The organism is Streptomyces pseudoechinosporeus (assembly GCF_054783935.1).
In genome coordinates, this window is record NZ_BAAGPS010000002.1 from 57,672 (window position 1) to 148,073 (window position 90,402).

The window sequence follows — 90,402 nt, forward strand, 5'->3', positions numbered from 1 at the left end:
GTCGCGAATTTCTCGGGCACTCCGTCGACGTTGGCAGTCATGACACCTTCCCCAAATGGCCTTGATCGGTGCGGATGTCCATGCTAACGGCGAACTGGGGGCTCTGATTCCACACCATGGGATGCTCCGCTGCTTCGTCGGTTCGTACGGGCCTGGTGGCTTCCTCGTTCACCACCTGCGCCGACTCCCGCGAATCCAGGGATCCCGGAAGCCGGTCCTACTGCTCGGCCAGCGCCCTCAAGCGGCTCAGCGCCCTGTGCTGGGCGACCCGGACCGCCCCCGGAGACATCCCCAGCATCTGCCCCGTCTCCTCCGCCGTGAGGCCCACCGCGATCCTCAGGAGCAGCAGCTCGCGCTGGTTCTCCGGAAGGTTCGCCAGGAGCTTCTTGGCCCACTCGGCGTCGCTGCTGAGGAGGGCGCGCTCCTCGGGGCCCAGGGAGTCGTCGGGCCGCTCGGGCATCTCGTCCGAGGGCACGGCCGTCGAGCCGGGATGGCGCATCGCGGCACGCTGCAGATCGGCGACCTTGTGCGCGGCGATGGCGAAGACGAAGGCCTCGAAAGGGCGCCCCGTGTCCTTGTAGCGCGGCAGTGCGAGCAGCACCGCCACGCAGACCTCCTGCGCCAGGTCCTCGACGAAGTGCCGTGCGTCACCCGGAAGTCGGGACAGCCGGGTGCGGCAGTAGCGCAGCGCGAGGGGATGGACATGGGCGAGCAGATCGTGCGTGGCCTGCTCGTCGCCGTCGACAGCACGATGGACGAGCGAACCGATCGCCCCTTGGGCAGTGGCCGCCTCGTCGTCGCGCATCGGTCCATGGTGCCTTGGCGTCGTCCGATCCGTGGCACCGCGTCCGTTGTTGTGCACCGAAGCGTTATGAGCAGGTGCGCCGGAACTCATCTCCTGCGCCCTCCCCTCCCGCTCGATCGACTCGTCCCCGAGGAACTCCACACCTCAAGGATGCGGCATCCGCGCCGAAACGAGCAGCGGGCACCTGTCGGGCCCTCTCGTCACCCCCGCCCACCACGCGGCAGGCGGGGATTTTCCTACCCCCGCTGCACTTCACCTAACGGACCAGGCCCCACCGGAATCCGAGCGCCACCGCATGGGCGCGGTCCGAGGCGCCGAGCTTCTTGAACAGGCGCCGGGCGTGGGTCTTGACGGTGTCCTCCGAGAGAAACAACTCACGGCCGATCTCCGCGTTCGACCGGCCGTGACTCATGCCCTCGAGCACCTGGATCTCACGCGCGGTGAGCGTCGGCGCGGCGCCCATCTCGGCGGAGCGCAGCCTGCGCGGGGCGAGCCGCCAGGTCGGGTCGGCGAGCGCCTGGGTCACGGTCGCCCGCAGCTCCGCGCGCGAGGCGTCCTTGTGCAGATAGCCACGGGCACCGGCGGCCACGGCGAGCGCCACACCGTCCAGGTCCTCGGCGACGGTGAGCATGATGATGCGCGCACCGGGATCGGCGGACAGTAGCCGCCGGACCGTCTCCACACCGCCCAGACCGGGCATGCGTACGTCCATCAGAATCAGGTCCGAACGGTCGGCACCCCAGCGGCGGAGGACTTCCTCGCCGTTGGCCGCCGTCGTCACACGCTCGACGCCGGGCACGGTCGCGACCGCGCGGCGAAGCGCCTCTCGGGCAAGCGGGGAGTCGTCGCAGACGAGGACCGATGTCATGGCTGTCCTCCGCGGCTCTCACAGCTGCTGCGCGTCACCTTGAGCCTCCAGGCTGGTACGAATCGTCACCTGTGCGGTCGACACTCGCCGACGGATTCTGCCGTCCGACCGAGCGTTTGTTCCTTCAACCGCCTCAGCACACTCAACGACGGTCACTCGAAAGAGTTACGGGGCGGTGAGCCACCTTCGGCACTCTACGTGAGGATGCGGACACGGTGCAGACACCCGCAAAGGACCCACAAGGTTTCATCACAAGGCGTGCCCCATTCAGACGTTTTTCTTCCCATTCACTGGTGTCTGTAGCTAGATTCGCAATGAGTCATATTTTCATCTCCTTAGATCGTCTACAAGCGATCATGGGCATGTATCCGCCTGAACGGCCACAAGGGGACAACGCAATGGCAGATTTCTCCCGCCTTCCCGGACCCAACGCGGATCTGTGGGACTGGCAGCTCCTCGCGGCCTGCCGCGGAGTCGACAGTTCCCTGTTCTTCCACCCGGAGGGCGAGCGCGGGGCGGCCCGGAGCGCTCGCGAGAACTCGGCCAAAGAGGTCTGCATGAGGTGCCCGGTACGCGCGCAGTGCGCGGCGCACGCGCTGGCGGTGCGCGAGCCGTACGGAGTGTGGGGCGGACTGACCGAGGACGAACGCGAAGAGCTCATGGGGCGGGCCCGCAACCGGCTGGTCTCGGCCTCGGCACCGAGTGGGGGCAGCTCGCCGAACAACTGAAGAAACGTTTTTTCGAGAGAGTGCTGTGTAGCTGGGATGCGCTGCTTTTAGCGCGCCGCGGCGCGGGCCAGTTCGTTCAGCGTGGCCGCCACCGCGGGCACTTGGGCCAGGTCGGGCAGCGTAAGCGCGACGATCTCCCGCCGGAGCGCTGGTTCCACCGTCACCGTGCGGGCTCTCTTGGGGCGTACGGACTCGATGGCGAGCTCCGGCAGGACGGCGACGCCGAGACCCGCGCCGACCAGGCCGACCACCGCCGGATAGTCGTCGGTCGCGAAGTCGATACGAGGGGTGAAGCCGGCGCTCTCGCAGACCTCGACGAGCTGACCGCGACAGCGGGGGCAGCCCGCGATCCACGGGTCCCCGGCGAGTTCGCCGATGGCGACCGACTCCGCACGGGCCAGCCGGTGCCCCTCCGGTACGAGCCCCACGAGCCGGTCGCTGAGCAGGGGCCGTACCACCAGGTCGTCCCACTCCCCGGCGCCCGCCGCACCTTCGCCCGCCCGTCTCCCGCCACCGCCCTTGTTTCGAGAGTCCCCCAGACTCCGTCCGGGGGCGCCCCCATCGCCCCGCTCCTCATATCGGAAGGCCAGCGCCACATCGCAGTCGCCCTCGCGGAGCATCTCGACCGAGTGTGGCGGCTCGGCCTCCTCCAGGGAGACCCGGGTGCCGGGGTGTGCGGCACGCAGGGCGGCGAGCGCGGTCGGTACGAGCGTGGAGCTGCCGCTGGGGAACGAGACCAGGCGGACCCGGCCCGCGCGCAGGCCCGCGATCGCGGCGACCTCCTCCTCGGCGGCGGTGAGGCCGGCGATGATGCCCGCAGCATGGCGCACGAGCGCCTCGCCGGCCTGCGTCAGGCGCATTTCGCGGCCCGTGCGGATCAGCAGCGGCGTACCGACGGAGGCTTCGAGGGCCTTCATCTGCTGGCTGACGGCGGGCTGGGTGCAGCCCAGCTCGCGCCCTGCCGCCGAGAAGGAGCCGGTGGCGGCCACGGCGCGCAAGACGCGGAGATGACGGGCCTCGATCACACGTCAAGCATAAGCGGAGCTTTGGGATCGCGGAGAATGTTGCATAGCGGCTTGCATGGCGGCCGGACGGCCGCACCGGCCGCCGTGAAGCTTCTGTCTGCCAACTGCGCGTTGCCGAAGCAACGAGCTTGCACAACGGGCGCCGCTGGCTGCGGCACGTCGTTTGCGTCCAGCGCCGACAGAGTAGGGCAGAAGCGATTGGCTGCGCCCCGCACCTACGCGGTCGACCGTCCCGTACGAAACCGGGTCCACCGGCGCATGCCGGATCTGTGCCTTCGGGGACTCCCGCGTGGGACCGGCAACGTGGCGCAACCGTAGGCGAGTTGACCAACGTCGCAGGCCAGCGGCTCCTTCGGGGAGAACCTCACCACGGAGGGGCTCGATGTGTCCGGCGCGAAGATCGGGGAGCGCTGGCGGATCGGTTCCGAGGTCGTCCTTGAGGTCACCTGTGGGCGGATTCCCTGCACCACCTTCCAGGGACATCTCGGGGAGAAGGGCTGGGTCAGGCGGTTCACACGGAAGGGGGCGCCCGGCGCGTATCTGCGGGTGATCGAGCCCGGGGAGACACGCGCCGGGGATCCGATCGAGATCGTGCACCGGCCGGACCACGAGGTAACCGTCGCCTTCCAGTTTCGTGCGGTCACGACCGAGCGGGAGCTGCTGCCGCGGCTGCTCGCGGCGGGCGACGCTCTGCATCCGGAGGCGATCGAGACGGCGCGGGCCTATATGGCGCGGCAGAGTTGACGGAGCGTCACTCCGGCCGGGGCGGAATCCGGGACTCCGGTGCTCTCAAGTAGGCGACCACTCAATAACCTTGGGCCATGACAACGGCTCTGATTACGGGATCGACCGCGGGCATCGGCGCTGCCTTCGCACGGCACCTGGCCTCCGACGGCCACAACCTCGTGCTGGTGGCGCGTGACAAGAAGCGGCTCGGGGAGCAGGCGACCGAGTTGCACGACCGGCACGGCATCGAGGCAGAGGTGCTGGCGGCGGACCTGGCGACGGACGACGGCATCGAGTCGGTGGCCGGCCGTCTCTCGGACCGCAAGAACTCGGTCGACCTGCTGATCAACAACGCCGGCTTCGGCAACAAGGGCCGCTATCTGGACGTACCGATGGCGGACGAGCTGAAGATGCTCAAGGTGCACTGCGAGGCGGTGCTCCGGTTGACCTCGGCGGCGACGGAGTCCATGCGGGACCGGGGTCGCGGGGGTGTCATCAACGTCGCGTCGGTGGCCGCCTTCCTGCCGCGCGGCACCTACGGGGCGTCCAAGGCGTGGGTCGTGCAGTTCACGCAAGGTGCGGCGAGGGATCTGGCCGGGTCCGGGGTCCGGCTGATGGCGCTGTGCCCCGGTTTTGTGCGCACCGAGTTCCATGAGCGGGCCGGGATGGGCACGGACAACATCCCCAACTGGATGTGGCTCGACGCCGACAAACTGGCCACGACGGCCCTCGCGGACCTGGCCCGCGGCAAGTCGCTGTCCATCCCCGACCCGCGCTACAAGGCCCTCATGGGCGTGGTAAAGGTGACCCCGCGGGGACTGCTCGGCGGGATCAGCTCGAGGACGGGCCGGAAATACGGGCCGCAGTAGCGCCCGGTCGCCGCATTCCGCCACCTCAATTCAACTCCCCCCTTCAAGTCGCTAATTCAACTAAAACACCCTGGGCGATTTTCACTAAAATGGAGTATTCAGCCGGAGTCAGGGAGACTGGAGGCGGCGTCATGACCTTTGTGCAACTCATCGACTGCAAGACGAGTCGGCTCGACGAGATGAACCGGCTCCTGGACACCTGGGTCGAGCGGACCAAGGGGAAGCGGACGGCGACGCACAGTCTGATCGGCAAGGACCGGTCCGACGCGTCGCACATCATCGAGATCGTCGAGTTCCCGTCGTACGAGGAGGCGATGCGGAACTCGAATCTGCCCGAGACGGACGAGATCTTCCGCGAGCTGGTGGCGCTCTGCGAGGAGATGCCGACGTTCACGGACCTGGACGTCGTACGGGACGAGCAGCTGTACGCGGCGAATATCCGCAGGTTCTTCGAGGTGGTCGGCACGAAGGGTGAACTGCCCCCGCTCAATGACCTGATCGCGGAGAACTACCACGACCACGACCCCGCCAACGACCAGGACACCATCGGACTCGACGCGACGCGGCGTGAGATGGAGATGTGGCGCGGAGCGTTCGACTTCACGTTCACCGTCGAGGACCAGATCACCCAGGGCGACCGGGTCTGTACGCGCTGGACCTGGAACGGCATCCACAAGGGTGACTTCCTGGAGATTCCGTCGACCGGCAGGACAGTCGGCATGACCGGGACGACCGTCTTCCGCTGCCGGGAGGACGGCAAGATCGTCGAGGGCTGGTGGCAGTACGACCGGCTGGGGCTGATGGCCCAGCTCGGGGTGCTCGACCAGCTCGAAACCTAAGCGCTCCGCTGGAAGAACGGTGATGCTGTATCGACGTGCGGCTCCGCCGAGGGCGCGGGCCGGTGGGGGCTGGTCGCTCCCCCACTCTCGGCTTCGCTCGAGCGGGGGGACCCCCATCGCGGCGGAGCCGCACATTGATACAGCCCCGCGCCCCTTACGGGGCGCGGTACCGCACCAGACTTCACCAAGGCCGCTTAGGTCGGCGTCCAGGTCGGCAGCGCGAAAGGCCCGGTACCCCGAACTCGGGGTACCGGGCCTTTCGCCGGGCGTCGTCAGGGACGTACCGCCCTACTGTCCGTCGCTCAGTGGGAGTGACCGTGGCCGTGGCCTCCGGCCTCCGGCTCCTCCTCGGCCGGCTTCTCGACGACCAGGGTCTCGGTCGTCAGGAGCAGGGAGGCGATGGAGGCGGCGTTCTCCAGGGCGGAGCGGGTGACCTTGACCGGGTCGATGACGCCCTGCTTGACCAGGTCGCCGTAGTCGCCGGTCGCGGCGTTGAAGCCCTGGTTCTTGTCGAGATCGGCCACCTTGGCGGTGATCACGTAGCCCTCGAGGCCAGCGTTCTCCGCGATCCAGCGCAGCGGCTCGACGACGGCCTTGCGGACGACGGCGACACCGGTGGCCTCGTCGCCGGTCTTGCCGAGGTTGCCCTCCAGGACCTTCGCGGCGTGGACGAGCGCGGAGCCGCCACCGGAGACGATGCCCTCCTCGACCGCGGCGCGGGTCGCGGAGATGGCGTCCTCCAGACGGTGCTTCTTCTCCTTGAGCTCGACCTCGGTGGCCGCGCCCACACGGATCACGCAGACGCCGCCGGCCAGCTTCGCGAGGCGCTCCTGGAGCTTCTCGCGGTCCCAGTCGGAGTCCGTGGTCTCGATCTCGGCCTTGATCTGGTTGACGCGGCCCGCGACGTCGTCGGACTTGCCGCCGCCGTCGACGATCGTCGTGTCGTCCTTGGTGACGGTCACGCGGCGGGCGGTGCCCAGCACGTCGAGACCGGCCTGGTCGAGCTTGAGGCCGACCTCCTCGGCGATGACGGTGGCACCGGTGAGGGTGGCCATGTCGCCGAGCATCGCCTTGCGGCGGTCGCCGAAGCCGGGAGCCTTCACGGCCACTGCGTTGAACGTGCCGCGGATCTTGTTCACGACCAGGGTCGACAGGGCCTCGCCCTCGACGTCCTCGGCGATGATCAGCAGCGGCTTGGAGGAGTTGGTCTGGATGACCTTCTCCAGCAGCGGCAGCATGTCCTGGATGGAGGAGATCTTGCCCTGGTGGATCAGGATGTACGGGTCGTCGAGGACGGCCTCCATACGCTCCTGGTCCGTGACGAAGTACGGCGACAGGTAGCCCTTGTCGAAGGCCATGCCCTCGGTGAAGTCCAGCTCGAGACCGAAGGTGTTGGACTCCTCGACGGTGATGACACCGTCCTTGCCGACCTTGTCCATCGCCTCGGCGATCAGCTCGCCGACCTGCGGGTCCTGGGCGGACAGACCGGCGACGGCGGCGATGTCGGCCTTCTCGTCGATCGGGCGCGCGGTCGCGAGGAGGTCCTCGGAGATCGCGGCGACGGCCGCGTCGATGCCCTTCTTCAGGGCGGCGGGGGACGCGCCGGCGGCGACGTTCCGCAGGCCCTCGCGCACCAGCGCCTGGGCCAGCACGGTGGCGGTGGTCGTACCGTCACCCGCCACGTCGTTGGTCTTGGTCGCCACCTCCTTCACCAGCTGGACGCCGAGGTTCTCGTACGGGTCCTCGACCTCGACCTCGCGGGCGATGGTAACGCCGTCGTTGGTGATGGTGGGCGCGCCGAACTTCTTGTCGATGACGACGTTGCGGCCCTTGGGGCCGATGGTCACCTTGACCGTGTCGGCCAGCTTGTTGACGCCGCGCTCGAGGGCGCGACGGGCGTCCTCGTCGAACTTCAGGATCTTCGCCATGGAGCTGAGTCAGTCCTTTCGGAAAAAACGAACCGCGCCCCCGGCGCCCGGCTTCTTAGTGGTCGCGGGGGCCAGGGGCGCAGTTCAAAGCAAACCTGGGTGAATTACTTCTCGATGATCGCGAGCACGTCGCGAGCCGAGAGGACGAGGTACTCCTCGCCGTTGTACTTCACCTCGGTGCCGCCGTACTTGCTGTACAGCACGATGTCGCCGGTGTTCACGTCGAGCGGCAGGCGCTCGCCGTTCTCGAAACGGCCCGGGCCTACGGCGAGGACGACGCCCTCCTGGGGCTTCTCCTTCGCGGTGTCCGGAATGACCAGGCCAGAGGCCGTGGTCTGCTCGGCCTCGACGGCCTGGACCACAATGCGGTCCTCAAGCGGCTTGATGGCAACCTTGGAGCTGGCGGTCGTCACGATCCGACCTCCCCCTTCGGAGATCTCACGGGGTTAACTGTCTGAGGTGGCGACCAGGTCGATCCGTCGTCGCGGGTGCCGGACCTGCCCGTCGCGTTGTTGGCACTCTCCACTGGGGAGTGCCAGACCTGAGACTATGACTGTGGTTAGCACTCGGTCAAGCGGAGTGCCAATCGCCTCCGGCGTGTTCGCGGTTATTGGGCACCCTGCACTGGTGTCGCCGGCCGGGCGGGGGTGCCCAGGGTGGGCGGGAATGCGCGGGTGGGTGGGCGGTTAATCGGCCTTGCGGCCTCGTCCTCAAACTCCCCCAGCTACCGCTGGGAGGTGCCCCCAGACAGGCTGATTTGGACGGGCTGGAGTGGCTAGAGGTAGTCCTCCAAGCGCGCCACCGTGTAGCCCTGCGCCTGGATGCGGTGCAGCAATCTGGTCGTCGTCTCCGTGAGCGTGGCGCCGGTCTGACCCTCTGGACAGTGGAGGATGTCGCCCGGCCGTAGGCGGTTCGCGTCGCGCCACAGGACCACCGCCGTTACTCCGCAGTCCGCGGCGGCTCGGAGCGTGTCGTCGTTGTAGGCGCCGTACGGGGGGCGGAAGAGGCGGGGGCGGATTCCGAAGCGTTGCTTGAGTTTGTCCTGTTGGCCGCAGATCTCGGCTCGCTGACCGGCGTAGGGGAGGCCGGGCAGGTAGGGGTGGTCCAGGGTGTGGTTCTGGACGCTCGCGCCTACCGCGCGCAGGCGGCCGAAGTGCGCGTATCCCGGTCCGACGACACTGTCCGTGAGGAACATGCTGACCGGCAGCCGCAGTTCATGGACCATGTCGACGAACCGTGGATCCCGCTCGGCGCCGTCGTCGAAGGTCAGGAAGACGACCTTGTCGCGGGTGGGAACGCGGTCGACGACGGGCGGCAGGCCCGGACCCGCGGGGCGTACGGCGGGGCGGGCGGGTGGTTTCGGCGCCGGGGCGAGCGGAGCGGCAAGGCCCCAGCGGCGGTACGTCGCGGCCGGGATGCCGTGGGCCCGTACCGTCGACGTCGCCTTCTTGTCGAGCCGTTCGATCGGGCTGCCAGGCCGGGCACAGCCGGTGGCGCCGGCGGCGAGCAGTACGGACGTGAGTACGGCTGTGGCCAGGGCGCGGCCCCTCGGCCTCACAGGTGGTCCTCCGGCAGAGCGAGGCTGAAGCCAGTTCCGCCATCTTGTCGTACTGATCGCATGGCCACGGATCCTCACAGGCCATGGGCTGTACGACCCCGCCGACACCGCCACCGGGCGCGCACCATCCACCGACTGGCCCACAATGGGGCCGTGGACGATCACGACCCCCTGGCCTCCTTCGCCGCGCTGCTCACCGAACGCGGACGTTTTCTGCTCGACGAGGTGCGGGAGGTCGAGCCGGCGCAGGAGCTGGCCGTGGCCACGCGGCTGCGGCGGGAGCATCCCGCCGAGCTCGTGTCCGCGGCGATCGCGCAGGCGCGGTGGCGGCAGCGGGCGGTGGGGAAGTTCGGGGGCGCTGACGCCGGACGGATGTTCTTCACGGCGAACGGGGTCGAGCAGGCGACCCGGGCGACGGTCGCGGCGTACCGGGCGCAGCGTTTCACGGAGCTCGGCGTACGGTCCGTCGCCGATCTCTGCTGTGGCATCGGCGGGGACGCGATCGCCCTCGCCCGTGCCGGGGTACGTGTCCTCGCCGTCGATCGCGACCCGCTGACCTGCGCGGTGGCCCGTGCGAACGCCGACGCGCTCGGGCTCGGCGACCTGATCGACGTACGGGAGGCGGATGTCACGGCGGTCGACACGTCCTCGTACGACGCCGTCTTCGTCGACCCTGCCAGGCGTGGAGGGCGGGGCCGCGTCTTCGATCCCGAGGCCTATTCGCCGCCTCTCTCCTGGGCCGTCGAGGCGGCCCTCAAGGCGCCCCGTGCCGCGCTCAAGATCGCGCCCGGAATTCCGCACGAGGCGGTTCCGGGTGACGCCGAGGCCGAGTGGGTCTCGGATTCCGGGGATGTGAAGGAGGCCGTGCTGTGGTTCGGCACAGAGCCCGGGCTCGTGCGCGCCACCCTGCTGCCCGGGCCGCGCAGCCTCCGCGGCCAGGGGCTGCCCGATCCTCAAGTGCGGCCGCCGGGACGGTACTTGTACGAACCCGATGGTGCCGTCATCCGCGCCCACCTGGTCGCGGAGGTGGCCGAGGAGATCGGCGGCGGACTGCTCGACGAGACGATCGCGTACGTCACCGCGGACACCTCGACGCCCACTCCGTACGCCACCGCCTACGAGATCACCGACCAACTTCCCTTCAACGTAAAGAAGTTGAAGGCGCTGCTACGAGAGCGCGAGGTCGGCATCCTGACCGTCAAGAAGCGTGGCTCGGCGGTCGAGCCAGAGGAGCTCCGCCGCAAGGTGAAGCCGCGGGGGCCGAACTCGGCGACGGTGTTCCTGACGCGGGTGCGGGGTGCCCCGACCATGCTGATCGGGCATCCCGTCTCCAGCGACCGTTAACCGTCCAGTTGCGCCAGTGTCGCGTTCGACGGCCCTCTGCGGGAGCGCTCGTCCCGTGCCACGTCCTCCGCCGCGCCCAGGACCCGTACCGCGTTCTGCCAGGTCAGCTTGGCGAGGTCGGGCTTCGACCAGCCGCGGCTGAGGAGTTCGGCGATGAGGTTCGGGTAGCCCGAGACGTCGTGCAGGCCGTCGGGGGTGAAGGCCGTGCCGTCGTAGTCGCCGCCGATGCCGATGTGGTCGATTCCGGCGACCTCGCGCATATGGTCCAGGTGGTCGGCGACCGTCGCGGCCGTGGCGACCGGGCGGGGATGCGCGTCCTCGAAGGCGCGGTGGACCTTCATCGCCTCCGACGTGGTGTCCAGGGGGTGGAAGCCGTGCTCGCGCATGTTCTCGTCCGCCGCCGCCGTCCAGTCGACGGCCGCCTGGAGGACGAACTTCGGGACGAACGTCACCATCGCCACGCCGCCGTTGGCCGGCAGGCGTTCCAGTACGTCGTCGGGGATGTTGCGGGGGTGGTCGCACACCGCGCGCGAGGAGGAGTGGGAGAAGATCACGGGCGCGACGGTCGCGTCGAGGGCGTCGCGCATCGTCGACGGCGCGACGTGCGAGAGGTCCACGAGCATGCCCTCGCGGTTCATCTCCCGGACCACCTCACGGCCGAAGGCCGACAGGCCGCCCACGCCCGGGTCGTCCGTCGCGGAGTCCGCCCAGGGGATGTTGTCGTTGTGGGTGAGCGTCATATAGCGGACGCCCAGCGCGTACAACGCCCGTAGCGTGGCAAGGGAACTCGCGATCGAGTGGCCGCCCTCCGCGCCCATCAGCGAGGCGATACGGCCCTCGCCGCGCGCCGCCTCCATATCGGCGGCGGTCAGCGCGGCCTTCAGGTCCGCCGGGTGGCGCGCGATCAACTGCCGTACGCAGTCGATCTGTTCGAGCGTCGCGGGCACGGGCTCCGGCAGGTCCGAGCGGACGTACACCGACCAGAACTGGGCGCCCACGCCGCCCGCGCGCAGCCGCGGCAGGTCGGTGTGCAGGTGCGCGCTCTGGTCGATGGCGAGGTCGCGGGCGTCGAGGTCGTAGCGGACCTGCTCGCGCAGCGCCCAGGGGAGGTCGTTGTGCCCGTCGGCGACCGGGAACTGGCGCAGCAGTTCCCGGGCTTCGTCCAGGGACGTCAGCGGCGCCACGCCCTCAGCTCCCCGAACCGAAGCCGAAGCCCGCCGCGCCCTCGACCTTGGCCCGCAGCCGCTTGCCCTTCTCCGATGCCTGGTCGTTCAGCTCCTGCTGGAACTCCCGCATACGACCGCGGAGTTCCTCGTCGTGGGCGCCGAGGATGCGGGCAGCGAGCAGTCCGGCGTTCCGCGCGCCGGCGACGGACACGGTGGCGACCGGCACCCCGGCGGGCATCTGCACGATCGACAGCAGCGAGTCCATGCCGTCCAGGTGCTTCAGCGGCACGGGCACGCCGATCACGGGCAGCGGGGTCACGGAGGCGAGCATGCCCGGCAGATGGGCGGCCCCGCCCGCACCCGCGATGATCACCTTGATGCCGCGGTCCGCCGCCTCCTCGCCGTACGCGATCATCTCGCGGGGCATCCGGTGCGCGGAGACGACGTCGACCTCGTACGCGATCTCGAACTCGTCCAGGGCCTGGGCCGCCGCTTCCATGACGGGCCAGTCGGAGTCCGAGCCCATGACGATGCCGACGACGGGCGACTCTGGAGAAGTGCTCATTCGGTGATCGTCCCTCTCAGGTATGCGGCAGCGTGACGGGCGCGGTCGAGGACGTCGGCCAGGTCGTCGCCGTAGGTGTTGACGTGGCCGACCTTGCGGCCGGGCTTCACGTCCTTGCCGTACATATGGATCTTGAGCTGGGGGTCGCGGGCCATGCAGTGCAGGTACGCGGAGTACATGTCGGGATAGTCGCCGCCGAGGACGTTCACCATGACCGTCCACTTCGCGCGCGGGCGCGGGTCGCCGAGAGGCAGGTCGAGGACCGCGCGGACGTGGTTGGCGAACTGGGAGGTGATCGCGCCGTCCTGGGACCAGTGGCCGGAGTTGTGGGGGCGCATGGCCAGCTCGTTGACCAGGATGCGGCCGTCTCGGGTCTCGAAGAGCTCGACCGCGAGGTGGCCTATGACGTCGAGTTCCTTGGCGATGTTCAGGGCGAGCTGCTCGGCCTGGAGCGCCCGCTCCGTGGGGAGATCCGGGGCCGGGGCGATCACCGTGTCGCAGACGCCGTCGACCTGCCGCGACTCCACGACGGGATACGCGACCGCCTGGCCGTGCGGCGAGCGGACGACGTTCGCGGCGAGTTCCCGTACGAAGTCGACCTTCTCCTCGGCGAGGACCGGGACACCGGCGCGGAAGGGATCCTCGGCCTCCTCGACAGACCGTACGACCCACACGCCCTTGCCGTCGTAGCCGCCGCGGACGGTCTTGAGGACGACCGGAAAGCCGCCCGCCCGTCGCCCACCACCGCCCTTGCCGGAGGGCACTTCGTGCCCGCCCCTTTCGATCTCCGCCGCGAACGCGGCCACGTCCTCGGGATCGCTCACGATCCGGTGGCGTGGACACGGCACCCCGATCGCGTCGAGCCTCGCGCGCATCACGCCCTTGTCCTGGGCGTGTACGAGCGCGTCGGGGCCGGGGCGTACGGGAATGCCGTCCGCCTCCAGGGCCCGAAGATGCTCGGTGGGCACATGCTCGTGATCGAAGGTGATCACATCGCAGCCCCGCGCGAAGTCACGCAGCGTGTCGAGATCGCGATAGTCGCCGATGACGACATCGCCGACGACCTGCGCCGCGGAGTCCTGGGGAGTGTCACTGAGGAGCTTGAATCTGATGCCGAGCGGGATGCCAGCCTCGTGCGTCATACGAGCGAGCTGACCCCCGCCGACCATGCCGACTACCGGGAACGTCACGCACCCAGGGTAACGGGCGCCCCGGAGCGCTCCTGCCGCGCGCATGATCATCGAAACTTCCGCATGTTCATCACGTACTGGCCACATCTTCCGGCTCTGCCCAGGACTGGACCGGTAGGGCTGGATAGCATGGTCGAGTCGACGAAGGTTGACGAAGTTGGCGTATCCGACGAGACGGGGGCTGGGCGACACCATGGGCAAAGGTGGTTCACGCGGGGCACATGCCGCGCCGCGCAGCGCGGTACGCCAGCGCATCGACCGGCTGACGCGCGAGGTCGCCAAGTTCGGGGCGGTCGGCGGCATGGGGCTGCTGGTCAATCTGCTCGTCTTCAACCTCGTACGCAGCACCACGGACCTGCAGGTCGTGCGGGCCAGTGTGATCGCCACGGTGGTGGCGATCGTCTCCAACTACATAGGGTTCCGCTACTTCACCTACCGCGACCGCGACAAGAGCGGCCGCACCAAGGAACTCTCGCTCTTCCTGCTGTTCAGCGCCATCGGCCTGGTGATCGAGAACGGCATTCTGTTCGCCGCCACGTACGGCCTCGGCCTCGACAGCCCCCTGCAGAGCAACGTCTTCAAGTTCGTCGGCATCGGTATCGCGACCCTGTTCCGCTTCTGGTCCTACCGCACCTGGGTGTTCCGTGCGCTCCCGGCCCGCGAGGCCGTGGCCAGTGCCGAATCGTTCCTGACGCCGGATCCCTTCCTGGCTCAGGACCGCCCGACGCGCCAGTTCACACGCATGCGCTGACCTCGGGGCCCCGGCGTTCGGCTATCGAACCGTCTGGTCCGGCTCCTGACCCGCCGGCGGTCGCTTCTTCGGCGTACGCGAGAGGAACAGGCCGAAGACCGGGGGCTGGGCCTGGAGCATTTCGAGCCGGCCGCCGTCGGCCTCCGCCAGGTCGCGGGCCACGGCGAGGCCGATGCCCGTGGAGTTCTGGCCGCTGATGGCCCGCTCGAAGATTCGGGCGCCGAGTTCGGCGGGGACGCCCGGGCCCTCGTCGGTCACCTCGACCACGACCTGGTTGCCGGTGACGCGGGTGCGCAGGGCGACTGTGCCGCCGCCGTGCATGAGCGAGTTCTCGATCAGGGCGGCCAGCACCTGGGCCACCGCTCCGGGGGTGCCCACGGCATGCAGATGCCGCTTGCCCGAGCAGACGATGGCACGGCCCGCGCTGCGGTAGGCGGGGCGCCATTCCGCGAGCTGCTGGTTGATGACCTCGTCCAGGTCGAAGGTGACGGCGGAGCCGGTGCGGGGGTCGCGGGAGTTGGTGAGCAGCCGCTCGACCACGTCCGTGAGGCGCTCCACCTGGCCGAGCGCGATCGTCGCCTCCTCCTTCACCGTGTCCGGGTCGTCGGTGAGGGTGATCTCCTCCAGGCGCATGGACAGGGCCGTGAGGGGCGTACGGAGCTGGTGGGAGGCGTCGGCGGCCAGCCGGCGTTCGGCCGTCAGCATCCGGGCGATGCGCTCGGCGGAGCCGTCCAGCACGTCCGCGACGCGGTCCAGCTCCGGGACTCCGTACCGCTTGTGGCGCGGTCGCGGGTCCCCGGAGCCGAGCCGCTCGGCGGTCTCCGCGAGGTCGGTCAGCGGGGAGGCGAGCCGGTTGGCCTGGCGTACGGCGAGCAGTACGGCGGCGATCACCGCGAGCAGGGCGACCGCGGCGATGATCAGGAGCGTACGGCCGACTTCGCGGGTGACCGAGGAGCGCGGCTCCTCGACCGTGACCGTCTCGCCCTCCTCGCCCCGCGCCTCCTTCGACTGGATGACGTTGCCGGTGGGCCTGGTGCCGATCTCGATCGGGGCCCGCCCCGGAATCACGATCCGCGCATACCGGTCGTCGGCGACCTGGTCCTGAAGGATCTCGGCACTGATCTGCTCATCGCCGAGGATGCGACTGTCGACGATGCTCGCCAGCCGCAGCGCCTCCAGGTCCACGCGTTCCTGGGCGCTGGCACTGATCGTCCGGGTCTCGACGATGACGAGCGAGACACCGAACACGGCGATCACGACGAGGACCACGGCGAGGGTGGACTGAATAAGACGGCGACGCACGGGGCCCTCCGGGCAGCTGGTTTACGAGGTCCAGTGTGCGCGACCAGCCACGACGACCCCGCAGCGGTTCAACTTTTCTCGAACCGGAACCCCACGCCCCGTACCGTGGCGATGTACCGCGGATTCGCCGCGTCGTCGCCGAGCTTCTTGCGCAGCCACGAGATGTGCATATCGAGCGTCTTGGTCGAAGACCACCACGTCGTGTCCCAGACCTCGCGCATCAGCTGGTCACGCGTGACGACCCGCCCCGCATCCCGCACCAGCACCCGCAGGAGGTCGAACTCCTTGGCCGTGAGCTGGAGTTCCTCGTCACCCATCCACGCCCGGTGCGACTCGACATCGATGCGCACCCCGTGCGTGGCGGGCGGCTGCTGCGGCTCCGCGGCACCGCGCCGGAGCAGGGCCCGGACCCGGGCGAGCAGTTCGGCGAGACGGAAGGGCTTGGTGACGTAGTCGTCGGCACCCGCGTCGAGGCCGACGACGGTGTCCACCTCGTCGGCGCGTGCGGTCAGGATGAGGATCGGGATGGTGTGGCCTTCGGCGCGCAGCCGACGGGCCACTTCCAGTCCGTCCATGCCGGGCAGCCCGAGGTCGAGCACGACCAGATCGACGCCGCCCTGGATGCCGGCGTCGAGCGCGGTGGGGCCGTCCTCGCGTACCTCGACCTCGTAACCCTCCCGACGCAGGGCGCGGGCCAGCGGCTCCGAAATGGACGCGTCGTCCTCGGCGAGCAGTACTCGGGTCATGGACTGATGGTAGTCCGCCGTGGACAACCGTCGTGAGGGAAGATCGAGATCTCTGCTCAAGGATGCGAACCTGCGAGGCCTTCAGCCCGGACTTGACACTGAAGGCCTCTACTAAGACCGCCCGGCAATTGCCGATCGGCCTAAAAGCCCGCACCCCCAACTACCCGCAGCCTCCCACCGGCGGGAGGGGCCGTGGGCCGGTGCGTCGTATGCCCGTCGCTTAGGTTCGGTCTCGGAGAACCCGCACCGTGTACCAGCCCAGGGCCGTATGCCCGGCCTGCGACGGGCTGACGCACCGGCCCACGGCCCCGCACCCCCCACCCACCCAAGGGGCGCGGGGAACGGCGCGACCAGCCACAACGAACCCGCAGCCGCCCAACCGCCGGAGGCACCCCGCGGGGAACGGCGCGACCAGCCACAGACGGCCCGCAGGCGACGTACGGCCCTGGACAGAACAGCTAGCGCAAGCGACGCCGTGGCATGAACGTGAACACCGCCCCGCCCAGCAGGATCGTCGTGCCCGCCAGCAGCCCGAGCGCCCGCAGCAGCCCGTTGTCGTCGGCCCCCGTGTCCGCAAGCCCACCGCCCGAGGACGCGGGACCCGCACCCGACGTACCCGCTCCACCGGCGGAGCCACCCGCGGCGCCACCCGGCTGGGACGACGTATCCAGCGTCAACGAAACCTCGCTCTTGGCCGGCGTACACGTCGTCGTCGTGCCCAGGGCCTCCACCGTCAGAACGCCCGGCGAGAGCGTCGACTCACCGTCCGCGCCCGGCTTGTACGTGCCCGTCAGGTCGGGGATCTCGATCGGGTCACCCGACTTGATCGGCTCCGGGTTCGTCGGGCCCTCCACCCGCACCGTGCCCTTGTCCGCGCCGCCCAGCACGACCTCCATCGACGGCTTCACGGAGTCCGCCGGAATGTCCGCCGGGCTGTCCATGACCGACTTCTTGAACTGCACCGTCAGGCCGAAGTTCCCGCCGTCCTTCTTGGCGTCGATCTGCACGGGAGAGGTCGCGTTCTTGTCCCCGATCGGCGTCTTGCACTCGTACGGGATCTCGACCTCCTTGCCCGTGAATTCGGTCTGACCGCCACCGGACCCGCCGGAGCCCGACGATCCCCCGCTGTCGCCCCCGGTCGCGCTCTCGGAGGGATCGGAGGGAGAGGACGGCGGAGCGCTCCCGGTCGGCAGGTCCGTCGGGACCTCCGTCGGCACCGACGGCACACCCGTCGGCAGCCCGCCCGTCGTCCCGCCGGAGTCTCCCCCGCTCACCTTGATCGTCGCGGCCGACTTCACCGCCTCCGTCGGCGTGCACTTGGTGTCCGCGGACACCGGCTTGTTGACGTTGACGTTGTACGCGTCCGGGGTCAGCGTGACCTCTCCGGCCGCCGTCAGCTTCAGCGTGCCCTTCATGTCGGAGAGCTTCATGTCGCTGTTCTTCGGGATGGCGGGGTTCTGCCGCGGGCCCTCCATCGCGATGTCCCCGGTCTGCGCGCCGGCCGCCTTGAGGGTGCCGGTGGGCTGGACAGTGTCCTTCTCCAGGTCGATGATGTCGGGGTTCTTGGAGGCGGCCTGGACGAACTTCCAGGTGATCTGCACCTCGTCCCCGACCTTCGCCTCGGCGGGCGCGGTGATCTCCACCTGGGTCGTGCCCTGTACCGGATCCATCCCGGAGATCGCGGGCGGTACGCACTCGGTCTTGTACGACACCTCGGCCGCCTGCGCCGGCGCCGCGGCCACACCGAGCAGGATGCCCGCGCCGCCGAGCATCAGCGCGACTCCGGCCGCGCTCGCTCTTGGACGCTTCTGCACCCCAAGGCCGCCGTCTCCCGGCCGAACTCTCCGTAGCGTGCTCACGAGTTTCCCTTCCTGGTGGGGGTCGTCGGGCTGTTCTCTTGCGGTGCGGAGAGCTGACCGGCCTCGGTCCCCGGAGCGGCGTCCGGGGTGAACCACGGCAAGGTCGGGGTCGTACGGGTATCACTGTCGGCGTCTGCGTGGGGGGACGACGCCGTGGACGAAAGGCTCAACTTCGGCATACGTACGGTGACTTCGGGCAGCCGCAGACTCCGGCGCGGACCGGCGTGTCCTCCCCCACCGCGCCTCGGGCGAGATGCCCAGCGCCCGGCCGGCCTCGACCTGCCCTGCGGACGTACGCGGTCCACCACGGCCATCCCGATCCGGAACACGGCGGCCGGTACGACGACGAAGAGCAGGATCCAGAAGAGCGTCACGCCCCAGGGGCGGCCCACGCCCCAGGGCTGTTCGGCGAGCACCTTGCCGCCGTACTTCACCGAGACCGTGTAGTCGCCGTGCGCGCCGGCCGACAGCTCGACGGGCAGTTCGATCTGCGCCTTCTTGCCGGGCGCGATGGTGCCGCGCCACTGCTGTTCCTCCCACTGCGGCGCGAACACGCCGTGCGAGGTGCCGACCTGGAAGACGGGATCCTTGACGGCGGAGGAGCCGACGTTGCCGACGGTGAAGACGAAGTCGCGGGACGGCGGCGCGCCGAACCAGGTCAGCAGACCGTTCGATCCGTCGAGCCGGGTGTCGGTGAGCACCGAGAGCCGCCCGCTGGTGTCCTCCTTCGGCAGAGGCTCGACCTCGTGCCCTGCCACCAGGAACGCCGCGTCCGCGTCCGCCTTCTGACCGGTCACGGTCGCCACGTGCACCACGCACGGGCACGGCTGCGGCGGCTCGACGACCGGCAGCTTCTTGCTGAACGCGCCCTTCTCGTCCGTGGTGACGGCCCGGCCGTCCGCGTTGGCACAGGAGTTGGTGCCGCCGAGCACGCCCCGGTCGGGCGAGGACTGACCGCAGATCAGCATCATGAGGAGGGCGTCCGGCCGCCATCCGGAGCCGGTCACCGTGATCGAACCGCCCGTCCCCGCCTGGGACTTGGACAGCTTGACCTCCGGTTTCCCGTCCGCGCCCGTCGCCACCCAGCCCAGGGGAAGCACGAGCAGCGCGAGCACCGCCACCACCAAAGCCGGAATCCGCACCTTCCCGCTCACATCACCGCTCCCGTCAACTCGACTTCCGTACGCGGCTGTTCAGGCCCACCGGGCTCGCCGGACTCCTCGGTACGCCTTCGACGTCGTACGAACCAAACGGCACCGCCCGCACACAGCACGAGCCCGCCCGCCAGGCCCGCGACCGCTCCCCACGGCACGAACCGCGCCGCCGTGCCCGCCTCGTCGTGCGCCCCGTCCGCCGCCGTGACCGTGAGTCGCACGTCGACCGAGTCGAACGCGGGCCGGTCGGGCCAGGGCTCGCGGAGGGTGACGCGTCGGCCGGGGAGCAGTTCGACGGGGAGGGTGCGCGGGGCTCGGTCGAGCACCTCGCCGAACAGTCCGTCGGCGCGTACGGCGAGCTTCGGGGTCAGTACGGTGTTGCCGCGGTTGACCAGGTCGTACGAGATACGGCCGTCCCGTACGGCCACGTGCTCGACCGTGAGCGCGGACAGGGTCGGGCCGGCGACCCGCAGATGGACGCGTACGGCCACGGACCGGCCGCCGCCGCTCGCGACGATCGCGCCGGGGTGGTCGCCGGGGACGGCGCCCTCGGGGACACCGATGGTGAAGGGAACGTCGGCGCGCGTCCGCGCGGGCACCTTCACGGTCTCCTCGGCGAAGGTGATCCACGAGCCGGTGTCGCGCGGCTCCGCCCGCAGCGCGAAGCCGCCGCCCTCCTGACTGTTGTCGGCGTCCGCGCCCCGCAGCCGTACGGTGAGCGGTTCCTCGCCCGGGTTGATCACCGACACCGTGTCCTGCAGGACCGCACCGGGCGCGCCCTCCGCGTAGAAGTACGGCCGCCCGTCCCGGCCGCCCGCCGACGGCACGACGGACCAGCCCTCGTCGGCCACGGCGGTCGGTACGACGCCGAGCAGAACTGCGGCGGCGAGAGCGAGGGCACAGAGGCCACGGGCGGCGGACTGCGCGGATGTCACAGGCGGCTCCAGAAACAGAAGGTGCGGCGTACGGCGAGCGCAGCGAGATGGGGGTCCCCTGGCCGAAGGCTGGGGGAGGCTCGTCAGGCACGTACGCGAAAAACGCAGGTCAGCGCGGCGCCTGGTTCCGTCGGGTCAGCCACAGCACTCCGGCAGCTCCGGCGAGGAGCACCGTGCCGCCGAGCGTGCCGAGGGCGATCGCGGAGTCCTCGGGGCCGGTCTGCGGGAGCTCGGCGCCGGAGTCCGCGCCGCTCTGCGTGCCGCCCTCGGGGGAGGTCTCCGACGAACCGCCGCCGCCACCACCTGCGGCCGTGACGTCGAGGCTCAGCGCGGGTCCCGGATTGTTGCCGGGCTCGCAGGTGGTCGTCGTACCGAGCGCCTTGATGGTGAGCACGCCCGGCGTGAAGGTGACCTCGCCGCTCTTGGACGGCGTGTACGTACCGCTCAAGTCGCTGATTTTGATGGGGGTGTTGGCGGGGATGGCCTCGGCGTTGGCCGGGCCCTTCACCGTGAGCGTGCCGCTCTCGGCGCCGCCCAGCTTGATGGTGGCGCTCGGGTTCATCGCGCCCTTGCCCAGTTCCACCGGGCTGGACGAGACGCCCTTCTGCCAGGACATGGTGATCTTGTAGCCGCTGCCGCTCTCGGCACTCTTGATGTCGATGGGCGAGACGGCGGACTTGTCACCGATCGGCGTCTTGCAGTTGTACTCGACGTCGACGACCTCGGCCCATGCTGCGGGGGCGGCCATCAGCACCGCCGAGCCGGCCAGGGCCGCGGCGAACGCGAGCGCGGCGGTTCGTTTCTGGTACGTCCGGTATGACACGGTCCCCTCATTCCTGACGGCACATCAGATCGGCCGTCAAGGTACGCCCGGGGCCTTGTGGAGGGAAGACAAAGGACGCGCCGGATCTCGATCGATCCGCCGCGTACGGAGAAGGGTTCGAACCTGCGGTAACCCTTGGTGGGAGTTACTTCGGGCTAAGCGGGCGCCCCGAGCTCCGCCCACACCGTCTTGCCCGCCACCCCTGGAGCCCGGACAACCCCCCAGTCCAGGCACAGCCGCTGCACGATGAACATCCCGTGGCCGCCGGGGCGTCCGGCGCGGTGCGGGGTGCGCGGGGCGGGCTGGCCGGTGCCCCGGTCGGAGACCTCGACGCGCAGCACCTTGTTGTCGCAGGCGATCCACAGCTCGTCCGGGCCCTCGGCGTGCAGGCAGGCGTTGGTGACGAGCTCGGAGACGACCAGCAGCACATCCTCGGCGGCGGCCCGCCGGTCGGCGGTCGCGGCGGGCAGCCAGCCCCATGCGTACAGCGCCTGGCGGGCGAAGTCGCGGGCGAGGGGGACGACTCCGCTCGCGCCGTCGAGGTTGAGCCGACGGACCTGACGGGCGGCCGGGCGCGCGGACCCGTCGTCTCTGGCCTCCCCCGAAGCGCCGCAGACGCCCGCATCCGGGTCGCGGTCGCCCGGCGGGTAAGGCCGGGTGGTGCTCATCAGCGCTTCACCTCACCGATTCACCAGTTCGCGATTCAGTTCGCGACTCAGGACTCAGGACATCCAGAAAGCTCAGGACACTCGGGATCCGGGACTGCCGCGCGCTTGCCGTTGGCCTTGTTGACATATTCAGGGTGTCTCCTGCCCGGCCGAACCGTCAGAACACCCACTGATTCGGCATGGACACTGTGACGCTGGTAACGCGCCGATCACATAGAGACAACTGAGCCATAACTTCGCGCACCGCAGTCAGACGGTTACTCACCCGGGGGCCGCTTCGAGCGTGTCATGCGCACTTCTCTTACTCACGCAGAGCCGCGTCGAGCGTGTCGTGCACGGTGAAGACAGCCGCCGCGCCGGTGATCTCGAAGACCCGGGCCACCACCGGAAGCATCCCGGCCAGATGGACCCCGCCGCCCGCGCCCTCGGCCTTGAGCCGGGCGCCGAGCAGCACGTTCAGCCCTGTGGAGTCACAGAACTCGAGCCTCGAACAGTCCACGACGAGGCGCGTGAACCCGCGCTCGAGGCAGTCCTCGAGGGGTTCTCGCAGCAGATCGGCGGTGTGGTGGTCCAACTCACCCGCCGGAGTCACGACGGCACTGAGGCCCTCTTCCCGCACCTCGACCAGAAGCCGGCCCGATTGCGCGCTGCCGACCGTCCCGCGGTCCATGCCGTCTCTCTCTTCCGACCGTCGTGGCTGTTGATTGACGCTCTTGAACACTACGCCTTCCCTACGACCACGACTCCTGTCGTGCGGTTCCTTCCCTACGACCTCTCTACGACCCTGCCACACCTGAACAACCGCTCAGACTCGGACATTTCTCCAGCAAGCGCACTTGCGGTGGGCTGACGAAAGCGGGTAGGGCTAGTAGGGACACGAATCAACACGGCCGGCTTTGGAGGCGCCGCACACCGCAGTGCACGTATTGGCATCGGCGGCCATATGCCGAGAACGATGGAGGACATCATGTCACCCCGGCTCGACGCATCGCAGACCCCCCAGGCGACGTCGACACCCTCTCCAGAACAGGCGGATCCCGTCGAGGAGGACCTCGACGGACTCGTCGGCCTTCCGGAGATCCCGCCGTACGACGAGGTGGGGCCGGTGGACGCACGGGCCCTGTCCAAGACCCTCTTCGAGCGGCTGGAATCCCTGGAAGAGGGCACGCACGAGTACTCCTATGTACGCAACACCCTGGTCGAACTGAACCTCGCTCTGGTGAAGTTCGCGGCCTCCCGGTTCCGCTCCCGCAGCGAGCCGATGGAGGACATCATCCAGGTCGGCACGATCGGCCTGATCAAGGCGATCGACCGCTTCGAGCTCAGCCGTGGCGTGGAGTTCCCGACCTTCGCGATGCCGACCATCGTCGGCGAGATCAAGCGTTTCTTCCGCGACACCAGTTGGTCGGTGCGGGTACCCCGCAGACTCCAGGAACTCCGCCTGGACCTGGCCAAGGCCGGCGACGAACTGGCCCAGCAACTGGACCGCGCTCCGACAGTGGGAGAGCTGGCGGATCGCCTGGGCCTGTCGAACGACGAGGTCGTCGAGGGCATGGCCGCGTCCAACGCCTACACCGCATCTTCACTTGACGCCCAGCCGGAGGAGGACGACTCCGAGGGCGCCCTGGCCGACCGCATCGGCTACGAGGACCACGGCCTCGAAGGCATCGAGTACGTCGAGTCCCTGAAGCCCCTGATCGCCGAACTTCCTTCCCGTGACCGGAAGATCCTCTCCCTCCGCTTCGTCGCCAACATGACCCAGTCCGAGATAGGCGACGAGCTGGGCATCTCCCAGATGCATGTGTCGCGCCTGCTGTCCCGGACGCTGGTGAGGCTGCGGAAGGGTCTGACAGTCGAGGAGTAGCGCTCCGCCGCAGGTGTCTCCACCGGAGGTGGCTCCGCCGCATGTGGCGGTGAAGCTTGTTGATGGCGCCCGTACGAGGTCCCGCTGGTCGGGGCCCAACGGGCGCCATCGTCGTGAACAAGCCACGCACGACATGGTTACTGGCGGAAACCCCTACCCTCACCGGCCTCCTTCCACCACTATGGCCCAACCCCATACCGATCGGTACGCCGAGGTGCCGACGGTGGCGAAGGCGGGGGCAAGAGGGAGGCACGGGGATGACTCGGGCGCATCAGGGCGACGAGAACCGCACAGGAGCAGCAGGCGGAAAGGCGGGTGTGGGCGCCGGCCCGCACACCAGCACGCCCGACGAGCAGCTCACCGCACTGATACGCGCCGACACCTCCACCGCGTACCCGGCGCTGCGCGAGCTGCGCCTGCGGCACCGGCCCGCCGTGCTGGCGTACGCGCGGCTGTGCACCATGGATGAGCCCGGCGCACGCCGGCTCACGGCCCAGGCGTTCGCGCTGGCGGCCCGCGAGACGGCGCGCGGCGTCGAGCCGCGCGGACCGTGGCGGCACAAGCTTCTGCTGCTGGTCACGCGCGTGGCCGCCGCATGGGCCACCGACGACCGCGGCAACCGCCTCCATCCGGACCTGCTGACCCACCTGCGCGAGACGGGCGCCGACGACCGCGAACCGCCGATGCTGACGGCGTTCCAGGGCCTTCCGACCCGCGTCCAGGGCCTCGTCTGGTACACCGTCGTGGACGAGGAGCCCGACGCCGGAGCGGCCGTCTACCTGGGATTCACGCCCCAGGACGTGACGTACGGGAAGGAGCCGGCCTTCCAGGCGCTGCGCCAGGCCTGTCTGAAGGGCCGGCTGGCCAACTCCGGCAATCCGCGCTGCCAGGGCTTCCGGCGACTGATCGAGGAGGCGGTACGCCCCGATCATCCGCGGTACGGACTGGATCTGGACGCCCACATCACGCTGTGCGCGCACTGCGCCGCCGCGTATGAGGAGCAGTGCGCGCTGCGGGACACCCCGCGTACCGCGTTGGCCGACGGGCTGCTGGTGTGGGGCGGCGCGGCCTACGCCTCGGACGGATCCACCGCGCCTGGTCGCGCTTCCCGGCGCGCCCGGACTGCCAGGCACTCCCGGACCCGGACCACCGCGGCAGCGGCCTGGCTGCCGTCGCGACGCTTCGCGCTCGCCTCGGCCGCGCTCGGCATCGCGGTGGCGCCTCTGCTGATGTACTTGCTCTCGTCGAACAGTTCACAGCCCCAACGCGCCGCCAACTCCGTACTCCCACCCGCGCGGCCGCCCGCGGTGACAGTGACGCCGACGATCTCGGCGACGTCGTCCCCGTCGCCTTCACCGACGCGCAGGACCAAGTCCCCTGAACCGACGAGGACTTCGAAGCCCCCACAGCCCTCCAGGACGCCGCACCCCTCGCCCACTCCCGAGAAGCCGAAGCCCCCCGCACCCCACCCGCCCAACGGCGCCTACGCCCAGGTGGTGAACGCCGGGTCGGGCCTGTGCCTGGACATCGACGGCGACCCGCAGAACGGCACGGACGTCGACGCGGCCACCTGCACGTCCTCTCGCGACCAACGGTGGCGGGTCGACTCCGGGCGCGGTGTGCTGCAGTCGTACACATACCCCGACTACTGCCTGGACAGCCGTGGCTCTGTTGGCCGGGGCGTCGGCATCTGGGAGTGCGACTCGGTCGAGGGCCCCAACGGCCGGAACCTGACGTTCACCGTGGACGGCGACGGCGTGATCCGTCCGGCGATCGCCCCGGACCACGCGGTGACTGCGTACGGGAACCGCCTCGTCCTGGTTCCGGCGCAGGGGCGGGACGACCAGCGGTGGACGGCGGGGGCGGCTCCCGCCTGATGTCGCACCTGGCCTCGTGCTGGTCAGACCTCGCGGACACCTCGCCGCCACACCTCGCTGACCAGCGGTACGCCCGGCCGGTACGCCAGATGCACATGGCTCGGTGCGTCGAGGAAGGCCAGGTCGGCGTACGCGCCCGGGGTGAGGCGGCCGATGTCGTCGCGGCGGAGGGCTGCCGCGCCGCCGGCGGTCGCCGACCAGAGCGCCTCGTCCGGGGTCATCCTCATGTCCCGTACCGCGAGGGCGATGCAGAACGGGACGGAGGACGTGAAGGACGAGCCCGGGTTGCAGTCCGTGGAGAGGGCGACCGTGGCGCCGGCGTCGAGGAGGCGGCGGGCGTTCGGCCACTCGGCGCGCGTGGAGAACTCGGCGCCGGGGAGGAGGGTGGCGACCGTGGCGCTGTTGGCGAGGGCGTCGATGTCCGCGTCCGTGAGGTGCGTGCAGTGGTCGGCGCTCGCGGCGTCGAGTTCGACCGCGAGCTGGACGCCGGGGCCGTACGAGAGCTGGTTGGCGTGGACGCGCGGATGCAGGCCCTTCGCCTTTCCCGCCGTGAGGATCGCGCGGGCCTGGTCACCGTCGAAGGCGCCCTTCTCGCAGAAGACGTCGATCCAACGGGCGTACGGGGCACAGGCGTTGAGCATCTCGCCGGTGACGAGGGCCACGTACGCGGCCGGGTCGTCGGCGTAGTCGGGGCTGACGATGTGCGCCCCGAGGAATGTCACCTCGTCGGTGTGGCGGTCGGCGATGCGCAGGGCGCGGGACTCGTCCTCGACCGTCAGGCCGTAGCCCGACTTCGTCTCCAGCGTCGTCGTGCCCTGGCGGAGGGCCTCTGCGAGGTAACGGGTGAGGTTCGCCTCCAGTTCCTCGTCCGTGGCGGCGCGGGTGGCGGCGACCGTCGTACGGATGCCGCCCGCGCTGTAGGCCCGGCCCGACATACGGGCGTTGAACTCCTGTGTGCGATCGCCCGCGAAGACCAGGTGCGAGTGGGAGTCGACGAAGCCCGGGATCACCGCCCGGCCGCCCGCGTCGACCCGATTGTCAGTGGCGGGTGCTTTGCTTGATTCACCGGTCCATGCGATGCGGTCGCCGTCGATGACGACGGCCGCGTCCTGGATCAGACCGAGGGGGGATCCGTCACCCAGGGAGGGGTCGTTGGTGACCAGCGTGGCGATGTTGGTGATGACGGTGGTCGGGGTGCTCGTCGGGCTGCTCATGTCGTCCTCGCGGGGGCGCGGTTCGGCGGTCGTCGTCAGGCGCGCAGGGCTTCGACTGCCTGCGCGAGGGCTTGCGGCACATCCGGTACGAGCGTGTGCGCCCCGTCTCGTACGACGTGACGGCCGGCCACGATCGTGTGCCGTACGTCCGCTGCTGTCGCGGCGAATACGGCCGTCTCGGCGCCGAGCCTTGGCAGCGGCCCCGCTGTTCTGACCGAGTCGAGCGCGATCGTCGTGAGGTCGGCGAGCGCGCCGGTCTCGATGGTGCCCGCGTCGTCCCAGCCGAGGGCCGCGTGGCCGTCGGCCGAGGCCGCCCGCAAGAGGGCAGCCGCCGTCCAGTGACCGCGCGTACGAGTGCGCAGGCGCTCGTTCAGCTCCATCGCGCGCGTCTCTTCGAGCAGGTCGATGACGGCGTGGCTGTCGGAGCCGAGGGAAAGCGGCGAGCCGGCTTTCTGCAGGGCGGCGGCGGGTCCGATGCCGTCGGCCAGGTCGCGTTCGGTGGTGGGGCACATGCACGTGCCGGTCGTGGAGTCGCCGAGCAGCGCGATGTCCTCGTCGGTGAGGTGTGTGTTGTGGACGCCCGTCGTACGCGGGCCGAGCACACCGTGGTCGGCGAGCAGCCGGGTGGGTGTGCAGCCGTGCGCGGCCCGGCAGGCATCGTTCTCCGCCGTCTGCTCGGACAGGTGCACATGGAGCGGGGCCCGCCGCTCCTCGGCCCATCGCGCCACCGTGGCCAACTGCCGCGCGGGCACGGCCCGTACGGAGTGGACGGCCGCACCGATCCGCAGGTGATCCCGGTCCTTGAGAACTGAACAGCGTTCCGCCCAGGCGTCCGCGTCCCCGTCGGAGAAGCGGAGTTGGTGGGTGTCGGGCGGCTGTCCGAAGCCGGAAGAAAGGTAGGCGGTGTCGAGGAGGGTGATGCGGATACCGGCTTCGGCAGCGGCGTCGATGAGCGCCTCGCCCATCGCGTTGGGGTCGGCGTAGAGGGTGCCGCCTGGGGCGTGGTGGACGTAGTGGAACTCGCCGACGCAGGTGATGCCGGCGAGCGCCATCTCGGCGTACACCGCGCGGGCGAGGGCGTGGTAGGTCTCCGGGGTCAGTCGGTCGGCGGTGGCGTACATGACCTCGCGCCAGGTCCAGAAAGTGCCGGAACCGACCTGGACGGTGCCGCGCAGGGCTCGGTGGAAAGCATGCGAGTGGGCGTTCGCCAGGCCCGGCAGGGTCAGTCCACGCAGGATCTCGGCGCCCGGTGGCGGGCTGTCGATGCCCGTACGGACGGCCTCGATCCGGCCGTCGGCGACCTCGACGACCACGCCGGGCTCGACGAACGAGTCGAGCCAGGCGTGCTCCAGCCAGTACGTCTGCGTCTGCGTCACGTGCGGGCCAGCCCTTCCAGTACGTCGGCGAGTGCGAGCACTCCGGCCACGCAGTCGTCCTCGGTGGCGTACTCGGCCGGGGAGTGCGAGACGCCGGTGGGGTTGCGCACGAACAGCATGGCGGTGGGGATGGTCCCGGAGAGGATTCCGGCGTCGTGTCCGGCACCGGTGCCCAGGACGGGCACGTTCAGGTGGTCGCCCGCCGTCCCGAGGATGCGGGCGAGTTCGTCGCGCAGGGCGTGGTCGAACTCGACGACGGGGGTGAACGACTCGCGGACGACGTCGAGTTCGATTCCGTGGGCGTCGGCGTATTCGTGGGCCGCCTGCTCGATGCCGGTGACGACGGTGTCGAGGGTCACCTGGTCGGCAGCGCGGGAGTCGAGCCAGCCGCGGACGAGGGAGGGGATGGCGTTCACGCCGTTCGGCTCGACGGAGATCTTGCCGAAGGTGGCGACGGCGCCTGCGAGTTGGGCCTCCCGCCGGGCCACGAGCACGGTCTCCGCGTACGACAGCATGGGGTCGCGGCGGTCCACGAGCCGAGTGGTCCCCGCGTGGTTGGCCTCACCGCGGAAGTCGAACCGCCACCGCCCGTGCGGCCAGATGGCACTGGCGATACCGACTCGGTCGCCGGTCAGGTCCAGGGCGCGGCCCTGCTCGACATGCAGTTCGACGAACGCGCCGATACGGGCCAGGCGCTCCGGGTCCGCCCCGATGGAGTCCGGGTCGAACCCGGCGGCCTCCATCGCCTCCGGCAGGCTGACACCGTCGGCATCCTTGAGCCGATGCGCCTGCTCGACGGTGAGCTCTCCGGCCGCGAGCCGCGACCCCACACAGGCCAGCCCGAAGCGGGCACCTTCCTCGTCACCGAAGTTCACGATGGCCAGGGGCTTGCTGAACTGCACGTTTCTGCTCCGCAGTTCGTCCAGCGCGGCGAAGGAGGACACGACGCCGAGGGGACCGTCGAAGGCGCCGCCATCGGGCACCGAGTCGAGGTGGGACCCGGTGACGACAGCGTCCCCGGCAGCGGGATCCCCGAGCCAGGCCCACTGGTTCCCGTTCCGGTCCACCTCGTACGCCAGCTCCCGCGCCCGGGCCTGCTCCTCGAACCAGGCCCGACACTCGGCATCGGCCCCGGTCCAGGCGAACCGCCGGTATCCACCGGAGTCGGGGTGCCGCCCGATGGGCTCCAACTCGCGCCACATCTCGTGGAACGAAGAAGGGGTCGAGCTCTTGGCGCCGCCCGGCACCTCCAGCCCGTCCGGCGCTTGAGGACGAGGCCGTTCAGGCCGATCAGGGGTCTGGGGGCGGAGCCCCCAGCGGGGCCCAGGGGCAGCGCCCCCAGTTTCGGGAAGGGGTGGGGTGGGGGAAGAATCCCGCCCCCCACCGGCCGGCAGGCTCACTCGCCCTCCCGCATAGGCACCCGCACGCCCCGATCGTCCGCCACCGACTCCGCGATGTCGTACCCGGCATCCACATGCCGGATGACACCCATACCCGGGTCATTCGTCAGCACCCGGCGGATCTTCTCGCCGGCCAGCGCCGTGCCGTCGGCCACGGACACCTGCCCCGCATGGATGGACCGCCCCATCCCCACCCCGCCCCCGTGGTGAAGGGAGACCCAGGACGCCCCCGACGCGACGTTCACCATGGCGTTCAGCAGAGGCCAGTCGGCGATCGCGTCGGAGCCGTCGAGCATGGCCTCGGTCTCGCGGTACGGGGAGGCCACGGAGCCGCTGTCGAGGTGGTCGCGGCCGATGACGAGCGGGGCCTGCAACTCGCCGCTCGCGACCATGTCGTTGAAGCGCTCGCCCGCCCGGTCACGCTCGCCGTAGCCGAGCCAGCAGATACGCGCCGGAAGCCCCTGGAAGTGCACCCGCTCACCGGCCATCTTGATCCAGCGGTGGAGGGATTCGTTCTCGGGGAAGAGATCGAGGATCGCCTTGTCCGTCTTGGCGATGTCCGAGGCCTCACCGGACAGCGCGGCCCAGCGGAAGGGTCCCTTGCCCTCGCAGAACAGCGGCCGGATGTAGGCGGGGACGAAGCCGGGGAAGGCGAACGCCCGCTCATAGCCGACGAGTTGGGCCTCGCCGCGGATGGAGTTGCCGTAGTCGAAGACCTCGGCACCGGCGTCCATGAAGCCGACCATCGCTTCCACATGGCGGGCCATCGACTCGCGGGCGCGGGTGGTGAAGCCCGCCGGGTCCTTGGCCGCGTAGGAGGCCATGTCGTCGAAGTCCACGCCGAGCGGCAGGTAGGACAGCGGATCGTGGGCCGAGGTCTGGTCGGTGACGATGTCGACGGGGGCGCCCTCGGCGAGCATGCGCGGCAGCAGCTCGGCGGCGTTGCCGAGCAGGCCGATCGACAGCGGGCGGCGGGCGTCACGCGCCTCCACAGCCAGTTGGAGGGCGTGCTCGAGGGAGTCGGCCCGTACGTCCAGGTACCGGTGCTCGATACGGCGCTCGATCGCCCGCGGGTCGCAGTCGATGCAGATCGCGACGCCGTCGTTCATCGTCACGGCGAGCGGCTGGGCGCCGCCCATGCCACCGAGCCCGGCGGTGAGCGTGATCGTCCCGGCGAGCGAACCGCCGAACCGCTTCGCGGCGACCGCGGCGAACGTCTCGTAGGTGCCCTGCAGGATGCCCTGCGTACCGATGTAGATCCACGAACCGGCCGTCATCTGGCCGTACATGGTGAGTCCGAGCTGCTCCAGGCGCCGGAACTCCTCCCAGTTCGCCCAGTCGCCCACCAGGTTCGAGTTGGCGATGAGCACGCGCGGCGCCCACTCGTGGGTCTGCATGACGCCGACGGGGCGGCCGGACTGGACGAGCATCGTCTCGTCCTGCTTGAGGGTGCGCAGCGTACGGACCATGGCGTCGAAGGAGCGCCAGTCGCGGGCGGCCTTGCCGGTGCCGCCGTAGACGACGAGCTTGTCGGGGTGCTCGGCGACCTCGGGGTCGAGGTTGTTCTGCAGCATCCGCAGGGCGGCTTCCTGCTGCCATCCCAGGGCACTCAGTTCCGTACCGCGCGGTGCTCGGACAGGGCGTGGTCCTGACATGGGCTGCCTCCTGGCGGGCTGGTGGATGCTCCGGCGTTGCAGTCGGTCTCTGCAATCAGTCACCGCAATCGGTCATTGCAGTCGCTCATTGCAGAGATATTCACATCCTGACTTCATGAATAGAGCTAGTCAATACGCACCCTGCTTCGGTGTCGGCACGGGGCGGGTGTTTGGCTGGACGCATGGCGACATACACCGGGGACACGGGCACATCGGACGAGACGCCGGAAGCGGCGTCGAACGGGGGCGCGCGGCGGGACGAGGCCGTCCGCGCGGCCGTGGAACAGGGGCTCGTGAACTCCGACACCCCCATCATCGGACTCCTCGACATCACGGGCATCCGCAGCTCGGCGGCGGCACTCCGCACGGCCTTCGAGGCGGTGGTCGCACCGGGCACGCCGGTGCTGCACGCGTTCGCGGTGAAGGCGACCCCGCTCGTGCCGGTACTGCGGCTGCTGCACGAGGAGGGCATCGGCGCGGAGGTGGCGAGCGCCGGCGAACTGGCTCTCGCCCGCGCGGCCGGGGTACCCCCGTCCCGTACGGTCCTCGACTCCCCGGCCAAGACCCCGGCGGAGCTGCGGGAGGCGCTGGCCCTCGGTATCGCGGTCAACGCGGACAACCCGCAGGAGCTGGCCCGTATCGACGGCCTGGTCCAGTCGGCGACGACCCGGTCGCCCCTCGGGCTGCGGGTGAATCCGCAGGTCGGCGGAGGTTCGATCGAGGCGCTGTCCACGGCGACGGCGACCTCGAAGTTCGGTGTGGCGCTGCGGGACGAGGGGGCGCGCGAGTGGGTCGTACGGGCGTACCTGGACCGGCCGTGGCTGACCCGGCTGCACGCGCACTCCGGTTCGCAGGGGATGCCGCTGGAGCTGATGGCCCGCGGGGTGGCCGAGACCTACGGGCTCGCCGAGGAGATCAACGAGCGTGCCGGGCGGCGGCAGATCGACACGCTCGACATCGGCGGCGGGCTGCCGGTGAACTACGCGTCGGACACCCAGAGCCCGACCTACGCGGAGTACGCGCGGCTGCTGGACCGGACCGTGCCGGGGCTGTTCGACGGGCGGTACGGACTGGTCACGGAGTTCGGGCGGTCGCTGCTCGCCAAGCATGGGGTGGTGCTGGCGCGGGTCGAGTACGCGAAGACGGCCGGCGGGCGCGCGATCGCGGTGACGCACGCGGGCGTGCAGGTGGCGGCCCGCACGGTGTACGCGCCGGCCTCGTGGCCGCTGCGGGTGGGGGCGTACGACGTGAAGGGGCGCCCCAAGACCGGGCCCGCGGTCGTGCAGGACGTGGCAGGCCCCGCGTGCTTCGCGGGTGACCTGCTGGCCGAGGGGCGTGCGCTACCGCTGCTCGAACAGGGCGACTACGCGGCGGCGTTGGACACGGGAGCGTACTACTTCGCGCACCACTACGCGTACAACTCGCTGCCGCGGCCGGGGATCTACGGGTTCGGGCCGGACAGGGAAGGCGGGGTGCGGTTCGCGACCGTACGGACGCCGCAGACTCTGGAGGAGATCGTGGCGGAGTCGGGCGGGCGTCATGCGGGGCGTTTGTCGGACCTGTAGCGGCACGGCGCATACGCATACGGCGCACTCCGGCGCACAGGAGTGTGCCGTGCTTCAACTCGGCGGTGTGTGGGCGTCGGGTTGACGCGGTGGCGCTGCCGTCCGGCCCCGGCGTCCAGGGCCATCGGCCCACGTCAGACCACCGACAACCGCCGGGGCGCCAACACGCCCCGGTAGAAGGTCAGTTGACCCACTTTAGCCAGTCGACGCATGTTCCACTGGAAAATGCCAGAACTCTCACCCCTCACGCACACGGTGCGTAGCTTCGTGGTCACTCAGCCGTACCCGAGGCGGGAGGGGAGCCCAGGTGCCCGGAATCGACGAGTGTCTGCTGGAAGCCATGAGGCTGCCCGGTGCCCTGGGCGCCGCGGTGGTCGACTGGACCAGCGGCCTGGCGCTGGGCACGGTCGGGGACGCCCCGGGCGGTGACCACGAGACGACCGCGGCGGAGGCGGCGGAGCTGGCGCGGCTCGCGGCGGAGCACCGGGCGTTCGCGCCGGAGGCGGGACCGGACCAGTCAGGGCAGGACCCGCCTGTCGAGGACCTGATCATCAGCAACGTCGACACGTACCACGTCCTGCGGTTCGTGGCGACGAGCTTCGACAGCAGCGTCTTCCTGCACCTGTGGCTCGCCCGCTCCGACGGCAACCTCGCGCTGGCTCGCATTCGGCTCGGCGAGATGGCCGGACGGCTGGTGCTGGGATGACCGTGATCAGCACGCCCGCACCCCGCCTGCCCCTACGGCGCCGATCGGTCGGTCCCGGTGTCTCCCCGATGCTGCGCCGGCTCGCCGCCGAGCGCGCCACCGGCGTACTGCTGCGCGAGCGCGGCTCGCTCCATCTCGCCGACGGCCAGGTCACGTACGCCGAGAGCCCCGAGAGCCCGGGCCTCGACGTGCTGCTCACCACCGGCGGCGTACTGGACACCGAGGTCTGGCGGGAGGCGGTCGCGCGGGCGGGGACGGATCGGCGGGTCGGACGGTTCCTGGTCGACAGCAGCCGGGTCACCGAGGGCGCGCTGGAGCTGTGCCATGTGGCGGCGCTGTTCGACGCGGCGTACTTCGTTCTCGGGCCCTCCGGCGCCCCGGCGCGCTTTCGGTACGGGGCCGCGCACTGGCTCGGACCGGTGCGCCCCGTGCCGGTGGCCGCGCTGGAGCGCGAGACCCTGCGCCGCCGCGAGCTGCTGCACCGCATCTGGCCCGACCCGGCGACGGACACCGCCCCGCTGGTACGGGCAGACCGTGCCGCCGAGCCGCCGGTCCCGGCCCGCCAGCAGGCGGTACTCGACCAGGTGAACGGGGTCCGCACGGCCGCGGACATCTCGTTCGCCCTGGGCCGCCCCGCGTTCCACACCCTGGTCGAGCTGCGCAGGCTGGCCACGGCGGGCATCGTGACGACGGTTTCCCAGCCACCCCGGTCATCCCGGCCATCCCGGGCGGACCCGGCACCCGAGCAGCCGCCTCCCGCCCTCGACCCCGCGTCAGCCCTGCTCACCCAGCCCTCGGCCGACCCCGACGTCGCTCTGCTGCGCCGCGTGAGAGACGCCCTGGAGGCCCTGTGATCCGCGCGCTGCGACAGCGCGCCGAGAGGAGACTGCTCATGGCGGCGGAGGCCGAAGTCCTCGACGAACTCCAGCGGTTACGGGCCCGTGTGCCCCAGCTGACCGGCGCGCTCGCGGCCAGCGTCGACGGTCTGGTCATCGCTCAGGACACGCCCGGCGTGGAACCGGAGGGCCTGGCCGCACTGACCGCCGCCGCGCTGGCCGTCGCCGTGCGGCTGACGGACGCCACCGGGCAGGGCGACCTCCGCGAGCTGCTCGTGCGCGGCATGCACGGCTATGTGGCGACGTACTCGGCCGGCTCCTCGGCCGTACTGACGCTGCTGGCGCAGGACCGGGTCAACGTCGGACGCCTGCACCTGGAGGGGCGCCGCGCCGGGACCCGCATCGGCGAGCTGGTCGACGGCGCGACGGCCTGGGCGACACCGCCTCCGGGTACCGCCGGAGCCAAAGCCCCGTCCCGGGCTACCTCCACGACCACGAACACGACCACTGACAAGTCCGCGCTTCCGACGCACCCCGGCAAGCCCACACGAGCCAGGACCGCACGGGCCACACGGACTGCGCAGCCCACTCAGACCGCACAGACCAACGGGCGGAGCACCAGCCGAACCACCACCAACACCCCTACCACCAGCGAGAGTTGAGAGGACACCACACCATGGCCAACACCGAAACCGCATTGAAGGAAGCCCTCGCCTCCATCGAGGGCGCGACGGGAGCCGCGCTCGTCGACTACACCAGCGGCATGGCGCTGGGCACGATGGGCGGCAGCAAGAGCTTCGACCTCACCGTCGCCGCCGCCGGCAACACCGATGTCGTACGCGCCAAGCTCCGCACCATGGAACACCTGGGCCTGAAAGGCGAGATCGAGGACATCCTGATCACCCTCTCCGACCAGTACCACCTGATCCGCCTGCTCACCGGCCGCGGCGGCAACGGCCTGTTCCTCTACCTGGTCCTCGACTCCAAGCGGGCCAACCTGGCGATGGCACGCCATCAGTTGAAGAAGATCGAGGCGGAACTGGAAGTCTGACGGAACCTCAGATGAACCTCTGAGAATCGGACCCGCAGGCATCCCGGACTCACGACCGGGCAGTACTCCCCCGGACGGATCACCGACCGGGGGAGGTTCTCTTGTCCACCGCGAAATCCACTGCCGACACGCAGTCGCCCGCCGAGGAACCGGGCCTCAAGCGCGCCATCGGCCCCAAGCTGCTGATCCTCTTCGTGATCGGCGACATTCTCGGGACCGGCATCTACGCCACGACCGGCGCCGTCGCGGGGAAAGTCGGCGGCGCGTTGTGGCTGCCGTTCGTCATCGGCTTCGTCGTGGCGATCCTGACGGCGGCGTCGTACGTCGAACTCGTCGGCAAGTACCCGAAGGCGGCCGGAGCGGCCCTCTACACACAGAAGGCCTTCAAGGTCCCCTTCCTCACCTTCATCGTCGCCTTCATGGTGATGGCCTCGGGCCTGTCGTCCGCGAGCGCGGCGGCCCGCGCCTTCAGCGGCGACTATCTCTCCGAGCTGACGGGAGACGCACTCCCGCCGACACTCATCGCGATCTGCTTCATCCTGATCCTCGCCGCCCTGAACCTGCGGGGCGTTTCGGAGTCGGTGAAGACGAACGTCATCCTGACCCTGGTCGAGCTGACGGGCCTGGCGATCATCCTCGCGATCGGCGCGTACGCCGTGCTGACGGGTGACGGAGAACCGTCCCGGCTGGGCGAGTTCGAGGCGAGCGGCACCGGATACGCCCTGATCACCAGCGTGTTGGGGGCCACGGCGCTGGGCTTCTTCGCGTTCGTGGGCTTCGAGGACTCGGTCAACATGGCGGAGGAGACGAAGGATCCCGTACGGACCTTCCCGAGGGCAATCTTCATCGGGGTGGCGGTGACGGGCACGATCTACGTCCTCGTGGCGCTCGTATCGTCACTCCTGGTCGACTACAAGGTTCTGGAGGGATCCAGCGGCCCGCTCCTGGAGGTCGTGAAGGCGGGCGGCGTCGACTTCCCGCACAAACTCTTCGCGCTCATCGCGCTGTTCGCCGTAACCAACTCCGCGCTGATCAACATCATGATGGCCTCGCGCCTGTGCTACGGCATGGCCAACGAACGCATCCTGCCCCGCGGTATGGGCCGCGTCCTGCGCCGCCGTCGCACCCCCGTGGTCGGCATCATCTTCGTCACCGTGCTCGCGATCGGCCTGGTCTCCACGGGCGAGATCGAGGGCCTGGGCGACACAACGGCGTTCCTCCTGCTGTGCGTCTTCGCCGTGGTCAACATCGCGGTCCTGGTCCTGCGCCGCGACCCGGTGGACCACGCCCACTTCCGCACCCCGACGTTCCTCCCGGTCCTGGGCGCGATCACCGCCCTGATCCTGGCCAGCCCCCTGGCCGACCGCCCGGCGGACGTGTACATCCGCGCGGCGGTACTGCTCGCGATCGGCGTGGGCCTGTGGGCGGTGAACAAGGTGGTGCTCCGGGTGCGGGGCGAGGAGTAAGAGGGCTGGAGGCGGCCCCGGCGGCGGAGTCCTGAGCCGGGCCCGTCCTCATGGCCCGCAGCCGCCAACGGCGAGCAACCCCCACAAGAAACCCGCACAGGACAGCCGAGTCGAAACGGGCAGTGCGCGAGTGGAAGACCCCGCCCGGCCGAAGGCCAGGGCGGGCGACCACCCAGCGGCAGCCGCCCCACTACACCAGCACGCCACCCCGACGCCGCGCCCCACCGGGCGCGGCGTCGCCCGCCGCGATACCCGTGGCCCGGTAGGCCTTCACCCGCTTGTCCGCCGGGGCACCCGCCCCACGGCTGAGCCAGTCGACGCGGACCCACAACAGCTCCTCGGAGCCGCGCTCGATGCGGCCCAGCCACGCGGCCTTCAACCGCAGACCGGCCCCCACTCCGGCGAGCAGCATGCCCCCAGCCGCGGGCACCGCGAACGCGCTGCCCAGCGCGGCCAGGAAGGCGAGGAACAGCCACCAGCGATGTCCCCGGCGCCAGTTGCGCGCGGTCACGGCACGGTCCTGGAGGACATCGTGCTTACCCGCACGGGCGGCACCGCCGGCCAGGGCGACGTACCGCTTCCTGCGCAGCAGCGCCACCACGGCCGCCGTGACGAGGAACAGTGCCGCACCCGCGATCACGCCGATCCGACGCCCGGTCACACCCGGCACCAGCACGCCGATGCCCGCCGCGAACACGCCCAGCCACCACAGCGGCACGGCACCGGCCCGTACGACGACGGCCACCCGGGCCAGTCCCTGACCTCCGCGCGTCACCTTCCCGCCTCCTCGTCCTCATCCGAAGGCCCGAAGTCTCTTCGGTAATCTCTCCGGCAGTCTCTTCGGCCGCGCAGGTTAGCGACCGAAGGTGAGACGAGTCTTAACAAGGTCCCTACTCCACGAACAAGCCCCGCGCAGCCGCCCGTCCATCGAATTCCTCCAGCCGCGCCTGCGCGTCCGGAAGGTCGTCGCACATGGCCTCCAGCAGCACCCGCCCGAGCAGCATGGGCGCACAGGCCGTGTCGAAGGCGAGCCCCGTACCGACCGCGGCGGGCAGCAGCAGGTCCGACTCCTTCGCCACCGGCGCGAACGCCGAGTCCGCGACGGTCACCACGGTCAGCCCGGCCTCCTTCGCGTACGCCAGGGTGTCCACGACCTCGCGCGGATGACGCGGCAGCGCGAAGCACAGCAGAGCCGTGGCCCCGGCCCGCACCGCCGAGTCGATCCGGTCGTGGACCATCGTGCCGCCCTCGTGCAGCAGCCGTACGTCCGGATGGACCTTGGCCGCGAAGTACGAGAAGCCGTACGCCTGGGCGGCCGCCGCCCGCAGCCCGAGCACCGGCAGCGGACGCGAGGCCGCGAGCAGCCGCCCCGCCCGCTCCACCGGCCGCGGATCGGCGAGTACGGAGGCCAGATGCCGCAGGTTCTCGATCTCGGCCTCGACGGCCTGCTGGTACTCGTTGTACGAGGCGGTGTCCGCGACCGGCTCCGTGGGCGCAACCTCCCGCAGGTGCTTGCGCAGCGCCGGGTAGCCGTCGAAGCCGAGCGCGACGGCGAAGCGGGTGACGGAGGGCTGGCTGACGCCGGCGAGTTCGGCGAGCTCGACGCTCGACAGGAACGGCACGTCGGCGGCCCGCCGCACCATGCTGTGCGCGATACGCCGCTGCGTCGGCGTCAGCCGGTGCCCCTCGAAGAGCGCCTGCAGCCGCGCGGCAGAACTGTCCGTCACCTTCGCGCTCCTGCCCACGCCCGCCTCTCGGTCCATGCCCGTATCCCTGTCCACGCTCATGCCGTGCTCCCCCTCCAGATGTCCGTGAACCGGTCGAGCAGTACGGCCGCCGCCGTCACGTCGTCCGTGAGCGGCCGGTCGGTCTGGTCCGCGTCGAGCACCGACTCGGCGAGTTCCAGCGCCCGGCCCACGGGCAGCTCCGGGTCCGGCCGCAGCTCACGCTGCCGCAGGGCCCGTACGGCGGCGACGAGTTCGCAGCCGACGACCAGACGGTACGCGTCGCAGGCGCGCAACGTCTGCCGTGCGGCGAGCGAGGCGAAGCTCGCCTGCTCCTCGACGCCCCGGGAGAGTACAGCGTGGCCGAGCGAGGCGGGCGCGGAGAAGGCGCGCAGATCACCGAGGGCGGCCCCGGCGGCGTACTCCAGGATCATCACGCCGGAGGACGCGGGCTCGTGGTCGGCGAGGAAGGGACGCAGCCGGGTGTAGGCGGGCTCGTTCAGCGTCGACAGGCGGGATGTCGACAGGCGTGCGACCTGGGTGAGGGAGAGTCTGAAGTGGTCGAGGGCCAGGGCGAGCCCGGCCTGGTAGAAGCCGCCGTGGTGGTAGGCGGCCATGTCCTCGGCGCAGATCAGCGGGTTCTCGGCGGCGGCGTTGATCTCGACCGTCAGCACCTCTTCGAGGGCGTCGGCGGCGTCGAGCGCGGGGCCGTGGATCTGGGGCAGACAGCGGAATCCGTACGGGTCCTGGATGCGCCCGAGCGGCGGCACCGGGCGGTCGGCGGCGCCGATCAACTCCCGCATGCGGCGCGCCACTTCGGCCGTCGCGGGATGCCGGCGCGCGGCGTGCACGGGCGCCGCGTACGCCTCGTGCGAGCCGTCCACCGCGAGCAGGGACAACGCGGCGACGACCTGCGTGGCCCCGACCAGCCCGCGCAGCTCGTGCAGGGCGAGCGCGGACTGGCCGAGGGTGAGGGCGTTGCTGCTGATGAGGGCGAGGGCGTCGTTGTTGTCGAGGGGCTGCGCCTCGGGAGCGCCCACTCCCGGCCCACTCGCTCCCGGCGTACGCCACCCGGGCTCCGCTTCCCGCCAAGGGTGCTCCCCGGCCAGCGCCAGCCCCACCTGAGCGAGGGCCGCGATGTCCCCGGTGCCCACCGAGCCGAACTCGTTCACGACCGGATACGCCCCGGTCTCCAGCGCCTCGCACAGCGCCGTGACGACGGTGGGCCGCAGGCCCGCGCCGCCCGCGAGCAGCTGGTTCGCCCGTACGGCCAGCATCGCCCGCACCTGCCGCGCGGGCAGCTCCGCGCCGATCGACCCGGCATGGCTGCGCAGCAGCCGCAGACCGTGGCCGGCCGCCGCCTCGGTCGGTACGTCCTCGTTCCGGTTGGCGCCGACGCCGGTGGAGCGGCCGTACACGCGCCCGGTCGCGGCGATCCGCCGGGCCGCGTCCCAGGACTCCTCGACGCGCTTCATCGCCTCGGTGCCGGGGACGGGCCGGGCGGCTCCGTCGGCGAGGCGCACGATGTCCGCGACGCCGGTGCCGTACCCGTCGAGGACGACCAGACCGGGCGTAAGGGCACCGGAGTCCGAGTCGGCGACACCCGGCACGTCCACGATCCGAGACGACATCACGCGCGAACTCCCCTCAAACTCGGACATCCGATCTTGCCTGGCGGTCATCCGTAACCGGCGTTTTACGTCGAGGCGTTGACAACCTATTCAGACACCAAGAACTCTGCATGACGATATGCACGCCGGGCAAGGGACACCACATGATCCAGTTCGATGCGGTCCACAAGCGCTTCCCGAACGGCACCACGGCGGTGCACGACCTCTCCCTGGAGATGCCCGAAGGCGGCGTGACCGTCCTCGTGGAATCCTCCGGCTGCGGCAAGACGACCACTCTGCGCATGGTCAACCGGATGGTCGAGCCGACCTCCGGGACCATCCGCGTCATGTCGATCTCGCTCGTCTCCGTGGCGACCTGCATCGGCGACGGCAGCCTCGGCCAGCTCTTCACCTGATTCTTGCAAGAAGGCCCCGGCGTTCACTCCAGGAAGGAACCGCATCGCGAAACCGGTGACGCGGAGCGTCACCGGTTCTATGGCCGGGCACGGAGTGCCCGCATTGCTGTCCGGCGGAGCCGGGGTATTCGCTCGCGTGTACTGGACGGTCGCGAGGGCGGGTGAAGGTGTGCGAAGTCCGCCCGGTTGTGCGAGGCGCTGCCTAGGTTTGGGGCCGTGAAGCTGGTGGTGCAGGTGAAGCTGTTGCCGTCGCCGGAGCAGGCGGCGGCGCTGGAGGCGACCCTGCGTGCCTGCAACCGGGCCGCCGACCACGTCTCCCGGACCGCCTTCGAGACGGGCATCAAGGACCGCAACGGCCTGCAGAAACTGGTCTACGCGGACATCAAGGCCACGTTCGGGCTGTCGGCCCAGCCCGCGGTGCGGGTGGTGAAGAAGGTCGTGGACGCTTACGGCGCGCTCGCGACGAGCCTGCAAGCCGGGCGGCTGGGCGGTCCCGGGTCCAAGCGGTACCGCAAGGCCACCGGCTCGCCTGTGACCTTCCGGCCCCAGGCGGCGCAGCCGTTCGACGACCGGTGCCTGTCCTGGCAGACGGATGCGCGCACGGTGTCGATCTGGACGGTGGACGGGCGGATGCGCGGCATCCGCTACACCGGCTCGCCGGACCAGCTCAAGACGCTGGCCGAATACCGCAAGGGCGAGTCCGACCTGGTCCAGCGGGCCGGGAAGTGGTTCCTGATCGCGACCTGCGACATTCCCGAACCCGAGGCGCACGAACCGGTGGACTGGATCGGGGTGGACCGCGGCATCGTCAACCTCGCCACCACCAGCGACAACACCAACTACCAAGGACGAGGCCTGAACCGGTACCGGCACTGGCAGGCCCGCAAGCGCGCCGAACTCCAGGCGAAACAGACCCGATCTGCCACCCGCCGCCTGGCCCACCGCACGAAGAAGGAACAGCGTCATGCCACCCACGTGAACCACCGGATCAGCAAGGAGATCGTGTCCGTCGCGCAACGCACCGGTCGCGGCATCGCCGTCGAGGAACTCGACGGGATCCGGAACCGGGTACGGCTTCGCCGCGACCAGCGGGACACCTTGTCTTCCTGGCCCTTCCACCAACTCGGACAGCACCTTGCCTACAAAGCCCGTAAGGCCGGGGTGCCGTTCCTGGAAGTGGATCCGGCCCATACCTCGCAGCGCTGCCCGCGCTGCGGGCACACCGAGCGGGCCAACCGGCCCACCCGGGACCTGTTCTCCTGTCGTCGGTGTGGCCTCGCTGGGCCCGCCGACCACGTCGCCGGGGTCAACGTGCGCCAGCGCGCACGCTCGGCGTGGGTGTTCGTCACCACACCCGTCCCCGCCCCGGCGTAAGCCGGATCCTGGGGAGATGCGACCCGTGACCGTCCCGTCGTAGGGGGCAGTCGGGAGCGCGACAAGGCGTGAACGACCGAGTACACAAGCTCGGCCGTTCACGGCCGAGAAGGTGACCGAGAACCAGGTCCTCAGCTCGCGGCCGTACTCGACGCCGCGGGAGTCAAAACAACCGTCCGCCCGAACCTCGGCACCCGCGAGATCCTCATCCCCGCCATCAAGGGTGGCGACATCGACCTGCTCCCCGAGTACCAGGGCGCGCTCCTCCACTACGTCGACCCCAAGGCGGGGGCCACCGAGGAGGGCGAGATGCAGAACGCCCTCGCGATGGCCCTGCCCGCCGGGCTCCAGGTGCTGCCGTACGGCATGGCCGAGGACTCCGACGCGTTCGTCGTCACCCGGGAGACCGCCGACAAGTACGGCCTCGCCTCCCTCGCCGACCTGAAGAAGCAGAACGGCAAGCTCGTCATCGGCGCCGCGCCCGAGGTGAAGACGCGCGAGGTCGGTGTGGTGGGCCTGGAGGAGGTGTACGGCGTCGAGTTCAAGGAGTTCAAGTCCCTTGATTCCTCGGGGCCGTTGGTGAAGGGCGCCCTCAAGAAGGGCGATGTGGACGTGGCGAACCTCTTCACCACCGACACCGACATCCAGGAGAACCAGTGGGTCGTCCTCACCGACCCCAAGAACCTGATCCCCGGCCAGCACGTCGTCCCCCTGATCGCCGACCGCAGGGCCGACTCGACCGTCCGCAAGGCACTCGCCGCGCTCGGCAACGTCCTCACCACCGCGGATCTCACCGAGCTCAACCGCCAGGTCGACAAGGACAAGAAGGACCCCGAGGACGTGGCGAACGCGTACGCCGAGAAGAAGGGCCTGACGAAGTAGCGGCCGGGGGTACGGCCCAGCGCGGACAGGGGGGCTAACCCCAGTGCCAAGTGGGCCAGGGCTCCTTACGGTAAGGACATGACCGGTATGGATGCCCGCGACGCCGAACTCAAAAAGGAACTCGACGCCACCCTGCACGCGCGCAGGGAACTGGGCGACGAGTACGACTCCGCGCTGGTCGACTCCTTCCTGGAGAAGGTCGAGCAGCGCATGGACGGCGCGATCGAGCGCCGGGTACGACGGCAGCTCGCGGAACAGCAGATGGTGGTGGCCCGGGGCTCACGTTCCCCGCAGGCCAGCGATTCGTGGGGCGAGCGCTTCGGCTTCGGGATCGTCTCGCTGGTCCTCGCGATTCCCCTGTCCGCGATCGGCGGAGGCGTCGCGGACCTGCCCGGCCTCCTCATCGCCTGGACGGGCATCGTGGGTGTCAACGTGGTCCAGGTCGCCCGCCACACCCCACTGTTCGGCCGCCGCGGGAAGAAGTCGGACTCGGACTGGGAAGACTGAGCCTCGTCTTTCAACCGACGACAACCGCAACCATCAATTGAGGGACCCCGACGGCGAGCAACCAGGTCCGCGAGAGCGGCGCCGGTTTAGGCGCAAAGGGGGGCTATTCGCGGGGACCGCCGCACCCCCTGTAAAGGGGGGCGGGACGACGGCGGTCCCCGCGAGGGACGCGGGCCGGGTCAGGGCCGGGCTTGCGCGTCCATGGCGTCCATGGAGGTCCGGGAGCCGCTCCGGAGGTCCTTGGCGCCGTTCGGCGTCGGCCTGAGCGGGGAGCCGCTCCCGCCCTTGCCGACACCCAGAACTGTGCCGGACCCGTGTTAAGCCGGTGCTGCGCGGACGTGACGCGCTCGTACCACTTCCGCGAAGTTCCGCCTGGGCCGCGCGTGCCGGAAGTTCCTCTCCGGCGCGCGCAGTTCACCGGAATTCCTACTGCCGGTTGCTCTTCGCCAGGAAGGACAACAGGTCCTGTCGGCTGACGACCCCGGTCGGCTTGCCCTCGACGAGCACAATCGCCGCGTCGGCCGCGCCGAGTACGGACATCAGGTCGGCCACCGGCTCACCGGAACCGACCTGCGGCAGCGGCGCCGACATGTGCTTCTCCAGCGGATCCTCCAGCGAGGCTGTCTTGCTGAACAGGGCGCCCAACAGCTCCCGTTCGACGACCGAGCCGACGACCTCGGCAGCCATCACGTCCGGGTGTCCGGCGCCGGGCTTGACGATCGGCATCTGCGAGACGCCGTACTCGCGCAGCACCTCGATCGCCTCCCCGACTGTCTCGTCCGGGTGCATATGGACCAGTGAGGGCATGGAACCGCCCGCCTTGTCGCTGAGCACATCGCCGACGCGCGCGCTCGGCCCGCTGTCCTCCAGGAAGCCGTAGTCGGCCATCCATTCATCATTGAAGATCTTGCTGAGGTACCCGCGCCCGCTGTCCGGCAACAGCACGACCACCACATCATCGGGCCCAAGCCGCGAGGCCACCTTCAGCGCCGCCACGACGGCCATCCCGCAGGACCCGCCGACGAGCAGCCCTTCCTCCTTCGCGAGCCGTCGCGTCATCTGGAAGGAGTCCTTGTCGGACACGGCGACGATCTCGTCCGCGACGGTCCGGTCGTAGGCGGTGGGCCAGAAGTCCTCGCCCACGCCCTCCACGAGATACGGCCGCCCGGATCCGCCGGAGTACACGGACCCCTCCGGGTCGGCGCCGATGACCTGGACCCTGCCGTCGCTCGCGTCCTTCAGATACCGCCCCGTACCGGAGATGGTGCCGCCCGTCCCGACCCCGGTGATGAAGTGCGTGATCCGCCCCTCCGTCTGCTCCCACAGCTCGGGGCCGGTGGAGTGGTAGTGCGAGAGAGGGTTGTTCGGGTTGGAGTACTGGTCGGGCTTCCAGGCCCCCGGGGTCTCCCGGACCAGCCGGTCGGAGACGTTGTAGTACGAGTCCGGGTGCTCGGGATCCACGGCGGTCGGGCATACGACGACCTCGGCGCCGTACGCGCGCAGCACATTGATCTTGTCGGTGGACACCTTGTCGGGGCACACGAAGATGCACTTGTACCCCTTCTGCTGCGCCACGATGGCGAGCCCGACACCTGTGTTCCCACTGGTCGGTTCGACGATCGTGCCCCCGGGTTTGAGGGCTCCGCTCTCCTCCGCGGCCTCGATCATGCGCAGGGCGATGCGGTCCTTCACGGAGCCGCCGGGGTTGAAGTACTCGACCTTCGCGAGGACGGTCGCCTGGATACCGGCGGTCACGCTGTTGAGCCTCACCAGCGGGGTGTTGCCGACGAGACTGATCATCGAGTCGTGGAATTGCACCGTTGTCTCCGGAGCTTAAAGAAGTGGTCGGGGTGGTTCCGTCAGAGTAAGCCCCCTACCGGGCGTTCACGCTGTGTTGAGATTGGCCGACAGCCTCCGCGGGGCAAGCAGAGGATGTACGGGTTTGAGGAGGTGGCGGCTTCGCATGTCGAGCTTGTCGAGGGCGAGGGTGGCACGGCGGATCGCGGCGGGCGCGGCGTACGGCGGTGGTGGGATCGGGCTGCTGGGCGCGGCGACGATCGGCCTCGTGCTGGCCGAGGTGCAGCTGGCGAAGCGGCAGGTGGGCAACGGTCACAGTCCGCATCCGCCCAGCGCGGATGGGCTGTACGGGCGTGCGTACGTCGGTGCCGGTGAGCCCTTGCGGCTGACCATGCTCGGGGACTCCACGGCCGCGGGGCAGGGTGTGCACCGGGCCCGCCAGACGCCGGGCGCGCTGCTGGCCTCGGGGCTTGCGGCGGTGGCCGAGCGGCCTGTGGAGTTGCGGAACGTGGCCTTGCCGGGCGCCCAGTCGGACGACCTGGACCGCCAGGTCGGCCTGGTTCTCGGGGACCCGGACAGGGTCCCCGACGTATGCGTGATCATGGTCGGCGCGAACGATGTCACGCACCGTATGCCTGCGACGCAGTCGGTTCGGCATCTGTCTGCGGCGGTACGTCGGCTCCGTACGGCCGGGGCGGAGGTGGTCGTCGGTACGTGTCCCGACCTGGGCACCATCGAGCCTGTCCAGCAGCCGTTGCGCTGGCTGGCCCGGCGGGCCTCGCGGCAGCTGGCGGCGGCGCAGACGATCGGGACGGTGGAGCAGGGCGGGCGGACGGTGTCTCTGGGTGACCTGCTGGGGCCCGAGTTCGCGGCCAATCCCCGTGAGTTGTTCGGTCCTGACAACTACCACCCCTCGGCGGAGGGGTACGCGACCGCCGCGATGGCGGTTCTTCCCACGGTGTGCGCCGCGCTGGGGCTCTGGCCGGCGGAGGAGGAGCGTCCGGACGCTTCCCGCCGCGAGGGGTTCCTGCCGGTGGCCCGGGCCGCCGCGGAGGCGGCTTCGGAGGCCGGCACGGAGGTCGCTGCCGCTATGCCTACGGGGCCGCGGGGTCCTTGGGCGCTGTTGAAGCGGCGGCGTCGGCGGCGGATGCCGGCCAGTGACCCGGCGCCGGCCTCCGGCGGTTGAGCGGTTGGGTCCGGTTGTTGGGTCCCTTCAGCGGAGCGCGCGGCAAAGCAAGCGCTTAGAAAAAAGCGGCCGGGGTCACACGGCGATACCCGTGACCTTGACGGTACGTGCGGGTAACTTTCCTCACAGGCCTGTCAAGTCACACTCGTACGCCATACGCCAATGGAGCCGTAATGCCCGAAGCCGTGATCGTCTCCGCAGCCCGCTCACCGATCGGCCGCGCCTTCAAGGGCTCGCTGAAGGACCTGCGCCCGGACGACCTGACCGCCACGATCATCGAGGCCGCGCTGGCCAAGGTGCCGGCGCTGGACCCGAAGGACATCGACGACCTGATGCTCGGCTGCGGCCTCCCCGGCGGCGAGCAGGGCCACAACCTCGGCCGTATCGTCGCCGTGCAGATGGGCATGGACCACCTCCCGGGCTGCACCATCACCCGTTACTGCTCCTCCTCGCTCCAGACCAGCCGCATGGCCCTGCACGCCATCAAGGCGGGTGAGGGCGACGTCTTCATCTCGGCGGGCGTGGAGATGGTCAGCCGGAGCGTGAAGGGCTCGAGTGACGGGATGCCCGACACGCACAATCCCGTCTTCGCCGACGCCGAGGCCCGTACCGCCGAAGTCGCGCAGAGCGAGGGCGCCGGCTGGCACGACCCGCGGGAGGACGGCCTTCTCCCCGACCCGTACATCGCGATGGGGCAGACCGCCGAGAACCTGGCCCGGCTGAAGGGCATCACCCGCCAGGACATGGACGAGTTCGGCGTCCGCTCGCAGAACCTCGCCGAGGAAGCCATCAAGAACGGCTTCTGGGAGCGCGAGATCACCCCGGTCACCACCCCGGACGGCACGGTCGTCGGCAAGGACGACGGTCCGCGTCCGGGCGTGACGCTGGAGGGCGTCCAGGGCCTGAAGCCGGTCTTCCGCCCGGACGGGCTCGTCACCGCCGGGAACTGCTGCCCGCTGAACGACGGCGCCGCCGCCCTCGTGATCATGAGCGACACCAAGGCCCGCGAGCTGGGACTGACCCCGCTCGCCCGGATCGTCTCCACGGGCGTCTCGGGTCTGTCTCCCGAGATCATGGGCTACGGCCCGGTGGAGGCGTCGAAGCAGGCACTGTCCCGCGCGGGCTTGACCATCGACGACATCGACCTGGCCGAGATCAACGAGGCCTTCGCCGCCCAGGTCATCCCGAGCTACCGCGACCTGAACATCCCGCTCGACAAGCTGAACGTCAACGGCGGCGCGATCGCGGTCGGCCACCCCTTCGGCATGACCGGCGCCCGGATCACCGCCACGCTCATCAACTCCCTCCAGTTCCACGACAAGCAGTTCGGTCTGGAGACGATGTGCGTCGGCGGCGGCCAGGGCATGGCGATGGTCATCGAGCGCCTCAGCTGAAGCCCGTACGGGTAACAGCAGTTGAACCCGGCGTGACCGAAGCGGCCCAGAACCCAGTAACCCCCGGGGCTCTGGGCCGTTTTGTGATCCAATCTCCCCCAGGATGTGACCTATCTCCCTCTGGGGCGTGATTTACGCAGGTCAGAGCTGTCCCTCTGGGAAACTTCGGGCTAAATGTCCTGTCCTTTTCGTGGCGTTACGCACTGACAGGTGGATAGTCCGCCCTTCAAGCTGATGTAGGAAGTCGGGGGTCGACTTTGAACCGGGAGTACGTCAGTGAGCGCCATCCCTCTTGCCCTACTGCTCACCGCGGTCGCCGCCCTGGCCGTGGGCGTCGCCACCCTGCGCGCCGTACTCGGGCTGCGCCGGCAGATCGCGTCCCTGCACACGGAGCTCACCGCGAGCCGTGTGGCGGGCGCGCGCGCCGTCGTGCCCGCGGCCCGCTCGGCCGCCGACACGGACGAGATACGCGCTGCCGTCGCCGAGGCGCTCGCGGAGGAGCGGGAGCGGGAGCTGGCCGAGGCGCGGGCGTTCTGGGCCGCTCAGGAGGCGCGTGACGCCTCGGACGCGCCCACGCTGCTCGGCCTGCCGGACAGCGAACTGTTCCTGCCCCGCCAGTCGGACTTCGCGGGCCTGGACCACCTGGAATCGGTGACGGAGCCCGGCGCCGACGCCGAGGAGTTCGCCGCGGACTCCGCCGAGCTGGCCGCGGCCCGCCGCCGCCACCCCTCACACCCCGACTTCGTACCGGTCCAGCCACCGGCCGTGAACGACCACGAGCGCACGGTCGCCTGCCTGGAGGACCTGGCCGAGTCCCGTACGGAACTGACCGACGTCCGCCCCGGCCCGCTGGGCACACTGGACGTGTACGTCTTCGCCGACGGCACCACGCTCTGCATGACCCCCGGCCACCGCGAGACCGCCGAGCAGCTGGCCACCGCCCTCCAGGAGGGCCAGACCCCGGTCCTCCTCGGCGGCTCCGGAATCTCCGGCGCGTACGCCCTGACCTTCGCCTGCGGCGACAAGAGCGTGTACATCCTGGCGGACCGCGTCATAGCGTCGCTGTAAGGCCCGGTGAGGCCGGGAAGGCCCGCGAGCCCCACACGCGCCGGGAGCGGAAGGACTACACTCCGGCGCGTTTCTGCGCCTCCGCCACGAGCCGCACCGCCTCCGCCAGCTCCGCCTCGTTTCTCAGTACGACAGCCAAATCGTGCCCGGCGACCATGATCTGGTCGGCCGCGGCGAACATCCCCGCGTCGGGCATCTCCCGCAGCGGCCCCTGAGCGTCCTCGATCCGCTGGGCACGTACTGCCAACTCCCTGGCCAGGCCCAGTGCTTCGGCTGCCGCGCCCCTCTGGAGCCGGCTCTGCGGAGCGGCCCGCAACCGGTCGGCGAAATGGTCCACGGCACGGGTCAGGGGGGTCGTATCCAGCACGTCGCGAGACTACGCGCCTTAACCGGACTGTTGCCAACAGGCCAACGCTCAGGCACCGTGACTTGAAGGACCGGCTTACATCCCATGCGTCCGGAGGCGCCGATGTCCCAAGTCTTCTCCGAGGAGACCCATCGCAACATGCTCGCCCGCATCCCTCACTGCACCGGTCGTGAAGTGTCCGACTGGCTGCGCACCGTCGACGAAGGCCCCGCACTCTTCCGCTTCGAGGAGAAGGTCAGCTGGCTCCGCGCCGAGCACAACCTCGCGTACGGCCATGCCAAAGCGATCATTCACGAGTACGACCTGAGGAGGGCAGCGCGCAAACTGCTCTGAGGCGCGCACCAGGGAGAACCACGAGGAAGGGCCCGTGAACCGGAGGTTCACGGGCCCTTCAGCCGCTACCGCCCGGTGGTGGTCCGGGCGGGCGGCCCTGCTAGTCGTCGCCGCTGAAGATGGCGACCAGGCGCAGCATCTCGATGTAGATCCACACGAGGGTCATGGTGAGGCCGAACGCGGCCAGCCAGGACTCCTGGCGCGGAGCGCCGTAGGCGACGCCGTCCTCGATCTGCTTGAAGTCGAGCGTCAGGAAGAACGCGCCCAGGACGAGCGCGAGGATGCCGACGATCGCACCGAGCGGACCCATGCTCCGCAGCCCGCCGTCCGGCGCGATGCCGAACACAACCAGCAGCAGGTTGACCGCCATGATGAGCACGAAGCCGATGGCGATGGTCATGCCGATGCGCGCGTACCTGGCGGTGACACGGATCCAGCCCGCTCGGTAGACGAGCAGGGTGGCGCCGGCGATCGCCATGGTGCCGAGCACCGCCTGGAAGGGCGCGCCCGACCAGCGGCTGTTGAACATCTCGCTGATCACGCCGAGGAAGACGCCCTCGAAGGCGGCGTACGACAGGATCAGCGCGGGCGAGGCCTTGCGCTTGAACACCTGGACCAGGGCCAGGACCATCGCGATGAGCGCGGCGCCGATGGCCAGACCCCAGCTGCTCGGCGAGACCGGCAGCAGGGCCCAGGCGAGCACCGCGCCGACGACGACCGTACCGAGCGTCATGGCCGAACGGGCGACCACGTCGTCCATCGTCATGCGGTCGGCGGCGGGCGGGGCCTGCGGCGGGGCGCCATGCTGGGCGTCCTGCGGGGCGTACGGGGTCTGTGCGTAAGGATTCTGCGCGTACGGGTTGCCGCCCTGCGGGGCGTACGGGGAGCCCTGTGCGTACGGGTTCCCCTGCGTGCCGACAGCGGGGCCCCCGGCCTGCGGCTGGGCGTTGAAGCCCGCGTAGCCGTTGTCGCGGCTGAACCCCCGTCGCGAGAAGACCGGGTTGCTGCTCCTCATTTCACTCCTCCATGGCCACCCTGCGTGGCTCTGGCTCAAGAGTAATGGGTAGGCAAAGGGATGCCTCTAGTACTCGGGGAGGATCTTTCCTCTGTTGTGACCGGGAACGCCAGTGTTCAATCCAGCATTCCCGGCACCGTTACAACGCCGCCACGGGCCCCTCCGGTTCCCCCGATCGTGGTACGACCTGCGTGTCACTCCAGCGGGAAGCCCGTGTAGCACTCGGCGAGGTCCTGTTCGGCCGAGCGGGCGGCGGTGATCCGGTCGAGGCGGGCGAGCTGGATGCGGTCCTCGAAGGGGGTCGCGTCGGGCGAGCGGTGCAGCAGAGTCGTCATCGCGTACGAGAAGCGCTCGGCCTGCCAGACGCGGCGCAGACAGGTCTCGGAGTAGGCGTCCAGGCGCTCGGCCGACCCGGTCTCCTCGAGGTGGACGAGCGCCCGCGCGAAGGTGACGACGTCGCCGACGGCGAGGTTCAGCCCCTTCGCTCCGGTGGGCGGCACGATATGGGCGGCGTCCCCGGCGAGGAAGAGCCGTCCGTGGCGCATCGGCTCGTGGACATAACTGCGCATCGGCGTCACGGACTTCTGCGTGATCGGGCCCCTTTGGAGCTTCCAGCCGTCGGCCGTCTCGAAGCGGCGCTCCAGCTCGTCCCAGATCGCCTCGTCGCCCCACTCCTCGGCGTCCGTGCCCTCGGGCACCTGGAGGTAGAGCCGGGAGACCTGCGGGGAGCGCATGCTCAGCAGGGCGAAGCCGCGGTCGTGGTGGGCGTAGACGAGTTCGTCGTGCGAGGGCGGTACGTCGGCGAGGATGCCGAGCCAGCCGAAGGGATACGTCCGCTCGAAGACCTGCGTGAGCTCCTCGGGGATCGCCTTGCGGGCCACACCCCAGGAACCGTCGCAGCCGACGACGTAGTCGCACTCCAGGACGTCCTCGCGCCCCTCGTGCCTGAAGCGCACGCGCGGGCTGTCGCTGTCCGCCCCCTCCACGGCCAGTGCCTCCGCCTCGAAGAGCAGCGGGCCGCCCTCCTTGAGCTGAAGCGCGATCAGGTCCTTGCAGACCTCCGTCTGCGCGTACACCATCACCGACCGGCCGCCCGTGAGCCCGGGGAAGTCGACACGGTGACGCTTTTTCGCGAACCGCAGCTCGATCCCGTCGTGCCGCAGCCCCTCGCGGTCCATACGCTCGCCGGCGCCGGCCGCGCGCAGCACGTCGACCGTGCCCTGCTCCAGGATTCCGGCCCGCTGCCGATGCTCCACGTACGCGCGGTCGCGGCTCTCCAGGACGACCGAGTCGATCCCCGCGTTGTGCAGCAGCCGCGCCAGCAGCAGCCCGGCCGGTCCGGCCCCGATGATCCCGACGGTGGTACGCATCGGCACGCCCTTTCGCGCTGTTCGTGCGGTAGTGTTCTTTATGTTGTTCGTCTGGTGAAATTTACTTCACCAATTTCTCAGCGTGAGTCTCCGATGGCGTACGGCCGCTGTCAACGGTTGTGCGGTGAAGTCTTCAATGAACGATGCAGGGAAACCGCGGGCCCGCGGGAGGGTCGGGTGGTGCCCGGAGCCGGACTTGAACCGGCACGCCCGCGTAGGGGCAGCGAGGTTTAAGCTCGCCGTGTCTGCATTCCACCATCCGGGCAGGCCATGGGCTCCGCATTTTGAGGTTCCGAGCCTATCGGGGCGCATCCCTCGAACTGCGGACGGGCGGCTCGATGTTGTCTTATTTTATTGACGTCTGAGGGTGCATCAGCCCACCGTACGGACGATCGGCACTTGCCACGAGCCCTTTCACAGAGCCCTCGCTGCACCTGCGGAATGACGTGAATTCACCGCCCGAACGAGGGTCATCCGACGAACCGTCACCTATAGCCCTGTCAGGGGTACGTGTCATCCGCAGGTATGACTCAAGCGCGTACGGTCCGACCGCAGTCGCCCATCAGAACCAGAGCAGCGGCTGACTACACGGCGCTGATCGGCCACGACGATGGAAGCCACGTTCGCCACCCGTCGTCGTACCGACAGGAGCACTGCCCCGTGACCACCACCACTCCCATCGCCGGCCGCACCACCGCCGTGGCCGCGCGTGCCTCGGATCTGTCGAAGGTCTATGGACAGGGCGAGACCCAGGTGGTCGCCCTGGACCGGGTCTCTGTCGACTTCCGGCAGGCCGAGTTCACCGCGATCATGGGTCCTTCCGGGTCCGGCAAGTCCACGCTGATGCACTGTGTGGCGGGCCTGGATACCTTCTCGTCCGGCTCCGTGCGGATCGGTGACACCGAGCTCGGCTCCCTCAAGGACAAGCAGCTGACGAAGCTTCGGCGGGACAAGATCGGGTTCATCTTCCAGGCGTTCAATCTGCTGCCGACGTTGACGGCGCTGGAGAACATCACCCTTCCGATGGACATCGCGGGCCGTAAGGCCGACAAGCAGTGGCTGAACTCGGTGATCGGGATGGTGGGGCTTGCCGACCGTCTCTCCCACCGGCCCGCCCAGCTCTCCGGCGGCCAGCAGCAGCGCGTCGCCGTGGCGCGGGCGCTCGCCTCCAGGCCGGACATCATCTTCGGCGACGAGCCGACCGGAAACCTCGACTCGCGCTCGGGCGCCGAGGTGCTCGGCTTCCTCCGCAACTCCGTACGGGAGTTGGGCCAGACCGTGGTGATGGTCACCCACGACCCGGTCGCCGCGGCGTACGCCGACCGCGTCGTCTTCCTCGCCGACGGGCGCATCGTCGACGAGGTGTACGGGCCTACGGCGGACGCGGTGCTGGACCGCATGAAGCAGTTCGACGCCAAGGGTCGTACCAGCTGACGCTGGTTGTGCGGTGACTGGGGCTGCGCCCCAGGCCCCATGGGTCGTATCTCGGGTGCGGCCCGGTGGGGGCTGGTCGCGCCCGCGCGGCGGAGCCGCACATCGATACAGCCCCGCGCCCCTATAGGGCGCGTCCCCTGGCGCCCGCTTGAAGGGGCGCGCTCACGCGGCGGAGCCGCACATCGATGCAGCCCCGCGCCCCTGAAGGGGCGCGGCCCACTGGTGCCCGCAGTTGGCCACCGGCCTACGCCCCGGACTCGCCCACCGTCTTGTTCTCCCCTCCCTCTCCTGGACTGAGAAGACACAATGTTCCGTACCGCCCTGCGCAACGTGCTCGCGCACAAGGCCAGGTTGTTGATGACCGTGCTCGCCGTGATGCTCGGCGTGGCGTTCGTGTCCGGCACCCTGGTTTTCACCAACACCATTTCGGACGCGTACCAGAAGAGTTCGGCGAAGGGCTTCGACCATGTCGACGTCGCCGTTGAGCCGGAGTTCCTGCAGGGCGAGGGCGACAAGGTCGCGAAGCAGCCCGAGTTGACGCGGGCCGTGCTGGACAAGGCCGCGAAGGCGCCGGGGGCCGAGTCCGTGATCGGCGTGGTCAGCGGGTTCACCGCGATCGCCGACAAGGACGGCGAGCTGGTCGGCGGCGGCTTCCAGTCGCAGGGCGGGAACTACTGGGGGGAGAAGGACCCGCGGTATCCGCTCCAGATCGGAGAGGCCCCGAGCGGCAGGAACGAGACCGCGATCGACTCCAAGACCGCCGAGCGCGCCGGCTACAAGGTCGGCGACACCGTACGGCTGTCGGTGGACGGCCCGGTCCTGACGCCCACCATCACCGGCATCTTCACCACGGACGACGGCAACGTCGCCGCGGGCGGCAGCCTCGCCCTCTTCGACACGGCCACGGCTCAGCAGCTGTTCGGCAAGCCGGGCACGTACGACGAGATCGCCGTGAAGGCCGCGCCCGGCACCAGTCAGACCGCGTTGCAGTCGAGCCTGGAGAAGGTGCTGCCGAAGGACACCGCGACCACCACGACCGGGCAGGAGCTCGCCGACGAGCAGGCCAAGCAGATCGAGTCGCAGATGAAGGGCCTGAAGACGGGCCTGCTGGTCTTCGCCGGCATCGCGCTGTTCGTCGGCACCTTCATCATCGCCAACACCTTCACGATGCTCGTCGCCCAGCGCACCAAGGAGCTGGCGCTGATGCGCGCGGTCGGCGCCTCGCGCAGGCAGGTCACGCGGTCGGTGCTGCTCGAGGCGTTCGTGGTGGGGACGGTCGCGGCGGTGGCCGGTCTGGCCGCCGGTATCGGTATCGGCGCGGGGCTGCGCGCCCTGATGGGCACGTTCGACGCGGCCGTTCCGGACGGCCCGCTGATCATCTCTCCCGGCACGATCGGCGCGGCGTTCGCCGTCGGCATTCTCGTCACGATGCTCGCCGCCTGGCTGCCGGGCCGCCGCGCCGCGAAGATTCCGCCGGTCGCCGCGATGAGCAGCGTGCACGCCAAGGCGACCACCAAGTCGCTGGTGCTGCGCAACACGCTGGGCGCCCTGTTCTCGGCCGCCGGTGTCGCGGTGGTGCTCGCCGCCACGACCATGAACGGCACGGACGGCCAGGCCCCGATGGGCTTCGGCGCGGTCCTGCTCATCATCGGCGTCTTCATCCTGACGCCGCTGCTGTCCCGCCCGCTGATCGCGGCCGCCGCCCCGGTGCTGCGCGTCTTCGGTGTCTCCGGCAAGCTCGCCCGCCAGAACTCCGTACGCAATCCGCGCCGCACCGCCGCCACCGCCTCCGCGCTGATGATCGGTCTCACCCTGATCACCGGCATGACGGTGACGGCGGTCAGCCTGCAGACCGGGATCGACAAGATGGCCACCTCCGCGCTGAAGGCGGACTACGTGGTCTCCATGGCGAACTTCAACGAACTCTCGCCCGACGTCGAGAAGAAGCTCGGCGAGGTCGAGGGCGTCACCTCCACCAGCCCGCTGCGCTGGGCGCCCGCACGCGTCGACGGCGAGGGTGAGAACCTGACGGCCGTGAAGGGCTCCACGATCGAGAAGCTGGTCGCCCCGGAGGTCGAGGACGGCTCGTTCAAGGTCGGCGGCACCGAGGTCTCGGTGGACACCGAGACCGCCAAGTTCCATGACTGGCAGGCGGGTTCGCGGTTCACGGTCTCGTACGAGGACGGCAAGAAGCAGCAGCTGACGGTCGCCGGGATCTACGAGGGCAACGACATGGTCAACGGCCTCCTCGTCGACACCGCGACCCTCGCTCCGCACGAGACCGAGACGGAATCGTCCGACCAGCGGGTCATGGTCAAGACCTCGGGCGGCGCCTCCGACGCGACCAAGGACCGGCTGGAGAAGGCCCTCGGCGACAACCCGGCCATCAAGGTCCAGAACAAGCAGGACGTCTCAGGCGAGATCGCGCAGATGTTCACGCTGATGCTGAACATGCTGTACGGCCTGCTGGCGATGGCGGTTCTCGTCGCCGTCCTCGGCGTCATCAACACCCTCGCGATGTCCGTCTTCGAGCGCTCGCAGGAGATCGGCATGCTCCGCGCGATCGGCCTCGAACGCAAGGGCATCAAGCGGATGGTCCGCCTGGAGTCCCTGGTCATCTCCCTCTTCGGCGGTGTACTCGGCGTCGGCCTGGGCGTGTTCTTCGGCTGGGCGGCCGGTCAGCTCCTGGCCGGCAGCATGCCGACGTACGAACTGGTCCTGCCCTGGGCCCGGATGGGGATCTTCCTGCTCCTTGCGGCGACGGTCGGCATCCTGGCCGCCCTGTGGCCGGCCCGGCGGGCGGCGCGTCTGAACATGCTGATGGCGATCAAGTCCGAGTAGTTGTACGTGAGTTGGGGCCCCGTCCGATCACCGGACGGGGCCCCTTTCGTACGCCGGTCAGTTCCAGGTACGCGCCCGCAGCGGCATCCCCGACGCGCCGGACCCGGGGGTCCTCACCGCAAGCACCTGGTTCACGCCGATGCGGTTGTGCTCGAAGGCGAGGGCGGAGGCGGCCATGTAGAGGCGCCAGACGCGAGCCCGGCCGGGGCTGGTGAGGCGGACCGCGAGCGGCCAGCCGGCCTCCAGGTTGGCGACCCAGCGGCGCAGGGTGAGCGCGTAGTGCTCGCGGATCGACTCGACGTCCCGCACCTCGAACCCGGCGCTCTCGAGCTGCGTGACGGTGCTGCCGATGGGCGCGAGCTCGCCGTCCGGGAAGACGTACGCGTCGATGAACTCGTCGACCTCGTACGCCGATTCGTCGCGCCGCGGACGCCGGCCGATCTGGTGGTTCAGGAGCCGCCCGCCCGGCTTCAGCAGGGCGAACAGGGTCCGCGCGTACGCCAAGTACCGTTCGCTGCCGACGTGTTCGGCCATGCCGACGGAGGAGATCGCGTCGTACGGCCCGTCGGCCACGTCACGGTAGTCCTGGACGCGGATCTCGACGCGGTCGGTGAGCCCCTCGTCGGCGACGCGCTTGCGGGCGTACGCGGCCTGCTCGTGCGACAGCGTGACGCCGACGACGCTCACTCCGTGCTCGCGGGCGGCGTGGATGGCCATCGAACCCCAGCCGCAGCCGACGTCGAGCAGCCGCCCGCCCGGCTTCAAGTCCAGCTTGCGGGCGATGAGTTCGAGCTTGTCGCGCTGGGCGTCCTCGAGAGTGGCGTCCGGGGTGGGCCAGTACGCGCACGAGTAGACCATGGACGGTCCGAGGACGATCTCGTAGAAGTCGTTGCCGACGTCGTAGTGGTGGCTGATGGCGCGTCTGTCGCTGCGCTTGGTGTGCAGATGAGTGCGCCTGCGCACCTCCTCGCGGGGCGGGGCGGGCGGCAGCGGGGGCCACGCCATCATCAGGAGCCCGCGCACGGCGGCCCGTGCCTCGGGATCCCGCAGCGTCTCCCTCAGGCTCCTGGCGTCCTCGCCGCGCTCCCAGACGAGCCCCGACACCAGGTCGAGGACGGCGTAGAGGTCACCGTCCACGGTCAGATCACCGGCGACCCAGGCCCGGGCGAGCCCCAGCTCCCCCGGCTTCCACAGCAGTCGGCGCAGAGCACGGCGATTCCGTACGACGAGGGTCGGGGCACCCGGCGGACCCGCTTCCGAACCGTCCCAGGCGCGCAGACGCACCGGGAGCGGCGCCCCCAGCAGCTGTTCAAGGAGAGTCTTGAGCCGCAGTGCGGCGTCCTGCATGGCGCACACCTCCGTGACGATGGATCCCGAAAGTCCAACACCACGTAAACACCCCGGCGGCCGGAGCGCAGTCCCGCAAAAGCGTTACATCCACGCAAATTGCGGCGCGGGCGAGAAAACGCCGAAGGAGCCCCCCGCACCACGGATGGCGGGAGGCCCCTTCGGGTTGTTCAAACAGCCGGAGGTCAGGAGGCCTTGGCCTTCTCCTCCGTCTTGGCCTGGGCCGGCGGGAGCTGGGCCTCGGCGGACTGGGCCACCTTGGGCGCCGGCTTGGCGGCCTCGTAGAACTCCTCGCGCGGCGTCTCGATGGCGCCGAGCGAGACGACCTCGCGCTTGAGGAACATCGCGAGCGTCCAGTCGGCGAAGACGCGGATCTTGCGGTTCCACGTCGGCATCGCGAAGCCGTGGTAGCTGCGGTGCATGTACCAGGCGAGACGGCCCTTGAGCTTGATCTTCATCTTGCCCATGACGATCATCGCGACGCCCTTGTGGAGGCCGAGACCGGCCACCGCACCCTTGTTGGCGTGCGCGTACTCCTTCTGCGGGAAGCCCCGCATACCGGAGATCACGTTGTCGCCGAGGACCCGCGCCTGACGCAGCGCGTGCTGGGCGTTCGGCGGGCACCAGGCGTTCTCGACACCCGCCTTGCGGGCGGCGACGTCCGGCACCTGGGCGTTGTCGCCGGCGGCCCAGATGTAGTCGGTGCCCTGGACCTGGAGGGTCGCCTGGGTGTCGACGTGACCGCGCGGGCCGAGCGGCAGACCAAAGCGGGAGAGGACCGGGTTCGGCTTGACGCCGGCCGTCCAGACGATCGTGTTGGAGTCGACCTCGAGGCCGTTCTTCAGCACCACGTGGCCGTCGACGCAGGAGTCCATGGAGGTGGACAGGTACACCTCGACCCCACGGGCCTCCAGGTGCTCCTTGCCGTACGTGCCGAGCTTCGGGCCGACCTCGGGGAGGATCTTGTCCGCGGCGTCGACGAGGATGAACCGCATGTCCTCACGGGACACGTTGGTGTAGTACTTGGCCGCGTCGCGGGCCATGTCCTCGACCTCGCCGATGGTCTCCGCACCGGCGAAGCCACCGCCGACGAAGACGAAGGTCAGCGCCTTGCGGCGGACCTCTTCGTCGTTCGTGGAGTCCGCCTTGTCGAGCTGCTCAAGCACGTGGTTGCGCAGGCCGATGGCCTCCTCGATGCCCTTCATGCCGATGCCCTGCTCGGCGAGGCCGGGGATCGGGAAGGTGCGGGAGACCGCGCCCATCGCGATGACGAGATAGTCGAAAGGCAGCTCGTACGCCTCTCCCACGAGGGGGGCGATCGTGGCGACCTTGCGGTCCTGGTCGATGGTGGTGACCCGGCCGGTCAGAACTTCCGCCTTGGGCAGCACGCGTCGCAGCGGGACGACGACGTGCCGAGGCGAAATGCTGCCGGCGGCGGCTTCGGGGAGGAAGGGCTGGTAGGTCATGTACGACCGGGGGTCGACGACCGTGACGGTCGCCTCGCCGTAGCGCATCTTCTTCAGAATGCGCCGAGCTGCGTACAGGCCTACGTACCCACCGCCTACTACGAGGATCCTGGGACGCTCCGTGGTGCTCATGCCATCGAGTATCCACCCGTTCCAGAGGGGTAGCTCGTGCGCCCCTTCACAAGCTCCATCGCACCCTCTGCTACACTGCCCGGCCCGCATTCTCCGCCCCCTGCCTCCGCGGGGGAACCATGGGGGGCTTTGAGGTGTTGTCAACACCGCGTGAGCTGCTCTTTGGGCCTGCGACCCGGCTGAACCAGTCGCTCATTTCCCCGCCTCCGGGCACCCCGGCAACGACCTCGCGCACGCACTCCGGAACCCCGCACGGCCCCTGGCCCGCCTCAGACGTCAAAAACCTCCCCCAGCAGGGCAGATTTCCTTGTGAAGAACTTCACGAACTTTCTCGGCGGGACGTTTCCGAGAGGATTTCCAGGGCCTCTCGGACGCGCTCATGCGTTACCGGAACCGCTCAGGAGAGGCCACCCACGGGTAGCTCAGCGGCCTACTGAAGCTCCTCTGCCGCCTTCCAGGCGATCCCGTCCAGGATGTCGTGCTCGCTCACGACGACCTCCTCCGCTCCGATCCGTTCCATGATCGAGAGGAGTACGAGAGCGCCGGCACCGATGACGTCCACGCGGCCCGGGTGCATCGAGGGGATCGCGGCGCGTTCCGCGTGGGTGGAGGCCAGGAGGGACTGGGTGATCTCGCGGACGCGGGCGTACGGGACCCGGGAGTGGTGGATGGCGGCCGGGTCGTACGCCGGGAGGTTCTGCGCGATCGCCGACACCGTGGTGACGGAACCCGCGAGGCCGACCAGCGTGTGTGCCTCGCGCAGCGGGACGGTCTGCTCGACGAGGTCGAGGGCCGTCTCGATGTCGGCGCGGATCGCGTCGATCTGAGCCGGCGTCGGCGGATCGGTGACAACACCGTCGTGCATCAGGTGACGTTCCGTCATGCGTACGCAGCCGATGTCGACCGAGCGTGCGCCGCGTACGTGGTCGTCGCCGACGACGAACTCGGTGGAGCCGCCTCCGATGTCCACGACCAGGTAGGGCTTGGCGAGGTCTGCCCGGCCGCTCAGTTCCTTGGTCGCGCCCGTGAAGGAGAACTCGGCCTCCTCGTCACCGGTGATCACCTCGGGCTCGACACCCAGGATGTCCAGGACGCCCCGTACGAACTCGTCCCTGTTCTCGGCGTCCCGGGATGCGGAGGTCGCCACGAAACGGAGGCGCTCCGCTCCGTGTTCCTTGATGATCGCCGCGTACTCCTTGCAGGCGGCGAACGTCCGCTCCAGCGCCTCGGGCGCCAGGCGCCCCGTCCGGTCGACGCCCTGGCCGAGCCGGACGATGGTCATCCGCCGGTCCAGGTCGATGAGTTCGCCGGTCGCAGGGTCCGCGTCGGCGACAAGGAGGCGGATGGAGTTCGTACCGCAGTCGATGGCGGCGACGCGGGTCACTTGACGTCCTCCTCGGCCGCACCGGACGTACCGAAGAAGCCGCCTCCGTTGGCGCCGAGCTTCACGATGTCCTCCTGGGACGGCACCACGCACGGCCCCTTCCGCCACCACTCGGGCAGCATCGCGATCGCCTCGTCGCCCAGCGGGTTCACTCCGGGGCCCGCGGCCAGGGAGTGGGCCACGAGCACGTGCAGGCACTTCACCCGGTCCGGCATGCCGCCCGCGCTGGGGAAGCCCTCCAGGACCTCGATGGCGTCGCGGCGGGCGATGTAGTCCTCGTGGGCGGCGCGGTACGCGGCGGCCAGGTCGGGGTCGGAGGCCAGCCGCTCCGTCATCTCCTTCATGACGCCGTCCGCCTCGAGGGTGCCGATCGCGGAGGCGGCCCGGGGGCACGTCAGGTAGTACGTCGTCGGGAACGGTGTGCCGTCCGGCAGTCGCGGCGCCGTCTCGACCACGTCGGGCTGACCGCAGGGGCAGCGGTGCGCGATCGCGCGCAGACCTCGCGGCGGGCGCCCGAGCTGCTGCTTGAAGGCCTCGACGTCCGCGTCGGTGGGCTCGGTTCGCGGGGTGGGAGGCGGGGGGGTTTCCATAAGCGTCTTTCTCATCGCATTCACTGGTCGGCGCGGTCGGCCTTGTCGACCGCGTCCCAGACATTGGCGTACCAGGGGCGGGCGGCGGCACCCTGCGTCGTACGCGACTTCTTCGCCGCGTTCGGATCGATCATGATGTAGCCGGTCTCGCCCGGCTTCACGTAGTGCAGGCGCTCGCGGATCCGCTGCTCGGCGTACGCGTCGTCCTGCCAGCGTGCCTTGAGGTCGCGCAGTTGCTCGACCCGCTCACGGGCCTGTTCCCGCTGCCGCTCGAGTTCGGCGATCTCGGCACGCTGGGAGACGTACTGCCGGGTCGGATAGGCGAGGGCGACGACGAGGGTGCACAGGACGAGGGCGAGCAGCGCGGCCCGCCCGGTCAGCCGGGAACGGCGGGCCTGGCGCCTGGTCTGGGAGCGGTAGACGCGCGCCGCCGTCTGCTCGCCGAGCAGCCGCAGCCTGGTCGCGGTGGAGAACCGGTCCCGGTCCTTCGCGGCCATGTCATGCCTCCCCTGCACACACGCGTACGTCCCCGCACACGGTACGGGACCGCGTACGGGGACGTAGGCAAGGAGGTGCCTACAGGTGTAGGTCAGCCCTTGAAGCGGGGGAACGCCGAACGGCCCGCGTACACCGCAGCGTCGTCGAGGATCTCCTCGATGCGCAGCAGCTGGTTGTACTTGGCGACGCGGTCCGAGCGGGCCGGGGCGCCGGTCTTGATCTGGCCGCAGTTCACAGCGACGGCGAGGTCGGCGATGGTGACGTCCTCGGTCTCGCCGGAGCGGTGGGACATCATGCACTTGAAGCCGTTGCGCTGGGCCATCTCGACGGCGTCCAGGGTCTCGGTCAGCGAGCCGATCTGGTTGACCTTGACCAGCAGGGCGTTGGCGGAGCCCTCCTCGATACCGCGGGCCAGGCGCTCCGGGTTGGTGACGAAGAGGTCGTCGCCGACGATCTGGACCTTGTCGCCGATCTTGTCGGTGATGACCTTCCAGCCGGCCCAGTCGTCCTCGAACAGCGGGTCCTCGATGGAGACGAGCGGGTACGAGGCGACGAGCTCCTCGTAGTACTCCGTCATCTCGGCGGCCGAGCGTGCCTTGCCCTCGAAGAGGTACGAGCCGTCCTTGTAGAACTCGGAGGCGGCGACGTCGAGCGCGAGGGCGACCTGCTCGCCAGGCTGGTAACCGGCCTCCTTGATGGCCTCGATGATGAGGTCGAGGGCGGCGCGGTTGGACTCCAGGTTCGGGGCGAAGCCGCCCTCGTCGCCGAGGCCGGTGGACAGGCCCTTGGTCTTCAGCACCTTCTTGAGGGTGTGGTAGACCTCGGCGCCCCAGCGCAGCGCCTCGGAGAAGGACTCCGCGCCGATCGGGGCGATCATGAACTCCTGGATGTCCACGTTCGAGTCGGCGTGCGAGCCGCCGTTCAGGATGTTCATCATCGGGACCGGCAGCAGGTGCGCGTTCGGCCCGCCCAGGTAACGGAACAGCGGGAGGTCGCTGGCCTCGGAGGCGGCGTGCGCGACGGCGAGCGAGACACCGAGGATGGCGTTGGCGCCGAGCGAGCCCTTGTTGTCGGTGGCGTCCAGGTCGATCATGGCCTGGTCGATCAGCCGCTGCTCGGTGGCGTCGTAACCGACGAGCTCCGGGCCGAGCTGCTCGATGACGGCGAGGACCGCCTTCTCGACACCCTTGCCGAGGTAGCGGTTGGCGTCTCCGTCGCGGAGTTCGACAGCCTCGAAGGCGCCCGTGGAGGCGCCGGACGGAACGGCGGCACGACCCGTGCTGCCGTCGTCGAGGCCGACCTCGACCTCGACCGTGGGATTGCCTCGGGAGTCCAGGATTTCCCGGGCTACGACGACGTCGATGGACGGCACGAGCATCTCCTTCTGGGATGTGACGCGGTTACGCGGGCCGCTGGGCCCGCACAGCGCGAAGCCGCGGCGGCTCCGCGATGACGAGCCTAACCGGCTCCGGGCGATCGGCCAGCCGTCCGCCCCTCCCATGGACAGAACCGAGAGTAAATTGTTTCCGAACGGAACAAATCTGAAGAGGGCGAAGCCGGGGACAAGGCAGGGGGCAAAAAAGTCCCGCCTCGGTGCGTACGGGGGAAGACGCACCGAGGCGGGACTGCCTGGGGGGGGCTCAGCTTCAGCCGAGCTGGGGGCCTCGGCTTCGGCGGAGCTGGGGCTCAGCTGACGCCGCTCTGGGGGCTGGGCTTCAGCTGAGCCGAGGGCTCAGGTTCAGCTGAGGTGCAGCTGCTGGCCCGGGTAGATGACGTCCGCGTTGTCGACGATGTCGTCGTTCAGCTTGAACAGCTTCTGCCAGCCGCCCTTGACGTCGTTCTCCGTGGCGATCTCGCTGAGGGTGTCGCCCTTGACGACCTTGTACTCGCCGTCGCCCTTCTTGACCTTCTTGCCGGTCGGGGTGGTGACGGTCTTCTTGGCAGCCGGGCGCTCCGCGGAGCGGGAGGCGCGCTCCTCCTGGGCCGGCGCGCTCTGCTGCTGGGACTGCTGGGTGTTCTCCTGCGCGGCACCGGAGTCCGAGGAGCCGCCGCCGGTGTACGCGGCGCCCGACAGACCCTTGCCGCAGACCGGCCAGGCACCCTTGCCCTGGCCCGCGAGGACCTTCTCGGCGATCTCGATCTGCTGGGCCTTGGAGGCCTGGTCGGCGGTGGCGGCGTACTTGGTGCCGCCGTAACCGGCCCAGGTGGAGGCGGAGAACTGCAGGCCGCCGTAGTAGCCGTTGCCGGTGTTGATGGACCAGTTGCCGCCCGACTCGCACTGGGCGACGGCGTCCCACTCGGAGGCGGTGGCGGCGGAGGCCGTGCCCGACACCATCAGCGGGGCGGCGATGGCGGCACCGGTGACACCGGCGAGCGTGGCTATGCGGGTGGCCTTGGACGGGCGACGGTGCTTGCCCTTGCCGGAAAGCAGCATGAAGTGATCCCCTCACCGACGCCTACGAGGTGAGCTGTCGGGTTCGGGCCTGGTGAGTTGCCCGGCCGTACGGATCGCTCCGCACGACTTCACCCCAAGCCGCACCTGGTCTCAACGACCGGGCCCGGCACTTACCTTGGGTCCCCCGCTCCTGCCTACGGCGCTTTACGCGACGACTGTTCCCGTACGGACGTTGGCAGGATTCGGCGTGACATCCGTCGGGGCCCGCTGTGGCGAGCGGTCACGACCGTAAACATGCGATCCGCCGAATTTCAAAGACGATCAGGGCCTTTGAGATCCATGTCTCACTTTCACCAAACCGGACATTCGGCCCGAACTGCCGCCACTTTTGGGCCGGTTCGGCACCTTGTCGACCGCTCAGTCTGTACCGAGTTCAAGGCGCTGACCGGGGAGGATGAGGTCCGGGTCGGCGCCGACGGTCCGCTTGTTCCCGGCGTACAACTCGGACCATCCGCCTTGGAGGTCAAGGGAGTCGGCGATCGACCAGAGACTGTCTCCGGAACGGACGGTGTACGAGCCGTCCACCGCGTCCACCTCGTCGCGCGAGGCGCTGTCCGCCCGCGAGGCATGCCGGCCGGCGGAGTCGTCCGTACGAGAGGCCGCAGCATCCTCTTCGGCACTGCCGCCGCGATGGCGGCCGGTGCCTGCGTCTGCGTCGCCTGTGTTTATGCTCTCATCGCCCGAAGCGTCGGCGTTCTGGCCGGAGTTGTCCGAGTCGCCCTCGTTTGTCGCATCTGCGGGCGAGCTGTCGGGGCTCGGCGATTCGGCGGTGGTGTCGCTGCCGGAGTCCTGTGACGAGTCGGTGGACGACTCGGACGTACCGGATGAATCACCCTTTATGGAGCCGTCACTTGACGTCTGCCCGGAACCTGAACCCGAGTCAGCGCCCGAGCCCAAGCCCACGCCCGGGTCCGCTTCGGTGGACGGGGTGGGGGTGGGCGTGGGCGAGTCCTGCGCCAGGCCGGTGTCGACGTCGGCCGAGTCGGAGTTCTGCGTCAGGCCCGCGACGAGTCCGCAGGTCGCCCAGGGGCTCGTACCCTGGTCCGCGAGGATCTTCTCGGCGACGGCTATCTGCTGCGAACGGCTGGCCAGGTCGGCGCTCATCGCGTAGTCGAGACCGCCGTACTGCTCCCACTCCTCCTGGGTCATCGAGAGCCCGCCGTACTCCCCGTTGCCGGAGTTGGCGCTCCATGAACCGCCGCTCTCGCACTCCGCGACCGCGTCCCAGGTCGTACCACTGGCGGCACTCGCACCGCTCGCTCCGAGCAGGGGGATCGCGATGGCCGATCCGGTCACTCCTGCCGCGACGAAGAGAGCCGGCGCCTGACGGGGGCGACGGTGTCGACCGTTCCCGGAGAGCATGCGGTTGCCTTTCACGCGACGGTGGGTGACCTGTGTGTGACCAAAGGGACTGGTGAGGCCCGCTTTCGCGGTGAACCTAGCCGGACTCGAACACTTGTCACAAGTCGATACAGCGTAGATCACGTGAAGATCACAGACTTGAGGGTGTGTCAGGTTTGAGCTGGGGGATCGTCAGTTTTCAGCGGAGTGAAGCGGACCTCGGACCCGCAACGCGACTCCCGGTACCGTCACCTCGTGAACGCCCCACATATCGGACCCGAACTCTTCACCTGGGAGTTCGCCAGCGACCCCTACCCCGCCTACGCATGGCTCCGCGAGCACGCGCCCGTGCACCGCACCACACTCCCCAGCGGCGTCGAGGCGTGGCTCGTGACTCGGTACGCGGACGCCAAGCAGGCCCTGGCCGACCCGCGGCTCTCCAAGAATCCCGTCCACCATTCCGAAGACGCCCAGGGCAAGAGCAGGACGGGCATCCCCGGCGAGCGCAGCGCCAATCTCATGACCCATCTGCTCAACATCGACCCGCCGGACCACACGCGGCTCCGTCGGCTCGTCTCCAAGGCGTTCACACCCCGTCGCGTGGCCGAATTCGCGCCTCGCGTCCAGGAGTTGACCGACCAGCTCATCGACCAGTTCGCACACAAGGGCTCCGCCGACCTCATCCACGAGTTCGCGTTCCCTCTCCCCATCTACGCCATCTGCGACCTGCTCGGCGTACCCCGCGAGGACCAGGACGACTTCCGGGACTGGGCGGGGATGATGATCCGGCACGGCGGAGGGCCGAGAGGCGGTGTCGCGCGATCGGTGAAGAAGATGCGCGGCTATCTCGCCGAGCTGATCCACCGCAAACGGGAGGCGCTTCCGGACACCCCCACCTCCGGCGAAGACCTCATCTCCGGACTCATCCGCGCTTCCGACCACGGCGAGCACCTCACCGAGAACGAAGCCGCGGCCATGTGTTTCGTGCTGCTTTTTGCCGGTTTTGAGACGACCATCAACCTCATCGGCAATGGCACGTACGCACTGCTGCGCAACCCAAAGCAGCGCGCGCAACTACAGAAGTCGATCGAGCGTGGCGAACAAGAACTGCTCGACACCGGCATCGAAGAGCTTCTCCGTTACGACGGGCCCGTCGAACTGGCTACCTGGCGCTACGCGACCGAGCCCCTCGACATCGGCGGACAACGAATCGCCTCCGGTGACCCCGTACTCGTGGTCCTCGCCGCTGCCGACCGCGATCCCGCCCGTTTCGACGAGCCGGACACACTCGACCTCTCCCGCCGGGACAACCAGCACCTCGGCTACGGACACGGCATCCACTACTGCCTCGGTGCCCCCCTCGCCCGCCTGGAAGGCCGCACCGCCCTGGCCACCTTGCTGCACCGCCTGCCCGACCTTCGGCTCGCCGCCGATCCCGCAGACCTGCGCTGGCGAGGCGGCCTGATCATGCGCGGGCTGCGGAACCTCCCTGTGGAGTTCACGGCCGTACGCCCTTGACCGTGACCGCCCTTGGGAGGTTCCGCGTCAGCCCTCCGTCGCCCGTATCGCATCCCGATACGCTCGCGCAGCAGCCCGTAGGGCCGCCTCCGGGTCCACGCCCTCTGCCTCGGCTCGTACGGCCATCGCGAGCAGGTCGTAGCCGATGCCCTCGCCCGAGGGCAGTGGTACCTCAAGTCCCGCCGTACGCACACGGGATGCCAGCTTCGCTGCCAGGGCCAGGCCGGGCTGGCCCAGTGGCACCCCTTCCGTGACGGATGTCCGCTGCTTTTCCACCGCCTTGGTGCGCAGCCAGTGTTCCTTGACCTCTTCGGGGGTCGTGGCGGTTTCGTCGCCGAAGACGTGGGGGTGGCGGTGGATGAGCTTGGTGACGATGGTGCCTGCCACGTCATCTATGGAGAAGGGCTCTTCCTCCTCCTCTTCCGCTATCCGGGCGTGGAAGACGACCTGGAGCAGGACATCGCCCAGCTCCTCCCGCAGCTCGTGACGGTCGCCCTCCTCGATCGCCTCGACGAGTTCGTACGCCTCCTCGATGCCGTATTTCGCGAGGCCCTTGTGGGTCTGCTGGGACGACCAGGGGCATTCGGCGCGGATGCGGTCCATGACCTGGACGAGGTCGAGGAGGCGGGCGCCGGGGAGGTCGTACGAGGCGGGGAGCAGTTCGAGGTCGGGCATCTGGATACGGCCGGAGCCGGCCAGGCGGGCCAGCCCGTCGGTCAGTTGGGGCTCGCCCTCGCCCGTGGCGACCACGGTCACCGTGCGGCCGTCGGCGCAGGCGTCGACGAGCTCCTCGGCGGTCGGCTCGGCCTCGTCGACCTTGACGCCGGCCTCGCGCAGATACGGCAGCTGGGGGTGTGCGCCGTCCGCGCACAGGACGCGGTCGGCGCCGTGCAGCGCCTGCCAGGCGGGCCAGGACAGGAGTCCGGGCGCGACGCGGTGGCTGGTGGTGAGCAGGACGATGCGCCCCGGGCTGGATGCGTTCACCCCTCGAACGTAACCCACGCCACTGACAACAAGGTCAGCCGCCGGAGGTGCGGACGGAAGCTACGCCGTTTCCTGGCTCCCCGCCTGTGTGACCTGGCGCAGCCACGGCAGCTTGGCCTCGACGCGGCTGTTCTTCTCGGCGTCCCAGGTGCCGTAACGCGGGTTCAGGTCGATGTCGAGTTTCTTGGAGGCGTCGGACAGGGCTGCCCAGAACGCGGGCCCGCTGGTGTCGGTGCCGAGCGTGGCGGCGAGCTTCTGGGCCTCGAGCTGGAGGCGGAGGTTCTCGTCGATCCGCTGCGGCGGGATGCCGTACTGCTGCAACCAGCCCGCCTCCAGGGCCTTGACGCCACCCGGCTGGTTCTCGAGGTCAGCGCGGGTCCGCGTGACCTCCTTGCGGGAGACGGTCACGCCCGCGTCCTGGGCGGCCTGGTGCAGCACACGGTCAAGGACCATGTTGTTCAGGATCTCGCTGGTGAGGCCGCCGGACTGGGCGATGGCCTGCTCGTACTGGGCGTCGTCCGTGATGGCGGCCCGCTGTGCGGTACGCACCTCGGTCACCCGGTTCTCCAGCTGGGAGACCGTGATCCGGTCGTCGCCGACGACGGCCGCGGCACCGGGATGCGCCTCGTCCGAGCAGGCGGTGAGAAGGGGGGCCGCGGTGGCGAGCGTGGCGGCGAGGAGGAGCGCGGTGCGACGGCGGCGGTGCAAGGGAGAACCTCCTGAGGGAGCTTGTGCGACGGTGCACAAAGTCTTGCGATGATCGATGGTAGGCAGGAGACCGGCTCTCGGCCACCCATTCGACCCAACGATTCGCCAGGAGTTCCGTACTGCCCCGAAGGCACTACGAGGCACTACGACGTCACTAGCCGCGCACTTGGCCCAGCCATTGCAACGTCCGGCGGATCTCCACCGCCATCGGCTGCCCCGGCCCTTGGAGACGTTCCACGTCGAGGAGCAGTCGGGCCAGGGTTTCGTGGGCGGCTCCCCGGTCGCCGAGGGCGAGCAGGAGGTGGCCGATGCGGCGGCGTACGTCGTAGGAGAGCTCGGGGTCGCCTGCCACGTACTGGTTCTCGTAGTACGGCAGCAGGGACCGGTACTCCGCGAGCGCTGCGGCGGGTTCGCCGAGCTGTTCGAGGCACTGGGCGGCCTCGTAGCGGAAGCGCAGGGACTGCGGGTCGGCCTGGCCCGCCTCCTTGGCGCGCTCGTCGGCGAGGCGGCGCAGCTCGGGCAGGGCGCGGCGGAACTGGCCGTCGTCCATCAGCGTGGCCGCGTACTGCTTGCGCAGGGTGCGGACGACAGGCGAGTGCTCGCCGTGCTGCTCGGCCGCGGTCGGGAGGATCGAGCCGAGGATGTCGACGGCCTGGGTGATCCGGCCCTCGCCGAGGAGGCGCTTGACCTCGTCGACGGCGCGCGCGACATCGGGTTTCTCCACGGCGGGGGTGGCCTGCGGCTGGGCCGCGGGGGTGCGGGCCCGGTCGGGCCAGGGAGCGTGCGGGCGCAGGAAGGGGCGCGTCGGGTCGAGCGGGCCGCCGCTGGGGATTCCACGCGCGGGGAGCATCGGGAGCAGTTGCTCGTAGGTGTCCTGCGCGGAGGCCGGGCGGTGCTGCGGGTCCTTGGAGAGCAGACGCAGGACGAGGGCTTCGAGAGGCTCGGGGACTTCGGCGCGCAGTTGGCGTACCGGAACGGGCGGTTCGTAGAGGTGCCGGTGGAGCACGCCGAGGGCGGTGGAGCCGGAGAACGGCACGTCCCCGCTGAGCAGTTCGTGCAGCAGCACGCCGAGCGCGTACAGGTCGGTGTACGGGCCGACCGCGCCGCCCATCGCCTGCTCGGGTGCCATGTAGGCGGGGCTGCCGATGGGTGAGCCGGTGTGGGTGAGGCGGGTCGTGTCCGTGTCCATGACGGAGGCGACGCCGAGGTCGAGGACGGTGACCGTGCCGTCCTGCTTGACCATGACATTGCGGGGCTTCAGGTCGCGGTGCACGATCGGCACGGCGTGCACCGCGGACAGTACGGCGCACAGTTGGGCGGCGACCGCGACGGCCCACTGCCAGGGGTACGGATCGTGTTCGGCGAGGTGGCCGGCGAGGTCGACCCCGTCGACGTACTGCATGACGAGGAAGAGCTCCTCGGCCTCGGTGCCCGCGTCGTGCACCGTGACCAGGCCGGGGTGGTCGACCTGGGCGGTGACGCGGCACTCGCGTACGAACCGGCGGCGCAGCTCGTCGGCCTCCTGGCCCGCGACCTTGTCGGGGCGCAGCAGCTTGACCGCGACGCGCCGGTCCAGGCGCTGGTCGTACGCCGTCCACACCTGGCCCATGCCGCCCTGGCCGATGAGCGTGGACAGTTCGTAGCGGCCGGTGATCACACGTCCCGACGCCACGGTCACCTGCCGTCCTCGTGCTTGCGGAGGTAGTCACTCAGCTCGTCGAGCTCGGCGCGCACCTGGTCGATCCGGACGGGCGCGGGGCGCTGCGGGGGCGGCGGGACGGGTGCCGACTGGGGCGCGGGAGGCTGCGGGACGGGTGTGCCGCCGTACGGCTGGGGGGCGGGCGGCGCCTGCTGGTAGCCGTAGAGGGTCGTCTGCTGGGGCGGCATATTGGCCATGGACATGGTCTTCCCGTAGTGGTGGATGTCCACGACCAGGAAGTAGATGGCGCAGGCCAGGCCGTTCAGCATCATGAGGACCAGGCCCAGGGAGCCGGCCGGGCTGCTGAAGTCATCGGTGTCGTCGGTGCTCATGAGCCCGATGGCGAAGGTCCAGATCACGAGCGAGGCTGCGAAAGCCCACCAATCGCGCTGTCGGCGGGTCACCAGGGCGGCCCGCAGCGTCGCCGGCCAGGGGAGCAACCCGCAGGTCATCAAGGGCAGCGCCACGAGGATCACGCGCAGCGTCACCACCGCCCCCGTCGAGGGTCGACGCGGCGGTGGCGGCGCGTAGCCGTGGCCGTGCATGGATGCTCCTGAAGACCTGATACCGGCAGACGTACGAGTGTGAAGACGAGCGTATAGGCCGACAAGGACAACGGTCCCTGCTTGTACCGAACCGTTGTAAGGCCGATCACCTACAGGACTGTTCAGTTCGCATGGAACCGTTCTGGCGCCTTTGTCGGGTTCCCGCCCGCCGGGAGCTTCTGCCCGGGGCAGCCGGACAGCACCCCCTCCATGGCGGCCTTCTCGGCGGCCGTGACCCACAACCCGTACTTCTGCTTCACCGCCACCTGCCCTGCCACATACGTACAGCGGTACGCCTTGTTGGGCGGGAGCCAGGTCGCCGTGTCACCGTCGCTCTTGCTGCGGTTGGTGCTCGCGTCGACGGCGAGGAGGTTGAGCGGGTCGTTGGCCAGGGCTATTCGCTTGCTGGGGTCCCATTGCTGGGCGCCCTTCTGCCAGGCGTCCGACAGGGCGACGACGTGGTCTATGTCGACCTGACTGCGCCCGCGTACGAACGTCACGTCCTTGTTGGTGTACGGGTCCGGGTCCAGCGTCCCCGATCTGACCTCGCAGTCGCCGTCGCTGAACTTCACCTCCTTCAGGTCCCGCTTGAGTATGTCGTCGCGGGTTCCACAGCCGTTCGAGTCGGTGTCGGCCCAGGGGCTGCCGAACTTGTCACGGTCGTATCCCGTCTTGGGCGCCCTCCCCTTGACGGTCAGCGAGTCGACGGCGGCGAGGGCGGCGCCACCGGCCGATTCCCCGGACCCGGCCGAAGCCGATGCCTCCGTCGGTTCGTCCGGTCCCGCCGAGCCCGTGCCGTCCACGGTGCAGCCGGCCATGGCGAGCAGCATGACGGCAGCACCGGCACCCCTGGTCCAGAGCGTCATGCGCGCTCTCCTCCTCTTGCCTTTCCGGATCCGCCCTGGTCGGGCGGTTCCGCTGTGTTCTCACGGTAGCGAGCGAGGGACCCGGGCATAACGGCAGCGTGCTGTCGGGGATGCTGTTCCGGTCCCGGTCGGACCGACGCAAAAGGAGCACCACATGGCCCCCACACCCCACACACTCAGCGGCGTCCTGATCGCCGAGAGCCTGCGCGTCGGCAGCGAGTTGAGCGGCGTACCGCTCCAGGTCACAGCTATACACCGCATCGCGGTCGGCGACGCGACGGCCGACCAGCCCGAGCACTGGACCCTGCTGGACTTCCAGGCCCCTCAGGACGTGGCCGAGCCACTGGCCGGCGCGCTGGCCAACTGCCTTGCGCCGACCGGCGGCTGGTACGTCAACTACAGCACCGCGACCGAGGCCTTCGTCGTCTTCGCCGACCGCGTCTTCCGCTACCCGCGCGGTGACGCGAAGGCTCGCGCCGAAGTGGAGGAGTACGCCCGCTCGGTGGGCGTACCGGAACCCCAACTCGACTGGAAGGACTGAGTCACGACCCCAGAATCGAAGCCAGGAACTCCCCCGTCCACCCCAGCAACTCCCGCCCGACCAGCGGCTTCCCGCCCACCTTCGCTGTCTTCGGGCGGGGCACAAGCACCTGGTGGACGGCCGGCTTGATGATGGTCCCCGGGTAGAGCCGCTTGAGGCGCAGCTCTTGCGACTCCCTCAACTCCACCGGTGCGAAGCGGATGTTGTTGCCCTGGAGCACGATCTCGGCGACGCCGCACGCCCGCGCGAGCATGCGGAGTCCGGCCACCAGCAGCAGGTTCTCCACCGGCTCGGGCAACTTGCCGTAGCGGTCGACGAGTTCCTCGCGTACAGACTTGATGTCGTCCTCGGAGTTCACCGACGCGATCGCCCGGTACGCCTGGAGGCGCAGCCGCTCGCCGGGCGCGTAGTCGTGCGGGACGTGGGCGTCGACCGGGAGCTCGATCTTGACCTCCAGAGGCGCCTCCTCCTCCACGCCGCCTTCCAACGACGCCCGGTAGTCCGCGACCGCCTCGCCCACCATGCGTACGTACAGGTCGAAACCGACGCCCGCGATATGGCCCGACTGCTCGCCGCCCAGGAGGTTTCCGGCGCCGCGAATCTCCAGGTCCTTCATCGCCACGTACATGCCCGCGCCCATCTCCGTGTGCTGGGCGATGGTGGCGAGGCGCTCGTGGGCCGTCTCCGTCAGCGGCTTCTCGGGCGGGTAGAGGAAGTACGCGTAACCCCGCTCGCGGCCACGCCCCACCCGGCCCCGCAGCTGGTGCAGCTGTGAGAGGCCGAAGTTGTCGCCGCGCTCCACGATGAGCGTGTTGGCGTTGGAGATGTCGATGCCCGACTCCACGATCGTCGTCGACACGAGCACGTCGAACTTCTTCTCCCAGAAGTCGACGACGACCTGCTCCAGGGCCTGTTCCGACATCTGGCCGTGGGCCGTCGCGATGCGCGCCTCCGGGACGATCTCCCTCAGCCTCGCCGCCGCGCGGTCGATGGACTCGACACGGTTGTGGATGTAGAAGACCTGCCCCTCGCGCAGCAGTTCACGTCGGATCGCCGCGCCGATCTGCTTCTCCTCGTACGGCCCGACGAAGGTCAGGACCGGGTGCCGCTCCTCCGGAGGAGTCGTGATCGTGGACATCTCTCGGATGCCCGTCACCGCCATCTCCAGGGTCCTGGGAATCGGGGTGGCCGACATCGTCAGCACGTCCACATTGGCCCGCAGCTTCTTCAGCTGCTCCTTGTGCTCGACACCGAACCGCTGCTCCTCGTCGACGACCACAAGCCCCAGGTCCTTGAACTTCGTCTCGGCGGAGAACAGCCGATGCGTACCGATGACGACATCCACCGAGCCGTCCCGCAGCCCCTCCAGGACCGCCTTCGCCTCCGTGTCCGACTGGAAGCGCGACAACGCCCGTACGTTCACCGGGAATTGCGAGTAACGCTCGCCGAACGTCCCGAAGTGCTGCTGCACCAGCAACGTAGTAGGTACAAGCACAGCCACCTGCTTGCCGTCCTGCACGGCCTTGAAGGCGGCCCGCACCGCGATCTCCGTCTTGCCGTAGCCGACGTCGCCGCAGATCAGGCGGTCCATCGGGACCGTCTTCTCCATGTCCTCCTTGACCTCGGCGATGGTCGTCAGCTGGTCGGGCGTCTCCGCGTACGGGAAGGCGTCCTCCAGCTCACGCTGCCACGGGGTGTCCGAACCGAAGGCGTGCCCCGGTGCCGCCATCCGCGCGCTGTAGAGCCTGATCAGGTCGGCCGCGATCTCCTTGACGGCCTTTTTCGCACGCGCCTTCGTCTTCGTCCAGTCGGCGCCGCCCAGGCGGTGCAGCGTGGGGGCCTCGCCACCCACGTACTTGGTGATCTGCTCCAGCTGGTCGGTCGGGATGTAGAGCCGGTCGCCGGGCTGGCCGCGCTTGGCAGGCGCGTACTCGACGACCAGGTACTCGCGGGTCGCGCCCTGGACGGTGCGCTGCACCATCTCGATGTAGCGGCCGACGCCGTGCTGCTCGTGGACGATGTAGTCGCCCAGCTCCAGGGTGAGCGGGTCGATGGTCTTGCGGCGGCGGGCGGGCATACGCACGCCGTCCTTGCCCGCCGTCCTCTGACCGGTGAGGTCGGTCTCGGTGAGGACGGCGAGCTTCAGGGCCGTATCGACGAAGCCGTACTCGATCGAGCCGCACGCCACCTGGACGACGGAGGGCGTGAGCGTGGCGAGGTCCGATTCCAGGCGGGCCGCGATGCCCTCGCCGCCGAGAACCTCGACCGTACGGGCGGCCGGGCCGTGCCCCTCGGTGACGAACACCGCGCGCCAGCCGTCCGCGAGCCAGCCCTTGGTGTCGGCGAGTGCCCTGGCGGTGTCGCCGCGGTACGCCTCCGGGGCGTGCATGCCGAGCTTCAGCGTGTCCGCGTCGCCCTTTTCGTCCGCCGCGAACGGGGACACCGACCACCACATCATGTCCATCTCACGGGCCCGGTCCCGTACGTCTGCGATGGACCACAGGGAGGCCGCGCCCACGTCGATGGGCGCCTCTCCCCCGCCCGCGGTCGCCGCCCAGGACGCCTGCAGGAACTCCTGCGAGGTCGCCACCAGGTCCGAGGCCCGCGTCCGCACCCGCTCCGGGTCGCATACGACGGCCATCGAGCCCTGGGGCAGTACGTCGAGGAGCAGCTCCATGTCGTCGACGAGTACGGGCGCCAGGGACTCCATGCCCTCGACGGCGATCCCCTCCGCGATCTTCCCGAGCAGTTCGCCCAGCTCGGGATGCGCCTCGGCCAGTGCCGCGGCCCGCTCCCGAACCTCATCCGTCAGCAGCAGCTCACGGCAGGGCGGCGCCCACAGGCCATGTGCGGCGACTTCGAGGGAACGCTGGTCGGCGACCTTGAAGTAACGGATCTCCTCCACGTCGTCGCCCCAGAACTCCACGCGCAGCGGGTGCTCCTCGGTGGGCGGGAAGACGTCGAGGATTCCGCCCCGTACGGCGAACTCGCCGCGCTTCTCGACCAGTTCGACCCGGGAGTACGCCGCTGCCGCCAGCGCCTCGACGACGTCACCGAGGTCGGCGCTCTCGCCGGTCCGCAGCGCCACCGGCTCCAGGTCGCCCAGGCCCTTGACCTGGGGCTGGAGCACGGAGCGTACGGGCGAGACGACGACCGAGACCGGGCCGGTCTCGGGGTCGTCCGGGCGCGGGTGCGCGAGCCGCCGCAGTACGGCGAGCCGCCGCCCCACGGTGTCGCTGCGCGGGGAGAGGCGCTCGTGCGGGAGGGTCTCCCAGGAGGGGTACTCCACGACTGTGTCGGGGGGCAGCAGGGACCTGAGCGCCGCCGCCAGGTCCTCGGCCTCGCGTCCCGTGGCGGTCACCGCGAGGACCGTACGGCCCGTTTCGCGGGCCAGCGCCGCCACCGTGAAGGGACGGGCCGCGGGCGGGCCGACCAGGTCGACGTGCATCCGGTTGCCGTCCGTGGCGGCCTTCACCGCTTCGGTGAGTGCGGCGTCCTTGACGACGGCGTCGAGCAGACCGTGCAGGCTCATGAAGAGGCTTCCATCCGAGGGGTGGGCAACGCGGAGCGCCCGACACGTGTACGGGCCGGGGGTGTCCTAGGGTACGTCGGCTCGGTCACGGGTGTCGGGCCTGTGGATAACGTCTGGGCACACCTACCGCAGAGGTACCGTCTCAATTCGAACCCCTGGCCCGACCGAAGGACCCGACCCGTGCACGGAGCCCCCGTCGCCACGTCCGAAACCGACCGGACCGCGCAGGACCCGCCCCTGATCCCGGCGCCGGTCGCGTCCTCCCGTGACCGGGGGCTGCGCCGCCTGCTGGACGGGCGGCGGGATCCGCAGATCCTGGCTGCCGTGCTGTTCGTGGCGTATGCCGTGGTCTCCATAGGCCGCTACCTGCGGCTGGGGACCAGGTCCTGGGACCTCGGCATCTTCGAGCAGGCCGTGCGCGCGTACGCGCATCTCCAGGTGCCCGTCGTGGATCTCAAGGGCCCCGGGGCCAACGTCCTGGGCGACCATTTCAGCCCCGTCACCGCGCTCCTCGCCCCCTTCTACCGGCTCTTCCCCTCTCCCGTCACACTGCTCGTCGCCCAGGCCGCCCTGCTGGCGCTGTCCGCCGTGCCCGTCACCCGGGCCGCCGCCCGGCTGCTCGGCCGGCGGCGCGGGCTCGCGCTCGGCGTCGCGTACGGACTGTCGTGGGGCATCCAGCGCGCCGTCGACTTCGACTTCCACGAGATCTGTTTCGCCGTTCCCCTGATCGCCTTCTCCCTGGAGGCGTTGCTGCGGCAGCGGTGGTGGGCGGCTCTGTGCTGGGCCCTCCCCCTGGTACTGGTCAAGGAGGACCTGGGTCTGACACTGGCGGCCCTCGCCCTCGTCGTCGCGTTGCGGGCCCGGAAAGAGTCTCGTCAGACAGCCCTGTACGCACTCGGGGTCGCGGCCTTCGGCGTGCTGGCCACGGTGGTCACCATGGCCCTGGTGATACCCGCCTTCAACACCACGGACGCCTACGACTACTGGAGCAAGGTCAGCGACTCGAGTGGTCCCTTCGACGGCTTCGACACCAAACTCCGCACCCTCGCCTGGCTGTTGATCCCCACCACTGGGCTGCTGGCCCTGCGTTCCCCGCTCCTCCTGGTCATCCTGCCGACCCTGGGCTGGCGGTTCTTCTCCTCCGATCCACATCACTGGGATACGGAGTGGCACTACAGCGCGGTCCTGATGCCGGTCGTCGTGCTTGCCCTCGCCGACGCGCTCGCCGCCGCGCGGCGCAGTGCGCGGCCCTGGCTGCGTTCGTACGCGCTTCATCTGCCGACTGCAGTTGCCTCGGCGGCGCTCGCGCTGACGACCACGTTGCCGCTGGGGGCGCTGACCGAGTCCGCGGCCTATAGCGTGCCCGGGCGTGTTGCCGCCATTGACGGGTTGCTGGGGCGGATTCCGGACGGTGCGACCGTCGAGTCCAACATTGGGCCGATCAGTCGGCTTACGTCTCGGTGCCGGGTCTTCTGGATCACCAACACCCGTGGGGTGACGCCGGACTTCATTGCCTTGGACAACTCGTCCGGGCGCTATGAGGACGTCTCGGGCTATGTCCGGGAATTGCACCCTCGTGCGGAGTACGTCGTTGTGGGCTCGGCCCAGGGGTACGTGGTTCTCGAACGGGTGGGATGACGTACGGCGGGTGAGGGAAGGGTTTCTTTCCCCAGCCCCGCCCCTTCCCGAAACTGGGGCTGCGCCCCAGGCCCCCGCCAGGGGGTGGTGGGTGACAGTCCTGTCGCGGCTGCGGGTGCGTCGTGGCTGGTCGCGCCCACGCGGCGGAGCCGCAAATCGACACAGCCCCGCGCCCCTGAAAAGCAAAAGCCTGCGACTTCCCGCGCCCAAAAACCCCGCCCCGAACGAGCCCGCACCCCCGACTACCCGCAGCCTCCCACCGGCGGGAGGGGCCGTGGGCCGGTGCGTCGTATGCCCGTCGCTTAGGTTCGGTCTCGGAGAACCAGGACCCTGTACCAGCAAAGGGCCGTACGCCCGGCCTGCGACGGGCTGACGCACCGGCCCACGGCCCCGACCCACCCACCGGACCCCAGGGGCGCGGGGAACGGCGCGACCAGCCACAACGCACCCGCACCCGACAACGAACCCAACCGCTCAACCGCCGGAGGCACCCCGCGGGGAACTGCGCGACCTGCCACGACGGGCCCGCAGTCGAAAACGAACGCGAAGGAGCCCGGCGCCCCCCAGCGCCGGGCTCCTTCCCCCGTACCCCCGTCCACAGAAGCCTGCGCAGCTATTCCGTCGCGATCGCGTTCAGTACGTTCATCCGGCCTGCCCTGAACGCCGGTACCAGTGCCGCGAACAGCCCCACGAACGCGGACCCCAGGAACACCCCGGTGATCGTCGGCCACGGAATCTCCAGGACCTTCATGCCCTCCAGGGCCAGAAGCTGCTGGGCGGTCGCGCCCCAGCCCATGCCCAGGCCGAGGCCCAGGAGGGCGCCGAACAGGGCGATCACCACCGACTCCAGGCGGATCATGCGCCGCAGTTGGCGGCGCGAGAGGCCGATCGCCCGCATCAGGCCGATCTCCCGTGTCCGCTCCACCACCGACAGCGCCAGGGTGTTCACCACACCCAGGATCGCGACGATGATCGCCAGGGCCAACAGGCCGTAGATCATGTTCAGGAGCTGGCCTATCTGGTCCTTCAGCGCTTCCTTGTAGTCGGTCTGGTCGCGGACGGTGTACTGCGGGTAGTCGTCCAGCGCGGTCTTCAGCGACTTGTACGCGGCCGCTTCCTGGCCGTCCTTCGCCGAGGCGAAGAGCAGCGTGTCGAGCGGCATCTTGTCGGCGGGGACGTACTTGGCCATCGTGTCGATGGATGTGTACATGGCCCCCTGGTCGATGACGACCTCACTGCTGGTGATCGCTCGGACCGTCAGCCGGGCGGTGGAGCCGTCCTTGAAGGCGACCGAGATCTTCGAGCCGAGGCTGATGCCGTGGTCCTTGGCGAACTCCTCGTGGACGGACATCGAGTCGGGCCGGTAGGCGTCCTTGAGGTTCCCGGCGACCGTCTCGGTGCTCAGGTCCGTGGCGTAGCTCGGGTCGGCCGCCGTGATGGCCGTTTTCTCGAGCGTCTTGCCATCGGGGGTGGTGAAGTCGGCCTCGGTCCACTTGTACTCGGTGACCCCCTTCAGGCCCTCCGCCGTCCTGGCCGCCTGCACCGCCTGCGGCGTGATCAGCTGGCCGCTGTCGGACTGGATGATGAAGTCCGTACCAACGGTCTTGTCCAGCTGGTCCGTAGCCGACGCGACCATCGACGAGCCGACCACCGACAGGCACGCGACCAGTGCAAGGCCGATCATGAGCGCGGCGCCGGTCGCCCCCGTACGGCGCGGATTGCGCAGCGCGTTCCGCTCGGCCATCCGCCCGACAGGGCCGAAGATCCGCAGCACCACGGCGCTCAGCACCCGCACCACGCCGCTCGCGAGCAGCGGGCCGATGACGACGAAGCCGATCAGTGACAGCACCACGCCGCCGCCCAGCCACATCGAGCCCTCGCTCGCCTTGTCGGCCTGGGACGCGAGGTACAGCCCGTAACCGCCGGCGCCCGTCAGGACCAGGCCCAGCAGAGCCCGTATGACACCGGACTTGGCGTCCACCGGCGCCCCGGAGTCCCGCAGCGCCGCCATCGGCGAGACCTTGCCGGCCCGCCGGGCGGGCAGATACGCGGCGAGCACGGTGACCACTACGCCGAGCAGCAGGCCGACCACCGGGGTGGTCCAGGCGACGGTGAGGTCGTCAGTGGAGAGGTTCATGCCGGTGGCGCCCATGAGCTTCATCAGGCCGATGGCCAGGCCCACGCCCGCACCGACCCCCAGCACCGAGCCGAAGACACCGAGCAGCAGCGCCTCGGCGAGCACGGACCGGTTGACCTGCCGGCGGCTCGACCCGACGGCCCGCATCAGGCCGATTTCGCGGGTCCGCTGGGCGACCAGCATCGAGAAGGTGTTGATGATCAGGAAGATGCCGACGAGGAAGGCGATCCCGGCGAAGCCGAGCATCGCGTACTTCATCACGCCCATGAACTCGCCGACGTCCTCGGCGTTGGCGTCCGCGACCTCCTTGGCCGTCTGGATCTGGTAGCCGCTGTCGAGCGTGGCCGTGACGTTCTTCTTCACCTGGGCGTCGCTGAAGCCGGAGGCAGCGGTGACGTTGACGTTGGTGTAGACGCCGGTGTCGCCGACCAGGGCCTTCTGCGCGGTCTTCGTGTCCAGGTAGAAGATCGCGGCACCCGGGTTGGTGACCTCGAACTCCGCGAAGCCCGAGACCTTGGCACGGTGCGTGCCCACCGCCGTGATGACGCCGATCTCGTCGCCGAGCTTCAGGTGGTGCTTGTCGGCGGTGTCGGCGTCGACCATGATCTGGTCCGGTCCGCGCGGGGCGTTGCCGGAGGAGATCTTCATGGTGCGGGCGTCGTTGGCGTTCCAGTTGCCGACGATGGTCGGGGCGCCGCCCGCGGGCGAGAGGCTGTCCTTGTCGGCGTCGACGACGGTCACCGAGGTGGAGAAGACGGTGCCCTCGGCGGACTTGACGCCCTCCGCCTTGCGCACCTCGCCCAGCACGGACGCGGGCATGACCGGCGGCTTGCCGTTGTCGGCCTGGGTCTCACCGGTGTCCGAAGCGCCCTTGGCGCTGACCTGGACGTCGGACGAGGTGGCCGCGAAGAGCTTGTCGAACGTCGTGTTCATCGTGTCGGTGAAGACGAGCGTGCCGCAGACGAAGGCCACCGACAGCAGGACCGCCACGGCCGAGAGGGCCATACGTCCCTTGTGCGCGAAGAAGTTGCGCATCGAGGTCTTCATGACGGTCATGACGTGCGCCCCCGGGCATCGAAGTCCTTCATGCGGTCCAGGACGGTTTCGGCGGTGGGCTTCCACATCTCGTCGACGATCCGGCCGTCGGCCAGGTACAGCACCCGGTCCGCGTACGAGGCGGCCACCGGGTCGTGGGTGACCATCACGATGGTCTGGCCGAGCTCGTCGACGGAGCGCCGCAGGAAGCCGAGCACCTCGGCGCCGGCCCGGGAGTCGAGGTTCCCGGTCGGCTCGTCACCGAAGATGATCTCGGGCCGTGCGGCCAATGCCCGTGCCACGGCGACGCGTTGCTGCTGGCCGCCGGAGAGCTGGTTCGGCCGGTGCTTGAGGCGGTCGCTCAGGCCGACCGTTTCGACGACCTGGCTCAGCCAGCCGCGGTCCGGCTTACGGCCCGCTATGTCCATGGGCAGAGTGATGTTCTCGAGCGCGTTCAGCGTCGGCAGCAGGTTGAACGCCTGGAAGATGAAGCCGATCCGGTCCCGGCGCAGCTTCGTGAGCTTCTTGTCCTTGAGGCCGGTGATCTCCGTCTCGTCCAGGTAGATCTGCCCGGAGGTGACGGTGTCGAGGCCGGCGAGGCAGTGCATCAGCGTGGACTTCCCGGACCCCGAAGGACCCATGATCGCGGTGAACTGGCCCCGCGCGATGTCCACGTCGACGTGGTCCAGGGCGACGACGCGGGTCTCCCCGGACCCGTATGCCTTGACGACCTGCCGCGCCCGCGCGGCAACGGCCGTACGCCCTCCAGTGCCCCCGTGCCTGGGAATGGTTACAGCCGAAGTCACGGTAAGTCTCCTAAGTCGGTCAGCAGGTGGTGTGCGTGCTCTGCGTGCTCTTCTACGTGGAATGAGTCTGGTGGCGGGAGGGGGTCCGGCGCGCTGGTGCCCAGCGCAGTCTTTTCCGGGGGTAAACCCCACCTCCGGAGGTGCGGTACTCCGCCCTCAGCGGCGTAAAGCCAGGTTAAGGAGGGGGCAGGTCGCGTCTCGTCCTCCGGCGGTACGAAGCCTCCCCGGTCCGTAGTACGGAGGTACCCCTAAGGGATCTCCACCCGTCGGCGGAGGGGTTCTAGGGGTCGCCTCCACTCTTGAGGCCAGTCGGCGTCATACCTCCCATGGTTTGAGGCTGAAGTGGGAGAGTGTCCTCCGGCAGATAGATGCAGGGGGAAAGGAAATCCATGAGCCAGGAGGAAACCCAGGGGCCGGACACCGGCACACCGTCCGCACCACCGGCCGCCGGGCCGGTCGAGCCCCGTAAACGCCGTGCCGTCGTCGCCGCGCTCATGCTCGCCATGGGCCTGGCCGCGCTCGACTCCACGATCGTGTCGACCGCCGTGCCGCAGATCGTGGGCGACCTCGGCGGCTTCTCCGTCTTCTCCTGGCTGTTCTCGGGCTACCTGCTGGCAGTGACAGTCACGCTCCCCGTCTACGGCAAGCTCTCCGACACCTTCGGCCGCAAGCCCGTACTGATCGCGGGCGCGGCCATCTTCCTGCTCGGCTCCCTGCTCTGCGCGCTCGCCTGGAACATGGCGGCGCTCATCGCCTTCCGTATCGTCCAGGGTCTCGGCGGCGGCGCCCTCCAAGGGACCGTCCAGACGCTCGCCGCCGATCTCTACCCCCTGAAGCAACGCCCCAAGATCCAGGCGAAGTTGTCCACGGTCTGGGCGACCTCGGCGGTCGCGGGCCCGGCGGTCGGCGGAGTCCTCGCGGCGTACGCCGACTGGCGGTGGATCTTCCTCATCAACCTGCCGATCGGCGCGCTGGCCCTCTGGCTGATCGTCCGCCACCTCCACGAACCCAAGCGCGAGCCCGGCCCCCGCCCTCGTATCGACTGGGCGGGCGCACTCGCCGTCTTCGCCTGCGGCGGCGTCCTGCTGACGGCGCTGGTGCAGGGCGGAGTGGCGTGGCCCTGGCTTTCAGCTCCCTCAATCGCCTTGCTGGGTACGGGACTTGCCCTCGTCGCACTCACGGTGTTGATCGAACGCCGGGCCGCCGAACCGATCATCCCCGGCTGGGTCTGGCGCCGCCGCACCATCGCGGCGGTCAATCTGGCACTCGGCGCGCTGGGGTTGCTGATGGTGGCGCCCACGGTCTTCCTCCCGACCTACGCCCAGGCGGTCCTCGGGCTCGCCCCCATAGCGGCCGGATTCGTGCTCTCCGTATGGACGTTGAGCTGGCCGGTGTCGGCGGCGCTCAGCCAGCATGTGTACCGCAGGATCGGTTTCCGCAACTCGGCGCTGATCGGCATCGGCACGGCCGCGCTGCTCCTGCTCGCGTTCCCGTTCCTCCCCTACCCCGGCGAACCCTGGCAGCCGGCCCTGCTCATGCTCCTGCTCGGCGGCGCACTCGGACTGTTCCAACTCCCTCTGCTCATAGGCGTCCAGTCGACGGTCGTCTGGTCCGAACGCGGCACGGCCACCGGCTCCGTACTCTTCTGCCGCCAGACCGGCCAGACGCTGGGCGCGGCCCTGTTCGGAGCGATCGCCAACGGCGTGCTGGCCACCCGCCTGGGCGGTGCCGGCGACCTCGACTCGGTCACCCGCTCCCTCGACTCGGGCACCCTCTCCGAACCCCTCCGCCACGCGGTCGCCGACGCGGTCCACGCGGTCTACCTGGGCGCGGCCTGTGCGGCCGGGCTCGCCTTCCTGGTGCTGTTGTTGATGGCGCCGCGGCGGTTTCCGGTGTTGAAGGGCGCTGCCGATTCGTGATCGGCCCCCTTTGTTCACGGGGCCTGTCTGGCGGGCGATAAAGGGCTACTGACCTGCCCCGCCCTCCGGGCCGGGTGCTCGGCTCAGTAGACCGGCTCGCCGATACCCAGCAGGTTCCCCTCGCTGTCGCGGAACCAGACGGCGCGTTCGCCCCGTGCGCCCTTGCTCGGATAGTGGCCGTCGACGTCCGCGATTCCGTTCCTCGTCCGGAACCCGGGCACATCGACCTCCTCGAACACCACGCCGCGCTGTTTGAGCTCCGCCACGACTGCCTCGATGTCGTCGACCTGCCAGCCCATCTGGGTGAAGGTGCCGGGAGAGGCTCCCGTCGATTTGAACAGCGCGAACTCCACGCCTCCGCACCGGTACAACAGCCCGCCGGGCCGCTCGTCGACGGGCTCCAGACCGAGCTGCTCGGAGTAGAAACGCCGCGCCCGCTCCAGGTCCTGGGCGGGAAGCCTGGTCGCCACGCTTCCCCGGGCCAGAAGATTCCTGTCGTCTGCGTTCATGACTCCAGTGTGTGCTCAGTCGTCGAGCAGCCGCCATGCGGTGAGGGCGAGCCTGGTCCGTGTCAGCCCGGTGGGCTCGGTGAGTTCGATGCCCAGGGTCTTCCCGAGCTGTTCGAGACGGCGGGCGACGCTGCTGTGGTGCAGGTGGAGAAGGTCGGCGGCCCGGCGTACGGAGCCGGTGGCGCAGTAGGCGTCCAGAGTCTCCAGATCTTCCGGGTTGCCGGACAGGCGGGCGATCGCGGCCACGTCGGCGTTGTCCCGTGCGGCGTCCTGGGGTACCTGGGCGAGCAACGCCAAAGCCCCCAAGTCGTCGTAGTGGACGACCGGTTCGCGCGGGGTGGTGAAGCGGAGGGCGGTGCGGGCCTGCTGCCAGGACCGGTCAGGGCTTCCGGCGGCGCCGATGCCCGCTCGTACGTCCGCCGGAAACCGGGCCGGATCCACGGTGGTGGCCAGGATGACGCCCACGTCGGCGAGCGGTGCGGCCTTCACCGGGCGGGCCGGGCAGAGCAGGCCGCCGACCTTGTCGAGCGGAAGGTGCGAGCGTACGGCGACGACATGGACCGGCAGGCCGGCGGCGAAACCCAGGAGCCGTAGCGCCCGGGCTCGGGCCGCCTCGTCGCTGTCGGCGCTTATCGCGAGTTCGACGAGGGCGGGGTCGGCCATGGTGGTGCAGGCCGGGCCGTACCGTTCGACGGCGCCCGCGGCGGCGATGGCGAGCCGGTCGAGGAGGACTTCGTCGAGCGGGTTGGGCTCGCCGGAGCGTTCCAGCCACACCGTGCCGATCTCCTCCTCGTCGAGGGTGATCGGCGCCGTCGTGGACGCGGGCGCCGGTGGGGCGGACGCTTCCCTGCCGTCGGGCGAGATCCGGATGGCCCGGCCCGTGCCGTGGAGCCGGATCCCGGCCACGCACTCGGCGAGGCCCGCCGAGGCCCGGGTGAGCGCCGGGAGATCCACCCGCCGACGCAACAGTGTGTCGTAGAACGCGACGACGCGGATCGCGCCTTCGACGTACGAGTCCATTCCCGACAGCCGTACTGCCAGCGCCTCCATGGCACGAGGATAGGACCCCGTGGCGGGGAGAAGAAGCGCCGATCGGCGCGCGATCCGGGCGGGATACCCGACAGTTGGCGGACGACCCCGGGGAGGCGGCCGGTGAGGATGGCGGCATGGATCCCGAACTCGAAGCATTCGTCCACCTGCTCCCCAGCAACGACCTGACCGACCCCGTCACCGCGCGCAAGGCCTACGCCGAGGTGGCCGCCTCGAGGCCGGCACCGGACACCGCCGGAATGGAGGTGGAGGACCGCACGGTGCCCGCCGATCCGGACGTGGCTGTGCGGGTCTACCGCCCCCAGCGGGCCCGAGGTGCCGTCGTCTGGCTGCACGGCGGCGCATGGGTCATGGGCAGCCTGGACACGGAGCACCTGTGGGCCGTTCCGCTGGCAGGCCTCTCCGGCGCGGTCGTGATCACCGTCGACTACCGCCTGTCGCCCGAGCACCGGTTCCCGGCCGCCCTGGACGACGCCTACGCCGTAGTGACCTGGGCGCACGAACACGCGGCCGAACTCGGTATCGACCCGGACCGGATCGCGGTCGGAGGCCACAGCGCCGGCGCGAACCTCTCGGCCGCGGTGGCCTTACGCGCACGTGACCAGCAGGGGCCGCCGGTCCACTTCCAACTGCTCAACGAGCCCATCCTCGACGACCGGCAGCAGACGTGGTCGGCGCGAAACTTCACCGACACCCCCTGGAACACGCGCGCCGTACGCGCTGCGGCGCTGGGCCACTACCTGGGCTCCCAGCCCGCCACGCCGTACGCCGCACCGGCGCGCGCCGACGACCTGTCCGGCCTCCCACCGGCCTACATCGCCACCGCGGAATTCGACCCGAACCGCGACGAAGGCATCGACTACGCGCTGCGCCTGCTCCAGGCGGGCGTGTCGGTCGAACTGCACCAGTGGCCCGGCACCTTCCACGGGTCGCTGGCGATCCAGTCCGCCGAGGTCTCGCAGCGGCAACTCGTCACGCTCGGCACCGCGTTGGGCCGGGCGCTGGCGGAGTGAGGTAGCCGCGGACGGCAGGGTCGGCCACCCCCACGCCACACCCATCCGATGAAAGAACACCAAGATCACCACAGGAAAGACTTCCCGGCATGACCGTGACCCCGATCGACCTCTTCGCGAACTTCATCCACCTGCGCCAGGACGCCCAAGTACACGCCGAGCAGCCTGTGTTCGACCCCGGACGAGACGGCTGGCAGCTGATGACCTTCCACGTGGAGACCGACGCCGACGTCCACGCCGACCACTGGGAAGTCCACCCCGAGGCGGATGAGTTCGTCTCCTGCCTCTCCGGTGGGATACGCCTCTGCTTCCGCCCGGAGCGGCCGGGAGACGAGGAGGAGGAGATCAAGCTGACGGCCGGCACCGCGGTCGTCGTGCCGCGCGGGCGATGGCACCGCATCGCGTTGGACGCCCCCGGCGACATCATGTCCGTCACGCTGCCACGGGGCAGCCGCTTGGAGAAGCGGACCGACGCATAGGGGCTGTTGCGAGCTCCTAGTGCACGCCGACGCGGTCAAGAGCCGGGAGAAACTGGTCGTAGAGGGCGACCTTGAGGTGCAGGGCACGCTCCTCGACTTCCATGAAGGCGTCGGTGGTCTCCTCTCGGGCGAGGAGGTCGCTGAGCCTCGCCCAGATCGCACACCTGGCGTGGGCGGCACAGGGGAGAACCGCCGACGGGCACCGCACGTGCCCGTCGGCGCACGCGTTGTATCCCCTGACGCTCACTGTGATCGCGGGCAACGTGGACGGACTGGCCGCCGGTGCCTACCGGTACGAGGCCGAGCGCCATGCACTGACCCCGGTCGCCGACGGCGATCACCGCGACCGGGTCGCCCGTACCACCCTTGCCGACCACGACTGGTTGCGACATGCGGCGGCGCTGCTGCTGCTCAGCGGCGACATGGACACGGCCACGCACCACTTCGCCGACCAGCCGCCGCAAGGCCGCCGGGGCCGGCGGTACGTATGGCTGGAGGCAGGCCACGCCAGCCAGAACGTCTACCTCCAGGCCACCGAGTCCGGCCTGGGCGCGGTACTCGTCGCCGGCTTCGACGACGACCGGCTCCTCGGCCTCAACCCTGCGGTCGTGCCGTCCGGACAGCACCCGTTGGCGCTGCTCGGGGTCGGCAACCCTGCCGACCCCGACGAGTGATCACGAAAAGGCCCGAAGCGACACTTCTCGACGTTTACGTTTTCGTCACAACTGACCAATGGGGTAAGTGGGGTTAACCGAGGTAACACCCGAGGTCAGCGAAGTAAGCGCATACCGACCAATCAGTTTGGTGAAAAGGCGGCGTATCCCGAGGACGGCGAGTAGCGTGCGTGGCTCATTCCCGCCCCTTCCCACCCCTCCCCGCCAAAGAGTTCCCTGCGGCCCGCACCCCGGGCCCGAGCCACGCAAGGAAAACCGGGATGTCCTACGACCCGTCTCCGTCGTACCCAGTTCCACCGCCCCACGACTCGTCGCCCTCCTACTTCACCTACCCCTGGGCACCACAACCGCCGCCGGAACCCGAACCCGTGCGCCACCGCCCCCGGCACGCCGCGCTCGGCCACCACAGCGACATCCGCGTCCTGCGCACCGCGTACCGGTGGCAGCGACGCGTGGCGACGCTCACCGCACTGGGCTACTTCACGCTCTTCCTCATCCTGTCCGCGTACGCGCCGGAGTTCATGACGAAGGACGTCACCGACGGGCTGCCCGTCGGGCTGCTGCTCGGGCTCATCCAGGTACCCGTCACCTGCGCGGCGATCGCGCTGTACGAGTACACGGCCCGCCGCGGCGTCGATCCGATCGCCGAACGGATAAGGAAACAGGCGGAGTTGGACGCCAAGCGGGCGGAGAACGGACGATGACCGGGTTCAGCAGTTCCGCACAGGCGATGTCGCTCGTGGCGTTCACGGTCATCGCCACCATCACGCTGCTGCTGTGCGTGATGACCGGCCCCGACCGCGACGACCTCGACGAGTTCTACACCGGCTACAGCTCGATGTCCCCGATGCGCAACGGCCTGGCCATCGCGGGCGACTACATCTCCGCCGCGACAGTGCTCGGCACGGGCGGCGTGATCGCGCTGTTCGGCTACGACGGGGTCGTACTCGCCCTGAGCACCGTCCTCTCCCTGATGCTGCTGATGTTCCTGCTGGCCGAACCGCTGCGCAACGCGGGCCGGTTCACCATGGGCGACGTGTTCGCGCGGCGGATGCCGGGACGGTCCGTACGCATCACGGCCTGCGTCGTGACGCTCGCCGCGCTGATGCCGATGATGCTGGTCCAACTCGCCGGTACGGGCGATTTGTTGGCGTTTCTGCTCGGCTTCTCCAGCGACTCGCTGAAGACCGGCTGCATCATCGGGCTCGGCACACTGATGATCAGCTACGCGGCGATCGGCGGCATGAAAGGCACCGCGCTCATCCAGATCCTGAAGATCGTGATGCTGCTCGGCTCCGGCGCCGTCATCGCCGTACTCATCCTGAACCAGTTCGACTGGAACCTCGGCGGCCTCTTCAACACGGCGGCGGAGAGCAGCGGGGCGGGGTCGGCGTTCCTCAACTCCGGGCTGCAGTTCGCGGGCGGGCCCAACCCCAAGCTGGACATGATCACCACAGAGCTGGTGGTGGTACTCGGCGGCGCGGTGCTGCCGCACATCACCATGCGCATGTACACCGCGGGCAGCGCACGCGAGGTGCGCCGGTCGATGTCCTGGGCGGTGCCGGCCGTGGCGCTGTTCGTGCTGATCATCACGGTCATCGGCTTCGGCACGGTGGCCATGATCGGGCGAGCGGCGATCACGGCGGCGGATCCCCAGGGCAACACGGCGTATCTGCTGGGCTCGCGCGCCGTGTTCGGGACGGACCCGTCGACGGCCGAGACGCTGCTCTTCACCACCGTCACGGCGGCGATCTTCCTGACCGTGCTCGCATCGGTGGCCGGGATGATTCTCGCCTGCGCCAACTCCCTTGCGCATGACGTGTTCGCCCACGGCAAGAAGCAGTTGTCGCCGCGTCGCGAGATGACGCTGGCCAGAGCGTCCGCGGCTGCCGTCGGGGTCCCGACGATCCTGCTGGCCACGCTCGTTCAGCACCGCAGCCTGCAGCCGCTCGTCACGCTCTCGCTCTGCGTCGGGGCCTCGGCGATCGCGCCCGCGCTGGTCTACGGGCTCTTCTGGCGCCGCTACACCCGGGCGGGGCTGCTCTGCACGTTGATCGGCGGCACGGTCAGTACGTTCGTCCTGATGACCGGCACCAATCTGGTCTCCGGCTCACCCATCTCCGCCTTCCCCGACCATGACTTCACGTGGTTCCCGTTCACCACCACCGGGCTCCTCTCCATTCCGCTCGGCTTCGCCTTCGGGTGGCTGGGGACGATGCTTTCGGGGCGGCGGCAGGCGGAGGAGCAGCGGCGGCAGTATGAGGCGGTTGAGGGGTGGATTCTGGCCGGGGTGGTTCGGCGAGGGCGTTAGTCGTGTCGGGGCGCCCTCAATCCGCCGATGCCTGCCCCGTCAGCGTCACGAGACTGTCCCGTACGTGGTCCATGTGGGCCTGTACTTCGTCCCGCTGGTCGGCGTGGGCGCGGAGCAGGCGCTCCGTTTCGTAGGTGATTCGGGTTTCGCGGGCGTGGGCCTCTGCGAGGAGGGCGGCGGCCTGGGACTCCGCTTCCTCCTGGAGGGAGCGGGTTGAGTCCTCGGCCTCGGCCAGGGTTCGTTCGGCCTCGGCCAAGGTCGCCTCGGCGCGTGACAGCAGCGGAGCGTACTGCGCGTCCAGGGCGGCCTCCTGCTCCGCCGTCGCGCGGTCGAGCTCGTCCAGGCGGTCGGCGTGTTCCTTGTTCTGCTCGGCGAGCAACGCCTCCGAGCGCTGGCGCATGTCGCGCAGCGCGGCCAGTGCCTCGCCGCGGTGCTCCTTTGCCTCCAGGCGCGCGGCGATACGCAGTTCGTCGGCCTCGGCCTGGGCGGCGAGCAAGCGCCGGCGGGCCCGTTCGTCGGCCGCGGCCCGTACCGCGCCGGCTTCCGCCCGTGCCGCCTCACGCACCCGGTCGGCCTCGGACTCCGCCCCCTCCAGAACGCGTCTCGCCTCCCGGTGGGCGTTCTCGTGGAGGACCGCCGCCTCCTCCTTGACGAGTTCGAAGATCTGCGCGGCCCCTTCGCCGAGCGCCTCGTACGTCTGCGGAGGCAGCGCGGCCACCCACTCGGCCAGCCGCTGCGCCTCCGCCTCCATCTCCTCGGCCAGTACGGTCAGGCGGGCGGCCCGTTCCCACGCGGCGTCACGGTTCTGTGAGAGTTCCGCGGCGTACGCGTCCACCTGCTCGGGACGGTAACCACGGCCCCGTACGGCCGTGAAGCCATGAGGCGACACCGATGCGCCCGATGCGCTGCTCATCCTCGAATCCCCTCTTCGGCGACGTACTGCATGACATACAGCACGATGTGCCACACATCCTGGTAGATCAGACAGAAGTGTTCATAATGCGACACTCCGTCCGTTCAGTCAGTAAGGGATCGGATAACAAAAGGG

79 protein-coding genes, 1 tRNA gene, 3 pseudogenes and 1 riboswitch (1 of these 84 cut by a window edge) are annotated in these 90,402 nt (G+C 69.7%); of the genes and pseudogenes, 33 read left to right on the forward strand and 50 right to left on the reverse strand.

Annotation, left to right across the window (positions count from 1 at the left end):
- From guaB to ACYVO6_RS02700, 3 genes are all read right to left on the reverse strand, one after another.
- A protein-coding gene (guaB, locus tag ACYVO6_RS02690) for an IMP dehydrogenase (RefSeq protein WP_461056801.1) crosses the window boundary here: on the reverse strand, positions 1-41 show its 5' portion. The gene continues 1,465 nt to the left of window position 1, outside the view; the window shows 41 of its 1,506 coding nt (coding positions 1-41); its start codon is at positions 39-41; the stop codon falls past the left edge of the window.
- Positions 42-217: 176 nt separating this feature from the next.
- Positions 218-805 carry a sigma-70 family RNA polymerase sigma factor gene (locus ACYVO6_RS02695; RefSeq protein ID WP_033323245.1) on the reverse strand — a complete coding sequence of 196 codons (588 nt, stop codon included), beginning with the start codon at positions 803-805 and terminating at the stop codon, positions 218-220.
- A 256-nt stretch (positions 806-1,061) separates the two neighbouring features.
- Positions 1,062-1,673 carry a response regulator transcription factor gene (locus ACYVO6_RS02700; RefSeq protein WP_003948568.1) on the reverse strand — a complete coding sequence of 204 codons (612 nt, stop codon included), beginning with the start codon at positions 1,671-1,673 and terminating at the stop codon, positions 1,062-1,064.
- Positions 1,674-2,071: 398 nt separating this feature from the next.
- Here ACYVO6_RS02700 and ACYVO6_RS02705 point away from each other — a divergent pair, with 398 nt between their 5' ends.
- Positions 2,072-2,401: a WhiB family transcriptional regulator gene (locus ACYVO6_RS02705; protein WP_461056803.1), complete on the forward strand. Its 330-nt coding sequence runs from the start codon at positions 2,072-2,074 to the stop codon at positions 2,399-2,401.
- Positions 2,402-2,448: 47 nt separating this feature from the next.
- On the opposite strand, the gene ACYVO6_RS02710 is transcribed toward ACYVO6_RS02705, so the two are convergent.
- Complete coding sequence (locus ACYVO6_RS02710; RefSeq protein WP_461056805.1) at positions 2,449-3,426, reverse strand: LysR family transcriptional regulator; 978 nt, start codon at positions 3,424-3,426, stop codon at positions 2,449-2,451.
- A 339-nt stretch (positions 3,427-3,765) separates the two neighbouring features.
- On the opposite strand from ACYVO6_RS02710, the pseudogene ACYVO6_RS02715 reads away from it, so the two are divergent.
- The 3 genes and pseudogenes from ACYVO6_RS02715 to ACYVO6_RS02725 form a co-directional block, all read left to right on the forward strand.
- A pseudogene (locus ACYVO6_RS02715) lies at positions 3,766-4,170 on the forward strand (MOSC domain-containing protein); the annotation flags it as partial.
- 77 nt (positions 4,171-4,247) lie between these two features.
- The gene (locus ACYVO6_RS02720; RefSeq protein ID WP_461056807.1) at positions 4,248-5,021 is read left to right on the forward strand and encodes an SDR family NAD(P)-dependent oxidoreductase; all 774 of its coding nucleotides are present in this window, start codon (positions 4,248-4,250) and stop codon (positions 5,019-5,021) included.
- A 131-nt stretch (positions 5,022-5,152) separates the two neighbouring features.
- Positions 5,153-5,860, forward strand: a complete 708-nt coding sequence (locus tag ACYVO6_RS02725) for an ester cyclase (RefSeq protein ID WP_461056809.1) — start codon at positions 5,153-5,155, stop codon at positions 5,858-5,860.
- A 302-nt stretch (positions 5,861-6,162) separates the two neighbouring features.
- Here the strand turns inward: ACYVO6_RS02725 and groL are convergent, their stop codons facing one another.
- From groL to ACYVO6_RS02740, 3 genes are all read right to left on the reverse strand, one after another.
- Positions 6,163-7,788 carry a chaperonin GroEL gene (gene groL, locus ACYVO6_RS02730; protein ID WP_461056811.1) on the reverse strand — a complete coding sequence of 542 codons (1,626 nt, stop codon included), beginning with the start codon at positions 7,786-7,788 and terminating at the stop codon, positions 6,163-6,165.
- A 104-nt stretch (positions 7,789-7,892) separates the two neighbouring features.
- A complete protein-coding gene (gene groES / locus ACYVO6_RS02735; protein ID WP_033323236.1) occupies positions 7,893-8,201 on the reverse strand; it encodes a co-chaperone GroES in 309 nt (102 codons plus the stop codon).
- A 362-nt stretch (positions 8,202-8,563) separates the two neighbouring features.
- Positions 8,564-9,346: a polysaccharide deacetylase family protein gene (locus ACYVO6_RS02740; RefSeq protein WP_461056814.1), complete on the reverse strand. Its 783-nt coding sequence runs from the start codon at positions 9,344-9,346 to the stop codon at positions 8,564-8,566.
- A 60-nt stretch (positions 9,347-9,406) separates the two neighbouring features.
- Between ACYVO6_RS02740 and ACYVO6_RS02745 the strand changes: the two genes are divergently transcribed.
- A complete protein-coding gene (locus ACYVO6_RS02745; protein ID WP_461056816.1) occupies positions 9,407-10,690 on the forward strand; it encodes a class I SAM-dependent methyltransferase in 1,284 nt (427 codons plus the stop codon).
- Here ACYVO6_RS02745 and ACYVO6_RS02750 read toward each other — a convergent pair.
- From ACYVO6_RS02750 to ACYVO6_RS02760, 3 genes are read right to left on the reverse strand one after another with little or no spacing between them, the layout of a single operon-like run.
- Positions 10,687-11,865 carry a dipeptidase gene (locus ACYVO6_RS02750; RefSeq protein ID WP_461057046.1) on the reverse strand — a complete coding sequence of 393 codons (1,179 nt, stop codon included), beginning with the start codon at positions 11,863-11,865 and terminating at the stop codon, positions 10,687-10,689. The genes ACYVO6_RS02745 and ACYVO6_RS02750 overlap by 4 nt on opposite strands.
- 13 nt (positions 11,866-11,878) lie before the next feature.
- Complete coding sequence (purE, locus tag ACYVO6_RS02755; RefSeq protein ID WP_165344437.1) at positions 11,879-12,421, reverse strand: 5-(carboxyamino)imidazole ribonucleotide mutase; 543 nt, start codon at positions 12,419-12,421, stop codon at positions 11,879-11,881.
- The gene (locus ACYVO6_RS02760; protein ID WP_461056818.1) at positions 12,418-13,611 is read right to left on the reverse strand and encodes a 5-(carboxyamino)imidazole ribonucleotide synthase; all 1,194 of its coding nucleotides are present in this window, start codon (positions 13,609-13,611) and stop codon (positions 12,418-12,420) included. Before ACYVO6_RS02760 ends, purE begins: the two co-directional genes overlap by 4 nt.
- A 193-nt stretch (positions 13,612-13,804) precedes the next feature.
- Between ACYVO6_RS02760 and ACYVO6_RS02765 the strand changes: the two genes are divergently transcribed.
- Positions 13,805-14,362, forward strand: a complete 558-nt coding sequence (locus tag ACYVO6_RS02765; RefSeq protein ID WP_461057048.1) for a GtrA family protein — start codon at positions 13,805-13,807, stop codon at positions 14,360-14,362.
- A 21-nt stretch (positions 14,363-14,383) separates the two neighbouring features.
- Here the strand turns inward: ACYVO6_RS02765 and ACYVO6_RS02770 are convergent, their stop codons facing one another.
- The 8 genes from ACYVO6_RS02770 to ACYVO6_RS02805 form a co-directional block, all read right to left on the reverse strand.
- Complete coding sequence (locus tag ACYVO6_RS02770; RefSeq protein ID WP_461056820.1) at positions 14,384-15,664, reverse strand: ATP-binding protein; 1,281 nt, start codon at positions 15,662-15,664, stop codon at positions 14,384-14,386.
- Positions 15,665-15,732: 68 nt separating this feature from the next.
- A complete protein-coding gene (locus ACYVO6_RS02775) occupies positions 15,733-16,410 on the reverse strand; it encodes a response regulator transcription factor (protein ID WP_033323225.1) in 678 nt (225 codons plus the stop codon).
- Between the two features lie 458 nt (positions 16,411-16,868).
- The gene (locus ACYVO6_RS02780) at positions 16,869-18,182 is read right to left on the reverse strand and encodes a hypothetical protein (RefSeq protein WP_461057050.1); all 1,314 of its coding nucleotides are present in this window, start codon (positions 18,180-18,182) and stop codon (positions 16,869-16,871) included.
- Positions 18,183-18,265: 83 nt separating this feature from the next.
- A complete protein-coding gene (locus ACYVO6_RS02785) occupies positions 18,266-19,423 on the reverse strand; it encodes a hypothetical protein (protein WP_461056823.1) in 1,158 nt (385 codons plus the stop codon).
- The gene (locus ACYVO6_RS02790) at positions 19,420-20,358 is read right to left on the reverse strand and encodes a COG1470 family protein (protein WP_461056825.1); all 939 of its coding nucleotides are present in this window, start codon (positions 20,356-20,358) and stop codon (positions 19,420-19,422) included. The genes ACYVO6_RS02785 and ACYVO6_RS02790 overlap by 4 nt, the downstream gene beginning before the upstream one ends.
- 109 nt (positions 20,359-20,467) lie before the next feature.
- On the reverse strand, positions 20,468-21,181 hold the full coding sequence (locus tag ACYVO6_RS02795) for an LPXTG cell wall anchor domain-containing protein (protein ID WP_461056827.1): 714 nt from the start codon (positions 21,179-21,181) through the stop codon (positions 20,468-20,470).
- A gap of 155 nt (positions 21,182-21,336) precedes the next feature.
- Entirely contained in the window at positions 21,337-21,849 is a 513-nt protein-coding gene (locus tag ACYVO6_RS02800; protein WP_461056829.1) for an ATP-binding protein, read from the reverse strand.
- A 301-nt stretch (positions 21,850-22,150) separates the two neighbouring features.
- Complete coding sequence (locus tag ACYVO6_RS02805) at positions 22,151-22,519, reverse strand: STAS domain-containing protein (RefSeq protein ID WP_461056831.1); 369 nt, start codon at positions 22,517-22,519, stop codon at positions 22,151-22,153.
- Between the two features lie 297 nt (positions 22,520-22,816).
- On the opposite strand from ACYVO6_RS02805, the gene ACYVO6_RS02810 reads away from it, so the two are divergent.
- Together ACYVO6_RS02810 and ACYVO6_RS02815 are read left to right on the forward strand one after the other, a co-directional pair.
- Positions 22,817-23,713: an RNA polymerase sigma factor SigF gene (locus tag ACYVO6_RS02810; RefSeq protein WP_461056833.1), complete on the forward strand. Its 897-nt coding sequence runs from the start codon at positions 22,817-22,819 to the stop codon at positions 23,711-23,713.
- 257 nt (positions 23,714-23,970) lie between these two features.
- Positions 23,971-25,590: a ricin-type beta-trefoil lectin domain protein gene (locus ACYVO6_RS02815; RefSeq protein WP_461056835.1), complete on the forward strand. Its 1,620-nt coding sequence runs from the start codon at positions 23,971-23,973 to the stop codon at positions 25,588-25,590.
- Positions 25,591-25,613: 23 nt separating this feature from the next.
- Here the strand turns inward: ACYVO6_RS02815 and hutI are convergent, their stop codons facing one another.
- The 4 genes from hutI to hutU form a co-directional block, all read right to left on the reverse strand.
- Positions 25,614-26,804 (reverse strand): imidazolonepropionase, encoded by a 1,191-nt coding sequence (hutI, locus tag ACYVO6_RS02820; protein ID WP_461056837.1) that lies wholly within the window; start codon positions 26,802-26,804, stop codon positions 25,614-25,616.
- Between the two features lie 35 nt (positions 26,805-26,839).
- Positions 26,840-28,180 (reverse strand): formimidoylglutamate deiminase, encoded by a 1,341-nt coding sequence (locus ACYVO6_RS02825; RefSeq protein ID WP_461056839.1) that lies wholly within the window; start codon positions 28,178-28,180, stop codon positions 26,840-26,842.
- The gene (locus ACYVO6_RS02830) at positions 28,177-29,382 is read right to left on the reverse strand and encodes an allantoate amidohydrolase (RefSeq protein WP_461056841.1); all 1,206 of its coding nucleotides are present in this window, start codon (positions 29,380-29,382) and stop codon (positions 28,177-28,179) included. The genes ACYVO6_RS02825 and ACYVO6_RS02830 overlap by 4 nt, the downstream gene beginning before the upstream one ends.
- Positions 29,383-29,576: 194 nt before the next feature.
- On the reverse strand, positions 29,577-31,235 hold the full coding sequence (hutU, locus tag ACYVO6_RS02835; protein WP_461056843.1) for a urocanate hydratase: 1,659 nt from the start codon (positions 31,233-31,235) through the stop codon (positions 29,577-29,579).
- Positions 31,236-31,417: 182 nt separating this feature from the next.
- On the opposite strand from hutU, the gene ACYVO6_RS02840 reads away from it, so the two are divergent.
- From ACYVO6_RS02840 to ACYVO6_RS02865, 6 genes are all read left to right on the forward strand, one after another.
- Positions 31,418-32,800: a type III PLP-dependent enzyme domain-containing protein gene (locus ACYVO6_RS02840; protein ID WP_461056845.1), complete on the forward strand. Its 1,383-nt coding sequence runs from the start codon at positions 31,418-31,420 to the stop codon at positions 32,798-32,800.
- Between the two features lie 307 nt (positions 32,801-33,107).
- On the forward strand, positions 33,108-33,506 hold the full coding sequence (locus ACYVO6_RS02845) for a hypothetical protein (RefSeq protein ID WP_189322503.1): 399 nt from the start codon (positions 33,108-33,110) through the stop codon (positions 33,504-33,506).
- Positions 33,503-34,360 (forward strand): hypothetical protein, encoded by an 858-nt coding sequence (locus ACYVO6_RS02850; RefSeq protein WP_461056847.1) that lies wholly within the window; start codon positions 33,503-33,505, stop codon positions 34,358-34,360. The genes ACYVO6_RS02845 and ACYVO6_RS02850 overlap by 4 nt, the downstream gene beginning before the upstream one ends.
- 38 nt (positions 34,361-34,398) lie before the next feature.
- Positions 34,399-35,004, forward strand: a complete 606-nt coding sequence (locus ACYVO6_RS02855) for a roadblock/LC7 domain-containing protein (protein WP_461056849.1) — start codon at positions 34,399-34,401, stop codon at positions 35,002-35,004.
- A 14-nt stretch (positions 35,005-35,018) separates the two neighbouring features.
- Complete coding sequence (locus tag ACYVO6_RS02860; protein WP_461056851.1) at positions 35,019-35,393, forward strand: roadblock/LC7 domain-containing protein; 375 nt, start codon at positions 35,019-35,021, stop codon at positions 35,391-35,393.
- Positions 35,394-35,494: 101 nt separating this feature from the next.
- Positions 35,495-36,859, forward strand: a complete 1,365-nt coding sequence (locus ACYVO6_RS02865; RefSeq protein WP_461056853.1) for an APC family permease — start codon at positions 35,495-35,497, stop codon at positions 36,857-36,859.
- Positions 36,860-37,049: 190 nt separating this feature from the next.
- Here the strand turns inward: ACYVO6_RS02865 and ACYVO6_RS02870 are convergent, their stop codons facing one another.
- From ACYVO6_RS02870 to ACYVO6_RS02880, 3 genes are all read right to left on the reverse strand, one after another.
- On the reverse strand, positions 37,050-37,634 hold the full coding sequence (locus ACYVO6_RS02870) for a hypothetical protein (RefSeq protein ID WP_461056855.1): 585 nt from the start codon (positions 37,632-37,634) through the stop codon (positions 37,050-37,052).
- A 115-nt stretch (positions 37,635-37,749) separates the two neighbouring features.
- Complete coding sequence (locus ACYVO6_RS02875; protein ID WP_461056857.1) at positions 37,750-38,646, reverse strand: MurR/RpiR family transcriptional regulator; 897 nt, start codon at positions 38,644-38,646, stop codon at positions 37,750-37,752.
- A complete protein-coding gene (locus ACYVO6_RS02880) occupies positions 38,643-40,214 on the reverse strand; it encodes an aromatic amino acid ammonia-lyase (protein WP_461056858.1) in 1,572 nt (523 codons plus the stop codon). Before ACYVO6_RS02880 ends, ACYVO6_RS02875 begins: the two co-directional genes overlap by 4 nt.
- Positions 40,215-40,357: 143 nt before the next feature.
- Between ACYVO6_RS02880 and ACYVO6_RS02885 the strand changes: the two are divergent.
- The 4 genes and pseudogenes from ACYVO6_RS02885 to ACYVO6_RS02900 form a co-directional block, all read left to right on the forward strand.
- Positions 40,358-40,540: pseudogene (locus ACYVO6_RS02885) on the forward strand (ATP-binding cassette domain-containing protein); the annotation flags it as partial.
- A 285-nt stretch (positions 40,541-40,825) separates the two neighbouring features.
- Positions 40,826-41,983 carry an RNA-guided endonuclease InsQ/TnpB family protein gene (locus tag ACYVO6_RS02890; RefSeq protein ID WP_461056860.1) on the forward strand — a complete coding sequence of 386 codons (1,158 nt, stop codon included), beginning with the start codon at positions 40,826-40,828 and terminating at the stop codon, positions 41,981-41,983.
- Positions 41,984-42,121: 138 nt separating this feature from the next.
- Positions 42,122-42,865 (forward strand): annotated as a pseudogene (locus ACYVO6_RS02895) (ABC transporter substrate-binding protein); the annotation flags it as partial.
- A 78-nt stretch (positions 42,866-42,943) separates the two neighbouring features.
- A complete protein-coding gene (locus ACYVO6_RS02900; protein ID WP_461056862.1) occupies positions 42,944-43,372 on the forward strand; it encodes a hypothetical protein in 429 nt (142 codons plus the stop codon).
- A 426-nt stretch (positions 43,373-43,798) separates the two neighbouring features.
- Here ACYVO6_RS02900 and ACYVO6_RS02905 read toward each other — a convergent pair whose 3' ends face one another.
- Complete coding sequence (locus ACYVO6_RS02905) at positions 43,799-45,190, reverse strand: cystathionine beta-synthase (RefSeq protein WP_461056864.1); 1,392 nt, start codon at positions 45,188-45,190, stop codon at positions 43,799-43,801.
- A 145-nt stretch (positions 45,191-45,335) separates the two neighbouring features.
- Between ACYVO6_RS02905 and ACYVO6_RS02910 the strand changes: the two genes are divergently transcribed.
- The 3 genes from ACYVO6_RS02910 to ACYVO6_RS02920 all read left to right on the forward strand — a co-directional run bounded on the left by ACYVO6_RS02910 (position 45,336) and on the right by ACYVO6_RS02920 (position 48,817).
- Entirely contained in the window at positions 45,336-46,355 is a 1,020-nt protein-coding gene (locus tag ACYVO6_RS02910; protein WP_461056866.1) for an SGNH/GDSL hydrolase family protein, read from the forward strand.
- 173 nt (positions 46,356-46,528) lie between these two features.
- A complete protein-coding gene (locus tag ACYVO6_RS02915; protein WP_461056867.1) occupies positions 46,529-47,749 on the forward strand; it encodes an acetyl-CoA C-acetyltransferase in 1,221 nt (406 codons plus the stop codon).
- 285 nt (positions 47,750-48,034) lie between these two features.
- Entirely contained in the window at positions 48,035-48,817 is a 783-nt protein-coding gene (locus ACYVO6_RS02920) for a hypothetical protein (protein ID WP_461057052.1), read from the forward strand.
- A gap of 55 nt (positions 48,818-48,872) precedes the next feature.
- Here ACYVO6_RS02920 and ACYVO6_RS02925 read toward each other — a convergent pair whose 3' ends face one another.
- Complete coding sequence (locus ACYVO6_RS02925) at positions 48,873-49,184, reverse strand: hypothetical protein (protein WP_461056869.1); 312 nt, start codon at positions 49,182-49,184, stop codon at positions 48,873-48,875.
- 102 nt (positions 49,185-49,286) lie between these two features.
- Between ACYVO6_RS02925 and ACYVO6_RS02930 the strand changes: the two genes are divergently transcribed.
- Positions 49,287-49,517 carry a DUF4287 domain-containing protein gene (locus tag ACYVO6_RS02930; RefSeq protein ID WP_033323288.1) on the forward strand — a complete coding sequence of 77 codons (231 nt, stop codon included), beginning with the start codon at positions 49,287-49,289 and terminating at the stop codon, positions 49,515-49,517.
- Between the two features lie 100 nt (positions 49,518-49,617).
- Here the strand turns inward: ACYVO6_RS02930 and ACYVO6_RS02935 are convergent, their stop codons facing one another.
- The 3 genes from ACYVO6_RS02935 to ACYVO6_RS02945 all read right to left on the reverse strand — a co-directional run bounded on the left by ACYVO6_RS02935 (position 49,618) and on the right by ACYVO6_RS02945 (position 52,167).
- On the reverse strand, positions 49,618-50,532 hold the full coding sequence (locus tag ACYVO6_RS02935) for a Bax inhibitor-1/YccA family protein (RefSeq protein ID WP_461056871.1): 915 nt from the start codon (positions 50,530-50,532) through the stop codon (positions 49,618-49,620).
- A gap of 194 nt (positions 50,533-50,726) precedes the next feature.
- Positions 50,727-51,902 (reverse strand): 4-hydroxybenzoate 3-monooxygenase, encoded by a 1,176-nt coding sequence (locus ACYVO6_RS02940; protein WP_461056873.1) that lies wholly within the window; start codon positions 51,900-51,902, stop codon positions 50,727-50,729.
- A 178-nt stretch (positions 51,903-52,080) separates the two neighbouring features.
- A tRNA-Leu gene (locus ACYVO6_RS02945) sits at positions 52,081-52,167 on the reverse strand.
- Positions 52,168-52,562: 395 nt separating this feature from the next.
- On the opposite strand from ACYVO6_RS02945, the gene ACYVO6_RS02950 reads away from it, so the two are divergent.
- Positions 52,563-53,336: an ABC transporter ATP-binding protein gene (locus ACYVO6_RS02950; RefSeq protein WP_461056875.1), complete on the forward strand. Its 774-nt coding sequence runs from the start codon at positions 52,563-52,565 to the stop codon at positions 53,334-53,336.
- 306 nt (positions 53,337-53,642) lie between these two features.
- On the forward strand, positions 53,643-56,177 hold the full coding sequence (locus ACYVO6_RS02955) for an ABC transporter permease (RefSeq protein WP_461056877.1): 2,535 nt from the start codon (positions 53,643-53,645) through the stop codon (positions 56,175-56,177).
- Between the two features lie 57 nt (positions 56,178-56,234).
- Here ACYVO6_RS02955 and ACYVO6_RS02960 read toward each other — a convergent pair whose 3' ends face one another.
- The 8 genes from ACYVO6_RS02960 to ACYVO6_RS02995 form a co-directional block, all read right to left on the reverse strand.
- Positions 56,235-57,524 carry a class I SAM-dependent methyltransferase gene (locus ACYVO6_RS02960; protein ID WP_461056879.1) on the reverse strand — a complete coding sequence of 430 codons (1,290 nt, stop codon included), beginning with the start codon at positions 57,522-57,524 and terminating at the stop codon, positions 56,235-56,237.
- 185 nt (positions 57,525-57,709) lie between these two features.
- Positions 57,710-59,122 (reverse strand): NAD(P)/FAD-dependent oxidoreductase, encoded by a 1,413-nt coding sequence (locus tag ACYVO6_RS02965; RefSeq protein WP_461056881.1) that lies wholly within the window; start codon positions 59,120-59,122, stop codon positions 57,710-57,712.
- 430 nt (positions 59,123-59,552) lie between these two features.
- Positions 59,553-60,506 (reverse strand): Ppx/GppA phosphatase family protein, encoded by a 954-nt coding sequence (locus ACYVO6_RS02970; protein WP_461056883.1) that lies wholly within the window; start codon positions 60,504-60,506, stop codon positions 59,553-59,555.
- The gene (locus ACYVO6_RS02975) at positions 60,503-61,096 is read right to left on the reverse strand and encodes a DUF501 domain-containing protein (RefSeq protein ID WP_461056885.1); all 594 of its coding nucleotides are present in this window, start codon (positions 61,094-61,096) and stop codon (positions 60,503-60,505) included. Before ACYVO6_RS02975 ends, ACYVO6_RS02970 begins: the two co-directional genes overlap by 4 nt.
- 20 nt (positions 61,097-61,116) lie before the next feature.
- Complete coding sequence (locus tag ACYVO6_RS02980) at positions 61,117-61,593, reverse strand: FtsB family cell division protein (RefSeq protein ID WP_461056887.1); 477 nt, start codon at positions 61,591-61,593, stop codon at positions 61,117-61,119.
- Between the two features lie 92 nt (positions 61,594-61,685).
- Positions 61,686-62,972, reverse strand: coding sequence for a phosphopyruvate hydratase (gene eno, locus ACYVO6_RS02985; protein ID WP_461056889.1), 1,287 nt, complete (start codon positions 62,970-62,972; stop codon positions 61,686-61,688).
- A gap of 360 nt (positions 62,973-63,332) precedes the next feature.
- Positions 63,333-64,028 carry a transglycosylase family protein gene (locus ACYVO6_RS02990; protein ID WP_461056891.1) on the reverse strand — a complete coding sequence of 232 codons (696 nt, stop codon included), beginning with the start codon at positions 64,026-64,028 and terminating at the stop codon, positions 63,333-63,335.
- A gap of 4 nt (positions 64,029-64,032) precedes the next feature.
- A riboswitch (cyclic di-AMP (ydaO/yuaA leader) is annotated at positions 64,033-64,201 on the reverse strand.
- 205 nt (positions 64,202-64,406) lie between these two features.
- Positions 64,407-65,411 (reverse strand): transglycosylase family protein, encoded by a 1,005-nt coding sequence (locus tag ACYVO6_RS02995; RefSeq protein WP_461057054.1) that lies wholly within the window; start codon positions 65,409-65,411, stop codon positions 64,407-64,409.
- Positions 65,412-65,645: 234 nt separating this feature from the next.
- On the opposite strand from ACYVO6_RS02995, the gene ACYVO6_RS03000 reads away from it, so the two are divergent.
- On the forward strand, positions 65,646-66,908 hold the full coding sequence (locus tag ACYVO6_RS03000) for a cytochrome P450 family protein (RefSeq protein WP_461056893.1): 1,263 nt from the start codon (positions 65,646-65,648) through the stop codon (positions 66,906-66,908).
- 27 nt (positions 66,909-66,935) lie between these two features.
- Here ACYVO6_RS03000 and ACYVO6_RS03005 read toward each other — a convergent pair whose 3' ends face one another.
- From ACYVO6_RS03005 to ACYVO6_RS03025, 5 genes are all read right to left on the reverse strand, one after another.
- Positions 66,936-67,910, reverse strand: coding sequence for a nucleoside triphosphate pyrophosphohydrolase (locus tag ACYVO6_RS03005; RefSeq protein WP_461056895.1), 975 nt, complete (start codon positions 67,908-67,910; stop codon positions 66,936-66,938).
- 42 nt (positions 67,911-67,952) lie between these two features.
- Entirely contained in the window at positions 67,953-68,600 is a 648-nt protein-coding gene (locus tag ACYVO6_RS03010) for a SurA N-terminal domain-containing protein (RefSeq protein ID WP_461056897.1), read from the reverse strand.
- Between the two features lie 154 nt (positions 68,601-68,754).
- Complete coding sequence (locus tag ACYVO6_RS03015) at positions 68,755-70,236, reverse strand: protein kinase domain-containing protein (RefSeq protein ID WP_461057056.1); 1,482 nt, start codon at positions 70,234-70,236, stop codon at positions 68,755-68,757.
- Between the two features lie 38 nt (positions 70,237-70,274).
- Positions 70,275-70,844 carry a hypothetical protein gene (locus ACYVO6_RS03020; RefSeq protein WP_461056899.1) on the reverse strand — a complete coding sequence of 190 codons (570 nt, stop codon included), beginning with the start codon at positions 70,842-70,844 and terminating at the stop codon, positions 70,275-70,277.
- Positions 70,845-70,966: 122 nt separating this feature from the next.
- Positions 70,967-71,710 carry an HNH endonuclease family protein gene (locus tag ACYVO6_RS03025; RefSeq protein WP_461056901.1) on the reverse strand — a complete coding sequence of 248 codons (744 nt, stop codon included), beginning with the start codon at positions 71,708-71,710 and terminating at the stop codon, positions 70,967-70,969.
- A gap of 154 nt (positions 71,711-71,864) precedes the next feature.
- Here ACYVO6_RS03025 and ACYVO6_RS03030 point away from each other — a divergent pair, with 154 nt between their 5' ends.
- A complete protein-coding gene (locus ACYVO6_RS03030; RefSeq protein ID WP_461056903.1) occupies positions 71,865-72,251 on the forward strand; it encodes a hypothetical protein in 387 nt (128 codons plus the stop codon).
- A 1-nt stretch (position 72,252) separates the two neighbouring features.
- Here the strand turns inward: ACYVO6_RS03030 and mfd are convergent, their stop codons facing one another.
- Positions 72,253-75,783 carry a transcription-repair coupling factor gene (gene mfd / locus ACYVO6_RS03035; RefSeq protein WP_461056905.1) on the reverse strand — a complete coding sequence of 1,177 codons (3,531 nt, stop codon included), beginning with the start codon at positions 75,781-75,783 and terminating at the stop codon, positions 72,253-72,255.
- Between the two features lie 180 nt (positions 75,784-75,963).
- Here mfd and ACYVO6_RS03040 point away from each other — a divergent pair, with 180 nt between their 5' ends.
- Positions 75,964-77,421 carry a DUF2079 domain-containing protein gene (locus ACYVO6_RS03040; RefSeq protein ID WP_461056907.1) on the forward strand — a complete coding sequence of 486 codons (1,458 nt, stop codon included), beginning with the start codon at positions 75,964-75,966 and terminating at the stop codon, positions 77,419-77,421.
- A gap of 613 nt (positions 77,422-78,034) precedes the next feature.
- Here the strand turns inward: ACYVO6_RS03040 and ACYVO6_RS03045 are convergent.
- Both ACYVO6_RS03045 and ACYVO6_RS03050 read right to left on the reverse strand, forming a co-directional pair.
- On the reverse strand, positions 78,035-80,614 hold the full coding sequence (locus tag ACYVO6_RS03045; protein ID WP_461056909.1) for an ABC transporter permease: 2,580 nt from the start codon (positions 80,612-80,614) through the stop codon (positions 78,035-78,037).
- Positions 80,611-81,399 carry an ABC transporter ATP-binding protein gene (locus ACYVO6_RS03050; RefSeq protein WP_461056911.1) on the reverse strand — a complete coding sequence of 263 codons (789 nt, stop codon included), beginning with the start codon at positions 81,397-81,399 and terminating at the stop codon, positions 80,611-80,613. The genes ACYVO6_RS03045 and ACYVO6_RS03050 overlap by 4 nt, the downstream gene beginning before the upstream one ends.
- Positions 81,400-81,788: 389 nt before the next feature.
- Here ACYVO6_RS03050 and ACYVO6_RS03055 point away from each other — a divergent pair, with 389 nt between their 5' ends.
- Positions 81,789-83,318, forward strand: coding sequence for an MFS transporter (locus ACYVO6_RS03055; protein WP_461056913.1), 1,530 nt, complete (start codon positions 81,789-81,791; stop codon positions 83,316-83,318).
- An 83-nt stretch (positions 83,319-83,401) separates the two neighbouring features.
- Here the strand turns inward: ACYVO6_RS03055 and ACYVO6_RS03060 are convergent, their stop codons facing one another.
- Together ACYVO6_RS03060 and ACYVO6_RS03065 are read right to left on the reverse strand one after the other, a co-directional pair.
- A complete protein-coding gene (locus ACYVO6_RS03060; RefSeq protein WP_461056915.1) occupies positions 83,402-83,827 on the reverse strand; it encodes a VOC family protein in 426 nt (141 codons plus the stop codon).
- A 15-nt stretch (positions 83,828-83,842) separates the two neighbouring features.
- Positions 83,843-84,877 (reverse strand): PucR family transcriptional regulator, encoded by a 1,035-nt coding sequence (locus tag ACYVO6_RS03065; RefSeq protein WP_461056917.1) that lies wholly within the window; start codon positions 84,875-84,877, stop codon positions 83,843-83,845.
- Positions 84,878-84,993: 116 nt separating this feature from the next.
- On the opposite strand from ACYVO6_RS03065, the gene ACYVO6_RS03070 reads away from it, so the two are divergent.
- Positions 84,994-85,890 carry an alpha/beta hydrolase gene (locus tag ACYVO6_RS03070; RefSeq protein ID WP_461056919.1) on the forward strand — a complete coding sequence of 299 codons (897 nt, stop codon included), beginning with the start codon at positions 84,994-84,996 and terminating at the stop codon, positions 85,888-85,890.
- An 89-nt stretch (positions 85,891-85,979) separates the two neighbouring features.
- Positions 85,980-86,369, forward strand: coding sequence for a cupin domain-containing protein (locus tag ACYVO6_RS03075; protein ID WP_461056921.1), 390 nt, complete (start codon positions 85,980-85,982; stop codon positions 86,367-86,369).
- Positions 86,370-86,385: 16 nt separating this feature from the next.
- Here the strand turns inward: ACYVO6_RS03075 and ACYVO6_RS03080 are convergent, their stop codons facing one another.
- A complete protein-coding gene (locus ACYVO6_RS03080) occupies positions 86,386-86,616 on the reverse strand; it encodes a hypothetical protein (RefSeq protein WP_461057062.1) in 231 nt (76 codons plus the stop codon).
- On the opposite strand from ACYVO6_RS03080, the gene ACYVO6_RS03085 reads away from it, so the two are divergent.
- The 3 genes from ACYVO6_RS03085 to ACYVO6_RS03095 all read left to right on the forward strand — a co-directional run bounded on the left by ACYVO6_RS03085 (position 86,534) and on the right by ACYVO6_RS03095 (position 89,354).
- Positions 86,534-87,043 (forward strand): SagB/ThcOx family dehydrogenase, encoded by a 510-nt coding sequence (locus tag ACYVO6_RS03085; protein ID WP_461057058.1) that lies wholly within the window; start codon positions 86,534-86,536, stop codon positions 87,041-87,043. The genes ACYVO6_RS03080 and ACYVO6_RS03085 overlap by 83 nt on opposite strands.
- Positions 87,044-87,303: 260 nt before the next feature.
- Complete coding sequence (locus ACYVO6_RS03090) at positions 87,304-87,747, forward strand: DUF485 domain-containing protein (protein ID WP_461056923.1); 444 nt, start codon at positions 87,304-87,306, stop codon at positions 87,745-87,747.
- Positions 87,744-89,354, forward strand: a complete 1,611-nt coding sequence (locus ACYVO6_RS03095; RefSeq protein ID WP_461056925.1) for a sodium/solute symporter — start codon at positions 87,744-87,746, stop codon at positions 89,352-89,354. Before ACYVO6_RS03090 ends, ACYVO6_RS03095 begins: the two co-directional genes overlap by 4 nt.
- A 16-nt stretch (positions 89,355-89,370) precedes the next feature.
- Here ACYVO6_RS03095 and ACYVO6_RS03100 read toward each other — a convergent pair whose 3' ends face one another.
- On the reverse strand, positions 89,371-90,267 hold the full coding sequence (locus ACYVO6_RS03100) for a cellulose-binding protein (protein WP_461056927.1): 897 nt from the start codon (positions 90,265-90,267) through the stop codon (positions 89,371-89,373).
- Positions 90,268-90,402 lie beyond the last annotated feature (135 nt).

Excerpts from the sequence above, each read along its gene's own strand:
- ACYVO6_RS02695 (WP_033323245.1), bottom strand. The coding sequence starts at position 805 with ATGCGCGACGACGAGGCGGCCACTGCCCAAGGGGCGATCGGTTCGCTC.
- ACYVO6_RS02700 (WP_003948568.1), bottom strand. The coding sequence starts at position 1,673 with ATGACATCGGTCCTCGTCTGCGACGACTCCCCGCTTGCCCGAGAGGCG.
- ACYVO6_RS02705 (WP_461056803.1), top strand. The coding sequence starts at position 2,072 with ATGGCAGATTTCTCCCGCCTTCCCGGACCCAACGCGGATCTGTGGGAC.
- ACYVO6_RS02720 (WP_461056807.1), top strand. The coding sequence starts at position 4,248 with ATGACAACGGCTCTGATTACGGGATCGACCGCGGGCATCGGCGCTGCC.
- ACYVO6_RS02725 (WP_461056809.1), top strand. The coding sequence starts at position 5,153 with ATGACCTTTGTGCAACTCATCGACTGCAAGACGAGTCGGCTCGACGAG.
- groL (WP_461056811.1), bottom strand. The coding sequence starts at position 7,788 with ATGGCGAAGATCCTGAAGTTCGACGAGGACGCCCGTCGCGCCCTCGAG.
- ACYVO6_RS02745 (WP_461056816.1), top strand. The coding sequence starts at position 9,407 with ATGGCCACGGATCCTCACAGGCCATGGGCTGTACGACCCCGCCGACAC.
- purE (WP_165344437.1), bottom strand. The coding sequence starts at position 12,421 with ATGAGCACTTCTCCAGAGTCGCCCGTCGTCGGCATCGTCATGGGCTCG.
- ACYVO6_RS02765 (WP_461057048.1), top strand. The coding sequence starts at position 13,805 with ATGGGCAAAGGTGGTTCACGCGGGGCACATGCCGCGCCGCGCAGCGCG.
- ACYVO6_RS02775 (WP_033323225.1), bottom strand. The coding sequence starts at position 16,410 with ATGACCCGAGTACTGCTCGCCGAGGACGACGCGTCCATTTCGGAGCCG.
- ACYVO6_RS02780 (WP_461057050.1), bottom strand. The coding sequence starts at position 18,182 with ATGCTCGGCGGCGCGGGCATCCTGCTCGGTGTGGCCGCGGCGCCGGCG.
- ACYVO6_RS02800 (WP_461056829.1), bottom strand. The coding sequence starts at position 21,849 with ATGAGCACCACCCGGCCTTACCCGCCGGGCGACCGCGACCCGGATGCG.
- ACYVO6_RS02805 (WP_461056831.1), bottom strand. The coding sequence starts at position 22,519 with ATGGACCGCGGGACGGTCGGCAGCGCGCAATCGGGCCGGCTTCTGGTC.
- ACYVO6_RS02810 (WP_461056833.1), top strand. The coding sequence starts at position 22,817 with ATGTCACCCCGGCTCGACGCATCGCAGACCCCCCAGGCGACGTCGACA.
- ACYVO6_RS02815 (WP_461056835.1), top strand. The coding sequence starts at position 23,971 with ATGACTCGGGCGCATCAGGGCGACGAGAACCGCACAGGAGCAGCAGGC.
- hutI (WP_461056837.1), bottom strand. The coding sequence starts at position 26,804 with ATGAGCAGCCCGACGAGCACCCCGACCACCGTCATCACCAACATCGCC.
- ACYVO6_RS02830 (WP_461056841.1), bottom strand. The coding sequence starts at position 29,382 with ATGTGGCGCGAGTTGGAGCCCATCGGGCGGCACCCCGACTCCGGTGGA.
- hutU (WP_461056843.1), bottom strand. The coding sequence starts at position 31,235 with ATGTCAGGACCACGCCCTGTCCGAGCACCGCGCGGTACGGAACTGAGT.
- ACYVO6_RS02840 (WP_461056845.1), top strand. The coding sequence starts at position 31,418 with ATGGCGACATACACCGGGGACACGGGCACATCGGACGAGACGCCGGAA.
- ACYVO6_RS02850 (WP_461056847.1), top strand. The coding sequence starts at position 33,503 with ATGACCGTGATCAGCACGCCCGCACCCCGCCTGCCCCTACGGCGCCGA.
- ACYVO6_RS02855 (WP_461056849.1), top strand. The coding sequence starts at position 34,399 with ATGGCGGCGGAGGCCGAAGTCCTCGACGAACTCCAGCGGTTACGGGCC.
- ACYVO6_RS02860 (WP_461056851.1), top strand. The coding sequence starts at position 35,019 with ATGGCCAACACCGAAACCGCATTGAAGGAAGCCCTCGCCTCCATCGAG.
- ACYVO6_RS02875 (WP_461056857.1), bottom strand. The coding sequence starts at position 38,646 with ATGAGCGTGGACAGGGATACGGGCATGGACCGAGAGGCGGGCGTGGGC.
- ACYVO6_RS02880 (WP_461056858.1), bottom strand. The coding sequence starts at position 40,214 with ATGTCGTCTCGGATCGTGGACGTGCCGGGTGTCGCCGACTCGGACTCC.
- ACYVO6_RS02900 (WP_461056862.1), top strand. The coding sequence starts at position 42,944 with ATGACCGGTATGGATGCCCGCGACGCCGAACTCAAAAAGGAACTCGAC.
- ACYVO6_RS02910 (WP_461056866.1), top strand. The coding sequence starts at position 45,336 with ATGTCGAGCTTGTCGAGGGCGAGGGTGGCACGGCGGATCGCGGCGGGC.
- ACYVO6_RS02915 (WP_461056867.1), top strand. The coding sequence starts at position 46,529 with ATGCCCGAAGCCGTGATCGTCTCCGCAGCCCGCTCACCGATCGGCCGC.
- ACYVO6_RS02930 (WP_033323288.1), top strand. The coding sequence starts at position 49,287 with ATGTCCCAAGTCTTCTCCGAGGAGACCCATCGCAACATGCTCGCCCGC.
- ACYVO6_RS02935 (WP_461056871.1), bottom strand. The coding sequence starts at position 50,532 with ATGAGGAGCAGCAACCCGGTCTTCTCGCGACGGGGGTTCAGCCGCGAC.
- ACYVO6_RS02940 (WP_461056873.1), bottom strand. The coding sequence starts at position 51,902 with ATGCGTACCACCGTCGGGATCATCGGGGCCGGACCGGCCGGGCTGCTG.
- ACYVO6_RS02955 (WP_461056877.1), top strand. The coding sequence starts at position 53,643 with ATGTTCCGTACCGCCCTGCGCAACGTGCTCGCGCACAAGGCCAGGTTG.
- ACYVO6_RS02960 (WP_461056879.1), bottom strand. The coding sequence starts at position 57,524 with ATGCAGGACGCCGCACTGCGGCTCAAGACTCTCCTTGAACAGCTGCTG.
- ACYVO6_RS02965 (WP_461056881.1), bottom strand. The coding sequence starts at position 59,122 with ATGAGCACCACGGAGCGTCCCAGGATCCTCGTAGTAGGCGGTGGGTAC.
- ACYVO6_RS02975 (WP_461056885.1), bottom strand. The coding sequence starts at position 61,096 with ATGGAAACCCCCCCGCCTCCCACCCCGCGAACCGAGCCCACCGACGCG.
- ACYVO6_RS02980 (WP_461056887.1), bottom strand. The coding sequence starts at position 61,593 with ATGGCCGCGAAGGACCGGGACCGGTTCTCCACCGCGACCAGGCTGCGG.
- eno (WP_461056889.1), bottom strand. The coding sequence starts at position 62,972 with ATGCTCGTGCCGTCCATCGACGTCGTCGTAGCCCGGGAAATCCTGGAC.
- ACYVO6_RS02990 (WP_461056891.1), bottom strand. The coding sequence starts at position 64,028 with ATGCTGCTTTCCGGCAAGGGCAAGCACCGTCGCCCGTCCAAGGCCACC.
- ACYVO6_RS02995 (WP_461057054.1), bottom strand. The coding sequence starts at position 65,411 with ATGCTCTCCGGGAACGGTCGACACCGTCGCCCCCGTCAGGCGCCGGCT.
- ACYVO6_RS03020 (WP_461056899.1), bottom strand. The coding sequence starts at position 70,844 with ATGCACGGCCACGGCTACGCGCCGCCACCGCCGCGTCGACCCTCGACG.
- ACYVO6_RS03025 (WP_461056901.1), bottom strand. The coding sequence starts at position 71,710 with ATGACGCTCTGGACCAGGGGTGCCGGTGCTGCCGTCATGCTGCTCGCC.
- ACYVO6_RS03030 (WP_461056903.1), top strand. The coding sequence starts at position 71,865 with ATGGCCCCCACACCCCACACACTCAGCGGCGTCCTGATCGCCGAGAGC.
- mfd (WP_461056905.1), bottom strand. The coding sequence starts at position 75,783 with ATGAGCCTGCACGGTCTGCTCGACGCCGTCGTCAAGGACGCCGCACTC.
- ACYVO6_RS03045 (WP_461056909.1), bottom strand. The coding sequence starts at position 80,614 with ATGACCGTCATGAAGACCTCGATGCGCAACTTCTTCGCGCACAAGGGA.
- ACYVO6_RS03055 (WP_461056913.1), top strand. The coding sequence starts at position 81,789 with ATGAGCCAGGAGGAAACCCAGGGGCCGGACACCGGCACACCGTCCGCA.
- ACYVO6_RS03060 (WP_461056915.1), bottom strand. The coding sequence starts at position 83,827 with ATGAACGCAGACGACAGGAATCTTCTGGCCCGGGGAAGCGTGGCGACC.
- ACYVO6_RS03065 (WP_461056917.1), bottom strand. The coding sequence starts at position 84,877 with ATGGAGGCGCTGGCAGTACGGCTGTCGGGAATGGACTCGTACGTCGAA.
- ACYVO6_RS03070 (WP_461056919.1), top strand. The coding sequence starts at position 84,994 with ATGGATCCCGAACTCGAAGCATTCGTCCACCTGCTCCCCAGCAACGAC.
- ACYVO6_RS03075 (WP_461056921.1), top strand. The coding sequence starts at position 85,980 with ATGACCGTGACCCCGATCGACCTCTTCGCGAACTTCATCCACCTGCGC.
- ACYVO6_RS03090 (WP_461056923.1), top strand. The coding sequence starts at position 87,304 with ATGTCCTACGACCCGTCTCCGTCGTACCCAGTTCCACCGCCCCACGAC.
- ACYVO6_RS03095 (WP_461056925.1), top strand. The coding sequence starts at position 87,744 with ATGACCGGGTTCAGCAGTTCCGCACAGGCGATGTCGCTCGTGGCGTTC.
- ACYVO6_RS03100 (WP_461056927.1), bottom strand. The coding sequence starts at position 90,267 with ATGAGCAGCGCATCGGGCGCATCGGTGTCGCCTCATGGCTTCACGGCC.